This is a genomic window from Streptomyces sp. NPDC050564 (assembly GCF_044457265.1).
In the GTDB taxonomy this organism is placed as follows: domain Bacteria; phylum Actinomycetota; class Actinomycetes; order Streptomycetales; family Streptomycetaceae; genus Streptomyces.
On record NZ_JBITGS010000001.1, the window covers coordinates 685,553 to 799,146 of the forward strand.

94 protein-coding genes, 1 tRNA gene and 5 pseudogenes (1 of these 100 cut by a window edge) are annotated in these 113,594 nt (G+C 70.5%); 53 read left to right on the plus strand and 47 right to left on the minus strand.

What is annotated here, in order from left to right:
• Nucleotides 1-353: 353 nt before the first annotated feature.
• Nucleotides 354-593 carry a chaplin gene (locus ACIBK0_RS03010; protein WP_399074891.1) on the minus strand — a complete coding sequence of 80 codons (240 nt, stop codon included), beginning with the start codon at nucleotides 591-593 and terminating at the stop codon, nucleotides 354-356.
• A 447-nt stretch (nucleotides 594-1,040) separates the two neighbouring features.
• Here ACIBK0_RS03010 and ACIBK0_RS03015 point away from each other — a divergent pair, with 447 nt between their 5' ends.
• Nucleotides 1,041-1,472 carry a hypothetical protein gene (locus tag ACIBK0_RS03015; protein ID WP_399074893.1) on the plus strand — a complete coding sequence of 144 codons (432 nt, stop codon included), beginning with the start codon at nucleotides 1,041-1,043 and terminating at the stop codon, nucleotides 1,470-1,472.
• Nucleotides 1,473-1,586: 114 nt separating this feature from the next.
• Entirely contained in the window at nucleotides 1,587-1,892 is a 306-nt protein-coding gene (locus tag ACIBK0_RS03020) for a hypothetical protein (RefSeq protein ID WP_399074895.1), read from the plus strand.
• Nucleotides 1,893-2,154: 262 nt separating this feature from the next.
• On the opposite strand, the gene ACIBK0_RS03025 is transcribed toward ACIBK0_RS03020, so the two are convergent.
• The 5 genes and pseudogenes from ACIBK0_RS03025 to ACIBK0_RS03045 form a co-directional block, all read right to left on the minus strand.
• Entirely contained in the window at nucleotides 2,155-2,328 is a 174-nt protein-coding gene (locus ACIBK0_RS03025) for an LPXTG cell wall anchor domain-containing protein (protein WP_399075135.1), read from the minus strand.
• A complete protein-coding gene (locus tag ACIBK0_RS03030; RefSeq protein ID WP_399075147.1) occupies nucleotides 2,246-2,686 on the minus strand; it encodes a hypothetical protein in 441 nt (146 codons plus the stop codon). The genes ACIBK0_RS03025 and ACIBK0_RS03030 overlap by 83 nt, the downstream gene beginning before the upstream one ends.
• Before the next feature lie 50 nt (nucleotides 2,687-2,736).
• Nucleotides 2,737-3,114, minus strand: a pseudogene (locus ACIBK0_RS03035) (chaplin); the annotation flags it as partial.
• 132 nt (nucleotides 3,115-3,246) lie between these two features.
• Nucleotides 3,247-3,504 carry a chaplin gene (locus ACIBK0_RS03040; RefSeq protein WP_399074897.1) on the minus strand — a complete coding sequence of 86 codons (258 nt, stop codon included), beginning with the start codon at nucleotides 3,502-3,504 and terminating at the stop codon, nucleotides 3,247-3,249.
• Nucleotides 3,505-3,716: 212 nt separating this feature from the next.
• Nucleotides 3,717-3,797: pseudogene (locus ACIBK0_RS03045) on the minus strand (RdlA protein); the annotation flags it as partial.
• Between the two features lie 233 nt (nucleotides 3,798-4,030).
• Between ACIBK0_RS03045 and ACIBK0_RS03050 the strand changes: the two are divergent.
• The gene (locus ACIBK0_RS03050; RefSeq protein ID WP_399074899.1) at nucleotides 4,031-4,444 is read left to right on the plus strand and encodes a rodlin; all 414 of its coding nucleotides are present in this window, start codon (nucleotides 4,031-4,033) and stop codon (nucleotides 4,442-4,444) included.
• 201 nt (nucleotides 4,445-4,645) lie between these two features.
• Nucleotides 4,646-5,056 carry a rodlin gene (locus ACIBK0_RS03055; protein WP_399074901.1) on the plus strand — a complete coding sequence of 137 codons (411 nt, stop codon included), beginning with the start codon at nucleotides 4,646-4,648 and terminating at the stop codon, nucleotides 5,054-5,056.
• Nucleotides 5,057-5,148: 92 nt separating this feature from the next.
• Here the strand turns inward: ACIBK0_RS03055 and ACIBK0_RS03060 are convergent, their stop codons facing one another.
• On the minus strand, nucleotides 5,149-7,092 hold the full coding sequence (locus tag ACIBK0_RS03060) for an AMP-dependent synthetase/ligase (RefSeq protein ID WP_399074903.1): 1,944 nt from the start codon (nucleotides 7,090-7,092) through the stop codon (nucleotides 5,149-5,151).
• Nucleotides 7,093-7,250: 158 nt separating this feature from the next.
• Here ACIBK0_RS03060 and ACIBK0_RS03065 point away from each other — a divergent pair, with 158 nt between their 5' ends.
• Nucleotides 7,251-8,993, plus strand: coding sequence for a hypothetical protein (locus tag ACIBK0_RS03065; RefSeq protein WP_399074905.1), 1,743 nt, complete (start codon nucleotides 7,251-7,253; stop codon nucleotides 8,991-8,993).
• 241 nt (nucleotides 8,994-9,234) lie between these two features.
• On the opposite strand, the gene ACIBK0_RS03070 is transcribed toward ACIBK0_RS03065, so the two are convergent.
• The 3 genes from ACIBK0_RS03070 to ACIBK0_RS03080 all read right to left on the minus strand — a co-directional run bounded on the left by ACIBK0_RS03070 (nucleotide 9,235) and on the right by ACIBK0_RS03080 (nucleotide 14,471).
• Nucleotides 9,235-10,812, minus strand: coding sequence for a von Willebrand factor type A domain-containing protein (locus tag ACIBK0_RS03070; protein ID WP_399074907.1), 1,578 nt, complete (start codon nucleotides 10,810-10,812; stop codon nucleotides 9,235-9,237).
• A 153-nt stretch (nucleotides 10,813-10,965) separates the two neighbouring features.
• Nucleotides 10,966-11,829 (minus strand): ABC transporter permease, encoded by an 864-nt coding sequence (locus tag ACIBK0_RS03075; RefSeq protein ID WP_399074909.1) that lies wholly within the window; start codon nucleotides 11,827-11,829, stop codon nucleotides 10,966-10,968.
• Nucleotides 11,826-14,471 (minus strand): alpha/beta fold hydrolase, encoded by a 2,646-nt coding sequence (locus tag ACIBK0_RS03080; protein ID WP_399074911.1) that lies wholly within the window; start codon nucleotides 14,469-14,471, stop codon nucleotides 11,826-11,828. Before ACIBK0_RS03080 ends, ACIBK0_RS03075 begins: the two co-directional genes overlap by 4 nt.
• Nucleotides 14,472-14,588: 117 nt before the next feature.
• On the opposite strand from ACIBK0_RS03080, the gene ACIBK0_RS03085 reads away from it, so the two are divergent.
• On the plus strand, nucleotides 14,589-14,999 hold the full coding sequence (locus ACIBK0_RS03085) for a GNAT family N-acetyltransferase (RefSeq protein WP_399074913.1): 411 nt from the start codon (nucleotides 14,589-14,591) through the stop codon (nucleotides 14,997-14,999).
• 4 nt (nucleotides 15,000-15,003) lie between these two features.
• Here ACIBK0_RS03085 and ACIBK0_RS03090 read toward each other — a convergent pair whose 3' ends face one another.
• The 6 genes from ACIBK0_RS03090 to iolC form a co-directional block, all read right to left on the minus strand.
• Nucleotides 15,004-16,413: an APC family permease gene (locus ACIBK0_RS03090; protein ID WP_399074915.1), complete on the minus strand. Its 1,410-nt coding sequence runs from the start codon at nucleotides 16,411-16,413 to the stop codon at nucleotides 15,004-15,006.
• A 483-nt stretch (nucleotides 16,414-16,896) separates the two neighbouring features.
• The gene (gene mmsA, locus ACIBK0_RS03095) at nucleotides 16,897-18,399 is read right to left on the minus strand and encodes a CoA-acylating methylmalonate-semialdehyde dehydrogenase (protein WP_399074917.1); all 1,503 of its coding nucleotides are present in this window, start codon (nucleotides 18,397-18,399) and stop codon (nucleotides 16,897-16,899) included.
• Between the two features lie 14 nt (nucleotides 18,400-18,413).
• Entirely contained in the window at nucleotides 18,414-20,297 is a 1,884-nt protein-coding gene (gene iolD, locus ACIBK0_RS03100) for a 3D-(3,5/4)-trihydroxycyclohexane-1,2-dione acylhydrolase (decyclizing) (RefSeq protein ID WP_399074919.1), read from the minus strand.
• Nucleotides 20,294-21,127: a 5-deoxy-glucuronate isomerase gene (iolB, locus tag ACIBK0_RS03105; RefSeq protein WP_399074920.1), complete on the minus strand. Its 834-nt coding sequence runs from the start codon at nucleotides 21,125-21,127 to the stop codon at nucleotides 20,294-20,296. Before iolB ends, iolD begins: the two co-directional genes overlap by 4 nt.
• Before the next feature lie 7 nt (nucleotides 21,128-21,134).
• Nucleotides 21,135-22,112 carry a deoxyribose-phosphate aldolase gene (locus ACIBK0_RS03110; RefSeq protein WP_399074922.1) on the minus strand — a complete coding sequence of 326 codons (978 nt, stop codon included), beginning with the start codon at nucleotides 22,110-22,112 and terminating at the stop codon, nucleotides 21,135-21,137.
• Nucleotides 22,109-23,059: a 5-dehydro-2-deoxygluconokinase gene (gene iolC / locus ACIBK0_RS03115; protein WP_399074924.1), complete on the minus strand. Its 951-nt coding sequence runs from the start codon at nucleotides 23,057-23,059 to the stop codon at nucleotides 22,109-22,111. The genes ACIBK0_RS03110 and iolC overlap by 4 nt, the downstream gene beginning before the upstream one ends.
• Before the next feature lie 122 nt (nucleotides 23,060-23,181).
• On the opposite strand from iolC, the gene ACIBK0_RS03120 reads away from it, so the two are divergent.
• The 4 genes from ACIBK0_RS03120 (at nucleotide 23,182) to ACIBK0_RS03135 (ending at nucleotide 26,671) form a co-directional block, all read left to right on the plus strand.
• The gene (locus ACIBK0_RS03120) at nucleotides 23,182-24,141 is read left to right on the plus strand and encodes a sugar phosphate isomerase/epimerase family protein (RefSeq protein WP_399074926.1); all 960 of its coding nucleotides are present in this window, start codon (nucleotides 23,182-23,184) and stop codon (nucleotides 24,139-24,141) included.
• Between the two features lie 183 nt (nucleotides 24,142-24,324).
• Nucleotides 24,325-25,341 carry a helix-turn-helix domain-containing protein gene (locus tag ACIBK0_RS03125; protein WP_399074928.1) on the plus strand — a complete coding sequence of 339 codons (1,017 nt, stop codon included), beginning with the start codon at nucleotides 24,325-24,327 and terminating at the stop codon, nucleotides 25,339-25,341.
• A 437-nt stretch (nucleotides 25,342-25,778) separates the two neighbouring features.
• Nucleotides 25,779-25,979 carry a helix-turn-helix transcriptional regulator gene (locus tag ACIBK0_RS03130; protein ID WP_399074930.1) on the plus strand — a complete coding sequence of 67 codons (201 nt, stop codon included), beginning with the start codon at nucleotides 25,779-25,781 and terminating at the stop codon, nucleotides 25,977-25,979.
• 95 nt (nucleotides 25,980-26,074) lie between these two features.
• On the plus strand, nucleotides 26,075-26,671 hold the full coding sequence (locus tag ACIBK0_RS03135) for a GNAT family N-acetyltransferase (protein WP_399074932.1): 597 nt from the start codon (nucleotides 26,075-26,077) through the stop codon (nucleotides 26,669-26,671).
• A gap of 118 nt (nucleotides 26,672-26,789) precedes the next feature.
• On the opposite strand, the gene ACIBK0_RS03140 is transcribed toward ACIBK0_RS03135, so the two are convergent.
• Both ACIBK0_RS03140 and ACIBK0_RS03145 read right to left on the minus strand, forming a co-directional pair.
• Nucleotides 26,790-27,833, minus strand: coding sequence for a zinc-dependent alcohol dehydrogenase family protein (locus tag ACIBK0_RS03140; RefSeq protein WP_399074934.1), 1,044 nt, complete (start codon nucleotides 27,831-27,833; stop codon nucleotides 26,790-26,792).
• A 41-nt stretch (nucleotides 27,834-27,874) separates the two neighbouring features.
• Nucleotides 27,875-30,313 (minus strand): MMPL family transporter, encoded by a 2,439-nt coding sequence (locus ACIBK0_RS03145; protein ID WP_399074936.1) that lies wholly within the window; start codon nucleotides 30,311-30,313, stop codon nucleotides 27,875-27,877.
• 175 nt (nucleotides 30,314-30,488) lie between these two features.
• Between ACIBK0_RS03145 and ACIBK0_RS03150 the strand changes: the two genes are divergently transcribed.
• On the plus strand, nucleotides 30,489-31,169 hold the full coding sequence (locus tag ACIBK0_RS03150; RefSeq protein WP_399075137.1) for a TetR family transcriptional regulator: 681 nt from the start codon (nucleotides 30,489-30,491) through the stop codon (nucleotides 31,167-31,169).
• Here ACIBK0_RS03150 and ACIBK0_RS03155 read toward each other — a convergent pair.
• Nucleotides 31,138-31,548, minus strand: a complete 411-nt coding sequence (locus ACIBK0_RS03155; RefSeq protein ID WP_399074938.1) for a hypothetical protein — start codon at nucleotides 31,546-31,548, stop codon at nucleotides 31,138-31,140. The genes ACIBK0_RS03150 and ACIBK0_RS03155 overlap by 32 nt on opposite strands.
• Nucleotides 31,549-31,665: 117 nt before the next feature.
• Here ACIBK0_RS03155 and ACIBK0_RS03160 point away from each other — a divergent pair, with 117 nt between their 5' ends.
• From ACIBK0_RS03160 to ACIBK0_RS03170, 3 genes are all read left to right on the plus strand, one after another.
• Nucleotides 31,666-32,616 (plus strand): PrsW family intramembrane metalloprotease, encoded by a 951-nt coding sequence (locus ACIBK0_RS03160; protein ID WP_399074940.1) that lies wholly within the window; start codon nucleotides 31,666-31,668, stop codon nucleotides 32,614-32,616.
• A gap of 99 nt (nucleotides 32,617-32,715) precedes the next feature.
• Nucleotides 32,716-32,955, plus strand: a complete 240-nt coding sequence (locus ACIBK0_RS03165; RefSeq protein WP_399074942.1) for a heavy-metal-associated domain-containing protein — start codon at nucleotides 32,716-32,718, stop codon at nucleotides 32,953-32,955.
• A gap of 92 nt (nucleotides 32,956-33,047) precedes the next feature.
• Nucleotides 33,048-35,315: a heavy metal translocating P-type ATPase gene (locus ACIBK0_RS03170; protein WP_399074944.1), complete on the plus strand. Its 2,268-nt coding sequence runs from the start codon at nucleotides 33,048-33,050 to the stop codon at nucleotides 35,313-35,315.
• A gap of 595 nt (nucleotides 35,316-35,910) precedes the next feature.
• Here ACIBK0_RS03170 and ACIBK0_RS03175 read toward each other — a convergent pair.
• Both ACIBK0_RS03175 and ACIBK0_RS03180 read right to left on the minus strand, forming a co-directional pair.
• Complete coding sequence (locus tag ACIBK0_RS03175; RefSeq protein WP_362078833.1) at nucleotides 35,911-37,200, minus strand: citrate synthase; 1,290 nt, start codon at nucleotides 37,198-37,200, stop codon at nucleotides 35,911-35,913.
• 276 nt (nucleotides 37,201-37,476) lie between these two features.
• A complete protein-coding gene (locus tag ACIBK0_RS03180) occupies nucleotides 37,477-39,735 on the minus strand; it encodes an ATP-dependent RecD-like DNA helicase (protein WP_399074947.1) in 2,259 nt (752 codons plus the stop codon).
• 174 nt (nucleotides 39,736-39,909) lie between these two features.
• Here ACIBK0_RS03180 and ACIBK0_RS03185 point away from each other — a divergent pair, with 174 nt between their 5' ends.
• The 5 genes from ACIBK0_RS03185 (at nucleotide 39,910) to rbsD (ending at nucleotide 45,759) form a co-directional block, all read left to right on the plus strand.
• Nucleotides 39,910-40,926, plus strand: a complete 1,017-nt coding sequence (locus tag ACIBK0_RS03185) for a LacI family DNA-binding transcriptional regulator (RefSeq protein ID WP_399074949.1) — start codon at nucleotides 39,910-39,912, stop codon at nucleotides 40,924-40,926.
• On the plus strand, nucleotides 40,923-42,440 hold the full coding sequence (locus ACIBK0_RS03190; RefSeq protein ID WP_399074951.1) for a sugar ABC transporter ATP-binding protein: 1,518 nt from the start codon (nucleotides 40,923-40,925) through the stop codon (nucleotides 42,438-42,440). The genes ACIBK0_RS03185 and ACIBK0_RS03190 overlap by 4 nt, the downstream gene beginning before the upstream one ends.
• Nucleotides 42,430-44,379, plus strand: a complete 1,950-nt coding sequence (locus ACIBK0_RS03195; protein WP_399074953.1) for a substrate-binding domain-containing protein — start codon at nucleotides 42,430-42,432, stop codon at nucleotides 44,377-44,379. The genes ACIBK0_RS03190 and ACIBK0_RS03195 overlap by 11 nt, the downstream gene beginning before the upstream one ends.
• Nucleotides 44,380-44,473: 94 nt before the next feature.
• Entirely contained in the window at nucleotides 44,474-45,373 is a 900-nt protein-coding gene (locus ACIBK0_RS03200; protein WP_399074955.1) for a ribokinase, read from the plus strand.
• Complete coding sequence (rbsD, locus tag ACIBK0_RS03205; protein WP_399074957.1) at nucleotides 45,370-45,759, plus strand: D-ribose pyranase; 390 nt, start codon at nucleotides 45,370-45,372, stop codon at nucleotides 45,757-45,759. Before ACIBK0_RS03200 ends, rbsD begins: the two co-directional genes overlap by 4 nt.
• A gap of 302 nt (nucleotides 45,760-46,061) precedes the next feature.
• Here rbsD and ACIBK0_RS03210 read toward each other — a convergent pair whose 3' ends face one another.
• The 3 genes from ACIBK0_RS03210 to ACIBK0_RS03220 are packed head-to-tail and all read right to left on the minus strand — an operon-like array spanning nucleotide 46,062 to nucleotide 49,188.
• Entirely contained in the window at nucleotides 46,062-46,889 is an 828-nt protein-coding gene (locus tag ACIBK0_RS03210) for a sugar phosphate isomerase/epimerase family protein (protein WP_399074960.1), read from the minus strand.
• The gene (locus ACIBK0_RS03215; protein ID WP_399074962.1) at nucleotides 46,886-48,040 is read right to left on the minus strand and encodes a dihydrodipicolinate synthase family protein; all 1,155 of its coding nucleotides are present in this window, start codon (nucleotides 48,038-48,040) and stop codon (nucleotides 46,886-46,888) included. Before ACIBK0_RS03215 ends, ACIBK0_RS03210 begins: the two co-directional genes overlap by 4 nt.
• Nucleotides 48,037-49,188 carry a Gfo/Idh/MocA family protein gene (locus ACIBK0_RS03220; protein WP_399075139.1) on the minus strand — a complete coding sequence of 384 codons (1,152 nt, stop codon included), beginning with the start codon at nucleotides 49,186-49,188 and terminating at the stop codon, nucleotides 48,037-48,039. Before ACIBK0_RS03220 ends, ACIBK0_RS03215 begins: the two co-directional genes overlap by 4 nt.
• A gap of 354 nt (nucleotides 49,189-49,542) precedes the next feature.
• On the opposite strand from ACIBK0_RS03220, the gene ACIBK0_RS03225 reads away from it, so the two are divergent.
• The 5 genes and pseudogenes from ACIBK0_RS03225 to ACIBK0_RS03245 all read left to right on the plus strand — a co-directional run.
• Entirely contained in the window at nucleotides 49,543-50,592 is a 1,050-nt protein-coding gene (locus tag ACIBK0_RS03225; RefSeq protein ID WP_399074964.1) for a LacI family DNA-binding transcriptional regulator, read from the plus strand.
• 86 nt (nucleotides 50,593-50,678) lie between these two features.
• A complete protein-coding gene (locus ACIBK0_RS03230) occupies nucleotides 50,679-51,278 on the plus strand; it encodes a dihydrofolate reductase family protein (protein ID WP_399074966.1) in 600 nt (199 codons plus the stop codon).
• A 202-nt stretch (nucleotides 51,279-51,480) separates the two neighbouring features.
• Nucleotides 51,481-52,416, plus strand: coding sequence for a GNAT family N-acetyltransferase (locus tag ACIBK0_RS03235; RefSeq protein WP_399074968.1), 936 nt, complete (start codon nucleotides 51,481-51,483; stop codon nucleotides 52,414-52,416).
• Nucleotides 52,417-52,434: 18 nt separating this feature from the next.
• Nucleotides 52,435-53,235 carry a sugar phosphate isomerase/epimerase family protein gene (locus tag ACIBK0_RS03240; RefSeq protein WP_399074970.1) on the plus strand — a complete coding sequence of 267 codons (801 nt, stop codon included), beginning with the start codon at nucleotides 52,435-52,437 and terminating at the stop codon, nucleotides 53,233-53,235.
• Between the two features lie 168 nt (nucleotides 53,236-53,403).
• Nucleotides 53,404-54,081, plus strand: a pseudogene (locus tag ACIBK0_RS03245) (MFS transporter); the annotation flags it as partial.
• On the opposite strand, the gene ACIBK0_RS03250 reads toward ACIBK0_RS03245, so the two are convergent.
• Entirely contained in the window at nucleotides 54,059-54,646 is a 588-nt protein-coding gene (locus ACIBK0_RS03250; RefSeq protein ID WP_399074972.1) for an RBBP9/YdeN family alpha/beta hydrolase, read from the minus strand. The pseudogene ACIBK0_RS03245 and the gene ACIBK0_RS03250 sit on opposite strands and share 23 nt — an antisense overlap.
• Nucleotides 54,647-54,696: 50 nt before the next feature.
• On the opposite strand from ACIBK0_RS03250, the gene ACIBK0_RS03255 reads away from it, so the two are divergent.
• On the plus strand, nucleotides 54,697-55,641 hold the full coding sequence (locus tag ACIBK0_RS03255; RefSeq protein WP_399074974.1) for a LysR family transcriptional regulator: 945 nt from the start codon (nucleotides 54,697-54,699) through the stop codon (nucleotides 55,639-55,641).
• Between the two features lie 96 nt (nucleotides 55,642-55,737).
• Here the strand turns inward: ACIBK0_RS03255 and ACIBK0_RS03260 are convergent, their stop codons facing one another.
• Together ACIBK0_RS03260 and aroA are read right to left on the minus strand one after the other, a co-directional pair.
• Entirely contained in the window at nucleotides 55,738-56,382 is a 645-nt protein-coding gene (locus tag ACIBK0_RS03260; protein WP_399074976.1) for a GNAT family N-acetyltransferase, read from the minus strand.
• Nucleotides 56,383-56,626: 244 nt separating this feature from the next.
• The gene (gene aroA / locus ACIBK0_RS03265; RefSeq protein WP_399074978.1) at nucleotides 56,627-57,859 is read right to left on the minus strand and encodes a 3-phosphoshikimate 1-carboxyvinyltransferase; all 1,233 of its coding nucleotides are present in this window, start codon (nucleotides 57,857-57,859) and stop codon (nucleotides 56,627-56,629) included.
• 479 nt (nucleotides 57,860-58,338) lie between these two features.
• Here aroA and ACIBK0_RS03270 point away from each other — a divergent pair, with 479 nt between their 5' ends.
• Both ACIBK0_RS03270 and ACIBK0_RS03275 read left to right on the plus strand, forming a co-directional pair.
• Nucleotides 58,339-60,207 carry a glycoside hydrolase family 3 protein gene (locus ACIBK0_RS03270; protein WP_399074980.1) on the plus strand — a complete coding sequence of 623 codons (1,869 nt, stop codon included), beginning with the start codon at nucleotides 58,339-58,341 and terminating at the stop codon, nucleotides 60,205-60,207.
• Nucleotides 60,208-60,367: 160 nt separating this feature from the next.
• A complete protein-coding gene (locus tag ACIBK0_RS03275; protein ID WP_399074982.1) occupies nucleotides 60,368-61,009 on the plus strand; it encodes a hypothetical protein in 642 nt (213 codons plus the stop codon).
• Between the two features lie 25 nt (nucleotides 61,010-61,034).
• On the opposite strand, the gene ACIBK0_RS03280 is transcribed toward ACIBK0_RS03275, so the two are convergent.
• Nucleotides 61,035-62,483 (minus strand): S28 family serine protease, encoded by a 1,449-nt coding sequence (locus ACIBK0_RS03280; protein WP_399074984.1) that lies wholly within the window; start codon nucleotides 62,481-62,483, stop codon nucleotides 61,035-61,037.
• Between the two features lie 112 nt (nucleotides 62,484-62,595).
• On the minus strand, nucleotides 62,596-62,985 hold the full coding sequence (locus ACIBK0_RS03285) for a hypothetical protein (protein WP_399074986.1): 390 nt from the start codon (nucleotides 62,983-62,985) through the stop codon (nucleotides 62,596-62,598).
• A 164-nt stretch (nucleotides 62,986-63,149) separates the two neighbouring features.
• On the opposite strand from ACIBK0_RS03285, the gene ACIBK0_RS03290 reads away from it, so the two are divergent.
• The gene (locus tag ACIBK0_RS03290) at nucleotides 63,150-63,653 is read left to right on the plus strand and encodes a hypothetical protein (RefSeq protein WP_399074988.1); all 504 of its coding nucleotides are present in this window, start codon (nucleotides 63,150-63,152) and stop codon (nucleotides 63,651-63,653) included.
• Nucleotides 63,654-63,681: 28 nt separating this feature from the next.
• Here ACIBK0_RS03290 and ACIBK0_RS03295 read toward each other — a convergent pair whose 3' ends face one another.
• The 3 genes and pseudogenes from ACIBK0_RS03295 to ACIBK0_RS03305 form a co-directional block, all read right to left on the minus strand.
• A complete protein-coding gene (locus ACIBK0_RS03295; protein WP_399075141.1) occupies nucleotides 63,682-67,470 on the minus strand; it encodes an ABC transporter ATP-binding protein in 3,789 nt (1,262 codons plus the stop codon).
• A 104-nt stretch (nucleotides 67,471-67,574) separates the two neighbouring features.
• Nucleotides 67,575-67,730 (minus strand): annotated as a pseudogene (locus tag ACIBK0_RS03300) (esterase-like activity of phytase family protein); the annotation flags it as partial.
• Nucleotides 67,731-67,819: 89 nt separating this feature from the next.
• Complete coding sequence (locus tag ACIBK0_RS03305; protein ID WP_399075143.1) at nucleotides 67,820-68,746, minus strand: serine hydrolase; 927 nt, start codon at nucleotides 68,744-68,746, stop codon at nucleotides 67,820-67,822.
• Between the two features lie 265 nt (nucleotides 68,747-69,011).
• On the opposite strand from ACIBK0_RS03305, the gene ACIBK0_RS03310 reads away from it, so the two are divergent.
• Both ACIBK0_RS03310 and ACIBK0_RS03315 read left to right on the plus strand, forming a co-directional pair.
• A complete protein-coding gene (locus tag ACIBK0_RS03310; protein ID WP_399074990.1) occupies nucleotides 69,012-71,339 on the plus strand; it encodes a glycosyltransferase family 39 protein in 2,328 nt (775 codons plus the stop codon).
• A 249-nt stretch (nucleotides 71,340-71,588) separates the two neighbouring features.
• Complete coding sequence (locus tag ACIBK0_RS03315) at nucleotides 71,589-72,392, plus strand: endonuclease I family protein (protein WP_399074992.1); 804 nt, start codon at nucleotides 71,589-71,591, stop codon at nucleotides 72,390-72,392.
• 27 nt (nucleotides 72,393-72,419) lie between these two features.
• Here the strand turns inward: ACIBK0_RS03315 and ACIBK0_RS03320 are convergent, their stop codons facing one another.
• The 3 genes from ACIBK0_RS03320 to ACIBK0_RS03330 form a co-directional block, all read right to left on the minus strand.
• A complete protein-coding gene (locus ACIBK0_RS03320; RefSeq protein WP_399074994.1) occupies nucleotides 72,420-74,105 on the minus strand; it encodes a thiamine pyrophosphate-binding protein in 1,686 nt (561 codons plus the stop codon).
• Nucleotides 74,102-75,070: an agmatinase gene (speB, locus tag ACIBK0_RS03325; protein ID WP_189184904.1), complete on the minus strand. Its 969-nt coding sequence runs from the start codon at nucleotides 75,068-75,070 to the stop codon at nucleotides 74,102-74,104. Before speB ends, ACIBK0_RS03320 begins: the two co-directional genes overlap by 4 nt.
• A gap of 73 nt (nucleotides 75,071-75,143) precedes the next feature.
• A complete protein-coding gene (locus tag ACIBK0_RS03330) occupies nucleotides 75,144-76,604 on the minus strand; it encodes a sodium:solute symporter (protein ID WP_399074996.1) in 1,461 nt (486 codons plus the stop codon).
• A 199-nt stretch (nucleotides 76,605-76,803) separates the two neighbouring features.
• On the opposite strand from ACIBK0_RS03330, the gene ACIBK0_RS03335 reads away from it, so the two are divergent.
• Both ACIBK0_RS03335 and ACIBK0_RS03340 read left to right on the plus strand, forming a co-directional pair.
• Nucleotides 76,804-78,330 (plus strand): PucR family transcriptional regulator ligand-binding domain-containing protein, encoded by a 1,527-nt coding sequence (locus ACIBK0_RS03335; RefSeq protein WP_399074998.1) that lies wholly within the window; start codon nucleotides 76,804-76,806, stop codon nucleotides 78,328-78,330.
• Between the two features lie 382 nt (nucleotides 78,331-78,712).
• A complete protein-coding gene (locus ACIBK0_RS03340) occupies nucleotides 78,713-79,501 on the plus strand; it encodes a phosphatase (protein ID WP_399075000.1) in 789 nt (262 codons plus the stop codon).
• 282 nt (nucleotides 79,502-79,783) lie between these two features.
• On the opposite strand, the gene ACIBK0_RS03345 is transcribed toward ACIBK0_RS03340, so the two are convergent.
• Together ACIBK0_RS03345 and ACIBK0_RS03350 are read right to left on the minus strand one after the other, a co-directional pair.
• On the minus strand, nucleotides 79,784-80,512 hold the full coding sequence (locus tag ACIBK0_RS03345) for a maleylpyruvate isomerase N-terminal domain-containing protein (RefSeq protein ID WP_399075002.1): 729 nt from the start codon (nucleotides 80,510-80,512) through the stop codon (nucleotides 79,784-79,786).
• Between the two features lie 96 nt (nucleotides 80,513-80,608).
• Nucleotides 80,609-80,755, minus strand: a pseudogene (locus ACIBK0_RS03350) (cation transporter); the annotation flags it as partial.
• 57 nt (nucleotides 80,756-80,812) lie between these two features.
• Between ACIBK0_RS03350 and ACIBK0_RS03355 the strand changes: the two are divergent.
• Both ACIBK0_RS03355 and ACIBK0_RS03360 read left to right on the plus strand, forming a co-directional pair.
• On the plus strand, nucleotides 80,813-81,013 hold the full coding sequence (locus tag ACIBK0_RS03355; protein ID WP_399075004.1) for a hypothetical protein: 201 nt from the start codon (nucleotides 80,813-80,815) through the stop codon (nucleotides 81,011-81,013).
• A gap of 15 nt (nucleotides 81,014-81,028) precedes the next feature.
• On the plus strand, nucleotides 81,029-81,595 hold the full coding sequence (locus ACIBK0_RS03360; protein ID WP_399075006.1) for a transposase: 567 nt from the start codon (nucleotides 81,029-81,031) through the stop codon (nucleotides 81,593-81,595).
• 55 nt (nucleotides 81,596-81,650) lie between these two features.
• On the opposite strand, the gene tesB is transcribed toward ACIBK0_RS03360, so the two are convergent.
• The 3 genes from tesB to ACIBK0_RS03375 all read right to left on the minus strand — a co-directional run bounded on the left by tesB (nucleotide 81,651) and on the right by ACIBK0_RS03375 (nucleotide 84,576).
• A complete protein-coding gene (gene tesB / locus ACIBK0_RS03365; protein ID WP_399075008.1) occupies nucleotides 81,651-82,523 on the minus strand; it encodes an acyl-CoA thioesterase II in 873 nt (290 codons plus the stop codon).
• Between the two features lie 35 nt (nucleotides 82,524-82,558).
• Nucleotides 82,559-83,716, minus strand: coding sequence for an acyl-CoA dehydrogenase family protein (locus ACIBK0_RS03370; protein ID WP_399075010.1), 1,158 nt, complete (start codon nucleotides 83,714-83,716; stop codon nucleotides 82,559-82,561).
• A gap of 266 nt (nucleotides 83,717-83,982) precedes the next feature.
• The gene (locus ACIBK0_RS03375) at nucleotides 83,983-84,576 is read right to left on the minus strand and encodes a TetR/AcrR family transcriptional regulator (RefSeq protein ID WP_399075012.1); all 594 of its coding nucleotides are present in this window, start codon (nucleotides 84,574-84,576) and stop codon (nucleotides 83,983-83,985) included.
• 96 nt (nucleotides 84,577-84,672) lie between these two features.
• On the opposite strand from ACIBK0_RS03375, the gene ACIBK0_RS03380 reads away from it, so the two are divergent.
• The 5 genes from ACIBK0_RS03380 (at nucleotide 84,673) to ACIBK0_RS03400 (ending at nucleotide 90,695) form a co-directional block, all read left to right on the plus strand.
• Nucleotides 84,673-86,289, plus strand: coding sequence for a carboxyl transferase domain-containing protein (locus ACIBK0_RS03380; protein WP_399075014.1), 1,617 nt, complete (start codon nucleotides 84,673-84,675; stop codon nucleotides 86,287-86,289).
• Nucleotides 86,290-86,302: 13 nt separating this feature from the next.
• On the plus strand, nucleotides 86,303-88,231 hold the full coding sequence (locus ACIBK0_RS03385; RefSeq protein ID WP_399075016.1) for an acetyl/propionyl/methylcrotonyl-CoA carboxylase subunit alpha: 1,929 nt from the start codon (nucleotides 86,303-86,305) through the stop codon (nucleotides 88,229-88,231).
• A complete protein-coding gene (locus ACIBK0_RS03390; RefSeq protein WP_399075018.1) occupies nucleotides 88,228-89,169 on the plus strand; it encodes a hydroxymethylglutaryl-CoA lyase in 942 nt (313 codons plus the stop codon). The genes ACIBK0_RS03385 and ACIBK0_RS03390 overlap by 4 nt, the downstream gene beginning before the upstream one ends.
• Before the next feature lie 5 nt (nucleotides 89,170-89,174).
• Nucleotides 89,175-90,341: an acyl-CoA dehydrogenase family protein gene (locus ACIBK0_RS03395; protein ID WP_399075020.1), complete on the plus strand. Its 1,167-nt coding sequence runs from the start codon at nucleotides 89,175-89,177 to the stop codon at nucleotides 90,339-90,341.
• 153 nt (nucleotides 90,342-90,494) lie between these two features.
• Nucleotides 90,495-90,695 (plus strand): hypothetical protein, encoded by a 201-nt coding sequence (locus tag ACIBK0_RS03400; protein ID WP_399075022.1) that lies wholly within the window; start codon nucleotides 90,495-90,497, stop codon nucleotides 90,693-90,695.
• A 94-nt stretch (nucleotides 90,696-90,789) separates the two neighbouring features.
• Here the strand turns inward: ACIBK0_RS03400 and ACIBK0_RS03405 are convergent, their stop codons facing one another.
• Nucleotides 90,790-91,218, minus strand: a complete 429-nt coding sequence (locus tag ACIBK0_RS03405) for a hypothetical protein (RefSeq protein WP_399075024.1) — start codon at nucleotides 91,216-91,218, stop codon at nucleotides 90,790-90,792.
• Nucleotides 91,219-91,468: 250 nt separating this feature from the next.
• On the opposite strand from ACIBK0_RS03405, the gene ACIBK0_RS03410 reads away from it, so the two are divergent.
• The 6 genes from ACIBK0_RS03410 (at nucleotide 91,469) to ACIBK0_RS03435 (ending at nucleotide 98,648) form a co-directional block, all read left to right on the plus strand.
• Nucleotides 91,469-92,518 (plus strand): ABC transporter substrate-binding protein, encoded by a 1,050-nt coding sequence (locus tag ACIBK0_RS03410; protein WP_399075026.1) that lies wholly within the window; start codon nucleotides 91,469-91,471, stop codon nucleotides 92,516-92,518.
• Between the two features lie 42 nt (nucleotides 92,519-92,560).
• A complete protein-coding gene (locus tag ACIBK0_RS03415) occupies nucleotides 92,561-93,472 on the plus strand; it encodes a siderophore-interacting protein (protein WP_399075027.1) in 912 nt (303 codons plus the stop codon).
• Nucleotides 93,473-93,594: 122 nt separating this feature from the next.
• Complete coding sequence (gene desA, locus ACIBK0_RS03420; protein WP_399075029.1) at nucleotides 93,595-95,061, plus strand: lysine decarboxylase DesA; 1,467 nt, start codon at nucleotides 93,595-93,597, stop codon at nucleotides 95,059-95,061.
• Complete coding sequence (locus tag ACIBK0_RS03425) at nucleotides 95,045-96,322, plus strand: lysine N(6)-hydroxylase/L-ornithine N(5)-oxygenase family protein (RefSeq protein WP_399075031.1); 1,278 nt, start codon at nucleotides 95,045-95,047, stop codon at nucleotides 96,320-96,322. The genes desA and ACIBK0_RS03425 overlap by 17 nt, the downstream gene beginning before the upstream one ends.
• The gene (locus ACIBK0_RS03430; RefSeq protein ID WP_399075033.1) at nucleotides 96,319-96,879 is read left to right on the plus strand and encodes a GNAT family N-acetyltransferase; all 561 of its coding nucleotides are present in this window, start codon (nucleotides 96,319-96,321) and stop codon (nucleotides 96,877-96,879) included. Before ACIBK0_RS03425 ends, ACIBK0_RS03430 begins: the two co-directional genes overlap by 4 nt.
• Nucleotides 96,876-98,648 (plus strand): IucA/IucC family protein, encoded by a 1,773-nt coding sequence (locus tag ACIBK0_RS03435; RefSeq protein WP_399075035.1) that lies wholly within the window; start codon nucleotides 96,876-96,878, stop codon nucleotides 98,646-98,648. Before ACIBK0_RS03430 ends, ACIBK0_RS03435 begins: the two co-directional genes overlap by 4 nt.
• Before the next feature lie 45 nt (nucleotides 98,649-98,693).
• On the opposite strand, the gene ACIBK0_RS03440 is transcribed toward ACIBK0_RS03435, so the two are convergent.
• A complete protein-coding gene (locus tag ACIBK0_RS03440; RefSeq protein WP_399075037.1) occupies nucleotides 98,694-100,286 on the minus strand; it encodes a beta-N-acetylhexosaminidase in 1,593 nt (530 codons plus the stop codon).
• A gap of 110 nt (nucleotides 100,287-100,396) precedes the next feature.
• Between ACIBK0_RS03440 and ACIBK0_RS03445 the strand changes: the two genes are divergently transcribed.
• Nucleotides 100,397-101,275: a DUF4429 domain-containing protein gene (locus ACIBK0_RS03445; RefSeq protein WP_399075039.1), complete on the plus strand. Its 879-nt coding sequence runs from the start codon at nucleotides 100,397-100,399 to the stop codon at nucleotides 101,273-101,275.
• A gap of 65 nt (nucleotides 101,276-101,340) precedes the next feature.
• On the opposite strand, the gene ACIBK0_RS03450 is transcribed toward ACIBK0_RS03445, so the two are convergent.
• Nucleotides 101,341-102,912: a purple acid phosphatase family protein gene (locus ACIBK0_RS03450; RefSeq protein WP_399075145.1), complete on the minus strand. Its 1,572-nt coding sequence runs from the start codon at nucleotides 102,910-102,912 to the stop codon at nucleotides 101,341-101,343.
• 163 nt (nucleotides 102,913-103,075) lie between these two features.
• Between ACIBK0_RS03450 and ACIBK0_RS03455 the strand changes: the two genes are divergently transcribed.
• Nucleotides 103,076-103,333 (plus strand): hypothetical protein, encoded by a 258-nt coding sequence (locus tag ACIBK0_RS03455; RefSeq protein WP_399075041.1) that lies wholly within the window; start codon nucleotides 103,076-103,078, stop codon nucleotides 103,331-103,333.
• A gap of 62 nt (nucleotides 103,334-103,395) precedes the next feature.
• Nucleotides 103,396-105,213 (plus strand): glutamine--fructose-6-phosphate transaminase (isomerizing), encoded by a 1,818-nt coding sequence (glmS, locus tag ACIBK0_RS03460; RefSeq protein WP_399075043.1) that lies wholly within the window; start codon nucleotides 103,396-103,398, stop codon nucleotides 105,211-105,213.
• 124 nt (nucleotides 105,214-105,337) lie between these two features.
• Here the strand turns inward: glmS and ACIBK0_RS03465 are convergent, their stop codons facing one another.
• A complete protein-coding gene (locus ACIBK0_RS03465; RefSeq protein ID WP_399075045.1) occupies nucleotides 105,338-105,910 on the minus strand; it encodes an acetate uptake transporter in 573 nt (190 codons plus the stop codon).
• A gap of 379 nt (nucleotides 105,911-106,289) precedes the next feature.
• Entirely contained in the window at nucleotides 106,290-106,817 is a 528-nt protein-coding gene (locus tag ACIBK0_RS03470) for a universal stress protein (RefSeq protein WP_028803506.1), read from the minus strand.
• 366 nt (nucleotides 106,818-107,183) lie between these two features.
• On the opposite strand from ACIBK0_RS03470, the gene ACIBK0_RS03475 reads away from it, so the two are divergent.
• From ACIBK0_RS03475 to ACIBK0_RS03490, 4 genes are all read left to right on the plus strand, one after another.
• Nucleotides 107,184-107,564, plus strand: a complete 381-nt coding sequence (locus tag ACIBK0_RS03475; protein WP_399075047.1) for a hypothetical protein — start codon at nucleotides 107,184-107,186, stop codon at nucleotides 107,562-107,564.
• Between the two features lie 374 nt (nucleotides 107,565-107,938).
• Nucleotides 107,939-109,183, plus strand: a complete 1,245-nt coding sequence (locus tag ACIBK0_RS03480) for a helix-turn-helix domain-containing protein (protein WP_399075049.1) — start codon at nucleotides 107,939-107,941, stop codon at nucleotides 109,181-109,183.
• 126 nt (nucleotides 109,184-109,309) lie between these two features.
• Entirely contained in the window at nucleotides 109,310-109,912 is a 603-nt protein-coding gene (gene orn, locus ACIBK0_RS03485; RefSeq protein ID WP_399075051.1) for an oligoribonuclease, read from the plus strand.
• Nucleotides 109,913-110,018: 106 nt separating this feature from the next.
• Nucleotides 110,019-110,091: transfer RNA gene (locus tag ACIBK0_RS03490), tRNA-His, on the plus strand.
• A gap of 51 nt (nucleotides 110,092-110,142) precedes the next feature.
• Here ACIBK0_RS03490 and ACIBK0_RS03495 read toward each other — a convergent pair.
• The gene (locus ACIBK0_RS03495) at nucleotides 110,143-110,970 is read right to left on the minus strand and encodes a serine/threonine protein kinase (RefSeq protein ID WP_399075053.1); all 828 of its coding nucleotides are present in this window, start codon (nucleotides 110,968-110,970) and stop codon (nucleotides 110,143-110,145) included.
• Nucleotides 110,971-111,220: 250 nt separating this feature from the next.
• The gene (locus ACIBK0_RS03500; RefSeq protein WP_399075055.1) at nucleotides 111,221-112,276 is read right to left on the minus strand and encodes a LacI family DNA-binding transcriptional regulator; all 1,056 of its coding nucleotides are present in this window, start codon (nucleotides 112,274-112,276) and stop codon (nucleotides 111,221-111,223) included.
• Between the two features lie 399 nt (nucleotides 112,277-112,675).
• On the opposite strand from ACIBK0_RS03500, the gene ACIBK0_RS03505 reads away from it, so the two are divergent.
• Nucleotides 112,676-113,594, plus strand: partial view of an ABC transporter substrate-binding protein gene (locus ACIBK0_RS03505; RefSeq protein ID WP_399075059.1) — the 5' portion only. It continues 407 nt past the right edge of the window; only the first 919 of its 1,326 coding nucleotides appear in the window; the start codon lies at nucleotides 112,676-112,678; the stop codon falls past the right edge of the window.

Consider the following 113,594-nt stretch of genomic DNA (forward strand, 5'->3'; position numbering starts at 1 on the left):
ACCCCACCCCCCCCCCGCCCCCGCGCCGCCGCACCCCCCCCCCCCCCCCCCCCCCCCCCCCCCCCCCCCCCCCCCCCCCCCCCCCCCCCACGGCAGGGTGGCGACTGCTTCGCCTCGGACCGCTCCCCTGGCTCAGGAGCTGGGCAGCAGACCGGACACCGGGACCGCGGTCTGCATGACAGCCGGCGCGTCGCCCCTACCGGAGCCGCCGCGGTGACCTTCGCGATCGCGTCCTTCACGGCCTGACTGAGCTTCGCCGCGTCGTCGGCGAAGAGCCGTCCCCCATTCGGGGCAACGCGAGCCGGCCGCCATCCCGTCGGGGAGGGCGGCCGGCCAAAGGTCTCGCGCTGCCGTCAGCCGTTGCTGCAGGTGTTGCCGAACGCGGGGTTCAGCAGGGCGATGACGTTGACGGTGTTCCCGCAGGCGTTCACCGGAACGTGGACCGGGACCTGCACGACGTTGCCCGACAGGACGCCCGGGGAGTTGGCAGCCGAGCCGCTCGCGCCGCTGTCGGCGGCGGCGACGCCGGCGGTGCCCGCCAAAGCTGCGGCGGCAACGGAGGTCAGGGCCAGGCCCTTCGCGATACGCGACATGGAGAAGTGCTCCTTGGAGTCGACACAACATCCGGGCGGGGTGCCCGGCTCTGGATTCAACGCGCGGCGCACACGCGGGATGCGCCTCCAAAGGAGTGATCTCATGAAACGCCAACACTTCACGGTTCTGACTCACTCGCCTGGTTTGACCGATAAATACGGATAGCCGCTGGATTCGGGCACCTCCGAGGCTGCTTGGAAGCGGAGGGAGAGTCATATCGCGCATGTGTGATCTCCAGAAGTCGGCCAACTCGTCCATCAGCTGCCGTACGGCGTCCGCGCCCACCTGTCTGCCGGCTCCTCCGTACTCCGCCACGCGAGGGCAAGCCCGCCAGGAACGGCGACTTCGACATGTCCTACACGTCGGCAAGGACCCGGACACCTGCAACTCCAGGCGCGCGGAGCTCCGTCTGCCGGAGGGCGGGAGGTCACGTACGCGCGGCTGCAGTGCGGAGGCAACCTCCGTATCGGCAAGCAGAAGCCGCCGAAGGACAACCGGCGGGGCTGATCACCGAGCCCAGTGGCGCGTACAAGGCGGTGCTCGCGGACAGCGTCATCGGGCACCGGGGGGCGCGCGGGCCGCCGGCGTGCGTGAGCGGGGGCGGCTTGCTGACCGTGTCGACCGGGCGTGACACGCCGACGGCGCTGAGGGATCCTGCCAACCCCCTTGACGACGTGCCGAATTCGACGATCAGCGGGCCGGAGTCCGCCGCGGCGAAGCGAGTGCTCGCGTATCCGAACACGCTCGGCTACGACTCCGGCGTCCTCGAACGCGGTAAGGGGATCCGGCGCGGGGGTGACCAGTTGGCCTTCCTCGTTGCGCAGCGGGACGCGGCCTGGGTCGGGGCGCTGCTCGCCGCCGTCGACGCGGAGCAGTGAGGCACGCCGTCGCGCGCCGCCCGTGCGCGAGGAACCACGCACGCACCTGTCGACCGCCACTCGTGCGCTGCCGTGGACCCGGCGCCCTTGCCGGGCGTCGCGACGGGGCGAACGTTGCCTGCTGGGGTACTAGCGGCGCTCAGCGCGCTGCGGCCGCGCGCCGAAGAGCACAAGACGGCCTGGCGCGCCCCGGACGACCGCGCTCCCGGCCTCGCGATGTGGGACCTGTGGTCCCGGCATGTGGCACTGCGGCTGGTGGAGCGAGTACGGCCGCGACGGCGTGCGCTGGACGTCCGGGTCGTACGTCCGCTCGGCGGGCAGGTCTCGCCGACCGGCCCCGTATCCGATCCCCTGGCCGATTCCCTCATCGGCTCCGTGGCCGACGACGAGATCATGGCCCACGTCGGCCGGCTGATCTGAAACGACCTGCCCCGGCCCGGGAGCGCCCCTGGTGGCAGTCGGCCCGCTCCCCGCACAGTGGCCTGGGTTGCACCCGGCGCAACTGGTTCTACGCCGAGCGTCCCGGCCTGTTCCGCCCGCTCCCGGAGACCGCCCACGCCCGGATCGCGGCCACGGCACTGGAGCCGACGGGCGCGTGGTGGGTGCGCAACGGCATCGAGCCGGTCGTAGACGCGGCTCGGGTGCCGGGCGCGGTGAGGCGTCCGGCACCCAGAGCGGAGTACTACCGGCGGGGCACGGCTCGGCCCCTGCGGTACAGGACGGTTCCGCCCGCGAGCAGGGCGACGCTGGCGGCCGAGGCCGCGAGCACGCCCTCACTGCCGGTGCGCGGCAGCGTGGGGGAAGCGCCGGGCGGCTGTTCCGTGAGAGACGGGGTGTTCGGAGGGGTCCTCTTCACCGAATGAGGGACCGTCCGAGGGGTCGTCGGCGGCGTAACCACAGGAGGAACCGTCGGCGGGGTCGTCGGCGGCGTAACCACAGGCGGAACCGTCGGCGGGGTCACCACAGGCGGAACCGTCGGCGGCGTCACCACAGGCGGAACCGTCGGCGGCGTAACCACAGGAGGAACCGTCGGCGGGGTCACCGGCGGCGTCACCACAGGAGGAACCCCCGGCGGGAACGTCGGCGGCGTAACCGGCGGAGGAACCGTCGGCGGAGTCACCGGCGGAGGTGCCGTGGGCGGGGTCACTGGCGGCGTAACCGGCGGAGGCGGCGTAACCGGCGGAGGCGGCGTGGGCGAGTCCTCGTTGGCGCACCCGTTGCCGAAGGCGGGGTTGAGCGCGCCGATCACGTCCACCGAGTTGCCGCAGGCGTTGACCGGAACGTCCACCGGTGTCTGGACGGTGTTGCCCGACAGGACGCCGGGCGAATCGTGGGCCTCGCCGTGCGCCGAGGAGCCGGAGACGGACGAAGCATCATCGCCGGGTGATTGGCGCGGCGGCGCACCCTGCAACGGCTGCGAACTCGAGCCGTTGGAACAAGAGTTCCCGAACGCCGGGTTGAGCGCGGCGATGACGTTGACCGTATTGCCGCAGGCGTTCACCGGTACGTGCACCGGAACCTGGACGTTGTTGCCCGACGCGACGCCGGGTGAGTCCGTGGCGGCCCCGTTCGCGTTCGAGTCCGCGAAGCCGGGGGTGGCGTACAGGGACAGGATGCCCGTCGCGGCCGCGGCCACGACCACTCCCCTACTCAGGGTCTGTCGCAATCTCGTTGTCTTCCTGCTGGTAGAAGTGAGGAAAGTCGGCCCTGGAACCGATGAGGCAATCCAAGGCCGACCCTGACACAGTCGGGGCAGTTGATGCGCCGTGGTGCGTCAGCTGTTGCTGCAGCCGTTGCCGGACGTCGGGTTCAACAGGGCGATGACGTCGACCGTGTTGCCGCACACGTTGACAGGAATGTGCACGGGAACCTGGATCACGTTGCCCGAGAGGACACCCGGGCTGTTGCTGGCGGCACCCTCGGCGCCGGCGTCGGCGAAGGCGGGGGCGGCCATTCCCAGAGCCATGATCGTGCCGGTGACGAGAGCAGCGCTCTTCTTGTACTTCACATGCTTTCCCTTCTCTGCGGCCATGCCTCATTGACGGCCGAAACCGAGCGAGCACAGCATGAACGGCTCGCACCATGACCTGCACGCTGTAAACGAGGGACAGGCCTACGAAGAAACTCAGGAACGCGCGCTGTCCGGTAATTCACTCGAACGCATCGCACCGAAATGACACCGTGCCCCTATAGCATGCAGAAACGATAGAAGCAGAAACGCTTCCCACCTCGGCCGCGTGCGGATCAGCTGCCGCCGGCTCCGTTGCCGGAGCCCACCGGGATGTTGTCCAGGATGCGCGACAGCGGCTCGTCACCCTTGGTCGACAGACCGATACAGAGCTTATTTCCACCCCCGCCAACCGGAGGCGGCGCGAATAGTTTCGCGGCTTCACCCGGATGGACTGTTCGTGACCCCGGAATTCGTGGAACGACAGGCACGCGGCCGTGTGCACATGCCGTTCGAATAGGCCAATGGAGTGAATGGGAGCAACCATGCAGGCCGGGCCCAGTTGTCCAGGACGCTCCGGTGGACGGGGTACCTCAGAAGGGACATGCAAGTGATCAAGAAGGTTATGGCTGCCGCGGCAGTCGCCGTTTCCGTCGTCGGAGCCTCGGCCGCCGCCGCGCCGCAGGCGCTGGCCATCGGCAACGACGGGGGCGTCACCACCAGCAACGGCAACAACGCCCAGCAGATCTACGGCAACCAGGCGACGTACGGCACCATGAGCCCGCAGATGGCGCTCGTCCAGGGTTCACTGAACAAGCCCTGCATCGGTCTGCCGGTCAAGGGCAACATCGGCTCGGTCGCGGGCGTCGTGCCGGTCACCGCCCTCCAGGACGTCCCGGTCCTGTCGTCCCCGCAGAACCAGCAGTGCACCGAGAACTCCACCCAGGCCAAGGGCGACGAGCCGCTCTCGCACATCCTCGACAACATCCCGGTGCTCTCCGGCAACGGCGCCACCGGCAGCTGATCCGCCGCGTACAGCGGGCCGTCGGTCTCTCCCGGCGGCCCGCTGTCGCTGTCAACGATGCCAGCAGCAGCGACGCGTCAACTCCGGTCCCGAGGAACCCTCCGGGTCATTCGGGGCATACCCCCGCAACCCCATCGTTCACCGCACTGTTGATCATCACGCGGCTCCGTAACGGAGCCCGCTCTCCGAAAGGGAACGAACATGAAGAAGCTGTGGGCGACTGCGGCTATTGCCGCCTCCGTCGCCGGTGTCTCGGTCGTCGCCGCCCCCCAGGCGCTGGCCATCGGCAACGACGACGGCGTCACCACCAGCAACGGCAACAACTCCGTCCAGTCGTACGGCAACCAGGAAACGCACGGCAACCTGAGCCCGCAGCTCGCGCTCGTGCAGGGCACGCTGAACAAGCCGTGCGTCGGTCTGCCGGCCAAGGCGAACGTAGGCTCGGTCGTAGGCGTCGTGCCGGTCACCGCCCTCCAGGACGTCCCGGTCCTCTCGGCCCCGCAGAACCAGCAGTGCACCGAGAACTCCACCCAGGCCAAGGGCGACGAGCCGCTCTCGCACATCCTGGACAACATCCCGGTCCTGTCGGGCAACGGCGCCACCAACAGCTGATCAATTCGGCAGCGCACACAGCGGGTCGCCCCTCGGAGCGGCCCGCTGTTCCCATGTCCGCCGGTCCCATGGCGGCCATCCGGTGGTCTCTCTCAGGTCCGGTAAAGGGCCTCGATCTCGGCCGCGTACGTCGCCGTCACCGCACGCCGCTTCACCTTCAGGGAGGGGGTGAGCAGGCCGTTGTCCTCGGTGAACTCGCCCGCCACCAAAGCGAACGCCCGAATGGACTCGGCCCGTGAGACCGCTTCGTTGGCGTAGTCCACGGCCTTCTGGACGTCGGCGCGCATCCGGGGGTCGCGGACGACCTCGGACAGCGGGGTATCCGCGGGCAGTTTGCGGACGGCGAGCCAGTGGGCGACGGAGTCGGGGTCGAGGGTGATCAGGCCCGCGACGAACGGGCGGTTGTCGCCGACGACCAGGCACTGGCCGACCGGCGGCCGGCTGCGCAGCCGGTCCTCCAGGACGGCCGGCGAGACGTTCTTGCCCCCGGAGGTGACGAGGATGTCCTTCTTGCGCCCGGTGATGGTGAGGTAGCCGTCCTCGTCCAGCGCGCCGAGGTCGCCGGTGGCGAACCAGTCGTCCCGCAGGACCGCGTCCGTCGCCACCGGGTTGTTCCAGTAGGCGCCGAAGACGACGCCGCCCTTGATGAGGACCTCGCCGTCGTCGGCGATCCGGACGGCCGTGCCCGGGACCGGGAGGCCGACCGTGCCGGGCCGGGGCTTCAGGGGCGGGACGATGGTGGCGGCGGCGGTGGTCTCGGTGAGTCCGTAGCCCTCGTAGACGATGATCCCGGCCGCGTAGAAGAAGAGGTTGAGGTTGCGGTCGAGCGGGGAGCCCCCGCTGATGGCGTAGCGGGCGCGGCCGCCGAGTTCCTTGCGGATACGGCGGTAGACCAGCAGGTCGTACAGCGCCCAGGCGGCGTACAGGCCGGGCCCGGGCCCCTTTCCCACGCCGAGGAACTTGTTCAGGTACGCCTCTGCGAAACGGACGCCGACGCGATCGGCGCGGTCGAAGGAGGCGCCGCGGCCGATCTTCTCGGCGGTGGCACGGCCGGTGTCGTGGATCTTCTCGAAGAGGTACGGGACGCCCACCAGGAAGGTGGGGCGGAACTCCTTGAGCGCCGGGCGGAGTTCGTCGGGCTTGATGCTCGGGCAGTGGCCGATCTCGATGCGGGCCATCAGGCAGGCGATCTGCAGGCAGCGGCCCAGGATGTGGGCGAGCGGGAGGAAGAGGAGGGTCGAGGCGATCTGGCCGGTGACCTCCTTGAAGAGGGGGTGGAGCAGCTCGACCGTGTTGGCGGCCTCGGCGTACAGGTTGGCGTGGGTGAGGACGCAGCCCTTGGGTTTGCCCGTGGTGCCGGAGGTGTAGCAGACCGTCGCCACCGTGTCGGGGGTGAGGGCGGCGCGGCGCTTGGCGACCTCCTCGTCCGCGATGTCCCGTCCCAGAGCGGCGAGTTGAGCGATCGCGGCCCCCGCCGCGGCAGCGGCTGATGTCGGCGTCAGCTGCCAGACGCGCGGGGGTTCGGGGTGCCGGGCCGTGCCGGTCGCCACGGTGTCCGCGTTCTCGGCGGTCTCGACGATCACCAAGCGCACGCCCGAGTCCCTTACGATCCACTCCACTTGCTCCGCGGACGAGGTCGCGTAAATGGGGACGGTCTGGCCGCCGGCGGCCCAGATCGCGAAGTCGAGGACCGTCCATTCGTAGCGCGTACGGGACATCACCGCGACCCGGCCGCCCGGTTCGAGCCCCGCCGCGATCAACCCCTTCGCGGTGGCGGTGACTTCGCGGGCGAAGGCGGCCGCGGTCACCGGGTGCCAGACGCCGTGTTCCCTGCGGCGCAGGACGACCGCGCCGGGTGCCTCGGCCGCGTTGGTGAAGGGCAGGTCGGCGGTGCTGCCGGTGGTGGGGCTCGGTGCCAGCCGGGCGGTGCGCGCCTCACGCACCACTCCGGCAGCGTCTCTGACCAGCTCCACCTTGCTGCGACCGGCCAGGTCGGTGCGCTGCTTGGCCCGTTTCAGATCCTTGCGTACGCCCATGCCGACTCCCGGTCGCAGGATTCTTACTCGTGGGTCAACTTACTCGGACGTAAGGCAAATTCAATGGGTTGCAAGGAGCGGATACGACCGCACGGCATCCACCCGTTCGGCCCACCACCGGCGTCAAGCCGGGGTCGCGGTGAGCCGATGAATTGATCATGACGTCCACGTACTCTCCTGCCCGGCGGCGCCGCGAGGTCCCGCCGCCTTCCTCACTCCCCGAGCTGCCGGCCGGCAGGAACATCTCCCCGCAGGCATGGCTGCGCACCGCGGTGTGGATGATCCCCGCCCTTGTGATGGCGTTCGCCGGGTTCCAGCGGCGCTGGATGGCCGACGACGCGTATATCTACCTACGGACCGTGCGGCAGATCCTGGCGGGGAACGGGCCCGTGTTCAATGCGGGCGAGCGGGTCGAGTCGTCCACCGGGACGCTCTGGCAATGGCTGCTCGTGGCCGCCGGGCTGCCGGGGGCGGACCTCGCGACGGCCGCGGTGTATGGGGGGCTGCTGCTGACCGCTGTCGGATTCGCGCTCGCCGGAATCGGGGCGCTGCGGCTGTACGGCGATCGGGCAGGCCTTCCGCTCGGCTCCCTTGTGCTGCTCGGGCTGCCGCCCGTGTGGGACTTCGCCACCTCGGGGCTCGAGACGGGGCTCGCCACGTGCTGGATCGCGGGGGCATGGCTCGCCCTCAGCACCCGCTCCGCGTCACTCGTGACTTCGCTGCTGCTCGGGCTCGGACCCCTCGTGAGACCCGACCTGGGGCTGGTGTCCGCCGTCTTCCTGGCCGCGCAGTGGCTCCTGGTACGGCCCACCCGGCAGGGCACGCTCGCGGGTGTCGCGAGTGCGGTGGCGCTCCCGGGCGCGTACGAGATCTTCCGCGCGGGCTACTACGGGCATCTCGTGCCGCTACCCGCTGTCACCAAGGAGGCGGCGCAGAGTCTGTGGGGACGCGGCTTCGGATATCTCGGGGACTTCTCGGTGCCCTATCTGCTCTGGGTGCCCGCGCTGCTCGTGACCGCCGCGCTGCTGGCCTCGCCCGGGCGGTGGGCCTGGCGGGTCACGCCACCGCACGGCCGGGTCCCGCTCGTCCCCGCGCTCGCGCCCGTCGTCGCCGGGTTGTTGTGCTGGTTGTACGTCATCAAGATCGGCGGGGACTTCATGCACGGCCGGATGCTGCTGCCCGGACTGCTGCTGATGCTGTTGCCCGTCTTCGTCGTGCCCGTGACGCGGGCGGGAGCACTCGCGGCAGTCGGGGTCGGCGTGTGGGCCGTGGTGTGCGCGGGGTGGCTGCGGATTCCGTACGGCGGACAGGTGGGCCCGGCGGGGATCGCGGACGAACGGGGCGTGTACGTCCGTCATAACGCTGACGCCCACCCCATTCACCACACCTTCGCGGGCGCGCCCTGGCATGTCGCCCACGCGCGTGAGGTGCGGGAGGCGGAGCGCTCCGGCGCGGCCACCCTGCTGTGGGGCGACCGCCTCCGTATGGCTGCCGACTCGCCGTCGGTGACCGCCAGTTACGCGGTCCTCGGCTGGAACGGGGCCGTCGTGCCGCTGAACGGTGCCGCGCTCGATTCGATCGGGCTCGCCTATCCCCTCGCCGCCCACTCCGAGCGGGTCGGCGGCGGCCGTGTCGGCCACGACAAGCAGCTGCCCGCCACCTGGCTCGCCGCCGATCGGGGCGACCCGGCCGATGTGCCCCCGGGTCTCGACCCGGCGCGTGTCACCGCGGCCCGCCACGCCCTGCGCTGCGGTGCCCTCGCCGAACTCCGGTCCGCGACACGGGATCCGCTTACTCCCGGTCGCTTCCTGCGCAATGTCGCCGGGTCCTGGGAGCGCACCACGTTCCGCTTCCCGGACGATCCGGTGAAGGCGGAACGGGAGTTGTGCGGCGAGAGGTGACACGCGGCGCCCTGTGTGAGGGGTGAGGTGATTCGCCCCGGACGTATGCGGGGCGCCTGGGTCCTGTCGTCGAACTCCCGTCGTCCGCCCGGAGGGCGGGCTCCGCGGCAGCCGCGCCGCCGCCCTCGTACTGGATCTCCGGTCTGTGCCCGGTGCGACGAGTGGGGGGACCTCCCACGCCCTTGAGGCAGTGGGGGAGCGTGCCAGGCGTGGCGGAGCAGGCGGGAGTTCGACGACAGGGCTAGTCCCTGAGCCGGGTCGCCTGTCGGATCGCGTCGGCGAGTCGACGGAGCTCAGTGTCCTCCGTGGCGGTCGCCAACTTGTCCGCGTGGACGGCGAGTTCGGACAGGGGCGGGCGGGCCGGGAGATCGGTCCAGCGGTGGTCGCCCTGGCGGAGGGCGTCGGCGAAGTACGCGGCGGTCGCGGCGACTTGGAGGCCGTGGGACGAGGTCCACAGGTCGTCGTCGAGTGAGCCGGTCTCCAGCTGGCCGGACTCCTCGTGCGGGGCGCGGGTGTCGGGGTCGAGCCAGCGGACACTCGCGGTGGCGAGGTGGCCCGAGGCGCCGGGCCTGGTGCGGACCGCGTACAGGGCGGTCACCGTGTGGCCGGGACCCACCTCGCCGCCGTCCACCCGGTCGTTGCGGAAGTCCTCGTCGGCGACCTTGCGGTCGTCGTAGCCGATCAGCCGGAACTTCTCGACCGTCTGCGGGTCGAAGGCGACCTGCGCCTTGGCGTCGCGGGCCGTGAGGTCGATGTTCTGCGGGAGCTGGTCGCAGAAGACCTTGCGCGCCTCGTCCTTGTTCGAAACGTAGGTGGTGTGGCCGTCGCCCTTGTCGGCTAGGCGCTCCATCAGGGCGTCGCCGTAGTCGCTGCCCACGCCGACGCCGAAGAGGGTGATGCCGTCCTCGCGGCGGGCGTCGGAGATCCGCTCCAGGATGCTGTCCGCGTCCGTGTCGCCGGTGTTGGCGAGTGCGTCGGAGATCAGCACGACCCGGTTGGTGGCGCCCTCGCGCAGGCCCTCGACCGCCGTGTCGTACCCGGTGTCCACGCCCGCGCCGAGGTTGGTCGACTCCTGCGGCTCCAGACTGTCGATCGCGTCGTGCACACGGCCGCGGTGGTCGCCGAGGCGGGTCATCGGCAGGACGGTCTCGGCGTCGTCGCTGAAGGTGACCAGAGCGAGCGAGTCGTCGTCGCGCAGCCGGTCGGTCATCACGTCGAGGGAGTCTTTGGCCAGGTCGAGGCGGCCCGGTTCCTCCATCGAGCCGGAGACGTCGATGACGAACGTGAGGGCGGCGGGCGGGCGTTCACGGTCGTCCTCGGCCGCGCGGGTGGCGAGGCCCACCCTGACCAGCGACCAGCCGTCGTCGTCCGTGCGGGCGCCGTCGACGGTGACCGAGAAGCCATTGCCGTCGGGGCGCTCGTAGTCCTGGCGGAAGCTGTTGACGAACTCCTCGGGGCGAATGGTGGAGGGGTCGGGAATCCGGCCGTTCGCGAGGGTGCGGCGGGCATAGCCGTACGAGGCGGTGTCGACGTCGAGAGCGAAGGTGGAGAGGTAGTCGGGGGACGGCGCGATCTCACGGTCGGGTGCGCCGGTCTGCTCGCCCTCCTGCTGTCCCTGCGCCGTGCCCGATGACGGCTGGGCGGGGGCGGGCAGGGGGAGGTCGCGCCCGCCGGATTTGTCGGCGCCGTCCGACGAGTTGCCGCTGCCGCTCGCACTGCAGCCCGTCAGCAGCACGGCGCCCGCCGCTGTCAGCGCGAGCAGGGTTCCGCGCAGTCGGCGGCTTCCTGTGGCCCGCGCCCGTATGTGGTCCCTACCCATCTGTGCCCCCTCGGTGAGCGGCCTGTCTATGGGCCGACGTCTGTGACTGTGACGTCCGAGGGGGCCTGAATGTGCGCTCCGGGGCATTGCGGATGAATCTCGAAGCGGCCACGACGGGCAGCCGTCGAGACCGGTAGGTGATCCTCCGGAGACCTACGACACGATGTCCTTGCGCCGGAAACCGCGGAAGGCCAGGGCGAACAGCACGATCGCGTACGTTATGGAAATCGCCGTGCCCTGGATCATGCCGCTCCACTCCGGGTTCGGCTGAACGGCGTCGGCCCAGGCGAACTGCCAGTGCGCGGGCAGGAAGTCGCGCCAGTCACCGAGGGCGGTGACCGCGTCCAGGACGTTCCCCACGATCGTCAGGCCGACCGCGCCGCCGACCGCGCCCAGCGGGGCGTCCGTCTTGGTCGACAGCCAGAACGCGAGCCCCGCGGTGACCAGTTGGGACACGAAGATGTACGCGATCACCACGAGGAGCCGCTGGGTCGCGGTGCCCGCGGAGAGCGCGCCGCCGGTGGGGATCTCCAGCGGGCCCCAGCCATAGGCCGCGGTGCCCACCGCGATCGCGACGACCGGCAGCAGCACCATCGCGGCGAGGCTGAGGCCGAGGGCGACGGTGAGCTTCGACCACAGCAGGCGGGCCCTGGGCACCGGTGCCGCCAGCAGATAGCGCAGCGAGGACCAGCTCGCCTCGGAGGCGATGGTGTCCCCGCAGAACAGCGCGACGGGGATCACCAGCAGGAAGCCGGCCGACACGAACAGGTTCACCGCGGCGAAGTTCGCGCCCGACGCGGTGGCCGTGTCCATCAGCGTGACCTGGCCGTTGCGCGAGCCGGGGTCGCCGCCGATGGCGAAGGCGACGACCAGGACGAAGGGCAGCGCCGCCAGGATCGCGCCCATGACGAGGGTGCGGCGCCGCTTCAACTGCCGGATCAGCTCCACGCGCAACGGCAGCGTGCGCCGCGCCCGGTACCCGTCGGCCGTCTCGGTGCGCTCCACGAGCGTGCTCATGCTGAGCCTCCGATCAGGGTGAGGAACGCGTCTTCCAGACGGCGGTGGGGGCCCACCGACGCGACGGGCACTTCGAGCCGTACGAGCTCCACGACGAGGCGCTCCGCGCTGCCGCCGGGATCGAGACGGACCAGCAGCCCGCCCTCGGCGACGGCGGCCGAGGCCACGCCCGGCAGCGCGCCGACCTTCTCGACGACCGGCTCGTCCACGGGGGAGCCGGTGCCGACCAGGAGGGTGTCTCCGGAGCCGACGATCTCGCTCACCGGGCCCGCCTGGACCAGCCGGCCACGGTCCATGACCACCAGATGGGTGCAGGACTGCTCGACCTCCGCCAGAAGATGGCTGGAGACGATGACCGTGCGGCCCGCGGCGGCGTACCGGATCATGACCTCGCGCATCTCGCGGATCTGAGGCGGGTCGAGGCCGTTGGTCGGTTCGTCGAGGATGAGGAGGTCCGGGAGGCCGAGCATCGCCTGGGCGATGGCGAGGCGTTGACGCATGCCCTGGGAGTAGGTGCGGACCGCGCGGGCCAGCGCATCGCCGAGGCCCGCGATCTCCAGCGCCTCCTCCAGGTGCGCGTCCTCGCGCGGACGGCCCGTCGCCTGCCAGTACAGCTCCAGGTTCTCGCGGCCCGAGAGATGCGGCAGGAAGCCCGCGCCCTCGACGAACGCCCCGACCCGGGACAGCACCGGGGCGCCGGGCCGGATCGCGTGCCCGAAGACGCGGATCTCGCCGCCGTCGGGCTTGATCAGGCCCATGAGCATGCGCAGGGTGGTCGTCTTGCCCGCGCCGTTCGGCCCGAGCAGGCCGAGGACCTGGCCCTTCTCCACACGGAACGAGAGGTCCCGTACCGCGTACCGGTCCGCCGACTTCGCGTACCGCTTGCTCAAGTCGCTGATCTGGAGCGGGACTTCGGCCAGCTCCGGATCGGGCGCCCCCGGCGCCGTGCGGCGGCGGCCCGTCAGCAGCAGTGCCAGCGCGACCAGTGCTGCGGCCGGCGGCAGCCACCACACCCAGGCGGGCAGCGGCGCGGCGGCGGTCGTCACGCCGGGTGCCGTCGGGACCTGGAGGTCGCTCTTCAGGGACACGGTGTACGTCGCCGGGGCGGCCGGTGAGGCATATCCGAGGTCGGTCGAGGCGAGGACCAGCTTCAGCCGGTGGCCCTTCTGCACCTCGTGGTCGATGGCGGGCAGGGTGACCGTGACGTCTTTGCCGGACTTCGCTGCCGCCACCCGCAGCGGCGTGACCAATTGCGAGGGCAGCACCTGCTGGGCACCGCCCGGTCCGACGTCGTACACCTTCGCGAACAGGACCGCGTCGTCGCTGCTCGAGGTGACGTGCACCGTCACCGTCGGCGACCCGGTGATCCTCAGATCGCTGCCGAACGCCGCGGAGTCGAACTGCGCGTACTGGCCCGGGAAGTCGAGGGAGACCCCGACGCCCAGGGACGAGAGCTGCGCGAGGCCGCCCGAGCCGCCGAGGCCGGGGAGCGCCGAGATGGCGGGCGGATTCGCTCCCGCCGGGTTCTCGAAGCGCTGCTCGCGACCGCTCAGCGCGATGGCGTGCTGCCCGCTCTCCAGTCCGGGATAGGTGTCCCCGCTCGCGCCCCTCAGCAGGGCGGCGCCGTCGGTGGAGTCGATGCCTCCGGTGCGGGTGACGCGGAAGGGGGGGCCCGTGTCGGCGTTCTTGTCGTCCTTCAGATAGCGGTCGAACCAGGAGCCGACGCGGGACTCGACGCGGCCCGTCTCCATGTCGCCGCCGTCGTGGCCGCCGGAGATCCAGTCGACGTCGACGGGCGCGCCGCCCGCCCTGATCGCCTTGGCCATCGCGTCGGCGTGGCCGAGCGGGAAGAGGGAGTCGGACTGGCCCTGCACGATGAGCGTGGGCACCTTGATGCGGTCGCCGACGGCGGAGGGACTGCGCTCCTCGAGGAGCCGAGTGGCCGCCGCGTCCGGCTTTCCGGCCTCCGCCACGCGGTTGTACATCGCGCACAACTGGGGCTGGAACTGGTCGCAGCCGCCGCCGGAGTTGATGAAGATGCCGGCCCAGAGCTTCTTGAAGACCCCGTTCGGAAAGAGGGCGTCCGACAGGTTCCAGTACGTGATCGCCGGGGCGATCGCGTCGACCCTCCGGTCGTAGGCGGCGGCCAGCAGGGAGATCGCCCCGCCGTACGAGGCGCCGGTGACGCCCACGCGCGGGTCGCCGCTCTTGTCGAGCCGGACCTCCGGGCGCTTCGCCAGCCAGTCGATGAGCTTCGAGACGTCGGTGACCTCGGCCTTGGGGTCGTTCAGGCCGATCTTGCCGGTGGACTTCCCGAAGCCGCGCGCCGACCAGGTGAGCACCGCGTACCCGTCACGGGCGAGCTTCTCCGCCTCGTCCCGTACGTCCTCCTTGCTGCCGCCGAAGCCGTGCGCCAGGAGGACGGCGGGGCGGCGCTGCGAGGACGAGCCCGCGGTGAAGTACGAGGTGTCGATGCGCAGCCCGCCGCCCATGGCCATGACGCGGTCGGCGCGGTGCACGGGCGCGGTGTCGTCCGAGGCGACAGCCGTCCATGTGCCCGCGCCGGCGAGCACGACGACGGCGGCGGCCGCGGCCGCGATCCACCGCCGGGGCCCGCGCAGTCGGGGCAGTCGAAGATCCATGCCCTCAACGGTACGGGCGAGCGCCGACAACCGATGCAGCCGCCGGGCTGAACCCCCGCCCCTCCCAGGGGAGTACGGACCCGGTCCCACATACCGCGTCCGTGGTACGAACGGCCCATGGAGATGCGCCGCGCCGGCACCGTCGGCGAACTGACCGCTGCCGAGTACCTCTTCGACGACCCCGTGCGCCCCGAGTGGGCCCAGCGCTTCCTGGACGCCCAGGGCCACCACCTCTTCCTCGCGTACGAGGACGGCAGTCCCGTCGGCTTCATCAGCGGGGTCGAGACGGTCCACCCCGACAAGGGCACCGAGATGTTCCTGTACGAGCTGGCGGTCGCCGAGCCGTTCCGGCGGCGCGGCATCGGGCGTGCGCTGATCCGGGAGCTCGCCGCCCTGGCCCGCGAACGCGGCTGCTACGGGATGTGGGTCGGCGTCGACACCGGAAACGACGTCGCCCTTGCCACCTACCGCAGCGCGGGTGGCAAGGACGACGGGTCGTGCACGGTGGTGACGTGGGACTTCGAGTAGACCGTCAGGCCTGCGCGTCCTCGGGGATCGACACCAGCCAGCGGGTCTCGCGGCGCGGCCGCAGGTAGAAGGCCCAGTACAGGGTGGCGACGGCCGTGATACCGCCGGTCCAGAGCAGGTAGCTCATCTCCTGCTGGCTCAGGATGTACGCGAGGACCGCGATCAGCAGGACCGGCATCGCGGGCCACAGCGGCATGCGCCAGGCGGGCGTGTCGGCGTGCTTGCCGCGGCGGGCCAGCAGGGCGGCGACCGCGACCAGCAGGTACATGCCCGTCACCGACACGCCGGTCACGCCGTACAGGGTGTCCAGGTTGACGAAGCACAGGGCCGCGCCGGGGACGCCCACGAGGAGGGTGGCGACCCAGGGGGAGCCGAAGCGGCCGAGCCGCGAGAGGCCCTTGTTGACCGGCTCGGGCCACGCCTTGTCGCGGGCCGAGGCGAACAGCACCCGGGAGTTCTGGATGACCATGACGATGCCGGCGTTGATGATCGCGAGGGCCACGCAGAGGCTGACGAAGGTGCCGACGGCGGAGTTCGACCAGGCCGTGACCATGCTGCTGATGTCACCGCCGGTCAGGGTCGACAGGTCGGAGGCGCCCATGGTGATCGCGACGACCGGGACCAGGATGATGACCGTGGAGATGGCCAGGGTGGCGAGGACGGTGCGGGCGACGTTGCGGCGCGGGTTCTCCAGTTCCTCGGAGAGGTAGACCGCGGTGGAGAAGCCCTGGGTGACGAAGAGGGCGATCGCGAGCCCGGAGACGACCAGCATGGCCGTCACGGTGTCCGTGTGCCCACCGGAGCCCGCCACCTGCATCGAGACCAGGCTGCCGGCGCCGCGCTGGCTGTGCGCGAAGCCCAGGACCGCCACGACGGCCGCCGCGATGACTTCGAGGACCAGGAAGATACCGGTGATCCAGGCGTTGGCCCGCAGGTCGAGCAGGCCCGCGAGGGTGGCCAGGATCATCACTCCGGCGCCCGCCATCGACGGGTTCAGGTGCACGATCGGCGCCAGGTAGTCCGCCGTGCCCATCGCGATCACCGGTGGCACGATCATGACGACCAGGAGGGAGAGCACGAAGACCAGCCAGCCCGCGAGGCGTCCGGCCATCGTGGAGACCATGGCGTACTCGCCGCCCGCGCTGGGGATGAGGGTGCCCAGCTCCGAGTAGCAGAACGCCACGGCGATACAGAGCAGCGAACCGATCGCGATGGTGAGCGCGGTCGCCGTGCCGAGGGACGAGAACAGGTCCGGCACGACCACGAACAGGGTGGAGGCGGGCGTCACGCAGGAGAGCGTCAGCAGGGTGCCGCCGACGATGCCGATGGAGCGCTTGAGCTTTTGGGGGTTCCCGGAGGCCGTGGGGACGGTGTCCGGGACGGCGGTCTCGACAGGGCGAAGCGTGTCGGTCATGAAGCGGTTCCGATCGACTCGTGCGTCAGGTGATTCGGGCGGGAGCGATATCGCCTCCGGCGGCTCGCGTCGTACGTCTCTTCGTCCGCTCCCGGCGTTGATGGAACCTTGACGGAAACCGTTGCGTCAATGGCCGTTTACCTACGGAATCCGCAGTAGCGGAGCGACGCAGGTCACATCACTTTCCCAGGCCCTGACACCCTCATATGGCAATCACCAAGACTCAGCAGACTGTGACCTTGCTTTTAAAGGCAATATCGACCGATCACCTGCGTCACCCGTTTCATCACCTCATGACGAGAACCGCAGTCGGGGCGCCAAAATTCGCCAGGATTGGTCCGCACTCCGGACGCCTACCGGACAGTAGAGTCCCGCCGCACAGTAGAAGCACAGCCGGGGAGTGGGGAACGGGGAACCGCTCGGCCCGCCGCGCACAGCAGTGCCCCGCGCCTCGGACGAGGGGCGGGGCACCGGTGGAAGAGGTCAGTGGTTGCGCGGGAAGCCCAGGTCGACGCCGATCGGGGCCTCGGACGGGTCCGGCCAGCGGGTGGTGACGACCTTGCCGCGGGTGTAGAAGTGCGTGCCGTCGTTGCCGTAGATGTGGTGGTCGCCGAAGAGGGAGTCCTTCCAGCCGCCGAAGGAGTGGTAGCCCACGGGGACCGGAATCGGGACGTTCACGCCGACCATGCCGGCCTCGATCTCCAGCTGGAAGCGGCGGGCCGCGCCGCCGTCCCGGGTGAAGATCGCGGTGCCGTTGCCGAAGGGGGACGCGTTGATCAGCGCCACGCCCTCCTCGTACGTGTCGACGCGCAGCACGCACAGCACCGGGCCGAAGATCTCGTCCTTGTACGCGTCCGCCGTCACCGGCACACGGTCAAGGAGCGACAGGCCGATCCAGTGGCCGTCCTCGAAGCCCTCGACCGTGTAGCCGGTGCCGTCGAGGACGACCTCGGAGCCCTGGTCCGCGGCGCCCTTCACGTACGACGCCACCTTGTCGCGGTGCGCGGCCGTGATCAGCGGGCCCATCTCGGAGGTCGGGTCGTTGCCGGGGCCGATCTTGATCTTCTCGGCCCGCTCACGGATCTTCTCCACCAGCTCGTCGCCGATCGAGCCGACGGCCACGACGGCCGAGATGGCCATGCAGCGCTCGCCCGCCGAGCCGTACGCCGCCGACACCGCGGCGTCCGCCGCCGCGTCCAGGTCCGCGTCCGGGAGGACCAGCATGTGGTTCTTCGCGCCGCCTAGGGCCTGTACGCGCTTGCCGTTCGCGGCGGCCGTGGTGTGGATGTACCGGGCGATCGGCGTCGAGCCCACGAAGGACACCGCCTTCACGTCCGGGTGCTCCAGGAGGCGGTCGACGGCGACCTTGTCACCGTGCACGACGTTGAAGACGCCGTCCGGCAGACCGGCCTCGGCCAGCAGCTCGGCGATCTTCAGGGACGCCGACGGGTCCTTCTCCGACGGCTTCAGGACGAAGGTGTTGCCGCAGGCGATGGCGAGCGGGAACATCCACATCGGCACCATGGCCGGAAAGTTGAACGGCGTGATGCCGGCGACGACCCCGAGCGGCTGCCGGATCGAGGACACGTCCACCCGGGAGGCCACCTCGGTCGACAGCTCGCCCTTGAGCTGCACGGTGATCCCGCACGCCAGGTCGACGATCTCCAGACCGCGCGCGACCTCACCGAGCGCGTCCGAGTGCACCTTGCCGTGCTCGGCGGTGATCAGTTCGGCGATCTCGTCGCGGTGGGCGTCGAGCAGAGCCCGGAACTTGAAGAGGATCGTGGTCCGCTTGGCCAGCGAGGACTGGCCCCAGGTCGTGTACGCGTCCTTCGCCGCGGCGACCGCGGCGTCGACCTCGTCGACGGTCGCGAAGGCGACCTGCGTGGTCACGGCGCCGGTCGCCGGGTCGGTGACCGGCCCGTACGTACCCGACGCACCCTCGACGGTCTTCCCACCGATCCAGTGGTTGACGGTCTTCGTCATGGCCAAAAACTCCTTCACAGATGGCGGCGTCGGGCGGCGACGTGCCGGTCGTACTCCTCGCGCGCCTTGACCGCCGACGATCGGGTCGCGGTCTCGGCCACGGGTACATCCCACCAGGCTTGGGCCGGAGGCGCGCCCGACACTGTGTCTGCCGTTTCGGTCTCCACGTAGACACATGTGGGAGTGTCGGCGGACCGTGCCTCGGTCAGCGCAGTGCGCAGGTCACGCACCGTCTTCGCGCGTAGGACCCGCATGCCCAGGCTGGCCGCGTTGGCGGCGAGATCGACGGGCAGCGGCGCCCCCGTGTGCGTACCGTCCGCGGACCGGTAGCGGTACGCGGTGCCGAACCGCTCGCCGCCCACGGACTCCGAGAGGCCGCCGATCGAGGCGTAGCCGTGGTTCTGCAGGATGAGCACCTTGATCGCGACGCCCTCCTGCACGGCGGTGACGATCTCCGTCGGCATCATCAGATAGGTGCCGTCGCCGACCAGCGCCCAGACGGGACGGCCGGGGGCCGCCATCCGTACGCCGATCGCGGCCGGGATCTCGTAGCCCATGCACGAGTAGCCGTACTCGACGTGGTACTGGTCCCGCGACCGCGCCCGCCACAGTTTGTGCAGGTCGCCGGGGAGCGAACCGGCCGCGTTGATCAGGATGTCGTCCTCGGTGACCAGCTCGTCGAGTATGCCGAGGACCTGCGGCTGGGTCGGCCGGATGTCGACGTCCTCGGCCTCGTACGCCGCGTCGACCCGGTACTCCCAGCGCTCCTTGTCGTCCGTGTACTCGGTGACGTACGCGGGCTCGGCGCGGTGCTTGTGCAGCAGCAGCGCCTCGGTGAGCTCTTCGAGTCCCACGCGCGCGTCCGCGATCAGCGTCTGCCCGGAGAGCTTGTGGCCGTCGTGGGGCGCGATGTTGAGGTTCAGGAAGCGGACGCCCGAGGCGGTGAAGAGGGTGCCGGAGGCCGTGGTGAAGTCGGTGTAACGGGAGCCGACGCCGATCACCAGGTCGGCGGTGCGGGCGAGCTCGTCGGCGGTCGCCGTGCCGGTGTGCCCGATGCCGCCGACGTCCTGCGGGTGGTCCCAGCGCAGGGAACCCTTGCCGGCCTGGGTGGAGGCGACGGGGATGCGGGTGGCGGCGGCGAGTTCGGCGAGTGCCTCCTCGGCGCGGCTGTGGTGGACACCGCCGCCCGCCACGATCAGGGGGCGGCGGGCGTCGCGGATCGCCCGTACGGCGGCGGCCAGCTCACTCTGGTCCGGCGCCGGACGGCGTACGGTCCAGGTTCGCTCGGTGAAGAACTCCTCCGGCCAGTCGTACGCCTCCGCCTGTACGTCCTGGGGCAGCGCGAGGGTGACCGCGCCCGTCTCGACGGGGTCGGTGAGCACGCGCATGGCCTGCAGCGCAGCCGGGATCAGGGCTTCCGGCCGGGTGATCCGGTCGAAGTACTTCGACACCGGCCGCAGACAGTCGTTGACCGACACATCGCCCGCGTACGGGACTTCGAGCTGCTGGAGCACCGGGTCGGCGGGGCGGGTCGCGAAGACGTCGCCGGGCAGCAGCAGCACCGGGAGGTGGTTTATCGTCGCGAGGGCGGCACCGGTGACGAGGTTGGTCGCGCCCGGGCCGATGGAGGTGGTCACGGCGTGCGTCGACAGCCGGTTGCTCTGTCGTGCGTACCCGACCGCCGCATGAACCATGGACTGCTCGTTACGGCCCTGGTGGTACGGCATCTCGTCCGCGTACTCGACGAGCGCCTGCCCCAGTCCGGCGACGTTGCCGTGGCCGAAGATGCCCCAGGTGGCGCCGATCAGCCGCTGCCGCGAGTCGTCCCGTTCCGTGTACTGGGCGGCCAGGAACCGCACCAGCGCCTGTGCGACCGTCAGCCTCGTCGTTGAGGTCATCGGTATCCCTCTGTGCTTGCCGTGTTGTTTACGTGTTCCGGGTGGAAGCAGATCCGCCACTCCCGGTCCTCTCCCGGTCCGGCCATCACGTTCAGGTAGTACATCGTGTGGCCGGGCTGGGCTATGGACGGGCCGTGCCATCCGTCGGGGACGAGGACGGCATCGCCGGTGCGGACCTCGGCGAGGACGTCGGATCCGCCCTCGTGTGAAGGGAATACGCGCTGATAGCCGAATCCGTTCGGGCCGTCGATCTCGAAGTAGTAGATCTCTTCGAGCTGCGATTCGATACCCGGCCGGTGCTCGTCGTGCTTGTGCGGCGGGTACGAGGACCAGTTGCCGCCGGGCGTGATGACCTCGACGGCGATGAGCTTGTCGCAGTCGAAGGCGTCGGCGGAAGCGAAATTGCGCACCTTGCGGGCGCAGTTGCCGCTGCCGCGGTCTTCGACGGGAACCTCCGGCGCGGGGCCGTAGCGGGCGGGGAGTCGGCGCTCGCACTTCGCTCCTGCCAGGGCGAAGCGGCCTCCCGCGCCGGAGGCGATCTGGGCCCGGGCGTCACGGGGCACGTACGCGAAGTCGGAGACTCCGGCGAACACGCTCTGTCTGCCCAGGAGTTGGAACTCTTCGTCGTCCTCCACCTGCACGGTGCAACCGCCGTTGAGGGGAAGGACGATCCACTCGCTGTCACCGGTGGTGAAGGTGTGCGTACCCCCGGATCCCAGCTCCACGATCCGCAGGCTGCTGTGGGTCCAGCCGGCCCGCTTGGGGTCGATGTCGAGCGCGTAGTTCGCGTCGGCGGTGGTGCCCTTGGGGACGTACAGCTCGTTGCTCATGCGGCCCTCACAGGAGTCCTACGGCGGTGTCCACGGCCGCGGCCACATCGCCGTCCGCCGGGTAGAGCAGCGAACGGCCGACCACCAGGCCCTGGACGGTGGGCAGTTGCAGCGCGCCGCGCCATTTCTCGTACGCGCCCTCCTGGTCCTCCGCGACGTCGCCGCCGAGGAGGACGGCGGGCAGGGTGGAGGTCTCCATGACCCGGGCCATGTCGTCGGGGTTCTTGGTGACGGGGACCTTCAGCCAGGTGTACGCCGAACTGCCGCCCAGGCCGCTGGCGATGGCGATGGACTTGGTGACGGCCTCGGCGCTCAGGTCGTTGCGCAGCGTCCCGTCGTCACGGCGGTGGCACAGGAACGGCTCGACGAAGACCGGGAGTCGGCGCTCCGCCATCGCGTCGATGATCCGGGCGGTGGCTTCCAGGGTGCGCAGCGAGCCCGGGTCGTCGTAGTCGATGCGCAGCAGCAGCTTGCCCGCGTCGAAGCCGAGCCGCTCGATGTCCCGCGGGCGGTACCCGGTGAAACGGTCGTCCAGCTCGAAGGAGGCGCCCGCGAGTCCGCCCCGGTTCATCGACCCGATGACCACCTTGCCGTCGAGGGCGCCGAGCAGCAGCAGGTCGTCGAGGATGTCGGCGGTGGCGAGCACTCCGTCGACCCCGGGACGGGACAGCGCGAGGCAGAGCCGTTCGAGGAGGTCGGCGCGGCCGGCCATGGCGAACATGCGGTCGCCGACGGCCAGGGCGCCGCGGGCCGGGTGGTCCGCGGCGATGATCATCAGCCGGCCCGAGTCGTTGACGAGGGGGCGGCGGGGACGGCGGGCGGCGGCCTCGGCGATCGCCTCGGGATGATGGGTGCGAGTGCGGACGAGGTCGGCGACATCGACGCGCCGGTGCGAGGAGCGGAGCCGTTCGTACGCGACGGGGGCACCCGCGGGCGCGTCTCCCCCTTGTTCGTGCCGCGCTCCCCCGACATGCCCCGCCCTCACCGCACCGCTCCCGCCGTGAGCGCGTCCTCGACCTCTTCGGGTGTCGGCATCGCGGAGGAGCACTCCAGACGGGACGCGACGATGGCGCCGGCGGCGTTCGCGTGCCGCATGACGCGCTCCAGGTCCCAGTCCGCGAGCAGGCCGTGGCACAAGGAGCCGCCGAAGGCGTCACCGGCGCCGAGGCCGTTGAGGACCGTCACCGGGAGGGGCGGGACCTCGGCGGAGGTGCCGTCGCGGTGGACGGCGAGGACGCCCTTGGGGCCCTGCTTGACGACCGCGAGTTCCACGCCGGCCGCCAGCAGGGCGCGGGCGGCGGCGTGCGGTTCCCGCTCGCCCGTGGCGATCTCGACCTCGTCCACGTTGCCGACGGCCACGGTGGTGTGCCGCAGGGCCTCGGCATAGAAGGGCCGGGCGGAGGCCGTGTCCTTCCAGAACATGGGCCGCCAGTCGAGGTCGAAGACCGTCGTACCGGACTTGGCACGGTGGGCCAGCGCCGCGAGGGTCGCCGTGCGGCTGGGCTCCTCGCTCAGACCCGTGCCCGTCATCCAGAAGACGCGGGCGTCGCGGACGGCGTCCAGGTCGAGGTCGTGCGCGTCGATCTCCAGGTCGGGGGCCTTGGGCCGGCGGTAGAAGTACAGCGGGAAGTCGTCCGGCGGGAAGATCTCGCAGAAGGTGACGGGGGTCGGCAGGCCGGGGACCGGAGTGACCCAGCGGTCGTCGACGCCGAAGTCGCGCAGCGCCTCGTGGAGGTAGGTGCCGAAGGGGTCCTCACCCGTCCGAGTGATCACCGCCGTGCGCCGTCCGAGCCGGGCAGCGGCCACCGCGACGTTCGTCGCCGAGCCGCCGAGGAACTTCCCGAAGGACGTCACCTGGGCCAGCGGAACCCCCGTCTGCAACGGGTAGAGGTCCACGCCGATCCGCCCCATGGTGATCAGGTCGTACGCCATCGAGTTCCCTTCACGTCGGCTGCCCCCAGGTGTATTCCCGCGCGGGGAGCCCTGTCAATGTTTTGTCCGGACATCCGGACCAGGCCTTGACACCTCTCCGGGGTCGCCGGAAGCTGACGCCCATGACGTCGTTGCCACCGCAGTCATCGCCTCAGTCGTCACCGTCGCCGAAGCCGTCGTCTCCGTCCTCACTGTCCCGCATCCGGATCGGTTCGGCTCCCGACTCCTGGGGCGTCTGGTTCCCCGACGACCCCCAGCAGGTTCCCTGGCAGCGCTTCCTCGACGAGGTCTCCGCGTCCGGGTACGAGTGGATCGAGCTGGGCCCGTACGGCTATCTGCCCACCGATCCGGCCGTCCTCAAGGAGGAGACCGCGCGGCGCGGGCTCACCGTCTCGGCCGGCACGGTGTTCACCGGGCTGCACCGGGGTCCCGCGGTGTGGGAGTCCACCTGGGCGCACGTCTCGGACATCGCGGCGCTCACCCAGGCGATGGGTGCCGAGCACCTCGTCGTCATCCCGGCCTTCTGGCGGGACGACAAGACCGGTGAGGTGCTGGAGAACAGCACACTGACGCCGACGCAGTGGCGCAATCTGACCGCCCAGACCGAGCGGCTCGCCCACGAGGTGCGCGAGCGCTACGGGCTGCGGATCGTCGTCCACCCGCACGCGGACACGCATATCGACAGCGAGGAGAACGTCACGCGTTTCCTCGACGCGACCGATTCCTCGCTCGTGTCGCTGTGCCTCGACACGGGCCACTACGCGTACTGCGGCGGCGACAGCGTCAAGCTCATCGAGACGTACGGCGAGCGCATCGGCTACCTCCACCTCAAGCAGGTGGACCCGCTGATCCTGGCCGAGGTCCGCGCGGGCGAGGTGCCGTTCGGGCCCGCCGTGGCCCGTGGCGTGATGTGCGAACCGCCGTCCGGCGTACCGGCACTGGAGCCCGTCCTCGCCGCCGCGCAGCGGCTCGGCGTCGACCTCTTCGCGATCGTCGAACAGGACATGTACCCCTGCCCGCCGGACAAGCCGCTGCCGATCGCGCGGCGGACCCGGGCGTTCCTGAGGTCCTGCGGAGCCTGAACGGCTTCGAGGTCCTGCGGGACGCAAGCCGTTTCGGGGTCCCGCGGGCCGGTGCGCCGTGGTCGTGGGGCCCGCCGGGAGCCCGGGGCCCGGCGGGCCTTCCGGTCCTCCTGTGCCCGTTGCACCATGGGTTTCCCCACGACAGGGTCCCGGGTGCGGGCGGCGGCCGGAGGGACGTACCGGATGGCGACAGGGCAACGGGCGCGGGACGGGATCGTCTCGCGTGCGGGGAACGGGCCGGGCGGCGCCTGGGAGAACGTGGTCGCGCTGCCCCATCCGCGGCTGCGGCCCGGGGTGATCAGCTACCGCGGGATCCGGCTCGCCCTCGACGGGCCGCGGCGCAGGCTGGAGGCACCGATCGGCGCGGCGACGCTTCTGCTGGGCTTCGAACAGCCGCTGCGCATCTCCCGCGCGGGGCGGCCGCCCGCCACCCTCGTGTCGGTGTTCTCCGGGCCGACGACCACGGCGGCCGTCGGCGAACACGGCGGACGGCTCGCCGGCATCGAGGTGCTGCTCGCGCCATGGGCCGCGTTCACCCTCTTCGGCACGCCGCAGTACGAACTCGCCGACCGGACGGTCGATCCCGACGAACTGCCCCATCCGCTGGGCGCGCGTTCGAGCCGGGGCCGCCGGCGCAGCATCGGTGAACTCTCCGCGGCACTGGCCGCGTTGCCCGGCTGGGCCGAGCGGTTCGGGCTGCTCGACGACGTGTTCGCGCGCTGGACCGAAGCGGGGACGCCGAGTTCGGCGCGGGTGGTGCGGGCCTGGGGGCACCTCCAGCGCACCTGGGGCGCGATACCGGTGCCCCGGCTCGCCGACGAGGTCGGCTGGAGCGTACGGCAGTTGGAGAACCGTTTCCGGGAGCAGATCGGGCTCGGGCCGAAGGCGGCGGCGCGGGTGCTGCGGCTGCAGCGGGCACGGCGGCTGCTCGCGGCGGGGCGGTCGCAGGCCGAGACGGCGGCGGCGTGCGGGTTCTACGACCAGGCGCACCTCAGTGGGGAGTTCAAGGCGATGACCGGGTGCACGCCGCGCGAGTTCACGGCGGCGCGGGGGGCTCCGCCGGTTCGCCCCGGTCCGCCGGGGGACGATCGGATGGCGGGGGAGGCGACGAGCCTTGTGCTCGCTCCTGACCGGAATGCGATCGATCGGAATGCGATCGATCGGAATGCGATTTTTTCCAAGACCGGTGGGATGCCTTGACTGCACGCTGGGGTCTTCCGGCCACGGACCCGGGGGGATGCGGGGAGCCGGTGGGCCGGGCCCGGCGATAGGGGTATCCCCTGCTCGAACGTAGTTGAGAGCTTGGGGAAGGGTCCGGCCCATCTCGGCCTGCCCGCACGACGATGCGGTCGGCGTGCCCGTACGGCCGGGGCACGCCACAGCGACGGCGACGACGGCAGCGGCAGCGGCAGCGGCAGCACTCGACCCGCAATGCATCACTCGTGTCACAAAGAACCCTCTTCTGTCACACATGTCGCGTGTACGCGGGTCTTGGGTCACACCCGGTCTACAAGGGCTGCCCTGTGCTCAGGCTGTGTCGTTCACGGGGCACAGGCTTTGTGATCGCCAGCGCAGCGCCCGGCTCCCCCGACGGCCGCCCCCGGCCGCCGCCGCGGTGCGCGCAGGGAGGTGCCGCCATGACCGACCGTAAGCTCTGGTCGTACAAGGAGATCGCCGCGCACATCAAGGTGCAGCCGGACACCGTGCGGTCCTATCGCAAGCACGGGCTGCTCCCACCGCCCGACCATGTGGAGGGCGGCAAGCCCTACTGGTACGCGGATACCGTCCGGGCCTGGGTCGCCTCCCGCCCGGGAACCCGTGGCCGCAGAGACGACTGACCCGCGCCCGCCGGGCTCTGTGCCCCGCTCGAGGCGTGCGGGGCACAGCCCTAATTCATTTGCCCCTACGCCCGCCGGTTGCGGAGGATCCGGAGATGAGCCCCGCCGACTTCTCCCTCAAGCCCGTCCTCACCGGAGACAGGACCGTCCTGCGGCCCTTCACCGAGGACGACGCCAGCGGCATCGCGGAGATCATCGAGGACCCCGAGGTCATCCGCTTCACCGGCGAGCCGTCGAACGAACTCACCCTGGAACGGCTGCGTTCCTGGTACGGCTCCCGCAGCGCGCAGACCGACCGGCTGGACCTCGCCGTGACCGACCGCGCGACCGGTGAACTCGTCGGTGAGGTCGTCCTCTACGAGTGGAACCCGGCCGGCCGCAGCTGCACCTTCCGTACGCTGATCGGCCCCCGTGGGCGCGGGAGGGGGCTCGGCACGGAGGCCGCCCGACTCATCGTCGGTCACGGATTCGAGCAACTTGGCCTTCACCGGATCGAGTTGGAGCTGTACAGCTACAACCACCGGGCCCGCCACGTCTACGACAAGGTCGGCTTCGTCGAGGAGGGCGTGCGGCGCCAGACCGAGATGCGGGACGGCGTCTGGGTCGATGAGACGATCATGTCGATCCTCGCCCACGAGTGGGCCGCACACGGAGGGCACCCGGAGACGGGAGTCAGCGCCACGGTTCGATGACCGTCACCCCCGACCCCATCACCGCCGGTGCGGCAGGCACCGCGTCCGGTCAACTCCACGGTTCGATGACCGTCACCCCCGACCCCATCACCGCCGGCGCGGCAGGCACCGCGTCCGGTCAACTCCACGGTTCGATGACCGTCACCCCCGACCCCACCGCCGTCCCCAACGCCGCCAGCGCGGCGGGCACCGCGTCCAGCGGGATGGTGGACGTCACGAGGAGGTCGGGCCGCAGCACTCCCGCCCGGACCAGCTCCAGCATCCCCGGGTAGGAGTGCGCCGCCATTCCGTGGCTGCCCAGCAGTTCAAGTTCGAGACCGATCACGCGGGCCATAGGGACCGGGGTGGAACCGGTGGGCGAGGGCAGCAGGCCCACCTGGACATGGCGGCCCCGGCGGCGCAGGCCGTTCACCGAGGCCGCGCAGGTGACCGGGGAGCCGAGGGCGTCCAGCGACATGTGGGCGCCGCCGCCCGTCAGTTCGCGCACCGCCGCCGCCGTGTCCCCGACACGGGAGGCGTCCACGCACTCCGCCGCCCCGAACTTCCGGGCCAGGTCGAGCGCCACCGGCGACACATCGACGGCCACGACCCTCGCCCCCGACGCCGCCGCGATCATCACCGCCGACAGGCCCACGCCTCCGCAGCCGTGCACCGCGACCCACTCCCCCGCGGCCACCCGGCCCTGCGCGACCACCGCGCGGAACGCCGTGGCGAACCGGCAGCCCAGTGAGGCCGCCGTCGCGAAGGACAGCTCGTCCGGCACCGCGACCACGTTCACATCGGCGTGGTCGAGTGCCACGTACTGCGCGAAGGAGCCCCAGTGCGTGAACCCCGGCTGGGTCTGCCGTTCGCACACCTGCTGGTCGCCCGCCGCGCACGAGGGACAGCTTCCGCAGGCGCAGACGAAGGGGACGGTGACCCGGTCGCCGGGGCGCCAGCCGGTCACCCGGGCGCCCACCGCCTCGACGACCCCGGCGAGTTCGTGCCCCGGCACATGCGGCAGCGTGATGTCCGGGTCGTGCCCCATCCAGCCGTGCCAGTCGCTGCGGCACAGCCCGGTGGCCTCGACCCGCACCACGACCCCGTGCTCCGCGGGAGTCGGGTCCGCCACCTCACGTACTTCGGCCGGCTCCCCGTACCGCTCGAACACCACTGCCCGCATCCGTCTCGCCCTCCGCCCGGAGATCACCTTCGGGGTGAACGCTAGCCGCGAGCCTCGGCCTTGTCCCGGTCCCGGCCCCGGTCTCGGTCCTTGTCCTGGTCCCGGCCCTTGTCCTGATCCCGGTCCTGATCCCGGTCCCGGTCCTGGTCACCTCCCTCAGACGCCTCCCGGGCGTCGGCCGCCGGGGCCTCCTCCCCCTCGCTGAGTCCGAACCGGTCGTGGAATCGCCGCAGCGGCCCCGGCGCCCACCAGGTCGCACGGCCCGTGAGGCGCATGACCGCCGGAACCAGCAGGCTGCGCACGACCATCGCGTCCATCAGGACGGCGAGCGCGATGCCCAGGCCGAGCATCTTGGTGTTGGTCACCCGCGAGGTGCCGATCGCGACCATCACCACCGCGAGGATGACCGCCGCCGCGGTGATCAGCCCGCCGGTGCGCTGCAGGCCGAAGCGGACCGCCTCCCGGTGGTCGCCGGTGTGGTCGTACTCCTCCTTTATTCGGGAGAGGAGGAAGACGCCGTAGTCCATGGAGAGGCCGAACGCGACGCAGAACATGAGGACCGGGAGGGTCGTCTCGATCGAACCCGGGCTGGTGAAGTCCAGCAGGCCGGACAGATGGCCGTCCTGGAAGACCCAGACCACCGCCCCGAACATCGCCGTCAGGCTCAGCGCGTTGAGCAGCACCGCCTGGATCGGGATCAGCACGCTGCCGGTCAGGAGGAACACCAGGAGCAGGGTGACGATCGCGATGAACGCCGCCGCCCAGGGGAGCCGGTCTGCTATCGCGTGCTTGGAGTCGACCAGGACGGCGGCCGTGCCGGTCACCGAGGTGTCGAACGGGGCGTGTGTCGCGCGGAGTTCGCCCACCAGGCGCTGAGCCCCGTCGCCGACGGCCTCGCCCTTCGGCAGCACCGTGAAGTACGCGGAGTCGCCCTTCACCAGAGGTCCGTCCACCCGCAGTACCTCGGGCAGCGCGGCGATCCGGTCCTTGTACCGCGCGTACTGCGTCTCGGTGGCCTGCCCCTCGGCGAGTACTTCCAGGCTGCCGCCCGGGTTGCCCGGGAAGCCGTCCCGGATGTGCTGCTGGACCACATGCGACTCGGCGCCGGAGGGCAGCTGGCGGTCGTCCGCGGTACCGAACTTCACGCCCAGGAAGGGCAGTCCGAGAACGACCAGGCCGACCGTGGTGGCCACCGCGAAGATCGGCGCTCGGCGCATGACGAGGGAGGCCATGCGTCCCCAGGCGGCTCCTCCGCCGGTCGCAGCCGGCTTGCCGCGCCGGAACAGGCGCCGCAGGTCGAGTGAGTTCACCCGGTCCCCGAGCAGCACCAGCGCCGCCGGGAGCAGGATCAGCGCGGCGGCCGCGGCCAGCAGCACCACGGCGATGCCCGCATACGCGAAGGAGCGGAGGAAGTACTGCGGGAAGAGCAGCATGGCGGCCAGCGACACGGCGACGGTGAGGGACGAGAAGAGGACCGTACGCCCGGCGGTGCGCAGTGTGGTGCCCACGGCGGTCAACGGCTCGGCGCCCGCGGCGAGTTCTTCACGGAACCTGCGGACGATGAACAGCGCGTAGTCGATGGCGAGGCCGAGTCCCAGGGCCGTGGTGAGGTTCATCGCGAAGACGGAGACGTCGGTGAACTCGGTGAGGCCGCGCAGCACCGCGTTCGTGCCCAGGATCGCGATGATGCCCACCACGAGGGGCAGCAGAGCCGCGATCGCGCTGCCGAAGACCATCACCAGCAGCACCAGGGTCACCGGCAGGGCGATCAGCTCGGCCCGGGTCAGGTCCTCGCGGATGGTGGTCTGCATCTCGTGCTGCACGGCGACCGGTCCGCCGAGCTTGACTTCGACCGGGCCGTGCACCCCCCGGTAGGAGGACGCGAGGCGGTCCAGGGTCTCGCCGGCGGTCTTCTCGTCACCCGTCAGCCGCGCGGTGACGAGCGCCTCGTGCCCGTCCTTCGCCTTCAGTGCCGGTGAGCCGGACTGCCAGTACGAACCGACGCCCGTGACGCCCCGCTCGCCGGCGAGCCGCGCCGCGAGCCGATTCGCCTCGGCGGCGATCGAGGGATCGTCGACCGAGGCGCTTCCCGAGTCGACGAGGAGCAGCAGATTGGGCTGCGAGGCGGGGAACTCCCGCTCCAGCGCCTTGGTCGCATAGGTGGACTGGGCAGTCGGGTCCTGCCAGCCGCCGCTGCCGAGCCGGTCGGCGACGCCACTGCCGGCGACCACGGCGAGCGCGGTGAGCAGCAGCGCGACGAGCAGGGAGAGCCGGGGCCGCGCCGTCACGAAACGGGTCCAGCCGCCCACCCGCGCGCCCTCCGCCCGCGATCCGCCGCCCGCACCGCTCCCGCGGCCCTCGCCGGAACTACTCCGGGAGCCGTCGCCCGTCCCGCTCCCGTGACCACCGACCGAGCCCTTCCCGCGGTCGTCGCCCCCGCCCCGCTCAGGGCCGTGGCCTGCACTGCTGACGTCGGTCATCGTGCGGTGTCCCCTTCACCGTGACCCTGCGCCCCGCCCATCCGTTCAGGCAGCATGGGTCGCCTCTTGCCATAGACTGGCAAACGCGAGAGATCGCTCGCGTTTCACCAGAATGCGAGCGCCCGCTCGCGTTTGTCAAACTCGTTCGGAGAGCTGGGGATAACTCGTGCCCGAGATGCCCGAGAAGGAGCAGGCCGCCGACGAACGGCCCCGACGTCGGCAGGCCCGCGGCGAGCGCCGTATCGCCCAGTTGCTGGAGGCCGCCGCCTCCGTCTTCTGCACGACCGGCTACACCGCCGCCAGCACGAACGCCATCGCCCGGGAGGCAGGCGTCTCCCCGGGCACGCTGTACCAGTTCTTCCCGAACAAAGAGGCCATCGCGATCGAGCTGGGCGACCGGCTCATCCACGAGATGCGCGCGACGTACGGCGAGGCACTCGCCCCGGTCGACCCCGCCACCCCGCTGGAGGAGGCCGTCGGCGCCGCCGTCGACCGCTTCATCGCCTTCAACTGCGACCACCCCGTGTTCTTCGCGCTGATGCACGGTCCGGACATCCCCGGCCGGATCGCCGAGGAACACGACGCCCTGCACGCGACCCTGGTCTCCCGGATCGAGGCACTGCTCTCCTCACTCCTGCCCACCACCCCCGCCGTCGAGGTCACCCGCACCGCGCATGTCTGCCTGGGCATGTACAAGGCCGGCCTGGAGCTGGTCCTCGCCCACGAAGGAGCCGAGCGCGAGGCGTACGTCCGGGAGTTGAAGAACATCCTGTTCCGCTACCTCGCGCCGATGATCGGCGACCAGCCGGCCACCCGGGCGAACCTCACCGCACCGGCGGCCGCAGCGGACCGGTGAGCGTGCACCGGTCGCGCCGCAGGAGATCACGCGGGTCGAGGGCGCACACCGGAAGGCCGTGCACCAGGAGGACGACGAGTCGCACCGCGAACTGACCCGTCGCCGCGCAGGGTCGTGCGATGACGCGCGACAACCAGGGCCGCCGCGGCCTCTCGCTCACCACACCGAGTCTCGCGGGGCCGAGGCCGGAACCCCGTCGATGAGCGGCCCCCTCACCGGCCCGGCCCAATGCGTCGCGGCCGACCAGGATCCCGGACAGGATCCCGAAGACGACCAGGGGCAGCAGCAGTCGGCGGCCGGTCCCGTAAGCCGGCAGTGGGGCGAGCACCGCGACGGACATGACGAGGATGAGCGTCCCGGCCTGCGACATAAGGTGCATTTCCCATAAGGTTCGGACAAATCGATGCGCGTGTATCGATGCGCGTGTATCGATTCGCCGTTGCCGATTCACCTTCAGCTGCGTCGAATCAACCCGTCCGAGCCCGAGGGATGAGCCGTGACCCAGAATCAGCAGCCCGGTGCACCCCGGGCCCGTATTCCCGGACCTCAGCAGCCCCCGATGTCGCACCCCCAGATCCGCGCCGGACTCTGGAGGCGCTGCCTGGGGATCGGGCTCGCGCTCTGGGCGTTGACCGCGGTGGTCACGTACGCAATGAAGAGCACCACGCTGCTGCCGACCCTGATCCTGCTCGGCAGCTTCCTGGCCCCTGTCACCTTCGCGCTCTGGGCGTACGAGCGGCACGGCCGCGACCTGGGCGCGCACCTCATCCTCGGCTGCTTCCTGACCGGCGGTACCCTCGGCGTGCTCGGCGCGTCGGCGATGGAGCCCCACCTCCTCCACCCCTCCCTGGGGATGTACCTCGGCGTCGGGCTGATCGAGGAGGCGGTGAAGCTCGCCGCGCTCATGTTCGTGCTGGGCCGGCAGACCCGTATCCGCGGGTTGCGGGCCGGACTGGTGCTCGGCGCGACCGTCGGGTTCGGCTTCGCGGCCATGGAGAGCGCGGGCTACGCGTTCAATGCCGCCGTCTCGCTGCGGGGCGTGGATCTGCGGGAGCTCCTGGAGACCGAGATCCTGCGCGGGGTGCTCGCCCCGTTCGGGCACGGCCTGTGGACCGCGATCGCGGGTGCGGTGCTGCTGGCGTACCGCCGCCCGAACGGGCGCTTCGAGTTCACCTCCGCGGTGCTCGGCACCTACCTCGGCATCTCCCTTTTGCACGCCCTGTGGGACTCGACGCACGGCATCGCGCTGTGGCTGGTGGCGCGGCTGACCGGCACGGGACTCGACAGGGCGCTCTTCGGGCAGGGCTATCTGCCGCAGCCCACCGACGAGCAGAAACATCTCTTCTCGCTGTTCTCGGTCGGCGGCCTGGTCCTCGTCTCGCTCGCGGGAATCGCCTGGCTCCACTCGCTGGCACGCCGCGAGTCCTCTTGGAGAAATACCCCCTAGGGGTATAATGTGGTGAGCATCGGGGGGAAACCTGGGACCCCAGGTGCCCCTTCCCCATACCTTCGGCACACGCCACACGCCTCATTGAGGAGCAATGACATGACCGCCCAGACCGAAACCCCGGGTTCCGTCACCGCCGTCTACAAGGTGAGCGGGATGAGCTGCGGGCACTGTGAAGGCTCGGTCAGCAGCGAGATCGGCGAGATCGCCGGCGTCAGCTCGGTGACGGCCGTGGCCTCGACGGGCGAGGTCACCGTCGTCTCCGACGCCCGGCTCGACGAGGCCACGGTCCGCGCCGCGGTGGACGAGGCGGGCTTCGAGCTCGTCGGCCAGGCCTGAACAGCCCTCAGGAACCCTCTCCGCCACACCGGGCCGTACCGACCAGCTGATACTGGCTCCGTACGGCCCGGTTCCTTCAATGGAGCCGGACCATGACCACCGCAGCACCCGCGACCCCGATAACCGACACAGCCGCGACGCCCGCAACCTCCACGACCTCGGAAGTGGAGCTCTCCATCGGCGGAATGACCTGCGCCTCCTGCGCGGCCCGCGTCGAGAAGAAGCTCAACCGCATGGACGGCGTCACCGCCACGGTCAACTTCGCGACGGAGAAGGCGAAGGTCTCCTACCCGGAGGGCGTACAGGTCGCCGATCTGATCGCCACCGTGGTGAAGACGGGATACACGGCCGAGGAACCCCCACTGCCCGCAGCGCCCGAGGAAGCGGCCGCGCCCGCGGGGGATCCCGAGCTCGCCTCCCTCCGCGCGCGCCTCGTCGTCTCCGCCCTGCTCGCCCTCCCCGTGGTCCTGCTGTCCATGATCCCGGCCCTCCAGTTCGACAGCTGGCAGTGGCTCTCACTGACACTCGCCGCGCCCGTCGTCGTCTGGGGCGGGCTGCCCTTCCACAAGGCCGCGTTGACGAACGCACGGCATGGCGCGGCCACCATGGACACGCTGGTCTCGGTCGGCACACTCGCCGCGTTCGGCTGGTCGCTGTGGGCGCTGTTCTTCGGGGACGCGGGCATGCCGGGCATGCACGACGAGTTCAGGCTCACCATCTCCCGTATGGACGGCGCGTCGACGATCTACCTCGAAGTCGCCGCCGGGGTGGTCGCGTTCATCCTGCTCGGCCGCTATCTGGAGGCCCGCTCCAAGCGGCGCGCGGGTGCGGCGCTGCGCGCCCTGATGGAGCTGGGCGCGAAGGACGTCGCCGTGCTGCGGGATGGACGTGAGGTCCGCGTCCACGTCGCACAGCTCACGGTCGGCGACCGTTTCGTCGTACGGCCCGGCGAGAAGATCGCCACCGACGGGATGGTGGTGGAGGGCTCCTCCGCCGTCGACGGCGCCATGCTGACGGGTGAGTCCGTGCCGGTGGACGTGACCGTCGGCGACGCCGTGACCGGCGCGACCGTGAACGCCGGGGGCCGGCTCGTCGTCGAGGCCACCCGGGTCGGCGCGGACACCCAGCTCGCGCGGATGGCGAGGCTCGTCGAGGACGCGCAGAACGGCAAGGCCGAGGTGCAGCGCCTCGCCGACCGGATCTCCGGGATCTTCGTACCGGTGGTGCTGCTGATCGCGCTGGCCACGTTCGGGGTCTGGCTCGCGGTCGCGGGTGACATCGTCGCGGCCTTCACCGCGGCCGTCGCGGTGCTGATCATCGCGTGCCCGTGCGCGCTGGGCCTGGCCACACCCACCGCCCTGATGGTCGGCACGGGCCGCGGCGCCCAGCTCGGCATCCTCATCAAGGGCCCCGAGGTCCTGGAGTCCACGCGCCGCGTCGACACCGTCGTCCTGGACAAGACCGGGACGGTGACGACCGGACGGATGAGACTTCAAGAGGTGTACGTCGTCGACGGCACCGCCGAGAAGGATGTTCTGCGGCTCGCCGGCGCCCTGGAACACGCCTCCGAGCATCCGATTGCCCAGGCGATCGCGGCGGGCGCTCAGGAGCGTGCCGGCGCCTTTCCGGCGGTGGAGCACTTCGCGAACGTGCCGGGGCGTGGGGTACGCGGGCGTGTGGACGGTCACGAGGTCACGGTGGGCCGGTTCATGGAGGTGCTCCCGGACGAGCTGGCGGGCGCGAAGAGCGCCGCCGAGGCGGAGGGTCGTACGGCCGTCGTGGTCGCCCGGGACGGTGTGGCACTCGGTGTCGTGACCGTCGCCGACGCGATCAAGGAGACCAGCGCCGAGGCCGTCCGTGCGCTGCGCGCCCTGGGGCTCACGCCGGTTCTGCTCACCGGCGACAACCGGGCGGTCGCCCAGGCCGTGGCGCGTGCGGTCGGCATCGACTCCGCGGACGTGATCGCGGAGGTGCTGCCCGAGGACAAGGTCGACGTCGTCAGGCGGCTGCAGAGCGAGGGTCGGAGCGTCGCGATGGTCGGCGACGGGGTCAACGACGCGGCGGCGCTGGCCACCGCCGACCTGGGCCTGGCGATGGGCACGGGCACGGACGCGGCGATCGAGGCGAGCGATCTGACGCTGGTGCGCGGGGACCTGCGGGTGGCCGCGGACGCGATCCGGCTGTCGCGGCGGACGCTCGCGACCATCAAGGGAAATCTCGTCTGGGCCTTCGGCTACAACGTGGCGGCGCTGCCGCTGGCTGCCGCCGGTCTGCTGAACCCCATGATCGCGGGGGGCGCGATGGCCTTCTCGTCGGTGTTCGTGGTGACGAACAGTCTTCGGCTCAGGACATTCTCATGACGATGGGGTAAGAGTCCCTCTAGAGTCCAACGACAGGCTCACATAAGCTCTTCACAAGGCTCGCGCATCTTCCTTACGCTTGAGTCCCGATTACCGTATCGGGGCTCTTGCGTATCTTCAGGACATATGCAAGAGACGCAGATCACAGTGATGCGAACGTAACCATCGAAGGGGTTCGTGAGTCTAAGTTGGCGATGTCAGAAGCGTCTTGGGGGGCGTGACTGACATCTGGGGACGTCTTGGGGGACGTTCCTGGAAATTGCGTTGCCGGGGCACGTACACCGGAGAGCTTTGAGCGGCCCTCCCGACTCGTGCGCGTCCCGGCAGATCGCATCGCAGTGCCGCAGTACCGCGAGTTCTGCTCGTTTGGCTCGCAGCCAGTTCGCAGCGATTCAGGCGCTGTCCACAGACGCCCGGCCGGATCCCGTGGGGGGAATCCGTACCGGGACAAGGAAAGCGCCCCGACTGCCGGCCCGTGGGGGGACCGGTAGCGGGGCGCTTTCCGTTTTTGTGCAGCTATGCAGCTTGTGTGCCGCTCGCGGCGACGTCTCCGTACGACTGCACGCGTACGGAGACGTCGGTGAAACTCAGGGGCTCAGCGCGCCTCGACCGGGACGAAGTCGCGCTCGACCACGCCCGTGTAGATCTGGCGCGGGCGGCCGATGCGGGAGCCGGGCTCCTTGATCATCTCGTGCCACTGCGCGATCCAGCCCGGGAGGCGGCCGAGGGCGAACAGGACCGTGAACATCTCGGTCGGGAAGCCCATGGCGCGGTAGATCAGGCCGGTGTAGAAGTCCACGTTCGGGTAGAGGCTGCGCGAGACGAAGTAGTCGTCGGAGAGCGCGTGCTCCTCCAGCTTGAGCGCGATGTCCAGCAGCTCGTCGGACTTGCCGAGCGCCGAGAGGACGTCGTGCGCGGCCGCCTTGATGATCTTCGCCCGCGGGTCGAAGTTCTTGTAGACGCGGTGGCCGAAGCCCATCAGGCGGACGCCGTCCTCCTTGTTCTTCACCTTGCGGATGAAGGAGTCGACGTCGCCGCCGGAGGCCTGGATGCCCTCCAGCATCTCCAGCACGGACTGGTTGGCGCCACCGTGCAGCGGGCCCCAGAGGGCGGAGATGCCGGCGGAGATCGAGGCGAACATGTTCGCCTGCGAGGAGCCCACCAGACGCACGGTGGAGGTCGAACAGTTCTGCTCGTGGTCCGCGTGCAGGATCAGCAGCTTGTCGAGCGCGGAGACCACGACCGGGTCGAGCTCGTACTCCTGGGCGGGGACCGAGAAGGTCATGCGCAGGAAGTTCTCGACGTACCCGAGGTCGTTGCGCGGGTAGACGAAGGGGTGACCGATCGACTTCTTGTAGGCGTACGCCGCAATCGTCGGAAGCTTGGCAAGAAGGCGGATCGTCGAGAGGTGACGCTGCTTCTCGTCGAACGGGTTGTGGCTGTCCTGGTAGAACGTCGACAGGGCGCTGACCACCGACGACAGCATCGCCATCGGGTGGGCGTCACGCGGGAAGCCCTGGAAGAAGCGCTTGACGTCCTCGTGCAGCAGGGTGTGCTGCGTGATCTCGTTCTTGAAGGTGGAGAGCTCGTCCACGTTCGGCAGCTCGCCGTTGATCAGCAGAGAGGCCACCTCAAGGAAGGTGGAGCGCTCGGCCAGCTGCTCGATCGGGTAGCCGCGGTACCGGAGGATGCCCTGCTCACCGTCGAGGTAGGTGATCGCGGATTTATAAGCGGCGGTGTTGCCGTACCCGCTGTCCAGCGTCACCAGCCCGGTCTGGGCGCGGAGCTTCCCGATGTCGAAGCCCTTGTCGCCGACGGTGCTGTCGATCACCGGGTAGGTGTACTCGCCATCGCCGTACCGCAGTACTACAGAGTTGTCGCTCACGTCATCCCTCACCGACGTTGTGCCTCTTCTTCGAGGTGCCCTGACTGTCTCTACCATCCCCCATTTGGCCCTGGAGAGTGCACTCGGGGTCGACCATTGGGCCTATTGGCGGCACTCAGTGCCGCCAACCTGCTCATCCTGCCCCCCTTCGCCCTGGTTCCGGAAGTGCTGTGTGACCTTTGCGACTCATTTGATCGATCATTTTTTGCGATGCCTGCCCGCGCAGGCCTCCGAGCCGCCGAATCAAGGCCGTTGCCGACGCTCCGGGCGACCAGGTCAGCCCTCCGCAGAGCGCGGTGAGAGCCGGAAGTCCAGGGCCGTGCAGCGCCGTCCGGCCGACACCGTGCGCACCGCCTGGCCTATCGCCTTGCGGGAGCCCACGAGGACGACCAGCTTCTTGGCGCGGGTGACGGCTGTATAGAGCAGATTGCGCTGGAGCATCATCCACGCGCTCGTGGTGACGGGGATCACCACCGCCGGGTACTCGCTGCCCTGGGAGCGGTGGATGGTCACCGCGTACGCGTGGGCCAGCTCGTCGAGTTCGTCGAAGTCGTACGGCACCTCCTCGTCCTCGTCCGTCAGCACCGTCAGACGCTGTTCGACCGGATCGAGCGAGGTGACGACGCCCACGGTGCCGTTGAAGACACCGTTCTTGCCCTTCTCGTAATTGTTGCGAATCTGGGTGACCTTGTCGCCGACCCGGAAGACGCGGCCGCCGAAGCGCTTCTCGGCGAGGTCCGGGCGGCCGGGCGTGATGGCCTGCTGGAGCAGGCCGTTGAGGTTGCCCGCGCCGGCCGGTCCCCGGTGCATGGGGGCCAGGACCTGTACGTCCCGGCGCGGGTCGAGGCCGAACTTGGCCGGAATCCGCCGCGCCGCCACGTCCACCGTGAGCCGGCCCACCTCCTCGGTGTCGTCCTCGACGAAAAGGAAGAAGTCCTTCATGCCGTCGGTGACCGGGTGCTGCCCGGAGTTGATCCGGTGCGCGTTCGTCACCACCCCGGACTGCTGGGCCTGGCGGAAGACCTGGGTGAGGCGGACGGAGGGGATGGGGCTCCCGTCGGCGAGCAGGTCCCTCAGGACCTCGCCCGCGCCGACACTGGGGAGCTGGTCGACGTCTCCCACGAACAGCAGATGGGCGCCCGGAGCCACCGCCTTGACCAGCTTGTTGGCGAGCAGGAGGTCGAGCATGGAGGCCTCGTCCACGACCACCAGGTCGGCGTCCAGCGGGCGGTCCTTGTCATAGGCCGCGTCACCGCCCGGCTTGAGCTCCAGGAGACGGTGCACGGTGGAGGCGTCGGCGCCGGTCAGCTCGGCGAGGCGCTTGGCGGCCCGGCCCGTGGGGGCGGCCAGGACCACCTTCGCCCGCTTGGCGCGCGCCAGTTCCACGATCGAGCGGACCGTGAACGACTTGCCGCAGCCGGGGCCCCCGGTGAGCACGGCGACCTTCTTGGTGAGCGCGAGGCGGACGGCCTCCTCCTGCCCGGGGGCCAACTCCGCGCCCGTACGCCCCTTCAGCCACGCCAACGCCTTGTCCCAGGCCACGTCGTGGAAGCCGGGCATGCGGTCCTGGTCGCTGCGCAGCAGGCGCAACAACTGGGCGGAGAGGGAGAGTTCGGCCCGGTGGAAGGGGACCAGGTAGATGGCCGTCACCGGGGCGCCGCCGTCGGGACCCGGGACCTTCTCCCGGACGACACCGGGGTCCTCGCCGTCCTCGGCCGGCGCCGCCAGCTCGGCCAGGCACTCGATGACCAGGCCCGTGTCCACCTGGAGCAGCTTCACCGCGTCGGCGATCAGCTGCTCCTCGGGGAGATAGCAGTGGCCCTGGTCGGTGGACTGCGAAAGCGCGTACTGGAGCCCGGCTTTGACCCGCTCGGGGCTGTCGTGCGGGATGCCGACGGACTGGGCGATCTTGTCGGCGGTGAGGAACCCGATGCCCCAGACGTCGGCCGCGAGGCGGTAGGGCTGGTTCTTGACGACCGAGATCGACGCGTCGCCGTATTTCTTGTAGATGCGGACCGCGATGGACGTGGACACCTCGACGGTCTGGAGGAAGAGCATGACCTCCTTGATCGCCTTCTGCTCCTCCCAGGCGTCGGCGATCTTCTTGGTGCGCTTGGGGCCGAGGCCCGGCACCTCGATCAGCCGCTTCGGCTCCTCCTCGATGATCTGGAGGGTGTCCACGCCGAAGTGCTGCGTGATGCGGTCGGCGAAGACCGGGCCGATGCCCTTGACCAGTCCGGAGCCGAGATAGCGGCGGATGCCCTGGACGGTGGCCGGGAGGACCGTCGTGTAGTTCTCCACGGTGAACTGCTTGCCGTACTGCGGGTGGGAGCCCCAGCGGCCCTCCATACGGAGCGACTCCCCCACCTGGGCGCCGAGCAGTGCGCCCACGACCGTGAGCAGGTCGCCGGCGCCTCGGCCGGTGTCGACCCGGGCGACCGTGTACCCGTTCTCCTCGTTGGCGTAGGTGATGCGCTCCAGTACGCCTTCCACGACCGCCAGGTGCACCTGCCGGTTCCCCGCCTGATTGGACATGATCCGACGCTACCGCTCGCCTCCGACATCGCGCGGACGCCGGGGACGGCCCCGCCTCGAGTGCGTCGACGCTGTGGACGACTTCATCACGATCCGGTCTCGGGGTCTTGTGAACTTTCATGTAATCGATTCCAATCCTTCGTGTAATCGATTCCACGAGGAGGTGGAGCGGTGATGGCGAGCATCAAGGACGTTGCCGCCGAGGCCGGCGTATCCGTCGCCACGGTCTCGCGGGTCCTGAACGACCATCCATCGGTCAGCGCGGACGCACGCACCCGGGTGCTGGCCGCCGTACAGGCGCTGGGCTACCGCCCGAACGCCGTCGCCCGCTCCCTGCGCACCGACCAGACCCGCACCCTGGGCCTCGTCATCAGCGACGTGCTCAACCCCTACTTCACCGAGCTGGCCCGCTCCGTCGAGGAGGAGGCCCGCGCGCTCGGCTACAGCGTCATCATCGGCAACGCCGACGAGCGGCCCGATCTGCAGGACCACCATGTCCGTACGCTCTTGGACCGCCGTATCGACGGCCTCCTTGTCTCCCCCACCGACGGCGGCTCGCCCGGGATGCTGGACGCCGCGCGCGCCGGGACACCGATGGTCTTCGTGGACCGCTGGATCGCGGGCGTGGACGTGCCCGTCGTCCGGGCGGACGGGCGCGCGGCCGTGCGTGACCTGGTCGCCCATCTGCACGCTCTCGGGCACCGGCGACTCGCCATCATCGCGGGGCCGGCGGCCACCACGACCGGCAGCGAGCGTGTCGAGGCCTTCCGGGAGGCCATGTCCGAGTACGGGATTCCCCTCCCGGAGGCCTACATAGGCCAGGGCGACTTCCAGGCCGAGAGCGGCCGTCGGGTCACCGAGGGGTTCCTCGACCTGGCCGAACCGCCCGAGGTCGTCTTCGCCGCGGACAACCTGATGGCGCTCGGCGCGCTGGACGCCATCCGCGCGCGCGGGTTGCGGGTTCCCGACGACATCGCGCTCGCCGCCTTCGACGACATCCCGTGGTTCGTGCACACCGATCCGCCGATCACCGCGATCGCCCAGCCGACGGGCGAGCTGGGCCGGGCCGCCGTACGCGCCCTGGTCGACCGCATCGAAGGGCGGCCCCCACAGTCCGTCGACCTCCCCGCCCGTCTCGTCGTACGCCGCTCGTGCGGCGAGTCCCCCGTAACGAACAGGAGCCAGCCGTGAGCAACCTGGACGAGTTGCTGCGCATCGAGGGCATACGCAAAACCTTCCCCGGCGTGGTCGCGCTCGACAGCGTCGACTTCGATCTGCGCCGCGGTGAGGTGCACGTACTGCTCGGCGAGAACGGCGCGGGCAAGAGCACGCTGATCAAGATGCTCTCCGGCGCCTACCACCCCGACGCCGGGCGTGTCCTCGTCGACGGCGCGGAGGTCCGCATCCAGGGTGCGCAGGACTCCGAGCGCCTCGGGATCGCGACCATCTACCAGGAGTTCAACCTCGTCCCCGATCTCACGGTCGCCGAGAACATCTTCCTGGGCCGGCAGCCGCGCCGTTTCGGGCTGATCGACCGCAAGACGATGGAGGCCGAGGCCGCCGAGCTGCTCAAGCGCGTCGGGGTCGATGTGTCCCCCCGCGCGCGGGTGCGCGAACTCGGCATCGCACGCCTGCAGATGGTCGAAATCGCGAAGGCGCTGAGCCTGAACGCGCGCGTCCTGATCATGGACGAGCCGACCGCGGTGCTCACCTCCGAAGAGGTCGAAAAACTCTTCACCATCGTGCGCCAGCTGCGCGAGGACGGTGTCGGCATCGTCTTCATCACGCACCATCTGGAAGAAATCGCCGCCCTGGGTGACCGGGTCACGGTCATCCGGGACGGCAAGAGCGTCGGCCAGGTGCCCGCGTCCACACCCGAGGACGAACTCGTACGCCTCATGGTGGGCCGGTCCATCGAGCAGCAGTATCCGCGCGAACGGGCGGACGCCGGGGCCGCGTTGCTCACCGTCGAGGGGCTCACCAAGGACGGTGTCTTCCACGACGTGAGCTTCGAGGTGCGGGCCGGTGAGGTGGTCGGCATCGCGGGACTCGTGGGAGCCGGACGCACCGAGGTCGTACGCGCGCTCTTCGGCGCCGATCCCTACGACAAGGGCGCCGTGAAGGTCGCCGGTTCCGCGCTGCGCCGCCACGACGTGAACGCCGCCATGGAGGCCGGCATCGGCCTCGTCCCCGAGGACCGCAAGGGCCAGGGCCTCGTGCTGGACGCCTCCGTCGAGGAGAACCTCGGCCTGGTCACGATGCGTGCCGCCACCCGCGGCGGACTCGTCGACCTCAAGGGGCAGCGGGAGGCCGCCGCGCGGATCGCCAAGCAGCTCGGCGTCCGGATGGCGGGCCTCGGCCAGCACGTACGCACCCTGTCCGGCGGCAACCAGCAGAAGGTCGTCATCGGCAAGTGGCTGCTCGCCGACACCAAGGTGCTGATCCTCGACGAGCCGACCCGCGGCATCGACGTCGGCGCCAAGGTCGAGATCTACCAGCTGATCAACGAACTGACGGCAGCCGGTGCCGCCGTCCTGATGATCTCCAGCGATCTTCCCGAGGTGCTGGGCATGAGCGACCGGGTCCTGGTGATGGCCCAGGGCCGGATCGCGGGCGAACTCTCCGCCGACGAAGCGACGCAGGACTCCGTGATGGCCCTCGCCGTCAGCACGAACACTGAAAGGGAGGCCCCTCGTGGCCACTGACACGCATCTGAGCGCATCGGGCGCGGGTGGCGCCTCGGCGGTCCGCCGCCTCCTGCTCGACAACGGAGCGCTCACCGCGCTCATCGCCCTCGTCATCGCGATGTCGGCGCTGTCCGGCGACTTCCTGACGACCGACAACCTGCTCAACATCGGCGTCCAGGCGGCCGTCACCGCCATCCTCGCCTTCGGCGTCACCTTCGTGATCGTCTCGGCGGGCATCGACCTGTCGGTCGGCTCGGTCGCCGCGCTGTCGGCCACCGTCCTTGCCTGGATGGCGACCTCGGAGGGCGTCCCGGTCTGGATCGCGGTGCTCCTCGCGGTCGCCACCGGCATAGCGTGCGGCCTGGTCAACGGCGTACTGATCGCGTACGGGAAGCTGCCGCCGTTCATCGCGACGCTCGCCATGCTCTCGGTGGGCCGCGGCCTCTCCCTGGTGATCTCGCAGGGCAGCCCGATCGCCTTCCCCGACTCGGTCTCGCACCTCGGTGACACCCTCGGCGGCTGGCTGCCGGTGCCGGTCCTCGTGATGGTCGTCATGGGCCTGATCACGGCCGTGATCCTGGGCCGTACGTACATCGGCCGCTCCATGTACGCGATCGGCGGCAACGAGGAGGCCGCGCGTCTGTCCGGCCTCCGGGTGAAGAAGCAGAAGCTCGCGATCTACGCGCTCTCCGGCCTCTTCGCGGCCGCCGCGGGCATCGTGCTCGCCTCCCGGCTCTCCTCCGCGCAGCCGCAGGCCGCGCAGGGCTACGAGCTCGACGCGATCGCCGCGGTCGTCATCGGCGGCGCCTCGCTCGCGGGCGGCACGGGCAAGGCGTCCGGCACGCTGATCGGCGCGCTGATCCTGGCGGTGCTGCGCAACGGGCTCAACCTCCTGTCCGTGTCCGCCTTCTGGCAGCAGGTCGTCATCGGTGTCGTGATCGCGCTGGCGGTGCTGCTCGACACGGTGCGGCGCAAGGCCGGGGCGACTCCGGTGGCCGCCGGTGCCGGCACGCCGGGCGGCAAGGGCAAGCAGGCGGCGACGTACATCATCGCGGCCGTGGTCGCGGCGGCGGTCGTCGGCGCGATGTCCTTCCTGCACACCGGCTCGTCCTCGACGACCCAGAAGGTGGGCCTGTCCCTGTCGACCCTGAACAACCCCTTCTTCGTCCAGATCAAGGCGGGCGCCCAGCAGGAGGCGAAGAAGCTCGGCGTGGACCTGACCGTCACGGACGCGCAGAACGACGCCTCGCAGCAGGCCAACCAGCTGCAGAACTTCACCAGTTCGGGCCTCGGTTCGATCATCGTCAACCCGGTGGACTCGGACGCGGCGGGTCCGGCGGTCCGCGCGGCGAACAAGGCCGACATCCCCGTGGTCGGCGTGGACCGAGGCGTGAACAAGGCGAACACGGCCGCGCTCGTCGCCTCCGACAACATCGCGGGCGGCAGGCTGGGCGCCAAGGCGCTCGCCGAGAAGCTGGGCGGCAAGGGCAAGATCGTTATCCTGCAGGGCCTGGCCGGTACATCCGCCAGCCGCGAGCGCGGCGCGGGCTTCGCCGAGGGCCTGAAGGCCTACCCCGGCATCCAGGTCGTCGCCCAGCAGCCCGCAGACTTCGACCGCACCAAGGGTCTCGACGTGATGACGAACCTGCTCCAGGCGCACCCCGACATCCAGGGCGTCTTCGCCGAGAACGACGAGATGGCGCTCGGCGCGATCAAGGCGCTCGGCTCCAAGGCGGGCAAGTCGGTCTCCGTCATCGGCTTCGACGGCACCCCCGACGGCCTCAAGGCGGTCCAGGCGGGCACGCTGTACGCGTCCGTCGCCCAGCAGCCGAAGGAGCTCGGCCGGATCGCGGTGGACAACGCGCTGAAGGCCGCCGAGGGCAAGAAGGTCCAGGAGACGGTGAAGGTGCCGGTGAAGGTGGTCACCAAGGAGAACGTGGCCGGGTTCGGCGGCTGACCGTCGTCGGCCGGCAGGCGGCAGACGGTGCGGGCGGATCCGACGGGATCCGCCCGCACCCGCGCACCAACTCACCTATACAGGGAGACAGTTCATGTACGACTACGACCTTCTGGTCGTGGGATCGGCCAACGCCGACCTGGTGATCGGGGTCGAGCGCAGGCCCGCGGCCGGAGAGACGGTGCTCGGCTCCGACCTCGCCGTCCACCCCGGCGGCAAGGGCGCCAACCAGGCGGTCGCCGCCGCCCGCCTCGGGGCCCGTACGGCCCTGCTGGCCCGGGTCGGCGACGACGCGCACGGCAGGCTGCTGCTCGACTCGCAGCGAGAGGCCGGCGTCGACACCGTGGGCGTGCTGGTCGGCGGGGCGCCCACCGGGGTCGCGCTGATCACGGTGGACCCGTCCGGGGACAACAGCATCGTGGTCTCGCCGGGGGCCAACGGCCGGCTCACGCCCGAGGACGTGCGGGCCGCCGGGAGCCTCTTCCAGGCCTCCCGGGTGGTCTCGGCACAGCTGGAGATCCCGTTGGAGACGGTCGTGGAGGTCGTACGGCGGCTCGCTCCCGGCAGCCGCTTCGTACTGAACCCCTCACCACCGCGCCCCCTGCCCACCGAGGTCCTCGCGGCCTGCGACCCGCTGATCGTGAACGAGCACGAGGCACGAGTGATCGCCGGTACGGCTCTCGGGGACTCTCCCGAGGACTGGGCGAGGGCCCTGCTGGCCCTCGGCCCGCGCTCGGTGGTCGTCACGCTGGGCGAGGAGGGCGCGCTCGTCGCCTCCGCGGAGGGCGTCGCCCGAGTGCCGTCGGTGAAGGTCGAGGCCGTGGACACGACGGGGGCGGGCGACGCGTTCACGGCGGCGCTGGCCTGGCGGCTCGGGCAGTCGGAGTCCCTGTCCGGCGCCGCCGCGTACGCCGCACGGGTCGGGGCGGCCGCCGTCACCCGCCCCGGCGCCCAGGAGTCCTTCCCCACCGCCGAGGAGGTCGCGTTCCCGTGAAGAAGGCCGGAATCCTGAACCGTCATCTCGCGGGCGCGCTCGCCGAGCTGGGGCACGGGCACGAGGTGCTGGTGTGCGACGCGGGAATGCCGATACCAGCGGGCCCGCGGGTGGTGGATCTGGCCTTCCGGGCCGGGGTGCCGTCCTTCGCTCAGGTGCTCGACGGGCTGCTGGACGAACTGGTGGTGGAGGGCGCGACGGCCGCCACCGAGGTCCGCGAGGCGAATCCGCGGGCGACCGCGCTGCTGGAGGGACATTTCCCCGCCCTGGAGCTGGTCCCGCACGAGAAACTGAAGTCACTGTCGGCCCGCGCGCACCTGATCGTCCGCACCGGCGAGGCACGGCCGTACGCGAACGTACTGCTGCGCTGCGGAGTGTTCTTCTGAGCCACCGCCGATGCGGCGTGCCACCGCCGATACGGCGCCCAGAAAACTTCGAGGGGCCCGGTCCGTCGACCGGGCCCCTCGGCTTTCCCCTCCACATCAGAACCCCCGCGATCCCCCCAGATCCCCCTCCAGAAGTCCTGATGCCAAGTACGACCCGCGAGGTGGCGGAAGGGTTGCACCGTCTTCCAAGATTTTTTCCAACCCTCGGACTCCGACCCTCGGACTCCGACCCTCGGACTCCGACCCTCGGACTCCGACCCTCGGACTCCGACCCTCGGACTCCGACCCTCGGACTCCGACCCTCAGACCGCGTGTCCGAGGAACCTCTCCACCGTCTGCGCCAACACCTCCCGGCCGTCCCGAGCCCACAGCGCGTCGTTGAAGAGCTCGACCTCGATCGGGCCGTCGTAGCCGGCCGCCTCGACGTACGAGCGCCACTCCCGCATGTCGATCGAGCCGTCGCCGATCTGACCGCGGCCGTTGAGGACACCCTCCGGCAGGGGGGTGGTCCAGTCGGCGAGCTGGAAGGTGTGGATGCGGCCGGAGGCGCCCGCGCGGGCGATCTGGGCGGGGGCCGTGTCGTCCCACCAGATGTGGTACGTGTCGACGGTGACGCCCACCTGATCCGCGGGGAAGCGTTCCGCGAGGTCCAGGGCCTGGGACAGCGTCGATACGACGCAGCGGTCGGCGGCGTACATGGGGTGAAGGGGTTCGATGGCCAGCCGTACGCCGCGCTCGGCCGCGTAGGGGCCCAGCGCGGCCAGCGCGTCGGCGATGCGCTCACGGGCGCCGTGCAGGTCCTTGGAGCCGGCCGGCAGTCCGCCCGAGACCAGGACCAGGGTGTCCGTGCCGAGGGTCGCCGCCTCGTCGATCGCCGACCGGTTGTCGTCCAGGGCACGGGCGCGCTCGTCCGGGTCGATCGCCGTGAAGAAGCCTCCCCGGCACAGGGTGGTCACCGCGAGGCCCGCGTCGCGGACCAGCTTGGCGGTCGCCTCGACGCCGTACGACTGGACGGGTTCGCGCCACAGGCCGACGCCTGGTACGCCCAACTCCAGGCAGGCATCGACCAGTTCCGACATCGACAGCTGCTTGACCGTCATCTGGTTGATGGAGAAACGGGCGAGGCTCATGGGGTCACTCCGTACAGGGCGAGCAGGGACTTCATGCGCGCTTCGGCCAGCTCCGGGTTCGGGAACAGGCCCAGGCCGTCGGCCAGTTCGTAGGCGCGCGCGAAGTGCGGGAGCGAGCGCGCCGACTGCAGCCCGCCGACCATGGTGAAGTGCTCCTGGTGTCCGGCCAGCCAGGCCAGGAGGACGACGCCCGTCTTGTAGAAGCGGGTCGGGGTCTGGAAGAGGTGGCGGGACAACTCGACCGTGGGGTCGAGGAGTTCACGGAAGCCCTTGGCGTCACCCGTGTCCAGGACCCGTACCGCCTGCGCGGCCAGCGGGCCCAGCGGGTCGAAGATGCCGAGCAGGGCGTGGCTGAAGCCCTTCTCGTCGCCCGCGATCAGCTCGGGGTAGTGGAAGTCGTCGCCCGTGTAGCAGCGCACGCCGTGCGGGAGCCTGCGGCGCAGGTCGATCTCCCGCTGGGCGTCCAGGAGCGAGACCTTGATGCCGTCGACCTTGTCCGGGTGGGCGGCGATGACCTGCAAGAACACATCCGTGGCCGCGTCCAGGTCGCTCGACCCCCAGTAGCCCTCGAGCGCCGGGTCGAACATCGGGCCGAGCCAGTGCAGGATCACCGGGTCGGCGGCCTGGCGGAGCAGGTGACCGTAGACGTCGAGGTAGTCCTCGGGACCGGAAGCGGCCGCCGTCAGGGCCCGCGAGGCCATGAGGATCGCCTGCGCCCCCGACTCCTCGACGAGAGCGAGCTGCTCCTCGTACGCGGCCCGGACCTGAGCCAGGGACGCCGGGCCCACCAGCTGGTCCGTGCCGACTCCGCACGCGATGCGGCCGCCGACCGCCCGGGCCTCGGCGGAGGACCGGCGGATCAGCTCCGCCGCGCCCGCCCAGTCCAGGCCCATCCCGCGCTGCGCGGTGTCCATGGCCTCGGCCACGCCCAGCCCGTGGGACCACAGGTGGCGGCGGAAGGCGAGCGTCGCGTCCCAGTCGACGGCGGCGGGCGAGTCGGGCGAGACGTCCGCGTACGGGTCGGCGACGACGTGCGCGGCCGAGAAGACCGTACGGGAGGTGAAGGGCGCGCCGGTGGCGAGGGCGAGGGGCTCGGTGCGCGGCTCGTACGGCCGCAGCCGGCCTGTCGTGTCCGGGAGTTGGATGGTCACAGGGCGATCTCCGGTACGTCGAGACGGCGGCCCTCCGCCGAGGACTTCAGGCCCAGTTCGGCGAGCTGGACGCCGCGGGCGCCGGCGAGGAGGTCCCAGTGATAGGGGGCGTCGGCGTAGACGTGGCGCAGGAACAGCTCCCACTGGGCCTTGAAGCCGTTGTCGAACTCGGCGTTGTCGGGAACCTCCTGCCACTGGTCGCGGAAGGAGTAGGTGGCCGGGATGTCCGGGTTCCAGACCGGCTTGGGGGTCGCACTGCGGTGCTGGACACGGCAGTTGCGCAGCCCGGCGACCGCCGAGCCCTCCGTGCCGTCGACCTGGAACTCGACCAGTTCGTCACGGTTGACGCGCACGGCCCAGGAGGAGTTGATCTGGGCGACGGCGCCGCCCGCCAGTTCGAAGATGCCGTACGCGGCATCGTCGGCCGTGGCGTCGTACGGCTTGCCCTGCTCGTCCCAGCGCTGCGGGATGTGGGTGGCGGTGAGCGCTTGGACGGAGGTGACGCGGCCGAACAGCTCGTGGAGCACGTACTCCCAGTGCGGGAACATGTCGACGACGATGCCGCCGCCGTCCTCGGCGCGGTAGTTCCAGGAGGGGCGCTGGGCCTGCTGCCAGTCGCCCTCGAAGACCCAGTAGCCGAACTCCCCGCGGATGGAGAGGATCCGGCCGAAGAAGCCGCCGTCGATGAGGCGCTTGAGCTTGAGCAGTCCGGGGAGGAAGAGCTTGTCCTGGACCACGCCGTGCTTGATGCCGGCGGCGTGCGCGAGCCGGGCCAGCTCCAGGGCGCCGGCGAGGCCGGTGGCGGTGGGCTTCTCGGTGTAGATGTGCTTGCCGGCCGCGATCGCCTTCTTGATGGCCTCCTCGCGGGCGGAGGTGACCTGCGCGTCGAAGTAGATGTCGATGGTCGGGTCGGCGAGGACCGCGTCCACGTCCGTCGACCAGTGCTCCAGGCCGTGCTGCTCGGCGAGCGTCTTGAGGGCGTGCTCACGGCGGCCCACGAGGACGGGTTCGGGCCACAGCACGGTGCCGTCGCCCAGGTCGAGGCCGCCCTGGTCGCGCAGGGCGAGGATCGAGCGGACGAGGTGCTGGCGGTAGCCCATGCGTCCCGTCACGCCGTTCATGGCGATACGCACCGTCTTGCGTGTCACGTCATTCCCTTCGTACGCGGGTTCCGCGCCGCGTACGCCCATGGTGAGCGTGAGTCCCACGGTGAGTGTGAGGCTCCACTGGTGAGCGTGACAGCAAGCGCTTTCTATCCACGAAGAAGCTAGCCTCTGTCCAGCCGGATGGACAAGACCATGTGGGCGACGAGATGTTCGGTCCTCCGGACGGCTGGACGCGGGGGGCGTGCGCACGGTCGGATGTACCCGCATATGACGGCCGTCGTCGGGGACGTACGGCGGCCGTGTTCGAAGACGTAGGACGGACGTCCCTGAGGACGGACGCAGGACGGCCGTCCTCAAGGACGACGACAACGAGATGCGTGACCGGAGGACGACGAGATGACCGTGACCCTGGCGGACGTGGCGGCGCGTGCGCAGGTCTCGCCCGCGACCGTGTCCCGGGTGCTGAACGGGAACTATCCCGTCGCGGCGTCCACACGTGAGCGGGTACTGCGCGCGGTGGACGAGCTGGACTATGTACTGAACGGGCCCGCGAGTTCGCTGGCCGCGGCGACGTCCGACCTCGTCGGGATCCTCGTCAACGACATCGCCGACCCCTTCTTCGGGATCATGGCGGCCGCGATCCAGTCGGAGATCGGCGGGCCCGGGGGGCGCGCGGGCGGCGAACGGCTCGGGGTCGTGTGCAACACCGGCGGCTCCCCGGAGCGCGAACTCACCTACCTCACGCTCCTTCAGCGCCAGCGCGCCGCCGCGGTCGTCCTCACCGGCGGCGCCGTCGAGGACACCTCGCACGCCTCCGCCGTCGCCGCGAAGCTGCGCAAGCTGGCCGAGGCGGGCACCCGGGTCGTCCTGTGCGGACGGCCGCCAGCGCCCGAGGCCGCCGAGGCGATCGCGCTCACCTTCGACAACCGCGGGGGCGGTCAGCAGCTCACCGAGCACCTGATCGGGCTCGGGCACCGGCGGCTCGGCTACATCGCCGGACCCGAGGAGCGGACGACGACCCGGCACCGGCTGGAGGGGCACCGGGCCGCGCTGGCCGTGCACGGCATCGAGGACGATCCGCGGCACACCGTGTACGGCCGCTACGACCGCCGTTCCGGCTACGAGGCGACCCTCGAACTCCTCCGCCGCGACCCGTCGTTGACGGCCGTCGTCGCCGCGAACGACACGGTGGCGCTCGGCGCCTGCGCCGCGCTGCGCGACTCCGGCCTGCGCATCCCGGACGACGTCTCCGTCGCGGGTTTCGACGACCTGCCCTTCAGCATCGACGCGGTGCCCGCTCTCACCACCGTGCGGCTCCCGCTCTCCGAGGCGGGCGCGCGCGCCGGGCGGATCGCCATGGGGCGCGAGGAGCCGCCGCCGGGCGGGATCGCCACGGTACGGGGGGAGTTGATGGTGCGGGGGTCGACCGCGGTGCCGCGCGACTGAAGTACTCCTCCACCGTGCGATGAGTTTTGAGCGGAGCGCCGGTCTTCCTACCGTAATCAACCGAGCAACGAACAGGAGCACCTCCCATGCGCATCATGGTCAGCGCGTTCATCAGCATTGACGGCGTCGTGCAGGCGCCCGGCGGTCCCGACGAGGACACCGACGGCGGCTTCGCGCACGGCGGCTGGTCGCACCCGTACTTCGACCCGGAGGTCGTGGGCGGTGCCTTCGCCGAAGGTCTGGGCAAGGCGGAGGCGCTGCTGTTCGGGCGGCGCACCTGGCAGTCGATGGCCGCGGCCTGGCCCGAGCGGGCGGGCGATCCGTTCGCGGACCGGATGAACTCCCTGCCGAAGTACGTCGTCTCCACGACGCTCGGCGAGGACGACGTGACGAGCTGGGACAACACCACGCTGATCCCCGGCGACGACGCGGTCGCCCGCGTCCGGGAGCTGCGCGAGAGCGACGGCGGCGACCTGGCGATGATGGGCAGCCCCACGCTCGTACGCGCCCTCCTGCGCGAGGGTCTGGTCGACGAGCTGCAGCTCATCCGGATGCCCGTCATCCTCGGCGGCGGCAAGACGATCTTCCCCGAGGACGGCGTGAAGCGCCCGCTCGAACGGGTCTCCACGATCGCCGGCAAGACAGGGGTGGAGGTGAGTGTCTACCGGCCGGCCGACGTGGCGTAGAAGGGGTTCGGAACTGTTGGCCGCTCGACCCTGCGCGGGTGCGCTTTCACGAGTACAGGACCCACACCCACTCAGTCCCTGGGAACGGTGGGCGGCGCGCGGGTGTCCGTTCTATGCTCGGAGCAACGGTATCTCTGACTGAGTCAGCCATCCGGGCCGACCAGCCGGAGCCGACCACCCGAGCCGACCATCCGGGGCCACCATGACCGTCCAGGACATCCGCTCCTTCAACCGCTTCTACACGAACGTCATCGGCGCGCTCGACTACGGCCGTCACCTCTACGCCCCGTACACGCTCACGGAGTCCCGCGTCCTCTACGAGCTCGCGCACTCCCCGCGTACGGACGCGGTCGACCTGCGCACCGAACTCTCACTGGATTCGGGGTACTTGAGCCGCATCCTCAACAAGTTCGAGCAGGACGGGCTGGTCGATCGGGCCCCGTCCGAGAAGGACCCGCGCCGGCGTCGCATCACCCTCACCGCGCGCGGCCGGGACGCCGCCGACCTGCTCGACGAGCGGGCCCGGGAAACCGTCGGTTCGCTGCTCGCCTCCGTCGCCCCCGCCGACCGGGAGCGGCTGGCCGAGGCGATGCGCACGGTGCGGACGATCCTGGGCGACGGCGGGGGTGCCCGCCCGCAGGACGTCGTGCTGCGCGAGCCCGGCCCCGGCGACCTCGGCTGGATCGTGCAGCGCAACGCCGCGCTGTACGCGGCCGAGTACGGATGGAACACCGACTACGAGGGCCTGGTCGCGAGGATCGTCGCCGACTTCGCCGAGGATCACGATCCGCACCTGGAGCGGGTGTGGATCGCCGAGAGTGGGGGAGGGCGGCCCGTGGGGTGCGTGATGTGCGTACGGGACGACGCGCCCGGCACCGCCCGGCTCCGCCTGCTCCTCGTCGAGCCGGACGCGCGCGGGCTCGGCATCGGCGACCGGCTCGTCGAGGCCGTCGTCGGCTTCGCGCGCGGAGTCGGCTATCGCGACCTCGTCCTGTGGACCAACGACGTCCTCTCCGCCGCCCGTCGCATCTACCAGCGCCACGGCTTCGTCCTCGTCTCCGAGAAACCGCACCGTTCCTTCGGCGCGGATCTCGTGGGCCAGGACTGGCGGCTCGATCTGCACGGTACGCAGGAGTGACGAGTAGGGTCCCAGATCATGAAGCTGGCATTCTCCACCCTCGGTGTGCCCGGACTGCCCATCCCCGACGTCGTACGGCTCGCCGCCGCGCACGGCTATCACGGCGTGGAGCTGCGGGCACATCCGGAGGAACCGGTGCACCCGGGCATCGGTGCGGCCGAACGGGCCGCCGCTGCGGCGGCGTTCAAGGCGGGCGGGATCGAGGTGCTGGGGCTCGCGGGGTATGCGCGGGTCGCGGCACCGGGGGACGACGAACCGGTGATCGACGAGATCCGTCGGCTCCTGGACCTCGCACGCGACGTGGGCGCCCCGTTCGTACGGGTCTTCCCCGGTGCCGACACCGACCAGAGCCCGGAAGAGGCCGACGCGACGGCCGCTCGCCGCCTCGGCACGGCCGCCGAGTACGCCACCGACCTGGGCGTACGGATCCTGCTGGAGACCCACGACTCGCACCGCACCGGCGCGGACGCGATCAGGGTCCTGGGCCTGGTCGGCCACCATCAGGTGGGCTCGCTCTGGGATGTGATGCACACCTGGCTGGGCGGCGAACAGCCGTCGTCTACGTTTGCCGCGCTCTCGCCGTACCTCGGATACGTCCAGGTCAAGGACGTCGCGTCCGCCGAGGACACGACACCGCTGCCGCTGGGCGCCGGCGTCCTGCCGCTCGCCGAGTGCGTCGAGGTCCTCTCCCGCCACGGCTGGGACGGCTGGCTGTGCTGGGAGTACGAGAAGCGGTGGTACGAGTCGGCCGAGCCGCTTCCGGAGCTGCTGGGCGCAGGGCGCGAGCACCTCGCCCGGCTGCTCAACGAATCGGCGTAGGGCCCCGCACACCGCACGTCACGCGCCCGGCCCGGGGGTAAATCATTCGCCCGGACCGGCGGCGGCCGGTTACCCTCCGCGGCGTGAACCACCCCGCGCACCCCGTCACCCCCTCGTGAGCCTCACCCGGATGCTGATCGACGTCCGGCCGTTGCGGACCTCCTCCGCCTTCCGGCGGCTGCTCATCGGGCGGACGGTGTCCGTTCTGGTCGCTTTCATGGCCATGGTCGCCGTCATGTACCAGGTCTCGACGGGCTCCGCTTCCTGGCCGGGCACCGGGTGGTGCGCGGTGCGCTGATCACCGACCTGGCCACCACCGTGCTGCCGATGCCGGTCAGCCTGTTCCCGCTGGTCAACGCCGAACGGTTCGGCGGAAGTCCGCGCACGCTCGGCCTGTTCCTGTCGGCGCTCGCCGTCGGTGGTGTCACGGCGTCCGCGCTGTCCGGCTCGATCACGCGACTCGGCCGCCCGGGCGTGGTGATGCTCTGCGGCGCGGGAACGTGGGGCGCCGCGCTCGCCGCCTTCGGGCTGATGACCGATCCGTGGGCGGGACTTGGGCTGCTGGCCCTCGCCGGGGCCGCCGACGCCGTCTCGGTGATCTCGCGCAGCACGATCGTGCAGACCCGCACCCCGGACGCCCTGCTGGGCCGGGTCACGGCGGCCGAGCAGATCGTCGGCCAGGCAGGCCCCAACCTCGGCAACCTGCGCGACGGCCTGGTCGCCGGCTGGAACTCCGGCGCGACCGCCCTGGTCAGCGGCTGCCTGTTGTGCCTGCTCGCGGTCACGGCCGTGGGCGCGACGACACCCGAACTGCTCGACGGGGCTACGCCACCGGACGACCGGTGATCCTCGCCGAGTCGTCCAGGCACCAGTCCAGTACGGCGGGCCAGGAGCCGTAACCGGCGTCCAGGTCCAGGTGTGCGACCCCGGGGATGATCTCGGTCGGTACGCCCAGGGGGTCGGCGTAGACGGTGCGGGCGCCCTCGGGGCAGTACGGGTCGTCGTCGCCGGCGACGAGACGGGTGGGTCCCGGCAGCGTCAGGGCGTCGAGCGGCGGCGGGGCGAACTCCGCGATCTCCGGGTGCCGTACGAGGACGGATGGGGACGGCGGCGCCACCAGCAGCACCCGGTCGACGTCGAGGCCCGGCAGACCCCGCGTGGCCGCGTGCAGCCACAGCACGGCGGACGCGCTGTGGGCGAGTACGACGCGCTCGGCACCGGACAGCCGGCCGAGGTGGCGGGCCAGTTCGCCCAGCCACGCTTCCAGGTCGGGGTCATCGGGATCGGGCAGCTGCGGGTACGTGACCTGATGGCCCAGCCCCGTCAGCCGGTCGGCGAGCCAATGCTGCCAGTGGTCCTTCGGACGGTGGTTCTGCCAGCCGTGCAGGATCAGGAAGTGCTTGGTGGTCATGAGTCGATGGTTTCCGATCACCGGTACACCGGTCCAGTTAATCTTTCCGCGTGGAACAGATAAGTGAGACCTTCACTGTCGATCTGCGCCGCCTGACCGTCCTGCGCGAACTCCGGCGCCGCGGCAGCCTGGCGAGAACCGCCGAGGCCCTGCATCTGACCCCCTCTGCGGTCTCCCAGCAGATCGCCGCGCTGGCCCGCGAGGCGGGCGTCCCGCTGACGGAGCGCGACGGCAGAGGCGTACGACTGACCGGGCAGGCGCGCGTCCTGCTGGCCCACGCCGATCTGATCGCCGCCCAACTGGAGCGGGCACGGGCCGACTTGGCGGCGTACGGGGAGGGCGGGCGCGGGTCGGTCACCATCGGCTGCTTCTCCAGCGGGATCCTCGGTCTGCTCCCCGGAGCGCTGAGCGCGCTGGCGGTACGCCTGCCCCATGTCCGCGTCGACGTCGTGGAGGCGGAGCCGCCGGACCTGTTCACCGCGCTCGACGCGGGCCAGGTCGACGTCGCCGTGGCCGTCGACTTCGCCGCCGCACCGCCGCACACCGATCGGCGGTACCGTCGCGTCGATCTGTTCACCGACGTCCTGGACCTCGCCGTCCCGGCCGGGCACCGTCTGGCGGGCCGCGAGCGGGTCGCGCTGCGGGACCTCGCCACCGACGCCTGGATCGTCGGCGACGCGCGCAGCTGCTGCGGCGCGGTGGCCCGTTCAGTCTGCGCGGCCGCCGGGTTCACGCCGGACATCCGGCACGCCGTCAACGACTGGGGTGCGCTCGCCGCGCTCGTCGAGGCGGGCCAGGGGGTCGCGCTGATCCCCCGCCTGGTCCAGCCGCTGTACGCCCACCGCCGCCTCGCCCTGCTGCCCACGGCGGGTGCGACACCGTCCCGGAACGTCTTCGTGGCCGTACGGGCGGGGTCGGAGACAGACCCGGTGCTCGCCGCGGTGTGCGACCAACTGCGTACCACGGCCGGTGATGTGGTCGGTTCGGGCAACTGAGCACCCGCGTCCAAAAGGCTCCTGCCGCACTCGCGGTCCCCGACCTCCCAGGCGTCACGGAGTGCCTCCACGAGCAGAAGGCCCCGGCGCCCGCCCCTACCTCACCGTCTCCCCCACCGCCTGGACCGCCTTCCTCACCCTCGCGGACAACCGTTCCTGACACTCCGGCCACTCCGCCGCCGTGATCGAATAGATCGCGGAGTCACGGAGGCGGCCGTCCTCACCCGGGGCCCAAGAGCGGGACCAGTTGCGCAGCACGCCCTCAAAGCGGGCGCCCGCGCTCTGGATCGCGGCGCGGGAGCGGCTGTTGCGGGCGTCGGTCTTGAGGTCTACACGGCAGACGCCCCACTCCTCGAAGGCATGCCGGAAGAGCAGCAGCTTGGCCTCGGCGTTGATGCCCGTGCCCTGGGCGGAAGACGCGAGCCAGGTGAAGCCGACCTCGATGGCGTCGAGTTGATCGTCCGTCAGCCAGGAACGCGGCTCCCAGTACGACGTGGCGCCGACCGCCCGCCCCGAGGCGACGGACACCTGCGCGTAGGGCGCGAGCTTGCCGGTCGCGGCCCGGGCGAGCTGCGCGTCGATGTACTGCCCCACCTCGTCCGCCCGTGGCACCCAGGTGAACTCGTACGAGCCCCGGTTCACCTCCGCCGCGACGGCCAGGTCGGCGGCATGACGATGGTCCAGCGGCTCCAGACGTACGAGCGCGCCTTCCAGGACCGGTCCCTCCAGCTTGAAAGTCACCGGCCGAAGTGTTCCGTACGGGACCGGGCCCGTCGAACGAAATTCGCGGGGCCAGGAGCCCCCGCTCGGCGACACCATCCGAGCACCAGCTCCTCGAATCCCGGGAGCTCAGGCCCTGCCACCGCCCCACGGCTCGTAGTCGATGCCGTTGCCGTCGTCGTAGTCGGACCCGACCTCGCTCAGCGGGACACGAGCGCAGGCGGGAAGCGGTGGTCGTCGGTGCGGCTCATGTGTTCTGCGGCCTTCACGCGGGTCCCCCCACCCACGCCCCGAACGCCTCGTGGAAGTCCGGGAACGTCTTCCGTACGCACCCCGGGTCGTCGAACCCGATCCCCGGCGCGCGCAGCGACGTCACCGCGAAGGACATGACGATGCGGTGGTCGCCGTACGTCCTGATCTCGGCCGGGGACGGTGTGCCCGGGTGGATCTCGATCCAGTCGGGGCCGGTCTCCACGCGGACGCCCAGCCGTCGGAGGTTCTCCGCGCAGGCCTCCAGGCGGTCGCACTCCTTCACCCGGGTGTTGCCGACGTCCTCGATGCGGACCGGGCCGGTGGCGAAGGGGGCCAGCGCGGCGAGGGTCGGCATGGTGTCGGAGATGTCGCGCATGTTGACCGTGAGGCCGCGCAGTTCGCCGGTCCCCCGGACCGTCGTACGGTCGGACGCGATCTCCACGTGGGCGCCCATGCGCCGCAGTACGTCCACGAAGCGCAGGTCGCCCTGGAGCGCGCCCTCGCCGAGGCCCGGGACCGTGACCTCGCGGCCGGTGAGCGCGGCCGCGGCGAAGAAGTAGCTCGCGGTGGAGGCGTCGGGCTCGACGGCGTACGTGGTGGCGCGGTAGCCGCCCGGCGCCACCACGAAGACGTCGCCCTCCACCCGTACGTCCGCCCCGAACGCCCGCATCATCACCAGCGTGATCTCGACGTACGGCGCCGAGACCAGGTCCGTGACCGTGATGCGCAGGCCCTTGCGGGTCAGCGGGCCGAGCAGGAGCAGAGCCGTCAGGTACTGCGAGGACTGGCCCGCGTCCAGGGTCACCTCGCCGCCCTCCACCCCGGCCGCCGCGATCCGCAGTGGATGGTGGCCCTCCGCCTCCTCGTGACGCAGGTCCACGCCCAGGTCGCGCAGGGCGCGGGTCAGCGGAAACAGCGGGCGGCGACGCATCTGCGCGGAGGCGTCGAAGCGGTACGCGCCGTGGCCGGCGGCCGCCAGGGTGGGCAGGAAGCGGGCCGTCGTGGCGCCGTCCCGGCAGTACACGTCCGCCTCCGTGACCGCGGGGCCCTGCGGGCGGCCGTCGACGTGCCAGGTGTCCGGGGTCCGTCCGACGCGGTAGCCGAGCCGGGTCAGGCCCTCCGCGAAGCCCTCGGTGTCGTCCGAGCGGAGCGGGCGCAGCAGGGTGGTGACCCCGTCGGCCGCCGCCGCCAGGAACAGGGCGCGGGCGGTGATGGACTTGGAACCGGGGATGTCGACTACGGCCATGCCTTCATGCTGGCTCCCTGACCTGCTCGCTCGCTGGACCGTCCGCCAGGTGGACCCTCTTGGGTGTCGCCGGACGGGCGCGGCGCCGGCAGCACGACGGCCGGCAGTCGGAGCGGGTGGGCCACCCCCTTCCCGGCACGATTGCCCGCGGTGGGAGCGCCTCACCACTCCCGCCCGACACCCCCATCCCAACTTCCGGAGTTACCCGGAAACCGGGGAACCCGGAGACAGCGCCCTTCGTCCAATCCGCACGCTGTCGGATGAGTCTCCGCTGTGCGGTGTCGGCCTCGCTGCTGGCTGCGATCGCTGACCACCCTCTCCGCCGCCTGCGGCCGACAGCACGCCGCCACCGGCGCGCCCCCCTCCAACTGCGCCGGTGGCGGCCCCAACGCGGGTTACTGTGCACACCCTTGACTGGAAGAAACTTCCCGGATATTCGTGACTCCTCGGAAGTTTCCTTCATGAGGGAAGGAGCGCTCGTGCGCGACTCCAGCACGGGAAGCACCGCAAGACCGTCGAGACCGGCCACACTGACCGGACCATCCCGGCGTACCGTCCTCGCCGCCACCGCCGGCGTCACCGCCGCCACGGCCGCCCTCGCCTCCGGCGCAAGCGCGTACGCCGCCGACAGCAGCCGGCACGACGACAAGGTACTGCGCGCCCTGATCTCCCGTATGACGCTGGAGGAGAAGGTCGGCCAGCTCTTCGTCATGCGGGTGTACGGCCATTCGGCCACGGTGCCCGACCAGGCCGACATCGACGCCAACCTCAAGGAGATCGGCGTCAGGACGGCCGCCGAGCTGATCGCCAAGTACCGCGTCGGCGGCATCATCTACTTCGCCTGGGCGCACAACACCCGCGATCCCCATCAGATCGCCGATCTGTCGAACGGGATTCAGAAGGTCAGCCTGGACCAGCCCCGCGGGCTGCCCGTCCTCATCTCCACCGACCAGGAGCACGGGATAGTGGCACGCGTGGGCAAGCCCGCGACGCTGTTCCCGGGCGCGATGGCGCTGGGTGCGGGAGGTTCGCGGACGGACGCCCGCACGGTGGGCCGCATCGGCGGCGCCGAACTGCACGCCCTCGGCATCCGCCAGGACTACTCCCCGGTCGCCGACGTGAACGTCAACCCGGCCAACCCGGTCATCGGCGTACGCTCCTTCGGCGCCGCCCCGGACGCGGTGGCCGACCTGGTGGCGGCCGAGGTGAAGGGGTATCAGGCCTCGGGCGTCGCGGCGACCGCCAAGCACTTCCCGGGGCACGGCGACACAGCCGTCGACAGCCACTTCGGCTTCCCCGTCATCACGCACAGCCGGGAGCTGTGGTCGACCCTCGACGCGGTGCCCTTCCGGGCGGCCATCCGGGCGGGCATCGACTCGATCATGACCGCGCACATCATGGTCCCGGCCCTCGACCCGTCCGGCGACCCGGCCACGCTCTCCCACCCGATCCTCACCGGCATCCTGCGCGAGGAACTCGGCTACGACGGGGTCGTGGTGACGGACTCGCTCGGCATGGAGGGCGTACGGCAGAAGTACGGCGACGACCGCGTCCCCGTGCTCGCCCTCAAGGCCGGTGTCGACCAGCTCCTCAACCCACCCTCCCTGGACGTCGCATGGAACGCGGTGCTGAACGCCGTGCGCGGCGGTGAGCTGACCGAGGCCCGCCTCGAGGAGTCGATCCTGCGCGTGCTCCGACTCAAGGCGAAGCTGGGGCTGCTGACGAGCCCTTATGTCACCGACGGCGGCGTCGACCGCACGGTCGGCACCCCGGCGCACCTCGGGGCGGCCGACCGGATCGCCGAGCGCACGACGACCGTGCTGGTCAACAAGGAGGGCCTGCTGCCGCTGTCCCGTCGGCGCACCCCGAGGGTGCTCGTCGTGGGCGCGGACCCCGCCTCGCCGTCGCTCTCCGACGGACCGCCCACCACCGTCCTCGCCGGCGCCCTCACCGAGCTGGGCTTCACGGCGACGGCCCTGTCCACCGGCACCGCACCCTCGACGGCGACGATCGCCCGGGCGGTCGCGGCGGCGAAGGACGCGGACGCGGTGGTCGTCGGGACGTACAACGTGACGGCGACCGGTTCCCAGAAGACCCTCGTGGAGCAGCTCGTCGCCACCGGTGTCCCGGTCGTCGCGATCGCCATCCGCAACCCGTACGACGTGGCTCAACTCCCCTCCGTGGGCGCCTGCGTGGCGACGTACTCCTGGACGGACGTGGAACTGCGCGCGGCCGTCCGGGTGATCGCGGGCCGGATCGACCCGCGAGGCACGCTGCCGGTACCGGTGCAGCGGGCGGACGACCCGGCAAAGGTGCTGTACCCGATCGGATACGGGCTGCGCTACTAGTCGGATCGGGACACGAGGTGTCGTACGGCCGGGTCATCCGCCGTACGACACGTACGTCGCACACCCGACGCACCGCCCCCAACTGGCGCAAAGCACCCCGCACGTCTGGCGTGTGCCCGCAGTGGCAGGTCACGCTGGACCGGGGTATCGGGGGGAAGCCATGCGAGCCAGTGCGTCGGGTCGGCGTTCCATCGGGGCGGTGTGCGCGCTGCTGCTCGCGCTGGCCGTGCTCTGCGCATGCCAGCGCTGGTCGTCCGCCTCCGATTCCGGGGACAGCGCCCCCAGCGCGGGAGCGACACCGACACGGCCCTCCGGGTACGGGGCGGTGTTCCTCGGCGTCGACGAGTGCAGCTCCTTCGGGACGACCAGCTTCACGGAGGTGCCCTGCACGAGTGAACGGGCCGCCGCGCGGGTGATCGCGCGCTACGACGGCAAGGTCGCGGACGGCCCGTCCTGCCCCGCGACGACGGACTTCGTCCTGCACATCAGCCAGACCGCGCCCGCCTCGGACGAGGACGGCGACGGTGCGGTCCCGCAGGGCTACGCCTGCATGCGCAAGCTCGAACCCCCGCACCCCGGTGATCCGGGCGGCGGCGGAGGCCCCCGCACCATCGTCGGCGACTGCGTCTACAGCGCGGGCAGCAGCCAGGTCCGTGAGACGGCGTGCGACGGCACGGGCAGGAAACCCCCGGAGTACAGGGTGACATCGGCGGTCACCGCCCGGTCCAAGTGCCCGGCGTCGACAGCCCTCTACGTCCAGCTGGGCGGCAGCAAGCCGGTGGGCTGCGCCCGCCCGGTGTGATCGACGGGCGGGCACAGCGGGCGCGTTACGGACGCAGCGCCGGCTCGCGTTCCACGTCGCGCACATCCAGCTTGGCGTCGAACTTCGCCAGCGGCTCGGCCGCGGACGGATTCGACCGGACGGTCGCCGACGCGACGCCCGCCCACTGCAGGATGCGGGCCGTGGCGAGGGCCTTCTCGTCGGCGACGAGACCGGCGACGTTGGCGCCGTGGTTCAGGCCCGGCGCCGTGAAGACGTAAGAGTCATGCGCGCCCGAGCCGAGGCGGAAGCGCTCCGCGCCCCACGGGTCGTTCTGACCGTAGACGAAGAGCATGTGGTTCGCGTGGTGGCGGACCCAGGTGTCCACGTCGCGCATCGCCCACGGCTGGAACTTCATCGGGATGGCACGCGGCACGAAGTTCCGCGGCGGCTGGTAGCCGTACTTGATGTACTTCTTCTCGATCGAGGGGAAGTGGATCGTGGGGGCGCCGAGCTGGGTGCCCGCCTGGTAGTAGTACGGCGTGTACGTCTCCAGGCCCTGGTCGGTGTAGGCCGAGAAGCCGGAGATGGTGTCCACCGAGTCCCAGATCGCGTCGTCCGTCGCGTGGGCGGCGTCCGCCGGGATCGAGTCGCAGTCCGCCAGCAGGCTGTACTGCCAAAAACCCCACACGTAGTCGAGCACGACCGCCTCGTAGGCCCGGTCGAGGCTGCCGATGGTCGTGAACGTGTAGCCGTTGTCGGCCGCGTACTGCTCGTACTTCTTCTCCAGCGGCTCCCGGCGCACCAGCGCCTCACGCTGCACGGCATTCAGCTTGTCGCGGCACTCCTTGGTGCCGACGTGTCCGAAGAAACGGTCGTACGCCGAGTCCTCGTCGTTCACCACGTCGTTGGGGGCGACGTACGCGACGACGCCGTCCATGTCCCGCGGGTAGAAGCGCTCGTAGTACGTGGCGGTCATGCCGCCCTTGGAGCCGCCCGTGGAGACCCACTTCTGGGAGTAGATCGGCTTGAGGGCCTCGAAGATACGGTGCTGGTCGCTGGCAGCCTGCCAGATGTCGAGCTTGGACCAGTCGGCCGGGGCGGGCCGGGACGGAGTGAAGAAGCGGTACTCCATGGAGACCTGGTTGCCGTCCACGATCTGGGTCGGCTCGCGGCGGCTGGGGGTCGTGGAGACGTTGTAGCCGCCGGTGTAGAAGACCGTCGGGCGCGCGGTGTCCTTGTGCAGCACGGTGATCCGCTGCTGGAACGTGCCCTTGGACGGGTGCCTGTGGTCGATCGGCTGGGTGTAGTTGAGGACGAAGAACCGGTAGCCGGTGTACGGCTTCTCCTGGATCAGGCTCATGCCCGGTATGGCGAGAAGCCGGTCCTTGATGTCGACGTCACTGCTTGCGGTGCCGGTGGTGGCCTCCGGCTGGGCGGCGGTGGCCGCCCCGGCCGTGCTCAGCGTGCCTATGAGCACCGTGAGCGCCAGCAGCCATCTGAGCGCCTTGCGCATGCACCCTCCCCTGGGAATACGCAGCTGTCCGCCGGAACCTAGCGGAGCAACTGCCGTGACACCAGGGGATGTTGGGCAATCCTGTGAATGTGCCCGGATCCGGGCCGGGGGCTCAGCAGAGAATCCAGCCCGTGCTCACCGAGCCCGAGCCGACCGACCCCTTGATCCGGACGCAGCGGTGGCCGGCGTGCACGGTCACCGGGCCCGCGTGATGCACGAAGCGCCCCGAGTCGACCACCGGCCGGTTGCCGCGCGCCTGCACGCTGACCGACATCGGCTTGCGGGACCCCTGACTCCTGGGGAAGGTCACGGCGCAGACGTAACCGCTGCGCTTGTAGACCTGCACGTACCCGGTGGAGAAGGGCAGCGTGCGGACCTTGTGTCCCGAGCAGTAGGAGGTGGCCGCCTGCGCGCTGCCGGGGCTCGCGAGCGCGAACAGCCCGGAGGCGGCCAACACGGCCACACCGAGCGCCAACCGTCGGCGTATCGCACCACTGTCCACTGTCGTCCCTCCCGCAGCAATCAGCGTACTGGTGTACGGACGCACGACGTACGTCGGATGGTTGCGTTCGCCCGAGGCTCACCCTGGAGAATTTTTTCCGTGTTTGGGGCAACCGTGCACGTTTACCCGGGGTCCAACTGGTCACAAGCGAAAGGCGGTAGTCCATGTCCGGCACCAAGCCCGCACGCACGAAGCACTCCCGCAAGCCCTCGCGTACGACCGTCCGCGTCCTCGTCGCGGCAGCCCTCCTCACCGCGGCCGGCGCCTCCGTACCGGCGGTCGCCAGCTCCGCCGGCCCGCCCCCGGCCCGCAGCGGCGCCAACGGTCCCGTCTACGACCGGGTGGCCGACTTCTACGGCGCCTACATCGACGCGGTGACCGACTCGGGATCCGGCCGCCTCGACTCCCAGTTGCGCACGTTCTATCTGACCTCGGACCTCCGGTCGCGCCTTGCCACGTGGGAGAACCGCGAGCACGCCGACGGTGTGCTGCGCGCCCAGGACGTGCCGCGCGCCTGGAAGGTGACGGCCGGCGACAGCGGGATGGGTCACACGTGGTCGACGGTCCGTCTGACCTGGGGCTCCGCCCAGCATCCGACGTACACGTATCTGACCGTGCAGTCCGATCTGGCGACGAAGAAGATCTCCGGCATCAAGACGAAGTCCTGACGGCGGTCGGGCGACGGAACGACGGACCTCAGGCGGTGGAACCCACCGGCTCCTCCGGCTCCGGCGCCCCGACGAACGTCCGCCACAACTCGGCGTAGTGACCGTCGAGTCGGAGCAGCTCGTCGTGGGTGCCGTCCTCCGCGACCCGGCCGTGGTCCATGACCACGACCCGGTCCGCGCGGGCCGCCGTCGTCAGGCGGTGGGCGACAATCAAGGTGGTGCGCGCGTAAGCGCTCGTTGAGGGGTGGTGGTCGGGCGACGGGAGGGCGGTCCGGCGGCCCGCAAGGCGGTCGGTGGCCTGGTTGACCAGGGCCTCCGTCGCCAGATCCAGCGCGGCGGTGGCCTCGTCGAGGAGCAGGACGTCCGGGTCGACGAGCTCGGCACGGGCCAGCGCGATCAGCTGACGCTGGCCGGCGGAGAGGTTGCGGCCGCGCTCGGCGACCTCGTGGAGGTAGCCGCCGTCGAGCGTGGCGATCATGTCGTGCGCACCGACCGCGCGAGCCGCGGCCTCCACCTCGGCGTCGGTGGCGTCGGGGCGGCCGTAGGCGATGGCGTCGCGGAGCGTGCCCTGGAAGAGGTACGCCTCCTGGGGCACGACGCCGAGCCGATGACGGTATGCGGTGATGTCCAGGGCACGCAGATCCGTACCGTCGACCGTCACCCGCCCGCCCGTCGGGTCGTAGAACCGGGCGACCAGCTTCACGAGCGTCGACTTGCCCGCGCCGGTCTCCCCGACGAAGGCGACGGTCTGCCCGGCGGGGATGTGCAAGGACACGCCACTGAGGGCCTCTTCGTCGTCGCCATACGCGAAGTCGACGTCCTCGAAGGCTATTTCGCCCCTCAGGGACAGGACTTCGAGCGGCTCGTCGGCGGCCTTCGTCGAGGTCGGCTCCTGGAGCAGCTCCTGGATGCGGCCGAGCGAGACGGTGGCCTGCTGGTAGCCGTCGAAGACCTGCGAGAGCTGCTGCACCGGCGCGAAGAACAGGTCTATGTAGAGGAGGTACGCCACGAGCGCGCCGGTCGTCAGCGTGCCGGCGTCCACCCGGTGGGCGCCGACCACCAGCACGGCCGCCGCGGCCACGGACGAGAGCAGCTGGACGAACGGGAAGTAGACGGATATCAGCCACTGCCCACGGATCCGCGCCTGGCGGTAGCTGTCGCTGCCCTCCGCGAACCGCCGCCCGCCCGAGCGCTCACGCCGGAACGCCTGGAGGATCAGCAGCCCGGACACCGACTCCTGGAGGTCGGCGTTGACCACCGACACGCGCTCACGGGCGAGTTCGTACGCCTTCACGCTCGCCCGGCGGAAGAAGAACGTGCCGATGATCAGCGGCGGCAGCGTCACGAAGACGACGAGCGCCAGCTGTACGTCGATCACCAGCAGCGCGAACATGATGCCGAAGAAGGTGACGACGGAGACGAAGGCGGTGACCAGGCCCGTCTGCAGGAAGGTCGACAGCGCGTCGACGTCGGTCGTCATCCGGGTCATGATCCGACCCGTCAACTCCCGCTCGTAGTAGTCGAGTCCGAGGCGTTGCAGCTGCGCGAAGATCTTCAGGCGGAGCGAGTACAGGACCCGCTCCCCCGTCCGTCCCGTCATCCGCGTCTCACCGATCTGCGCCGCCCACTGGACGAGCACGGTGACCAACCCGAGCGCGGCCGCGGCCCCCACCGCGCCGAGCGCCATCTTGGTGACGCCCTGGTCGATGCCGTGCCGGATCAGCACGGGCAGCAGCAGGCTCATGCCGGCGTCCACGGCGACGAGGCAGAGGCTCACCAAGAGGGGAGGCCCGAAGCCGCGCAGCAGCCGCCGCAGTCCGTACGACTCCTCCGGCGTGACCGCGCGCGCCTCGTCGATGCCGGGGGTGTCGGTGGCCGGTGGCAGCGCCTCGACCTGGGCGAGGAGTTCGGGGGTGGCGGGCATCCCGGCGAGCGCGTTGTCCTTGGGCTCGCGGTCGCCGGTCCACAGGTGCGGTGTGACTCCCCGCTCCGCGTCGAACTCGGCGTCCAGTTCGTCCCGTACGGAGGTGTCCTCCTGCGGTGCCACCGGCTGAGCGTGTCCCGGGGAGACTCCGCCCAGCTCGTCCGGGTCGGTGAGCAGCCGCCGGTACAGCGGGGACCGCTGCTGGAGCTCTTCGTGGGTGCCGAGGGCGGCGAGGCGCCCGTCGTCGAGCACGGCGATGCGGTCGGCGAGGTTGAGCGTGGAGCGCCGGTGCGCGATCAGGAGGGTGGTGCGGCCCTCCATGACCCCCTTGAGGGCCTCGTGGATCTCGTGCTCGACACGGGCGTCCACGGCGGAGGTGGCGTCGTCGAGGACGAGCAGCCGCGGGTCGGTGAGGATCGCGCGGGCGAGCGCGACGCGCTGCCGCTGGCCGCCGGAGAGCGTGAGGCCGTGCTCGCCGACCTTGGTGTCGTAGCCGTTCGGCAGCTCGGCGATGAACCGGTCGGCCTGGGCGGCGCGGGCGGCGGCCTCGATCTCCTCCTGGGTCGCCTCCGGGCGGCCGTACGCGATGTTGGCGCGCACGGTGTCGGAGAAGAGGAAGGAGTCCTCGGGGACGAGCCCGATCGCGGCGCGCAGCGACTCCTGCGTCAACTCGCGCACATCGTGGCCGCCGACGAGGACGGCACCGTGTGTGACGTCGTAGAAGCGCGGGAGGAGGAGGGAGACCGTGGACTTCCCGGAGCCGGAGGAGCCGACGACGGCGAGGGTCTCGCCCGGCCGGATCTCGAACGACAGCCCGTCCAGTACCGGCCGCCCCTCCTCGTATCCGAACGACACGTCGTCGAACTCGACCGTCGCGGGCGCGTCGGCGGGCAGGGTCTTCGTCCCGTCCTGGATCGACGGCTCGGTGTCGATGAGTTCGAGCACGCGCTCGGCACCGGCGCGGGCCTGCTGCCCGACGGTGAGGACGACGGCGAGCATGCGCACGGGCCCGACGAGCTGGGCGAGGTAGGAGGAGAACGCGACGAACGTACCGAGCGTGATCTGCCCGCGCACGGCGAGCCAGCCGCCCAGTGCGAGCATCGCGACCTGGCCGAGGGCGGGGACGGCCTGGAGCGCCGGGGTGTACTTGGCGTTGAGCCGGATGGTCCGCAGCCGCCCGGCGAAGAGCCGCCGCCCGACCTCCCTGAGCTTGCCGGTCTCCTGCTCCTCCTGCCCGAAGCCCTTCACCACGCGAACGCCGCTGACGGCGCCGTCGACGACTCCCGCGACGGCGGCGGCCTGGGCCTGCGCGTACCAGGTGGCGGGGTGCAGTTTGGAGCGGCTGCGCTTGGCGACGAACCAGAGGGCGGGGGCGACGGCGAGCGCGACCAGGGTGAGCGGCAGGGACAGCCAGGCCATGATCGCGAGGGAGATCAGGAAGAGCAGGATGTTGCCGATGGTCATCGGCAGCATGAAGAGCAGGCCCTGGATCAGCTGGAGGTCACTCGTCGCCCGCCCGACGACCTGCCCGGTGGACAGCTCGTCCTGGCGCCTGCCGTCGAGCCGGGTGATCGTCTCGTACATCTCCGTACGGAGATCGTGCTGGACGTCGAGGGCGAGGCGGCCGCCGTAGTAGCGGCGGATGTAGGTGAGGACGTAGACGAGGACGGCGGCGCCGATCAGCGCGCCGGCCCAGGGGGCCATGCCCCTGGTGTGATTCCCCACCACGTCGTCGATGATCACTTTGGTGATCAGCGGGACCAGCGCCATGACGGCCATGCCGGCCAGCGAGGAGCCGAGCGCGAGGACGACGTCCTTCGGGTACCGCCACGCGTACCCGGCCAGTCGCCGTGCCCAGCCGGCTCCCTGTTCCCGCCGCGCCCGGCCCCGCATTTCCCCCTGCTGCGCTGCCACGCCGTGCCTTCCGTAGATCTCACTCCGCCGGAAAGCACAAACGCCGAATGAAGCGGATTTCATCCCTCCGCAATATTCGTCTCCTACGGCAGCCGGACCCGCAGGGAGTGGAAGCGGGTGATCTGAACCGGGTTCTGGTTGTCGTCGCTGACCAGGAGCAGGGTCGGACGGCCGTGCGCCCGGCCGGTGACCGCGAGGCCCTCGATGTTGTCGAGGAGCGGGTTGGGCTGCGGCTGTCGACGGCATCAACCCGCAGCGAGGACCGGTCGGAGAGCGCGGCCACGCCGCCGTCGCGGTCCACGGCGAGCGCGGAGAGATCCGTGAAGCGTCAGCCGCCCGACGGCACCGCCGGGAACGCCTCCTGCGGGGTGGCCGTCGGCGTGTACCGCTGGACGGTGGCGCTGCTCGTGGTGGTCGTCGGCACCAAGTCCTTGTGGATGACCTTGGCCACGTTCTGGATGGTGGTGACGCCGTAGCTCATGGTGCTGTTGCCGTGCGTGAGCACCGTGATCATGTAGTCGTGACCGGCCCCGTTGAAGGTGCCGACGCTGTGCACGCGCCAGCCGTGCGTGGAGCGCTGCAGCCAGCCGTTCTTGACGTGCACGGACACGGACGAAGGCGCCCCGGCCGGGGTACCCCAGCGCTGCGAGGAGATGACCTGGCCCATCAGCTTGAGGATGTACGCGCGGGAGTTGTCGCTCAGCACCGTGTTCTTGGCGGTGATGAGCTTGAGCAGCTTCTGCTCGTCGGTCACGGTGATCTGAGTCAGGCCCCAGTAGCCGTTCGCGCCCGGCACGGTCTGGGTCATGCCGGCCGCGGCCAGAAAGCCCTTGATCTTCGTCATGCCCAGCTGCTTCCACAGGGCGGTGGTCGCGTTGTTGTCCGACTGGGTGATCATGGCCTTGGTGAGGGAGACCTCACGGTCGGTCAGATAGCGGTTGTGCTTCTTCGCGTCCCACAGCAGCGTGGCGAGAACGGTCACCTTCACCACACTGGCGGAGTCGAAGGCGGTGCTGCTTCGCAGGGTGCACGTCGTCTTGGTGGTGCGATCGTAGAGGCCGACCGCGACCGTGCCGGTGCGGTTCGCGAGCGCCGCGGTGATGTCGTTCTGCAGCTTGGCGGCCAGGCCCGCCTGGGCCGACGTACAACTGACTGTCGGTGTCGTCGCAGCGGCGGCGGGTGCCGCGGCCGCCACGAACGGCACGATCACTCCGGCTCCGAGGCTCGCTGCGAGCACACGGGTACCCCGGGACATCCGGTGAGTCATGGAGGCTTCCCATCCCCTTGAACCGATACGAATGCGCCACGGGCGCACTCGCCTCCCTTGACTCATAGGGGCGGCCGAAAGTTGTACGTACGTTCCCAGGGCGCAAGTTCGGACCGCTGCGACCTGCCGGGGTGGGGGCCACCGGGTCGGGGGTCACCGGTGCGGGCGCTCTCTTACCCGCATCTCATCCACGCACAGCTCACCCCCAGGCAGAGCACAGCCCGTGCCCATCGGGCGTATGCAAGGTGCACTGGTGACATCTGCCACCGACCCACTGTCCCCGGCCTCCGGCCGCCCCGTGGCCCCCGGCGTACCGGCCTCCGCGCCGCCCCAGGGGCCGTCCCCCGCACCCACCGCACCCCGCTGGTCGCTCCCCGCGCTGATCGCGATCATGGTGCTGGCCGGAGTCCTGTACTCCTGGAACCTCTCCTCCTCCAGCCTGAACAGCTTCTACAGCGCGGCCGTGCTCAGCGGTACGCACAGCTGGAAGGCGTGGTTCTTCGGCTCGCTCGACGCGGGCAACTTCATGACCGTCGACAAGCCACCGCTGGTCCTCATGGTCATGGGCCTGTCCTGCCGGGTGTTCGGCTACGGCACCTGGCAGATGACGCTGCCGCTGATCGGGGCCTCGCTCGGCACGATCTGGATCCTGCACTCCTCGGTGAAGCGGGTGTTCGGACACGCCGCCGCGGCGACCGCCGCGCTCGTGCTCGCGCTCACCCCGATCACCGTCGCCATCAACCGCGACAACAACCCCGACTCGCTGCTGGTCCTGCTGATGGTCGGCGGTGCGGCGCTCGCGCTGCGCGCCGTGCGCAACGACAGGCTGCTGCCGCTGATCGGTTCGGCGGTCTGCTTCGGACTCGCCTTCAACACCAAGATGCTCCAGGGCTACATCGCCCTGCCCGCCGTCTTCGCCGTGTACCTGTACGCGTCCCGGCTCGGCCTGGTGAAGCGGATCGTGCACCTGCTGCTCGCGGGCGTCGCCCTGGCCGTCTCCAGCTTCTGGTGGGCGGCGGCCGTGTCGCTGGTGCCCGCGTCCGAGCGGCCGTACATCGGCGGCTCGACGGACGGCACCGCCTGGAACCTGATCATGGGCTACAACGGCCTGGGCCGGGTCTTCGGCGGCGAGGGCAACGGCGGAGGCGGTGGCGGCGGGGGCTTCTCCGGGACCGCCGGCCTCGGCCGGATGTTCAACGACATCCTGGGCGGCCAGATTTCGTGGCTGCTGCCCTTCGCGGGCATCGCGCTCGTGGGCGGTCTGGTGCTGTGCGGGCGCGCGCCTCGCACCGACCCGACGCGCGCCGCGCTGGTGCTCTGGGGCGGCTGGACCGTACTGCACTACCTGACCTTCGCCATGGCCGAGGGCACCATGCACCCGTACTACACGACCGCCCTCGCGCCCGGTGTCGCGGCGCTGTGCGGAGGCGGCGGCGTCCTGCTGCTGCGCGCCTTCCGCGCCGACCGGCGGTGGGTGTGGGTGCTGCCCGTCGCCCTGGGCGCCACCGGCATCTGGTCGGTCGTGCTGCTGCGCCGGGCCTCCGGCTGGAACACCTGGCTGTGGCCGGCCGTCGCGGTGGTCATGGCGCTCGCGATCACCGGCCTGCTGGTCTTCCGCTCCGGCCGACGCGTCCAGTTGTTCGCGGCCTCCGTGGCCGCCACGGTCGTCGCGTCCGTCGCCGGTCCGGCCGCGTACGCCGCTTCGGTGCCCTCCGGCACGGGCGGCGGCATGGGCGGCACCAACCCGACGGCCGGCCCGACGACGGGCAGCGGCATGGGTGGTCCCGGCGGCGGCCGGGGCGGCTTCGGCGGAGGGAACGGCGGTCCGGGCGGCGGTGAGATGCCGGGCGGTACCCAACAGGGCGGCGAGAACGGCCAGATGGGCACGCCGCCGAGCGGTGCCCCCGGCGGCGGTATGCCCGGGGGCACTCAGCAGGGCGGCGGTGAGCTGCCCGGCGGCGGCGAGAACGGTGCCTTCCCCGGCGGCGGGCAGAGTGGCGGCGAGACGGGGACGCCCCCGAACGGCACCGGCGGAACCAACGGCACCACCGGCACCACCGGCCGCCCCGGCGGCATGGGCGGCGCAGGCATGGGCGGCGGCGCGAACAGCGAGCTGATCACGTACCTGAAGAAGCACCGGGACGGCGCCAAGTGGCTGCTCGCGGTGTCCGGTTCGCAGAGTGCCGCGCAGCTGATCGTGAGCAGCGGGCAGCCCGTGATCTCCATGTGGGGCTGGACCGGCACGGACAAGGCGATGACGCTCGCCAAGCTCAAGGAGCTGGTGAAGAAGGGCGAGTTGCACTACCTCCAGCTCGGCGGCGGCATGGGCGGCGGTGGCATGGGCCAGGGCGGCTCGGACAGCGTCAGCTCCGAGGTCACGGTCTGGGTGCAGAAGCACGGCACGGCGGTGAAGGAGAGCGCGTACAGCAACAGCGCGACCTCCTCGACCGGCTCGGGCTCAACCTCCGGCTCGGGCTCAACCTCCGGCTCCGGCTCAACCTCCGGCTCCGGCTCCAACGCGCAGACGCAGAACGGCCAGTCGTCGCCGCTCTACCGCCTGGACCCGTCGGACCTCGGCTGAGGCGGCTCGACTGAGGCGGTTCGACTCAGACAGTTCGATCCAGGTGGGCCGAACGCCCGTGCACCCTGCGGCCCCCCACCGAGCTCCCCTCGGCCGGGGGCCGCAGTCGTATGCCAAATCGCCTGCACAACACGCGACTTGCCGGATTCCGACACACAACCGACCCCTGCCGTTCACTCACCGAAACACATGTTCATGTCACGCTCCGGTTGGCCGCTCATTCAACCCGCGTAGAACGGACGCCCCCACATGCCCGCCACGCACATACGCCGCTGGAAGACGCTGGCGCTGACCACCTCCGCCGTGCTCATCGGCCTCACCGTGCCGACGGTGACCGCCACTCCGGCGAGCGCCACGACGACCGCGTACGACAGCACGTACTACAAGAACGCGGTCGGCAAGACCGGCACGAGCCTCAAGTCCTCGCTGCACACCATCATCAGCAGTCAGTCGAAGCTCTCGTACTCGGGACTCTGGGACGCCCTGAAGGTCACGGACCAGGACCCCAACAACAGCGGCAACGTGATCCTGCTGTACTCCGGCCTCTCCCGCAGCAAGACCCTCAACGGCGGCGACGTCGGCGACTGGAACCGCGAGCACGTGTGGGCGATCTCGCACGGCGACCTCACCACCTCGACCGGCCCCGGCACCGACCTCCACCACATCCGCCCCGAGGACGTGCAGGTCAACGGCGTCCGAGGCAACAAGGACTTCGACGAGGGCGGCAGCACCTTCACCAACGCCGGCGGCAGCCTCACCGACTCCGACTCCTTCGAGCCGCGCGACGCGGTCAAGGGCGACGTGGCCCGCATGATCCTCTACATGGCGGTCCGCTACGAGGGCGGCGACGGCTTCGCCGACCTGGAGCCCGACGACAAGGTCGCCAACGGCAGCACGCCCTACATCGGCAAGCTGTCCGTGCTGAAGAAGTGGAACGACGAGGACCCGCCGGACAGCTTCGAGGAGCACCGCAACCAGGTCATCTACGACACCTACCAGCACAACCGCAACCCGTTCATCGACCACCCGGAGTGGGTGGAGGCGATCTGGTAGACCGCCACCACCACCGGCGGCCGGGCGTCAGCCCAGGTGGGTCGGGGCGAACATCCGCAGTACGGCCGGGAGCAGTACCACCGAGGGGCCGGGGCTTGCCAGGGCCTTGCCCAGGTCCTCCTCCAGGGTCTCGGGGGTCGTGCGGACCCCCGGGACGCCGAACGACTCCGCGAGGGCGACGTAATCCGGGCGGGCCAGCTCCGTCGCCGTCGCCTGGCCGAAGGTGTCGGTCATGTACTCGCGCAGGATGCCGTAGCCGCCGTCGTCGACGATCAGCCAGGTGACGTTCAGGTCGTACTGCCTCGCCGTCGCCAGCTCGGCGATCGAGTACAGCGCGCCGCCGTCGCCGGAGACCGCGAGGACCGGGCGGGTGGGGTCGGCGGCGGCCGCCCCGAGCGCGGCCGGGAAGCCGTACCCGAGGCCGCCCGCGCCCTGGGCGGAGTGCATGGTGTTCGCGTCGCGCGCGTCGAAGGCCGACCATGCCCAGTAGGCCAGGATCGTCATGTCCCAGAAGGACGGCGAGTCGTCCGGGAGGGCCCGGCGGACCGACGCCAACACGTCCTGTTCCAGGGTGAGTTCCTGGGAGGCGATGCGCTCGGTGACATTCTCCAGCACCGTGCGTACGCGGTCCGCCGCCGTCGGGTCGGTGCGCTCCTCGACCGTCTCCAGCAGTGCCGACAGCGCGAGGCGGGCGTCCGCGTGGATGCCCAGCGCCGGGTGGTTGGACTCCAGCTTGCCGAGGTCGGCCTCGATCTGGACGACCCGGCCGCGGGGCTTGAACGTGTGGTAGTTCGAGGAGAGTTCGCCGAGGCCCGAGCCCACCACGAGGAGGACGTCCGCGTCCTCCAGGAAGTCCGTGGTGTGGCGGTCCTCCAGCCAGGACTGGAGGGAGAGCGGGTGGTTCCAGGGGAAGGCGCCCTTGCCGCCGAAGGTGGTGACGACGGGGGCGTTCAGCTTTTCGGCGAGCTGAAGGAGCTTTCCGGACGCGTCCGCGCGGACGACACCGCCGCCCGCGATGATCGCGGGACGGACGGCGTGTGAGAGCAAGTCGGCGGCGACCGCGGTCAGTTCGGGGCGCGGGAGCACGTCCTCCGGGGTGGCGTCCATCGCCGTCACCACCGGCAGGTGGGTCTCGGCAAGGAGGACGTCCTGCGGGATCTCCACCCACACCGGGCCGTGCGGGGCGGTCAGCGCCGACTCCCAGGCGGCCGCGATCGCCGACGGGATCTGCGACTGCGTACGCACCGTGTGGACCGACTTCACCACGCCCCGGAACGACGCCTGCTGGTCGGGGAGTTCGTGCAGATAGCCGTGGCGGCCGCCGCCGAGCCCCGCGGTGGGGATCTGGCTGCTGATCGCGAGGACGGGCGCGGACGCCGCCGCCGCTTCCTGCAGCGCGGCCAGCGAGGTCAGTGCCCCGGGGCCGGTGGAGAGCAGCAGCGGGGCCGCCTCACCGGTGATCCGGCCGTACGCGTCCGCCGCGAACCCGGCGTTGTTCTCGACGCGCAGGCCGATGTACTGCAGCGAGGACCGGCGCAGCGCGTCGAACATGCCCAGCGCGTGCTGGCCGGGCAGGCCGAAGACGGTCGTCGCGCCGAGACCGGTGAGGGTCTCCACGACCAGGTCTCCGCCGTTGCGGCCGGTGGGAGGGTTCAGCGCGGCCTCCGTCTGCGCCGCCGTGGGACGGAGTACCAGGTCGTGGTCGTGAGTCACTTCGAGCGAGCCTCAGCAATCTGACGGGACATGATCGTGGTCAGTTCGTACGCCGTGTGGGAGGCGGCGACGGCGGTGATCTCGGCGTGGTCGTACGCGGGGGCGACCTCGACGACATCGGCCGAGACCAGGTTGCAGGACGCCAGCCCGCGCAGGATCTCCAGCAGTTCGCGGGAGGTCATGCCGCCCGCCTCGGGCGTGCCGGTGCCGGGCGCGTGCGCCGGGTCGAGGCAGTCGATGTCGATGGAGATGTAGAGCGGACGGTCGCCGATGCGCTGGCGCAGCTGGTCGGCGACCTCGTCGGCGCCGCGGCGGTAGATGTCCGCGGAGGTGACGATGCCGAAGCCCATCTTCTCGTCGTCGGTGAGGTCCTGCTTGCCGTAGAGCGGGCCGCGGGTGCCGACGTGCGAGAGGGCCGAGGTGTCGAGGATGCCCTCCTCGACGGCGCGGCGGAACGGGGTGCCGTGCGTGTACTCGGCGCCGAAGTACGTGTCCCAGGTGTCGAGGTGCGCGTCGAAGTGGAGCAGCGCGACCGGGCCGTGCTTCTTGGCGACGGAGCGGAGCAGCGGCAGGGCGATGGTGTGGTCGCCGCCGAGGGTCATCAGACGGGCGCCGGTGCCGAGCAGCTCGTCGGCCGCCGCCTCCACCGTCTCCACGGCCTCGTTGATGTTGAACGGGTTCGCCGCGATGTCACCGGCGTCCGCGACCTGCGCGAGGGCGAAGGGGGAGGCGTCCTGCGCCGGGTTGTAGGGGCGCAGCAGCCGGGACGCCTCGCGGATCGCGTTGCCGCCGAAGCGGGCGCCCGGCCGGTACGAGACGCCGGAGTCGAACGGCACTCCGACCACGGCGACGTCGGCGGTGCCGACCTCGTCGAGGCGCGGCAGCCGGGCGAAGGTCGCGGGGCCCGCGTACCGCGGGATGCGGGACGAGTCGACGGGCCCGCGGGGCGTCTCGTTGCTGCTCATGATGAATTGCCTTCCTTCTTACGCGTCATCGCGTATGTACAGCTATGCACACCAATGTGCTACTAGGACGACTCTACTGGTGGGCCGGGACCGGTTCGGGCAAGGGTTCGGGGGTGCGACCCGCGAGGCGCTCGCGCCAGGCGGCCAGTACGGCTGCCTCGGTCGGCTTGGTGGACAGCGACACCACCACGTAGGCGGCGAGCGAGGACAACAGCCCGTAGTAGACCGGCTCGTTCGCCAGGATGCCGTACGTCGCCATCAGGCCGATGACCGCGAGGCCGCCGACGACGACGGAGGCGAGCGCGCCGGCCGCCGTGCCGCGCTTCCACAGCAGTCCACCGAGGATCGGCACGAGCAGTCCGCCGACGAGCAGGTTGTACGCGACGGTCAGCGCCTCGACGACGTTGTTGAGCGCGATCGCCGTACAGATCACCGCGACACCCATGATCAGGATGAAGACGCGGTTGCCCTTGACCTCGTCGTGCTCCTCACCGTCGCGCTTCACCACCCCGCGCAGCTTCGCCCAGATGTCGTTGTTGGCGACGGTGGCGCAGGCGATGAGGGCACCGGAGGAGGTGGACATGACGGCCGCGAGCGCCGCGGCGAGCACCAGCCCTCGTACACCGACCGGAAGTTCGTCCTTGACGATGGTGGCGAAGGCGGTGTCGGTGTTGGGCAGCGTCGGGTACATCACCTTGGCCGCCGTACCGATGACGGCGCCGGCGAGCGCGTACACCAGGCAGTAGGTACCCGCCACGGTGCCGCCCCACTTGGCCGTCTTGTCGCTGCGGGCGGTGAAGACGCGCTGCCAGATGTCCTGGCCGATCAGCATGCCGAACGTGTAGATCAGCACGTACGTGAAGATCGTCTCGCCGCCGATGCCCAGCGGGTCGAAGTACTCGGTGGGCAGCTTGGCCTTCATCTCGCTGAACCCGCCGGCCTTGATGACGGCGATGGGGAGCAGGAGCAGCAGCACACCCACGGTCTTGACGACGAACTGCACCATGTCGGTGAGGGTGATCGACCACATGCCGCCGAGCGTCGAGTACGCGACGACGATCGAGCCGCCGAGGATGATCGCGAGCGTCCGGTTCATGTCGAAGAGGACGTCGAAGATCGTGGCGTACGCGATGGTCGAGGTGACCGCGAGCATGAGGGTGTATGCCCACATGACGACGCCGGAGATGACACCGGCCCGGCCGCCGTAGCGCAGGTCCAGCATCTCGGAGACGGTGTAGACCTTCAGACGGGCGATACGGGCGGAGAAGAACACGGAGAGGGCGAGGAGCCCGAGGCCGATGGTGAACACCATCCAGGCGCCCGAGAGCCCGTACTGGTACCCCAGCCCGACGCCGCCGATGGTGGACGCGCCACCGAGGACGATGGCGGCCATGGTCCCGGAGTACATGGCGGGGCCGAGCCGCCGGCCCGCCACGAGGAACTCACTCTTGGACTTGGCGCGGCGCATGCCCCACCAGCCCATGGCCAGCATGCCGGCCAGATAGACGACGATCACTGTGTAGTCGACGGCCATGTGGGGCCCTCCTTCGCGCACTCTCGGTGGCGTGTCGTGCAGATGAAACCGGGGACGCGGCCGGGAGCGATGTCCGGCCGGGAGACCGGCAGCGGATCGCGGGGACATACGCCCGTACCCGCGGCTGCCGACGTCACTGACCCTAGGTGGCCGGAAAGCGACTCTGAAGTGTACGTTTCATCCACTGTCGCTGAACCGGATGGAGGGAACGTCCACCATGCCGGACACATCCAACCCGTCCGCCCCACCTGTCCCACCGACCCCACCGGTCCCGCTTTCCGCTCTCCTGGCACGGGAGGACCTGGGCCTGCGCCAGATCGCGGGCCCGTCGGACCCGCATACCGTCATCCACTGGGCGCACACGTCGGAGATGGCCGACCCGTACCCGTATCTGCTGGGCGGCGAGCTGCTCCTGACCGCCGGGGTCCACATCCCCGACGCGGCGGGCTCGGGCACGTACTTCGACGACTACGTGTCCCGCATCGTCGCGGCGGGCGGCGCGGCACTCGGCTTCGGCCTGGCCCCGGTCCACGACACGGTTCCGAGGGCACTGGTCGCGGCCTGCGACGCGCACGGCCTCCCTCTCCTGGAGGTCCCGCCCCAGACCACCTTCTCCGGCGTGGCCCGTGCCGTCTGGCAGCTCATGGCCCAGGCCCGCCTGGCGGAACTGCGCCGCGTCACGGAGGCCCAGCAGAGCCTGGCGGCGGCCGCGGCCCGCCCGGACCCGGTACCGGCGGTGCTGCGGCAGCTGGCCCAGCGGGTGGGGGGCCGGACGGTGCTGTACGGGCCGGACGGGGTCGAGCTGGCCCGGGCCGGGAGGGTGGCCGAGGCGGCCCCGCCCGGGGGTACCCCCGTGGCACGGGCCCTCGCCGAGCTGGCCGCCGTCGTGCGACCCGGGGAGGGGAGAACCGCTCCCTCCTCGGCCACCGACACCGTCGGCGGTGTCCATCTCTCCGCCTACGCCCTTGGGGCCGGGCAGGGCTTCGTGCTCGGGGTCGGGGCTCCGCACCGGGAACCCGGCGACCACACCATCGCCTCCGTGGCATCGGTCCTGCTCTCGCTGCTCACCGGAGAGCACCAGAGCGGGAGCGGGGCGGCACGACTCGCGGCCCTCGTGCGCGTACTGCTGGGCGCCTCCCCCGAGGACGTGGCGCCGCTCCTCGGCGGCGAACGATGGGTCGTCGTGCACGCGCGCCCCGCCGGGGACGGCCCCGCACCGGACGCCGTCGCCGCGTCCGCGCTGGGGGCGGCGCTGGGTTCCGCGCTGGTCGACGCGGGCGGCGACGTCGTACGGGTCCTCGTGCCCGGCGACCGTGAGCCCACCGCGCAGGCGGGCTGGACGTGCGGGGTCAGCGCGCCGGTCGGCCCGCACGAGTGGGCGGCCGCCGACACCCAGGCGGCCCGCGCCCTGGCCCGGGCCCGCGCGACCCGGGCACCGCTGGTCCGCCACGGCGAGCGCCCCGCCCTCGCGGACCTCGTCCCCCCGGCCGACGCCGAGACCCACGCCCGCACCCTCCTCGCCCCCATCGCCGCCACCCCCGCCCTCACCGAAACCCTCCGCACCTGGCTCTCCCTGCACGGCAGTTGGGACCGCACAGCCGTGGCCCTCTCCGTCCACCGCAACACCGTCCGCCAACGCATCGCACGGTGCGGCGCGTTGCTGGGGGCGGACCTCGACGACCCCGATGTACGGATGGAGTTGTGGTTTGCGTTGCGGGAGGGGTGATGGGGGCGCGGGGCGCCGGGGGCGCGGGGCGCCGGGGGCGCGGGGGGCCAGCGGGCGAGAGCGCCGGCTCGGGAGCGACGAGGCCATGAAGCCACGAGGCCACGAGGCCACGAGGCCACGAGGCCAGCTTTCCAAGTGACCGAGTCGGGCGGGTGGGTGGGAAGCACCGCCGCGGAGCGGCGGGGAGCATCCGCGGCAGGCGGCAGTGACAAGGCACCCGTGCCCAGAGGGAGGCACCGCCGCGGAGCGGCGGGGAGCATCCGCGGCAGGCGGCGGCGACAAGACACCCCGCGTCCACCCAGCGCCGTACCACCGAGTGACCCGTGTCCCACGGTTCAGGACACCCGCCCGAGGAAGGGAGCGCACCGGCACAATGGGGGGCATGCCGATACCCGGGACTCCCAGCCGCGCCGAGCTCGTCGAACACCTCGTAACGACCCGTATCGCGGGCGACGTAGCCACGCCCCGCGAGAACAACCTCTCCCACTACCGCAAGCTCGCGAACGGCGACCGTAATTTCTGGCTCGGCCTGGAGCTCGGCGACCGCTGGACCGACGAGCAGGACGTCCTCGCGGTGATGGCGGAGCGATGCGGCGTGAGCGACGACCCGGAGTACCGGTACGGGCAGGACACCATCGACCCGGAGCTGACGGTGGACGCCCTGGAGCGTGCCGCGGCCCGGCTGCGCAAGGCGGCGGACGGCGAGCAGCGGGTGCTGTTCGCCACCGGCCACCCCGGCGGCCTCCTCGACGTGCACCGCGCCACCGCCGCCGCCCTGCGCACCGCCGGCTGCGAGATCGTCGTCATCCCGGACGGGCTGCAGACGGACGAGGGGTACGTCTTCCAGTTCGCGGACGTCGCGGTCCTGGAACACGGCGCCACACTGTGGCACACCCACTCGGGTGAGCCGATGCGCGCGATCCTCACCGGCCTGGAGCGGGAGGGCCGCCCGCTGCCCGACCTGGTCGTTGCCGACCACGGCTGGGCGGGCTGCGCCGGCCAACTCGGCCTCGACTCCATCGGCTACGCCGACTGCAACGACCCCGCCCTGTTCCTCGCCGAGGCGGAAGGCACCGTCCAGGTGACGATCCCCCTGGACGACCACGTCAAGAGCCCCCGGTTCTACGACCCGATGACGGCGTACCTGCTCGCGGCAGCGGGACTCGCGTAAGTCCCGCAAGCTCCGCCCAAGTCCCGACAGGCCACGTCCAGTTCCCGTCCAAGTCCTTACTGGTGCCCCGGCAGGCAACGTTTGCCCGTCAAGGAGCGTCGTCGGGTGCGTGCTCCGGGGGTCCCCCCGGCCGAAGGCTGGGGGAGTGCCGGCCGGAAGTCCTCGTACTGGATGTACTTGGGCTTTCGGCCGGTGCGGCGAGTGGGGGCACCTCCCCCGCCCTTAAGGCAGTGGGGGAGCGTGCCGGGCGTCGCGACGGGGCGAACGTTGCCTGCCGGGGCACTAGAGCCCGGCGATCGACACCGGGGCACGTTCCACGCGGGCGAGCCCCCGGATCACGTCCACCGCCCCGTGCCGGCGCACCGCCAGCCGGGCGAGCAGCTCGACCACGGGCGCGGTCACGCGCTCGGGGAACTCCGGGGTCGGCAGACCCACGCTGCACGCCAAGTCATCGGCGTGGACGACCAGTTCCATCAGCCGGGTGAGAAGGAAGTCGTCGAGGTCGAGGGACCAGTCGCCCCAAGACCGCATCCGGATGGGGCGTCCCACGGGCACCCCAGGCAGTTCGGTCCCCAGTCGCGCGACCGCTTCCCGCACGCGCGCCACGAGCGCCTCGGGCCCGTCCTCCGCCGTGGCCTCCCCGCCGCGCCGGATACGGATGTTGACCGCGCCGTCGACTCCGGCGTCCAGCCAGGTCACCCTCTCCAGGTAGTACTCCCGCAGGGACACCACCGGCTCCGTCGGCACCGGCTCCGCCAGCAGCTCCGGCAGGGCGAGCTCCTGCCAGGCGACATGCCCCGCCAGTCCCCCGACGCTGAAGTCCCGCAGCGCGCTGGGCTTCTCCCAGGCGGCGGCGACGGCGGACTCCGCCAGCAGCACGGCGACAGTCTCGGCGGCCTCCAGGAAGGCCTCCCGGATCCGCCCGCCACGCCAGTTCCACGCACCACCGTCCACGCCCGCGCCCGCACCACCGTCCACGTCCACGCCCGCGCCCGCGCCCACATCAGTCATGCCGCCCCCTCGCCCCGGTTCCGTACACGTCAGTACCCGTCATCCTGCCGCCCACCAAGCCCCGTTCACAGATCCAGTCCCCCACAACTGGACCACTCACGGCCAGGGATTGAGCCCCTTCTCGCGGCGCTGGGAGTAACCCGGCGTCGGATCCAGATACACCGGCTACCCCGGGAAACGCCTCCCGCAGCCGCTGGCTTGTTCTCAGGCCCACTCGATCTGGGCTGCGGTCGAGCCGTCCCGGAGCGGTGCGGAGCACCGCGGTGGCGTCCGGCGCGGAGCGTCGGGAGAGCATGGCATGTGATCAAGAAGACGTGCGACGCGTACGCGGTGCTGAAGGCGAACCTGAAGGCGGGGAACCTGGGCAAGCCGGGTTCCAAGCGCCATCAAAAGGCCATCGAGAAGCCGCTCGCCTTCCGGCCGGAGGGCGCGCAGCCGTACGACGACCGGATGCTGTCCTGGCAGATCGGCGAGCGACGGGTGTCGATCTGGACGGTGTAGGGCCAGTTCAAGGACGTGGCGTTCACCGCGTCCCCCGAGCAGCTGGAAGCCCTGGCGCTGTACCGCAGAGGCGAGTCCGACCTTGTCTGCCGAGACGGCATGTGGTTCCTGAATGCCACCTGCGAGGTGCCCGAAGCACCGCTGAATACCGACCCGGTGGACTTCCTCGGCATCGACCTGGGCATCGTGAACATCGCCACCACCAGTGACGGCGAGATCATGGCCGGGCGCGAGCTCAACCGTGTCCGGCTACGGGAGCGGAAGCTCCGTACCAAGCTGCAGCAGAAGAACACCCCATCCGCCAAGCGGCGGCTGAAGAAGCGCCGCCGCAAGGAGGCACGGCGTGCAAGAGATATCAACCACAAGATCGCGAAACATGTGGTGGCCGAGGCAGAACGCACCGGTCGCGGGATTGCCCTGTCGCGAGGTCGGCGAGCGGAACCACGCGGACCGGAACGGCTCCCGCAACATCCGCGACCGCGCGTGGCAGTTGTGGCGACGCGGGGTCCCGTCAACGGCCCCTGCCCCACCCCGACGACCGTCGGGTGGGGCTGGACGCAAACGCAGCATCACCGCCAGTGATGCCCGTTGTGCAAGCCCGGCGCTTTAGGCCAGGTAGTTGACCCATGCCTCAGTTTTACCTGGGGATCCGGACCACGCCCTCCTGGATCACCGAAATGGCCAGCCTGCCGTCCTGCGTGTAGATGCGGGCCTGGCCGAGTCCGCGTCCGCCCGACGCGGACGGCGACTCCTGGTCGTACAGCAGCCATTCGTCGGCGCGGAACGGACGGTGGAACCACATGGCGTGGTCCAGCGAGGCCCCGACGACATCGCCGGTCACCCAGCCGCCGCGCCCGTGCGCGAGCAGGATGGAGTCCAGCAGCGTCATGTCGGAGACGTACGTGGCGAGCACGACATGCAGGAGCGGGTCGTCGGCCAGCTTGCCGTTGGTGCGGAACCACACCTGGGAGCGCGGCTCGCGCACCTCGCCGACGGTGCCGTACGGCGGCGCGTCGACGTAGCGCAGGTCGACGGACTCGCGGGCCTCCAGCAGACGCTCCGCGACGACCGGGTCCGAGAAGACGTCGGCGTACCGCGGCAGCAGTTCGGCAGCCGTGGGCAGCGTCTCCGGGTCGGGTGCGGGCGGCATCTCGGCCTGGTGCTCCATTCCCTCCTCATACGTCTGGAACGACGCGGAGAGATGGAAGATCGGCTGTCCGTGCTGGACCGCGACCACCCGGCGTGTGGTGAAGGAACGGCCGTCGCGGATGCGGTCCACCGAGTACACGATGGGCGCGCCGGGGTCCCCCGCACGCAGGAAGTACGCGTGCAGGGAGTGTGCCAACCGGTCCTCGGGGACTGTGCGCCCCGCGGCGACCAGTGCCTGCGCCGCCACCTGTCCCCCGAAGACGCGGGGGACGACGGCGGAGCGGGACTGGCCGCGGAAAATGTCCTGCTCGATCCGCTCCAGGTCGAGCAGATCGAGCAGTGACTGAAGTGCCTGACTCATGACGTCAGTTGTATCGTGAACTTTTTTCGCGGACCTTACAGGCCCATGTCCTTGGCGATGATCGTCTTCATGATCTCGCTGGTGCCGCCGTAGATGCGGTTGACGCGGTTGTCCGCGTACAGGCGGGCGATCGGGTACTCGTTCATGAAGCCGTAGCCGCCGTGCAGCTGGAGGCAGCGGTCGATGACGCGGTGCGCGACCTCGGTGCAGAACAGCTTGGCGCTGGCGGCCTCGGCCGGGGTGAGCTCGCCCGCGTCGAGGGCCTCCAGGGCGCGGTCGGCGACCGCCTCGGCGGCGTCCACCTCGGCCTGGCAGGCGGCCAGCTCGAACTTGGTGTTCTGGAAGGAGGCGACGGTCTTGCCGAAGACGGTGCGCTCCTGGACGTACTCCTTGGCGAACCGGACGGCGGCCTTGGCCTGCGCGTAGGCACCGAAGGCGATGCCCCAGCGCTCGGAGGCCAGGTTGTGGCCGAGGTAGTAGAAGCCCTTGTTCTCCTCGCCGAGGAGGTCCTCGACCGGAACCTTGACGTCGACGAACGCCAGCTCGGCGGTGTCGGAGGTCTTCAGTCCGAGCTTGTCGAGCTTGCGGCCGATGGAGTAGCCCTCGGCCTTGGTGTCCACGGCGAACAGCGAGATGCCGAAGCGGCGGTCCTCGGCCGTGGGCGCGGAGGTGCGGGCGCAGACGATGACGCGGTCGGCGTGGACGCCGCCGGTGATGAAGGTCTTGGCGCCGTTGAGGACGTAGTGCGTGCCGTCCTCGGAGAGCTTCGCGGTGGTCTTCATGCCCGCGAGGTCGGAGCCGGTGCCCGGCTCGGTCATCGCGAGGGCCCACATCTCCTCGCCGGAGACGAACTTCGGCAGGAAGCGCTTCTTCTGCTCGTCGCTGGCGAGCATCTTTATGTACGGCAGGCCGAGCAGCACGTGCACGCCGGAGCCGCCGAACTGGACACCGGCGCGGGCAGTCTCCTCGTACATCACGGCTTCGAACTTGTACGAGTCGATGCCGGCGCCGCCGAACTCCTCGTCGACGCGGATGCCGAAGACGCCGAGCTCGGCGAGCTTGTAGTAGAAGTCGCGCGGCGCCTGGCCGGCCGCGAACCACTCGTCGTAGACCGGAACGACCTCGGCCTCGATGAAGGCGCGCAGGGTCTCCCGGAACGCCTCGTGGTCCTCGTTGAACACAGTACGGCGCACCGCCGCCACCTCCACCTGGGGTTTCTGTCTAAGCGCTTGCTCAGATTGCACGTTACCCGCCAGTCACGACGGTCGTCCAGAGCAACCAGTACGAGACGCTCGTCACCTCCGCCACCCCCTCAAGCACCGCCGCAGCGGCGAGCACCCGCGACGGCGCAGACCGGCGGCGCCCAGGCGGCCGGCGGTGCCGAGGTGGTCGATGGTGCCGAGGTGGTGGATGGTGCCGAGGTGGTCGACGGTGCAGAGGCGGCCGGCGGCCGCCGGCCTCAGTCGGTTCCGACAGCCGCGAACGCCCCCCGGGCCATCCGGTGCAGCAGCGCCGCGGTCGCCCCACGGCCCGGTAGGGGCCCGGGGCGGCCCAGGTGCGGCGTCGAGTTCAGCAGCCCGAAGACCGAGTGCACCGCCGAGCGGGCGGCGGGCTCGGTCAGCTCGGGGTAGACCTCGCGCACGACCTCCACCCACAGCTCGACGTACTGCCGCTGGAGCTGGCGTACGAGCTTGCGGTCGCTGTCCCGGAGGCGGTCCAGCTCGCGGTCGTGCAGGGTGATCAGGGGGCGGTCGTCGAGCGCGAAGTCGATGTGCCCCTCGATAAGCGAGTCGAGGAGCGACTCGGGGTTGCCGTCGGCCTCCGCCACCCGGCGCTTGCCCCCCGTCAACAGCTGCCCGCTGATCCCCACCAGCAGCTCGGCGAGCATCGCGTCCTTGCCGGCGAAGTGCCGGTACAGACCGGGGCCGCTGATGCCGACGGCCGCTCCTATCTCGTCCACGCCGACACCGTGGAAGCCACGCTCGGCGAAGAGCCGCGCGGCCTCCTTGAGGATCTGCTCGCGGCGGGTGGGGGCGTCGGTTCTGGTGGCCATGAAAGCAATTCTAGACAGGGAGGTTAGCGGTCGTTAACCTGAAGGAAATGCGTTAACGCTCATTAACTGGTGGACCACTGGTGAGGGGACCGCAGGATGCACGAGGCACCGGAGCTGACGAGCGCGGCAGACCCCGCGTCGGAGGCCTGGCGGGCCAATGAGGCGGCGCACCGCGCGCTGGGCGAGGAGCTGCGGCAGAAGCTGGCCGCGGCCCGGCTCGGCGGCGGTGAGCGGGCCCGGGAGAGGCACACCGCGCGCGGGAAGCTGCTCCCGCGCGACCGCGTGGACACCCTCCTCGATCCAGGATCGCCCTTCCTGGAGCTGGCGCCCCTCGCCGCTGACGGAATGTACGACGGGCAGGCCCCGGCCGCCGGCGTGATCGCCGGGATCGGCAGGGTCAGCGGGCGCGAGTGCGTGATCGTCGCCAACGACGCCACCGTCAAGGGCGGCACGTACTACCCGATGACGGTGAAGAAGCACCTGCGCGCCCAGGAGGTGGCCCTCGAAAACCGCCTCCCCTGTGTGTACCTCGTCGACTCCGGGGGCGCCTTCCTGCCGATGCAGGACGAGGTCTTCCCCGACCGCGAGCACTTCGGGCGGATCTTCTACAACCAGGCGCGGATGTCGGGCGCCGGCATTCCGCAGATCGCGGCCGTCCTCGGGTCCTGCACGGCGGGCGGCGCCTACGTCCCGGCCATGAGTGACGAGGCCGTGATCGTGCGCAACCAGGGCACGATCTTCCTCGGCGGCCCGCCCCTGGTGAAGGCCGCAACCGGCGAGGTCGTCACGGCCGAGGAGCTGGGCGGCGGCGAGGTCCACGCGCGCGTGTCGGGTGTCACCGACCATCTGGCGGAGGACGACGCCCACGCGCTGCGGATCGTACGGAACATCGCGGCCACCCTTCCCGCCCGCGGACCGCTGCCCTGGTCGGTCGAGCCGACCGTCGAGCCGAAGGTGGACCCGTACGGGCTGTACGGGGCGGTGCCGGTCGACTCCCGCACGCCCTATGACGTGCGCGAGGTCATCGCGCGCGTCGTCGACGGTTCGCGTTTCGCCGAGTTCAAGGCGGAGTTCGGGCAGACCCTGGTCACCGGCTTCGCCCGGATCCACGGGCACCCGGTCGGCATCGTCGCCAACAACGGCATCCTGTTCTCCGAGTCCGCCCAGAAGGGCGCCCACTTCATCGAGCTGTGCGACCAGCGCGGCATCCCGCTGGTGTTCCTGCAGAACATCTCCGGGTTCATGGTCGGGCGCCAGTACGAGGCCGGTGGCATCGCCAAGCACGGCGCCAAGATGGTGACGGCCGTGGCGTGTACGAGGGTCCCCAAACTCACGGTCGTGATCGGCGGCTCGTACGGCGCGGGCAACTACTCGATGTGCGGCCGGGCGTACTCGCCGCGTTTCCTGTGGATGTGGCCCAACGCCAAGATCTCCGTGATGGGCGGCGAGCAGGCCGCGTCGGTCCTCGCGACCGTCAAGCGTGACCAGTTGGAGGCGCGCGGCGAGTCCTGGCCCGTCGAGGAGGAAGAGGCCTTCAAGGACCCGATCCGCGCACAGTACGAGCACCAGGGGAACGCCTACTACGCGACGGCCCGGCTCTGGGACGACGGCGTGATCGACCCGATGGAGACCCGGCAGGTGCTGGGTCTCGCCCTGACCGCCTGCGCCAACGCGCCCCTGGGTGACCCCCAGTTCGGCGTCTTCCGGATGTGAGGGACCTCTGACCATGTTCGACACCGTTCTTGTGGCCAACCGGGGCGAGATCGCGGTCCGGGTCATCCGTACGCTGCGGTCGCTGGGCGTGCGCTCCGTGGCCGTCTTCTCCGACGCCGACGCGGACGCCCGCCATGTGCGCGAGGCGGACACGGCGGTACGGATCGGCCCCGCGCCGGCGGCCGAGAGCTATCTGTCCGTGCAGCGGCTCCTGGAGGCGGCGGCGCGGACGGGAGCGCAGGCCGTGCACCCGGGCTACGGCTTCCTCGCGGAGAACGCGTCCTTCGCGCGCGCCTGCGCCGACGCCGGGCTCGTCTTCATCGGACCACCTGCCGAAGCGATCTCCCTGATGGGCGACAAGATCCGCGCCAAGGAGACGGTGCAGGCGGCCGGGGTCCCCGTGGTGCCGGGTTCGAGCGGCAGCGGTCTCACCGACGCGGAGTTGGCCGAGGCGGCCCGGGAGATCGGTGTGCCGGTGCTGCTGAAGCCCTCGGCGGGCGGCGGCGGCAAGGGCATGCGGCTCGTGCGGGTCGAGGCGCTGCTCGCCGACGAGATCGCGGCCGCCCGCCGCGAGGCCCGCGCGTCCTTCGGCGACGACACCCTGCTCGTCGAGCGCTGGATCGACCGGCCCCGGCACATCGAGATCCAGGTCCTGGCGGACGGCCACGGCAATGTCGTGCACCTGGGCGAGCGCGAGTGCTCCCTCCAGCGCCGCCACCAGAAGATCATCGAGGAGGCGCCGAGCGTGCTCCTCGACGAGGCCACGCGCGCCGCGATGGGCGAGGCGGCGGTCCAGGCGGCCCGCTCCTGCGGCTACCGGGGCGCGGGCACGGTGGAGTTCATCGTGCCGGGCGGCGACCCGTCGTCGTACTACTTCATGGAGATGAACACCCGCCTCCAGGTGGAGCACCCGGTCACCGAGCTGATCACGGGTATCGACCTCGTGGAGTGGCAGCTCCGGGTGGCGGCGGGCGAGCGACTGCCGTACGGACAGCAGGACATCACGCTGACGGGGCATGCCGTGGAGGCACGCGTCTGCGCCGAGGACCCCGCGCGCGGGTTCCTCCCCTCCGGCGGCACGGTGCTCGCGCTGCGCGAACCGCAGGGCGACGGCCTGCGCACCGACTCGGGGCTGAGCGAGGGCACGGAAGTCGGTTCGCTCTACGACCCGATGCTCTCCAAGGTCATCGCCTACGGCCCCGATCGCGCGACCGCGCTGCGCAAGCTCCGGGCGGCCCTCGCGGAGACGGTCACACTGGGGGTGCAGACCAACGCGGGGTTCCTGCGGCGTCTGCTGGCCCATCCGGCGGTGGTCGCGGGCGAGTTGGACACGGGGCTGGTGGAGCGCGAGGCGGACTCCCTGATCTCCGGCGACGTACCGGACGAGGTGTACGAGGCCGCGGCCGCCGTACGGCTCGAAGCGCTGCGGCCCCGGGGCGAGGGCTGGACCGACCCCTTCTCCGCGCCGAGCGGGTGGCGGCTCGGGGGCGCGCCCAAGCCGGTGGGCTTCCACCTGCGGGTGCTCGACCCCGTGGAGTACACCCCTCGCGGCACCCACACCGTCACCTCCGACCAGGTCTCCGTGACCCTGGACGGCGTACGCCACACCTTCCACCGCGCCGCCGACTGGCTCGGCCGCGACGGCGACGCCTGGCATGTGCGCGACCACGACCCCGTGGCCGCCTCCCTCACCGGCGCCGCGCATGCCGGAGCCGACTCGCTCACCGCCCCCATGCCCGGCACGGTGACCGTCGTGAAGGTCGCCGTGGGCGATGAAGTGGCCGCCGGGCAGAGCCTGCTGGTGGTCGAGGCGATGAAGATGGAGCACGTCATCTCCGCGCCGCACGCCGGGACCGTCAGCGAGCTGGACGTCACCCCGGGCACGACCGTCGCCATGGACCAGGTGCTGGCCGTGATCGCACCGCACGAGGAGGCGGAATGACCGTGCAGGGACTGCCCATGGCCGTACCGGCCCAGGACCTGCCCGCCCAGGTGCGGATCCACGAGGTCGGTGCGCGCGACGGACTGCAGAACGAGAAGGCGACCGTACCGACCGAGGTCAAGGCGGAGTTCGTCCGGCGTCTCGCCGACGCGGGCCTGACCACGATTGAGGCCACCAGCTTCGTGCACCCCAAGTGGGTGCCCCAACTGGCGGACGCGGAACAGCTGTTCCCGCTGATCAGCGACCTGCCAGGGGTACGTCTGCCCGTCCTCGTGCCGAACGAGCGAGGGCTCGACCGCGCCCTCGCCCTCGGCGCCCGCCACGTCGCCGTCTTCGCCAGCGCCACGGAGCCCTTCGCGAAGGCCAACCTCAACCGGACCGTCGACGAGGCGCTGGCCATGTTCGAGCCGGTGGTGGCCCGGGCCAAGGCGGACAAGGTGCACGTCCGCGGCTACCTCTCCATGTGCTTCGGCGATCCCTGGGAGGGCGCCGTCCCCATCCATCAGGTCGTCCGCGTCTGCAAGTCCCTGATGGACATGGGCTGCGACGAGCTGAGCCTCGGCGACACGATCGGCGTGGCGACGCCGGGCCACGTCCAGAGCCTGCTCGCCGAGCTCAATGAGGAGGGCGTGCCGACCAGTGCGCTCGGCGTGCACTTCCACGACACGTACGGCCAGGCGCTCGCCAACACCCTGGCCGCGCTGCAGCACGGCGTCACGACCGTCGACGCCTCCGCCGGCGGCCTCGGCGGCTGCCCGTACGCGAAGTCCGCGACCGGCAACCTCGCCACCGAAGACCTCGTATGGATGCTCCAGGGCCTCGGTATCGACACCGGGGTCGACCTCGGCCGCCTCACCGCCACCAGCGTGTGGATGGCCGGACAACTGGGCCGACCCAGCCCGTCCCGCACCGTCAAAGCCCTCTCCCACCAGGAGTGATCCCCATGTCCCTCGACCACCGCCTCTCCCCAGAACTCGAAGAACTCCGCCGTACGGTCGAGGAGTTCGCCCACGACGTCGTGGCGCCGAAGATCGGCGACTTCTACGAGCGGCACGAGTTCCCGTACGAGATCGTGCGGGAGATGGGCCGCATGGGCCTGTTCGGGCTGCCGTTCCCGGAGGAGTACGGCGGCATGGGCGGCGACTATCTCGCCCTCGGCATCGCCCTGGAGGAGCTCGCCCGGGTGGACTCCTCCGTGGCCATCACCCTGGAGGCGGGCGTCTCGCTCGGCGCCATGCCGATCCACCTCTTCGGTACCGAGGAGCAGAAGCGCGAGTGGCTCCCCCGGCTCTGCTCCGGCGAGATCCTCGGCGCCTTCGGGCTGACCGAGCCGGACGGCGGCTCGGACGCGGGCGCGACGCGTACGACGGCCCGGCTCGACGCCGAGACGAACGAGTGGGTGATCAACGGCAGCAAGTGCTTCATCACCAACTCGGGCACGGACATCACGGGACTGGTGACGGTCACGGCGGTCACCGGCCGCAAGCCCGACGGCAAGCCGCAGATCTCCTCGATCATCGTGCCGTCCGGCACCCCGGGCTTCACGGTCGCGGCCCCGTACTCGAAGGTGGGCTGGAACGCGTCCGACACCCGCGAGCTGTCCTTCTCCGACGTGCGCGTCCCGGCCGCCAACCTGCTCGGCGAGGAGGGCCGCGGCTACGCCCAGTTCCTGCGGATCCTCGACGAGGGCCGGATCGCCATCGCGGCCCTGGCGACGGGGCTGGCGCAGGGCTGTGTCGACGAGTCGGTGAAGTACGCCAAGGAGCGGCACGCGTTCGGACGGCCGATCGGCGCGAACCAGGCGATCCAGTTCAAGATCGCCGACATGGAGATGAAGGCCCACACGGCCCGCCTGGCGTGGCGCGACGCCGCGTCCCGTCTGGTGAGCGGGGAGCCCTTCAAGAAGGAGGCCGCCCTCGCCAAGCTGTACTCGTCCACGATCGCCGTCGACAACGCCCGCGACGCCACCCAGGTCCACGGCGGCTACGGCTTCATGAACGAGTACCCGGTGGCCCGTATGTGGCGCGACTCCAAGATCCTGGAGATCGGCGAGGGCACCAGCGAGGTGCAGCGGATGCTGATCGCACGGGAGTTGGGGCTGGTCGGCTGACCTCCGCCGCCCGCCACTGGCACCACTCATCACCACCCCCCACCCCCACCCCCACCACGACCGGCCTGTGCCCACCTGGGCGCAGGCCGGTCGTGTTTCGTCGCGCCGTGCCGCACGGAGGGCGCCGTCCCCCGCAGAGGACGGCGCCATGCCGTGCGCGCCGTGCGCGCCGTGCCCTACTACGCCAAGAACACCACGGGCGGCCCGGCGGACGACGCGAGCAGCTACACCCCCGTCAAGTACACCGCCGAGGCGAACCTGACGCTCAACCGGCTCGGCTCCTTCCGCTCCGGCTACGAGACGATCGGCAACTGGGTCGGCGGCAAGTGGGTGGTGACCAAGGGCAAGGCCTGATCTGCCAAGGACACGTCGAACGGTCCGCACCCCGGCGGGTGCGGACCGGCACCCCGGCGGTCCCGCGGGCAGCCACAGAGCGGCCGCCGGACCGTCAGGTCTGGTCGGAGCGCAGCCAGTCCCTGCAGTAGTTCAGCTCGGTGTCGCCCTCGAAGGTGGCGACCTCGATACCGACGTCGTACATGCCCGCGGAGTAGCCGGCCGTGGTGGACAAGGTCAGACTCTCGTCGTATCCCTTGTAGTTGTGGTGCCACGGCCAGGGTGTGAGCACCCCGCCGCCGTCGTTCTTGGCGATCAGGCGGATGGCCACGTGGTGGCCGTCCGCCTTGGCGTCGTACACGGACAGGATGACACCGAGGCTCGTCGCACCGCTGACCCAGCCGTTGATCGTGCCGGCGCCCGACGCCGACGAGGTGTCGCAGTACAGCGTGTACGAAGTCGCCGACGCCGGCCCGGCCGACATCCCCACCGTCAGCGCCGCCCCCGCGACCGCGACCGCGAGCCCCTTCTTGTATCTGCCCATGATTCCCTCCCGATGTTCAATGGTCCGTGAACTCACCTTGGGACCAAGTGTGTTGATCGGAACACTAAGGAGAGGGGCGGGTGATCCACAACGGATATCGATCACCACCAGAAGGTGACACATGTCATGCCTGCGACACATTGATCACCCCGGCACAGCCCCGCCCTCTGGACAGGAAGTGAGGTTAGGCTAACCTTCCTTTGAACTTGTCCGGCGGGCTTCCTGCCCCGTGCCGAAAGCAGTCACACTCATGCCCAACGCCCGTGCCACCCACCTCACCCGTCGCGGCATCCTCGCCGCGGGCGGCGCCCTCGGCCTCGGTGCCGTCCTCGCCGCCTGTGGCGACGACAAGGACTCGAAAAACGGTGGCGCGGACTCCACGAAGGCCGCCGAGAAGTCCGGTCCCTGGACCTTCAAGGACGACCGTGGCACCACCGTGAAGACGGACAAGGCCCCGGCGAACATCGTCGCGTTCACCGGCGTCGCCGCCGCGCTCTACGACTACGGCATCGAGGTCAAGGGCGTCTTCGGCCCGACGAAGACCAAGGGCGGCAAGGCCGATGTCCAGGCCGGCGACATGGACATCAGCAAGGTGACGATCCTCGGCAACGAGTGGGGCCAGTTCAACATCGAGAAGTACGCCGGCCTCGCCCCCGACGTCCTCGTCTCGACGATGTTCGACGACGCGGGCACCCTCTGGTACGTCCCCGAGGAGTCCGAGGCCAAGATCCTCAAGCTGGCCCCGAGCGTCGGCATCTCCGTCTACGACGTGCAGATGCCCAAGCCGCTGGAGCGCATGCTCGCGCTCGCCGAGTCGCTCGGCGCCGATGTGAAGTCCGCGAGGATCACCGACGCGAAGAAGAAGTTCGAGACGGCCGCCGAGCGGCTGCGCAAGGCCGCCAAGGCCCGCCCGGAGATCAAGGTGCTGGCCGGCTCCGCGAGCCAGGACATCTTCTACGTCTCCGGCTCCAACCTCTCCATCGACCTGGAGTACTTCAAGGCGCTCGGCGTGAACCTGGTCGAGCCGTCGGCCAAGGCCCTGAAGGCCAGCGGCGGCTGGTTCGAGAACCTGAGCTGGGAGAACGTCGACAAGTACCCGGCTGACATCATCATCATGGACGACCGCACCTCGACCATCCAGCCGGCCGACATCACCGAGGCCACCTGGAAGAAGCTGCCCGCCGTCAAGGCCGGCCAGGTCATCGCGCGCACGCCCGAGCCGATCCTGTCCTACGACAAGTGCACGCCGATCCTCGACAACCTCGCCGAGGCCATCGAGAAGGCCAAGAAGGTCGCCTGACTTCCCCTGCCGTGAACCCCTGACGATGACTCAGGAGCACTGATGACGACGGCTGTAGCCGCCCCCTTCCGTTTCTTCACCCTCCAGGTCGTACGGACGAGGCGGCTCGGCCCGTCTCTGGTCCGGGTGACCTTCGCGGGCCCCGATCTGCACGCGTTCCACTCCAACGGACGCGACCAGAGCCTGTCGCTCTTCCTGCCGCACCCGGGCCAGCCCGAGCCCGTCGTCCCCATCGAACCGGGATGGGGGTCCCCCGGCTCGAGCGAAGCCGAGAGTGGGGGAAGCTGGCGGCAGGGCTGGCGTGAACTCCCGGACGACGTACGGGCGGTGATGCGCTCGTACACCCTGCGCGCCCTGCGGCGCAGCCCGGACGAGATCGACATCGACTTCGCACTGCACGGCGTGCAGCCGGGTGCGGCGACGCCCGCGGGGCCCGCGTCGCTCTGGGCATCCCGGGCGGCCGCCGGCGACCGCGTCGTCCTGCTCGGCCCGGCGGTCGAGGACAACAGGGCGATCCGCTTCCGCCCGCCCGAGGACACCGACCTGGTCGTCATCTGGGGCGACGAGACCGCCGTGCCCGCCGCCTCGGCCATCCTCGAATCGCTGCCTGCGGACACCCGCGTCCGCGCCTGGCTGGAGGTCCATCACGCCGGCGACGTCCAGGACTTGGTGACCGCGGCCGACGCCGAGATCACCTGGCTCGTACGCGGCGACGTCCCACAGTGCCTCAACGGCGTGGGAGGTGCCCCCACCCCCATGGCCGTCGAAGCCGTACGAGCCGCCCGACTTCCGCCCGCCGAAGCGCCGTACGCCTGGATCGCGGGCGAGTCCGGTCAGGTGAAGGAGTTGCGCCGCCATCTCGTGCGCGAGCGCGGGATCGACCGCAGGCGGGTCACCTTCGTCGGCTACTGGCGGCAGGGGCTCAGCGAGGAGCAACTGCGCGAACAGGAGTGACGCCGGTCACCGGAGGGGCGGGTTTCGTGGAGACCAACTTAGGTTAGGCTAACCTAAGTTGAAGTCCTCGACTTCCGCCCCTCTCCTGTCCCGCACGGACTGTCCCACCGGAGGACCCCCACATGCGCTCGCACCTGCTCAATGACACGACCGCGGATCGGTACCGCCGATCCGTGACCGAAGGAATCGAGCGGGTGGCGGCCAAACTCGCCACCACCGACCGTCCGTTCACCGGCGTCACGGTCGACGCCCTCGCTCCCCGCATCGAGCGGATCGACCTGGACCGCCCACTGCACGACACCACGGCGGTCCTCGACGAGCTGGAGGAGGTCTACCTCCGGGACGCGATCTACTTCCACCACCCGCGCTACCTCGCGCACCTCAACTGCCCGGTCGTCATCCCGGCCGTGCTCGGCGAAGCCGTCCTCTCCGCCGTCAACTCCTCACTGGACACCTGGGACCAGTCGGCCGGCGGCACTCTCATCGAGCGCAAGCTCATCGACTGGACCAACGAGCGTCTCGGCCTCGGCCCGGCGGCCGACGGCGTGTTCACCTCCGGCGGCTCGCAGTCCAACCTCCAGGCGCTGCTGCTGGCCCGCGAGGAGGCCAAGCCTGGGCGGGCAGGGGGTCAACTCGGGGACAGGCTCGCCACACTGCGTATCTTCGCCTCCGAGGTCAGTCACTTCAGCGTCAGGAAGTCGGCCAAACTCCTCGGCCTGAGCGCGGACTCCGTCGTCTCGATCCCCGTCGACCACGACAAGCGCCTGCAGACGGTCGCCCTCGCCCACGAGCTGGAGCGCTGCGAGCGTGACGGCATCGTCCCCATGGCCGTCGTCGCCACCGCGGGCACCACCGACTTCGGCTCCATCGACCCACTCCCCGAAATCGCGGAACTGTGCGCCCAGTTCGGCGCTTGGATGCACGTCGACGCCGCCTACGGCTGCGGACTGCTCACTTCCCTGAAGAACCGGGACCGCCTCGCCGGCATCGACCGCGCCGACTCCGTCACCGTCGACTACCACAAGTCCTTCTTCCAGCCGGTGTGTTCGTCCGCCGTGCTCGTCCGGGACGCCTCCACCCTGCGCCACGCGACCTACCACGCGGAGTACTTGAACCCCCGCCGTATGGTCCAGGAGCGCATCCCCAACCAGGTGGACAAGTCCCTGCAGACCACCCGCCGCTTCGACGCCCTCAAGCTGTGGATGACGCTGCGTGTGATGGGCGCCGACGGCATCGGTGAACTCTTCGACGAGGTCTGCGACCTGGCGGTGGAGGGCTGGAAGCTGCTGGTCGCCGACCCGCGCTACGACGTCGTGGTCGAGCCGTCCCTCTCCACCCTGGTCTTCCGTTACATCCCGGCCGCCGTCACCGACCCGGCCGAGATCGACCGCGCCAACCTGTACGCCCGCAAGGCCCTGTTCGCCTCCGGTGACGCCGTCGTGGCGGGCACCAAGGTCGGCGGGCGCCACTATCTGAAGTTCACGTTGCTCAACCCCGAGACCACGGCCGAAGACATCGCCGCCGTACTCGATCTGATCGCCGGCCATGCCGAGCAGTACCTGGGAGAGTCCCTTGACCGCGCTTCCTGAAGCCACGAACAAGACCTACGACTTCGTGGGGATCGGGCTCGGGCCCTTCAATCTCGGCCTCGCCTGCCTCACCGAGCCCATCGCCGAACTCGACGGCGTCTTCCTGGACTCGAAGCCCGACTTCGAGTGGCACGCGGGCATGTTTCTCGAGGGCGCCCACCTCCAGACCCCGTTCATGTCGGACCTGGTCACCCTGGCCGACCCGACGTCGCCGTACTCCTTCCTCAACTACCTGAAGGAGAAGGGCCGGCTGTACTCGTTCTACATCCGCGAGAACTTCTACCCACTGCGGGTCGAGTACGACGACTACTGCCGCTGGGCGGCCTCGAAACTGAACAGCGTCCGCTTCGGCACGACCGTCGCCGAAGTGACGTACGAGGACGATCTCTACCTCGTACGGACCCAGGCCGGTGACGTGTACCGCGCCCGCCACCTGGTCCTCGGCACCGGCACCCCGCCGTACCTCCCGGAGACCTGCGCGGGCCTGGGCGGCGACTTCATCCACAACTCCCGCTACATGCAGCACAAGGCGGAGTTGCAGCGCAAGGCGTCGATCACACTGGTCGGCAGCGGTCAGTCCGCCGCCGAGATCTACTACGACCTGCTCAGCGAGATCGACGTCCACGGCTATCAGCTGAACTGGGTCACCCGCTCGCCGCGCTTCTTCCCGCTCGAGTACACCAAACTCACGCTGGAGATGACCTCCCCGGAGTACATCGACTACTACCACGCGCTGCCGGAGCGGACCCGCTACCGCCTCGCGGCCCAGCAGAAGGGCCTGTTCAAGGGCATCGACGGCGACCTGATCAACGAGATCTTCGACCTGCTCTACCAGAAGAGACTCGGCGGCCCGGTCCCCACCCGACTGCTCACCAACTCCTCGCTGAACACCGTCACTTACCGGGACGGCGGCTACGAGCTGGGCCTGCGCCAGGAGGAGCAGGAGAAGGACTACGAGCTGCGCTCCGAGGGCCTGATCCTCGCCACTGGCTACTCCTACGCCGAGCCGGAGTTCCTCAAGCCTGTCCAGGACCGGCTGCGCCACGACTCACAGGGCAACTTCGACATCGCCCGCAACTACTCGATCGACACCACGGGCCGGGGCGTCTTCCTCCAGAACGCCGGCGTCCACACGCACAGCATCACGTCCCCGGACCTGGGCATGGGCGCGTACCGCAACGCGTACATCATCCGAGAGCTGCTCGGCACCGAGTACTACCCGGTCGAGAAGACGATCGCGTTCCAGGAGTTCGCCGTATGAGCACCACGAACCGCATGAACAGCACCGGCATCGGCACCTTCGCCATCCGCCCGCTCGACCCCACCGAGGACGCCGAGCTGTTGCACGGCTGGGTCACCCACCCCAAGGCCGCCTTCTGGATGATGCAGGAGGCGAAACTGCCCGATGTGGAGCGCGAGTACATGGCCATCGCGGCCGGCGAGTACCACGACGCGTTCCTCGGGCTGCTGGACGGCGAGCCCGTCTTCCTCATGGAGCGCTACGACCCGGCGCACGTCGAGCTCGTCGGCCTGTACGAGCCGCAGCCCGGCGACGTCGGCATGCACTTCCTCGTCGCGCCGAGCGACACACCCGTGCACGGCTTCACCCGGGCCGTGATCACCGCCGTGATGGAGCACCTGTTCGCCGACCCGGCGACCGCGCGCGTCGTGGTCGAGCCCGACGTACGCAACACGGCGGTGCACGCCCTCAACGAAGCCGTCGGCTTCGTACCCGAGCGCGAGATCCAGAAGCCGGAGAAGAAGGCGCTGCTGAGCTTCTGCACCCGGGAGCAGTTCGAGAAGGCGGTGGCCGCGTGAGCCTCGCCGATGCCGTCGCCCATCTGTCCCCCGAGCGCTGGGCCCGCGCCAACCGCCTGCTCGTCCGCAAGGCGCTCGCCGAGTTCGCCCACGAGCGGCTCATCACGCCGGAGAGCCTCCCTGACGGCCGCTACGAGGTCCGCAGCGACGACGGTCTCACCCGCTACCGCTTCACCGCCCGCCGCCGCTCGCTCGACCACTGGCAGGTCGACGCCGAGTCGATCACCCGGCACCGCGACGGCGGCGAACTGCCGCCTGCCGCACTCGACTTCTTCGTCGAGCTGAAGAAGTCCCTCGGCCTGAGCGACGAGGTCCTGCCGGTCTACCTGGAGGAGATCTCCTCCACTCTCTCGGGCACCTGCTTCAAGCTGACCAAGCCGCAGATCCCGGTCGGTGAGCTGGTTCGCTCGGGTTTCCAGGCCATCGAGACCGGTATGACCGAGGGCCACCCCTGCTTCGTCGCCAACAACGGGCGGCTCGGCTTCGGGGTGCACGAGTACCTCTCGTACGCCCCCGAGACCGTGAACCCGGTCCGCCTGGTGTGGCTGGCCGCACACCGCTCGCGGGCCGCCTTCACGGCGGGTGTGGGCATCGACTACGAGTCCTTCGTGCGCGAGGAGCTGGGCACGGAGACGGTGGAGCGGTTCGCCGCGATCCTCACCGGTCAGGGGCTCGACCCCGAGGACTACCTGCTCATCCCCGTCCACCCCTGGCAGTGGTGGAACAAGCTCTCCGTGACCTTCGCGGCCGAGGTCGCCCAGCGGCACCTCGTCTGCCTCGGCGAGGGCGACGACGAATATCTGGCCCAGCAGTCGATCCGGACGTTCTTCAACCGGTCCCACCCCGAGAAGCACTACGTCAAAACGGCGCTCTCCGTCCTCAACATGGGCTTCATGCGCGGTCTGTCCGCCGCCTACATGGAGGCGACCCCGGCGATCAACGACTGGCTGGCCCAACTCGTCGAGAGCGACCCGGTGCTGAAGTCGACCGGCATGTCGGTCATCCGCGAGCGGGCCGCGGTCGGCTACCGCCACCTGGAGTACGAAGCCGCCACGGACCGCTACTCCCCGTACCGCAAAATGCTCGCCGCCCTGTGGCGCGAGAGCCCGGTGCCCTCGCTCCAGGAGGGCGAGACCCTGGCGACCATGGCGTCCCTCGCGCACGTCGACCACGAGGGCGCGTCCTTCGCGGGCGCCCTGATCGAACAGTCGGGGCTGACGCCGGCGGAGTGGCTGCGCCGCTATCTGCGCGCCTACTTCACGCCGTTGCTGCACAGCTTCTACGCGTACGACCTCGTCTACATGCCGCACGGCGAGAACGTCATCCTGGTCCTGAAGGACGGCGCCGTACAGCGCGCGATCTACAAGGACATCGCCGAGGAGATCGCGGTCATGGACCCGCAGGCGGTGCTGCCGCCGGCGGTCGAACGGATCCGCGTCGAAGTCCCCGAGGACAAGAAACTCCTGTCCCTCTTCACGGACGTCTTCGACTGCTTCTTCCGCTTCCTCGCCGCGAACCTCGCCGACGAGGGCATCCTCGACGAGGACGACTTCTGGCGGACGGTCGCCGAGTCCGTACGCGACTACCAGGACGCGACGCCCCAACTCGCCGAAAAATTCCGGCAGTACGACATGTTCGCGCCCGAGTTCGCGCTGTCCTGCCTCAACCGCCTCCAGCTGCGCAACAACAAGCAGATGGTGGACCTGGCGGATCCGTCGGGTGCGCTGCAGCTGGTGGGCAGCCTGAAGAACCCGATCGCGGGTCTCTGAAGCCGGGCGGGGCTCAGGAGACGGTCCTCCTGAGCCCCGCCTCCGTCACCGGGCCGCGGGCCAGGGAACCTGGGGCGACCGGTAGTACCCGATCCCCAGCGCCTCCCACCGCGGCGCCTGCGCCGCGAGCCGCACCTTGTACGTGTCCCAGTCGTGCGTCGACGCGGGCGACCAGCCGAGCTCGGCGGCACCGGGCAGCCGCGGGAACGTCATGTAGTCGATGTCGTCGGAGTTCACGATCGTCTCCGTCCACAACGGCGCTTCCACTCCCCGGATCGCCGAACCCGGGGCTCCCGGGAGGTATGTGCCCGGGTCCCAGTCGTAGGACCGCTTCACCTCGACCAGACCCGCCCAGTCCTGCCCCAGCGGAGTGTCGGCGGTGTACTTCATGTCGAGGTAGAGCCGGTCGGCCGGAGACAGGACCAGGCCCGTCCCGTTCTGCGCGGCTTTCGCGACCTGCGCCTTCTCCTCGGCACTGGTGTCGTCGAGCCCCCAGTACTGCGCGAGGGCGCCCTTCGCCGGAGTGGCCCCGGTCAGCTGGTGCCAGCCGATCACCGTCTTGCCGTACTTGGCGACGATGGGCTGCACCTTGTCCATGAAGGCGACGTAGTCGGCGTGGCTGGTGGAGTGGGCCTCGTCCCCGCCGATGTGCAGGTACGTGCCGGGCGTGATCGCGGCCAGCTCCCGGATCACGTCGTCCACGAAGTCGTACGTCACCGGCTTCGCCACGCACAGTGAGCTGAAGCCGACGTCCGTGCCGGTGTAGAGCGGCGGCGCGACCCCGTCGCAGTTCAGCTGCGCGTACGAGGCGAGCGCGGCGTTGGTGTGCCCCGGCATGTCGATCTCCGGGACGACCTCCAGATAGCGCGAGGCGGCGTACTGGACGATCTCCTTGTACTGGGCCTTGGTGTAGTAGCCGCCCTGTCCGCCGCCGACCTGTGTGGAGCCGCCGTGGGTGGCAAGGCGCGGCCAGGAGTCGATCGCGATGCGCCAGCCCTGGTCGTCGCTCAGGTGCAGATGCAGCTTGTTGACCTTGTAGAGGGCCAACTCGTCGATGTAGCGCTTGACTTGGCCGACGGTGAAGAAGTGCCGGGAGACGTCGAGCATCGCGCCGCGGTAGCCGTAGCGCGGAGTGTCCTTGATGGTGCCGCCGGCGACCAGCCAGGGTCCGGGCTGTACGGAGTTCCTCTCGACGGAGGCCGGGAGGAGCTGACGCAGGGTCTGGACGCCGTGGAAGAGCCCGGCGGGCTTGCCGGCCGTGATGGTGACACCGTCCCGGCCACTGTCGAGGCGGTAGCCCTCGTCACCCAGTCCCGTGCCGCCGAGCCGGAGTCGAATGGATCCCCCGCCGTGCGAGCTGACCGGCAGCCGGTAGCCGGTGGAGGGGCGCAGGATGTCCGCGAGGTAGTCGCCGACCCGGCGGACCTCCCGCGAGTCGTCGATGCGGATGCGGGTGTCACTGGTGATGCGGTACGCGGATCCGCCCGCGTGGACCGAGGCGGGGGCCGGGACCACCTGCCCCAGAGGGGTCGCGGTTCGGTCGGCCGCGGAGGGTGCCGCGCCGACGACGGAGATACCGGCAGCTGCCACGAGCAGCAGCGTACCGAGAAGGCGGGGCGTTCTGTGGTGCTGTCTCACATGCGCTCCCTTCGAATGGCCCTTCGCGCGGGCCCTGCGCACGATCCGCGCACGGCCCCGCAAATTGGTAAAGACCACTCTCCCGCAGACCCGGTGAAACAATCCCCCTCATGGCGGAAATCATCCAGCGCGACGGCACGTGGACCTTCGACGGCGACGCACTGCGGCTGACACCGGGACGCGACAAGAACGTCAGCCTGCTCCGCAAGACCCTGGGTGAACTGACCGTCCCGCTCGGCGCGTTGGCGGGCGTCTCCTTCGAGCAGGGCAAGAAGACCGGGCGGCTGAGGCTCAGGCTGCGCGACGGCGCCGACCCGCTGCTCCAGGCGACCGGTGGCAAGCTCGCCGAGCCCAACGACCCCTACCAGCTCACCGTCGAGTCCGACCGCTACGGCGTCGCCGAGTACTTCGTGGACGAGGTGCGCAACGCACTGCTCCTCGACCAGGTGCCGTCCGACCCCGTCGACGGCTATCTCCTGCCCGGCCCCTCCGTGCCGTTGTCCGCCTCCGCCGGTGACGGCACCGCGAGCTTCGACGGCGAGCAGGTACGCCTGGAGTGGAACTGGAAGACGGAGGACGCCAAGGCCGCCGCGGGCGCCCGCTCGCTCGCCCTGAGCGACATCACGGCCGTCGAGTGGCATCCCGCGGTCGGCCTGGAGAACGGCTGCCTGCGCTTCCTCGTGCGCGGCGCGCAGACCAAGGCCCCGCCGAAGTACGACCCCAACTCCGTGGAGCTGTGGGGCTTCAAGAAGGACCCGCTGATGGCCCTGGTCGCGGCGGCCGTGCAGGCGCGGCTGCCGCATCCGACGGCTCCCGTCGATCAGGAACGGGTGAAAGAACTGCGGCCCGCCCCGGCGCCGGCCTCCGCCGAGGCCCACCACGACGCCCTCCTGCGCCGCCTGCGCGAACTCGGCGACCTGCACAAGGAGGGCGTCCTGACGGACGAGGAGTTCGCGATGGCCAAGCAGGCGGTCCTCAGGCGCATGTAGGAACAGCGCCTGCGGACCGCCTGCCCGGATGCCGTGCGCCCCGCCTTCCGGGCACGCGGTGAGGGTTACTTCGCCCTGCGCGCCACCGTGAAGTGGTCGATCCGGTCACCGGTCTCGGCGATGCCCTGGACCTTCAGGGTGGTGTAGTGGCCCTTCGGCGCGGGGGTGACGTCCACGCGCAGGAAGGAGTAGTTCAGGTAGCGAACGCGCGACCAGGCGACGGTCTCGTTCTGCCTGCCGTCCTTGAGGTTGACGAAGGAGGCCACGGAGTCGACCTCGTTCTCGTGTCCCTCGTACGAGTCCGGGGCGCTGAAGGCGTACAGGCTGCGGCCCGCCGCACCCGCCGTGACGTACACCACGCCCTCGGTCTCGGAGTACGCCGTCTCGCCGATCGGCAGCTTCTTGGTGACCGCGTTGCCCTTGATGACGTCCGTGCGCTCGTACTGGTGGTTGTGGCCGTTGATGACCAGGTCGACCGAGTACTTGTCGAACAGCGGCACCCACTCCTGTCGCACGCCCCCCTCCGAGGCGTGCGCCGTGGAGGTGCAGTACGCGCAGTGGTGGAAGAACACGATGATGAAGTCGATGTCCTTCGCGGCACGGAACTTCTTCAGCTGGCCCTCGAACCACTTCGTCTGAGTGCCGCCGGAGATGCCGAGGTTGGCCGGGATCTCGAAGGAGACGTCGTTGGGGTCCAGCGAGATGATCGCCGTGTTGCCGTAGACGAAGGAGTAGACGCCCGGGAGGTTCTTCTTGTCCGGACCGTTGTCGGGGAGGGTCCAGCGGGCCTCCTCACCGCCGTAGCCGTTGGGCGAGTACCAGGCCTCCATGTCGTGGTTGCCGTACGAGACCATCCACGGGACCTGCTTGGCGACCGACTCGGTCTGGTACAGGAACTGGTCCCAGGTGCGCGAGTCGAACCCGGTGTCGGTGGTCTTGCCCGCACCGGACGGGTCGCCGTAGGCGATGTCGCCGGCGTGCAGGTGGAAGGCCGGGTTCTGGCCGAGGATCAGGCTGTCGTTGGCCAGGGCGTGGTAGCTGACGCCCTGGTCACCGAAGGCCGTGAAGGTGAACGGCGCCTTGTGGGCGGGCGCGGTGGTGAAGGTGCCCAGGGTGCCCAGCAGGTGCGGCTCGGCCGGGTCGAAGCCCTGGTGGCCGACGCCGTAGTAGTACGTCTTGCCGGGGCGCAGGTGGGTGAGCTGGGCGTGCACGTAGTACTGCGTGTGATCGCCGCTCGCGCCGACGCCGGCCGGGGTGTAGAGGCTGCGGACCTCGGCCTCGATCTTGCGGGAGAGGTCCCAGGGGTGGGCGCCGATGCGGATGAACGGCTTGTTGACGGCGGTCGGAACCTGCCAGGAGACGGTCATCTCGGTGCGCGGGTCGGCGCCGTAGGCGAGATGGCGGCCGAAGGGGGCGACGAGCGCGCCGTCGACCTTCTGCGTCGACGTCGAGGCCGCGGTCCGCTGCGTCGGCACCGCGGCCTGGGCGGCGGCGCCCGGTATGAAGGCGCCGCCTGCGACGGCGCCCAGGGTGACGGCGCCGCCTCTGATCATGTTGCGCCGCGAGAACTTGGCGCGAAGATACTCGTGCTGCTCAGCCATGCTCATGCGCTCGGCGAGCTTGTCCGGTACGCCCATGCGTGGAATGTCCATGGCCACAGAAGTTGCTCCCGGCAATCGACGCGGCGCAAGACACAGGATGGACAGCTTCCAAACAGCCCCCCAAAGAGTTTCAACAGCCACGTGCCCGATATCGGGCAGGATTCTTGCGAATCGGCTTCTCGTACCTCAGGATCGACGGGTGCACGACGAACTTGTTGATCATCTGACGCGGTCCTCGCCCCTGAACCGGGGCGAGGCGCTGCGGGTGGTCCAGGACGTGCTCGCCTACTTCGACGAGACGATCGAGGAGTACGTCCGTCGCCGCCACCGCGAGCTCCAGGCCCAGGGCCTGGTGAACACGGCGATCTTCGAACGGATCGAGGCGGACCTGAAGTACCGGGCGGTCGCACCGCCGGAGCTCACGCTCAGGCAGTTGCGACGCATCGTCTACGGCTGACGGCCCGGCTACGACCGACGCCGGGCGAGCACTCATCGATAGAGGGGACAGAAGGACCGTATATGTGCGGAATCGTGGGATATATCGGAAAGCGCGATGTGGCGCCGCTCCTGCTGGAGGGCCTGCAGCGCCTGGAGTACCGCGGCTACGACTCGGCGGGCATCGTCGTCACGACCCCGAAGTCGGTCGGCCTGAAGATGGTCAAGGCCAAGGGCCGGGTCCGTGACCTGGAAGCCAAGGTCCCCGCGCGCTTCAAGGGCACCACCGGCATCGCCCACACCCGCTGGGCCACCCATGGCGCCCCCTCCGACGTGAACGCCCACCCGCACATGTCGGCCGACAACAAGGTCGCGGTCGTCCACAACGGCATCATCGACAACGCCTCCGACCTGCGGAAGAAGCTCGAGGCCGACGGCATCGAGTTCCTCTCCGAGACCGACACCGAGGTCCTCACCCACCTCATCGCCCGCTCGCAGCAGGAGAAGCTCGAGGACAAGGTCCGCGACGCGCTCCGCGTCATCGAGGGCACGTACGGCATCGCGGTCCTGCACGCCGACTTCCCCGACCGCATCGTGGTGGCGCGCAACGGCTCCCCGGTCGTCCTCGGGATCGGCGAGAAAGAGATGTTCGTCGCATCCGACGTCGCCGCCCTGGTCACCCACACCCGGCAGATAGTGACCCTCGACGACGGCGAGATGGCCACCCTCAAGGCCGACGACTTCCGTACGTACACCACCGAGGGCACCCGTACGACGGCCGAGCCGACCACCGTGGAGTGGGAGGCCGAGTCGTACGACATGGGCGGCCACGACACGTACATGCACAAGGAGATCCACGAGCAGGCCGACGCCGTGGACCGCGTGCTGCGCGGCCGCATCGACGACCGGTTCTCGACCGTGCACCTGGGCGGCCTGAACCTGGACGCCCGTGAGGCGCGCCAGATCCGCCGCGTGAAGATCCTCGGCTGCGGCACCTCGTACCACGCGGGCATGATCGGCGCCCAGATGATCGAGGAGCTCGCCCGCATCCCCGCGGACGCCGAGCCGGCCTCCGAGTTCCGCTACCGCAATGCCGTCGTCGACCCCGACACCCTGTACGTCGCCGTCTCCCAGTCCGGTGAGACCTACGACGTCCTGGCGGCGGTCCAGGAGCTCAAGCGCAAGGGCGCGCGGGTCCTGGGCGTGGTGAACGTGGTGGGCAGCGCCATCGCCCGCGAGGCCGACGGCGGCATGTACGTCCACGCGGGCCCCGAGGTCTGCGTCGTCTCCACCAAGTGCTTCACGAACACGACCGTCGCCTTCGCGCTGCTCGCCCTGCACCTCGGCCGCACCCGTGACCTGTCGGTCCGCGACGGCAAGCGGATCATCGAGGGCCTGCGCAAGCTGCCCGGCCAGATCGCCGAGGTCCTTCAGCAGGAGGACGAGATCAAGAAGCTGGCCGAGCAGTACGCCGAGGCCCGCTCGATGCTCTTCATCGGCCGCGTCCGGGGCTACCCGGTGGCCCGTGAGGCCTCCCTGAAGCTCAAGGAGGTCTCGTACATCCACGCCGAGGCCTACCCCGCCTCCGAGCTCAAGCACGGCCCGCTGGCGCTCATCGAGCCCGCGCTCCCCACGGTCGCGATCGTCCCCGACGACGACCTCCTGGAGAAGAACCGCGCCGCCCTGGAGGAGATCAAGGCCCGCAGCGGCAAGATCCTCGCGGTCGCCCACCAGGAGCAGGAGAAGGCCGACCAGACGATCGTCGTCCCGAAGAACGAGGACGAGCTGGACCCGATCCTCATGGGCATCCCGCTGCAACTCCTCGCTTACCACACGGCGTTGGCGCTGGGCCGGGACATCGACAAGCCGCGCAACCTGGCGAAGTCGGTCACGGTCGAGTAAGTCCGGCCGTACGAGGAGAAGTTGCCTCCTGCGGACATGAACGATCCCCTGTGTGTGCCACCTTCACACAGGGGATCGTTCTTCCAGGGGCCAGGGCCGCCCATTACCCCGGCCCGCGCCAGGCTCAGCCGGTGGCCGTCACCCCCCGGCCGGCGGCGCGTCCGGGCAGTGCGGTGGGCCAGTTGGCGAGCGCCGCCGTGGCCCCGTACCAGGCCAGCAGCCCACCGGCCGCGGCGAACCAGCCCGCGACCTTGGCGAGTCCGCTGGAGTCGCCGAACTGCCCGATGGCCAGCAGGAGAAGGGCCACGAAGAGCAGCCCGTACGTGCCTCGTACGAGTGTCGAGGCGCCGGAGGCCGCGACCGTCAGGCTGAGCGCGACGAGCGCGAACAGGAGCAGGAAGAGGCCGGCCGCGTTGGCGGAGACCTGCGCGTCGGACGTGACGCCCCAGGTGAACCAGAGCGCGCCGAGTGCGGAGAAGGCCGTACCGGTGAAGGCGTCATGCTCGCGGAAGGCGAACAGACCGGCGACGAAGAGCGCGATGCCACCGACATAGGTGGCGAGGGAGACGGAGTCCGCCGCTGTGACGCCGTCGATCACTTCGGTGTGACCGAGGCCGAAGGCCAGCAGGGTGAGTCCGAGCGCGAGTTGGCCGAGGGTCGATGTTGTGGTGCTTCCCGCAGAGACGTCGTTGTCCACGGCGGGCTCCCTTCATGCATGTGCAGTTGTGCTGCGTGGTACCGGCCGTGCGGTTGGTCCGGCGACCGGTATGTACCCTTCACAAGGGCACAAACCACCTCTACGCGCGAGTAGATTTGCGCTGCGGCGAAAGGGAGTTGACCCTGCCCACGGCTCATCTCACCTGGGACAACGTCGAGTTACGGAATGACAACGCCTCAAGAGCGTGCGGCACCGTGGATCACGGGAGGACCGGGAGCGCAACGGGACGACCCCGCGGTTCACGGGATGACCCCGCGGGTCGCGGAGTGACCCGCGGGGATCACGGGACAACCGCGTGGATCACGGATGACCCCGGGGATCACGGGAGACCCCGTGGATCACGGGATGACCGCGTGGATCACGGAATGACGATCACCGGGCGCTGCGCGCGCTTGGCGAGGCGTCCGGCCACCGAGCCGAAGATGCGCCCGACGATGCCGTGCGTGGAGCCGACGACGATCGCGTCCGCCTCGTACTCCCGTCCCACCTCTTCGAGTTCGTGGCAGATGTCTCCGCCGCGCTCGACGAGGATCCACGGCACCTCGGCCAGATACTCGGCGCAGGCGAGTTCGAGTCCGAGCACCTCGGTGCGGTGGTCCGGCACATCGACGAAGACCGGTGGCTCACAGCCGGCCCACACCGTGGTGGGCAGCCGGTTCGCGACATGCACGATGATCAGGCCCGAGCCGGAGCGGTGGGCCATGCCGATCGCGTAGGCGAGGGCGCGTTCGCTGGACGTCGAGCCGTCGAAACCGACGACGACTCCGTGCTTGAAGGCGGGATCGCAGGACTGGCGGGGTTCTTCCGCCGCCAGGGGCTCGGCCGCCGTGGGATCGGCGAGCGGGCGCTTGCGGTTCGCGGGATCGAAGAATTCGTGACCGGCCATGGGTATCTCGGCGTTTGGATCCTCGTGGTGGGGACGACAACGATCGGCAGAGCTGTGTCCGGGAATCATCTTCCCAACCCCATACCCCCAAGGGTACGGCGGCACGCCTCCTCTGCCCAGATCCCGCGCGCGCTGTGCGGCGTTCCCCGGAGCATGCATGAGAGGCGCCCGTAACGCAATGGTTGCTGCCCCGTACAGGCGGTTTGCACAGGGTTCACCCAGGGACGTGGCCTTTCCTCGCGGGGACGGGGCCCTTCCTCGTCGCGGACCGGTAGCCAGACAGTGACCGGCCGGTCGAACACGCGTTGAACCGGTGAGCCACCGCCATGGAGAGCATGGAGAGCACTGGAGTACTAGGGAGCACACGTGCCCGGACCCGACACCGCACCCCGCCACTCCCCCGGAGCCCACTCCGCGACACCCCCCGTGCCGGACACGGCGAGCGCCGTGGTGGGCTGGGCGGCCTTCAGCTGTGTCCTCGTCCCGGTGGTGCTCCTCTGGTACGGCACCTCGCTGGCCGGCGCGGCCGGTACGGCCCTGGGCCTGGCGGCCGTCACCGCGGCCTGCCGGGTGCTGCTGAGGCAGTCCGAGCGCGGCGCGGCGCTGCTGCGCGCCGAGGAGCGGGCCCCGCAACACGGCCGGCACGGCAGGGGTGGCGCGGGGGTCATGAGCGGCGCGCACGGCCGCAGTGGCGCGGGGGCTCACAGAGGTGGTCGGCGCGGTGCGGGGAACAAGCCGGTTGACTGACCGGTTTGTGCGCACGCCCCCGGTTCTTTTCAGCCAACTTCTGCATATCGCGCATCCCTTGGTCGAACGACCCCCCAACCCCCGTTCGACCTGCGCCGAAAGGGCCACAGAGGGCGCGCGCACCCTACGTGGATTGGCCACTGCGACGAGGCGCACTTCCCTGCACGGCCCACGAGTGCAACGCTTCGTGATCGAATGCTTCACGCCAAGTTGCCATGTCGACATTCTGCCGAGTGGAGAACTGGTCACCTTGGCGCCACGGGACACAGTAGATTCGATCTTGTCTTACGGCGGGGGACTCGTGCAGGACCGAGGGGAAACGTGCAGGAGCGACACAACCGAGGAGCCGCGACCACCGAGGGGGGCTTAGCAGTATGAGCCACGACTCCACTGCCGCGCCGGAAGCCGCGGCCCGGAAGCTTTCCGGGCGACGCCGCAAGGAGATCGTCGCGGTGCTGCTGTTCAGCGGCGGCCCCATTTTCGAGAGTTCCATACCGCTGTCGGTGTTCGGGATTGACCGCCAGGACGCCGGCGTGCCGCGCTATCGCCTGTTGGTGTGCGCCGGCGAGGAAGGCCCACTGCGGACCACAGGGGGCCTGGAACTCACCGCACCACATGGCCTGGAAGCGATCTCCAGAGCAGGCACGGTGGTCGTGCCCGCCTGGCGGTCGATCACCTCGCCACCACCGGAGGAAGCGCTCGACGCACTGCGCCGGGCGCACGAGGAGGGTGCCCGCATAGTCGGGCTGTGCACCGGCGCCTTCGTGCTGGCGGCGGCAGGCCTGCTGGACGGCCGCCCGGCGACGACCCACTGGATGTACGCACCGACGCTGGCCAAGCGCTACCCGTCGGTGCACGTCGACCCACGAGAGCTCTTCGTGGACGACGGAGACGTCCTGACATCGGCGGGTACGGCGGCCGGAATCGACCTCTGCCTCCACATCGTGCGGACGGACCACGGCAACGAGGCGGCCGGCGCGCTGGCCCGGCGTCTGGTGGTCCCGCCCCGCCGCAGCGGCGGTCAGGAGCGCTATCTCGATCGGTCTTTACCGGAGGAGATCGGCGCCGACCCCCTCGCGGAGGTCGTCGCCTGGGCGCTGGAGCACCTCCACGAGCAGTTCGACGTCGAGACGCTGGCGGCACGCGCGTACATGAGCCGCCGCACCTTCGACCGCCGGTTCCGCTCCCTCACGGGGAGCGCTCCCCTGCAGTGGCTGATCACTCAGCGCGTACTGCAGGCGCAGCGCCTGCTGGAGACCTCCGACTACTCGGTCGACGAGGTCGCGGGCCGCTGCGGCTTCCGCTCGCCGGTCGCGCTGCGGGGTCACTTCCGGCGCCAGCTCGGATCGTCCCCGGCCGCGTACCGGGCGGCGTACCGCGCCCGCAGGCCGCAGTCCGACCGTTCGTCGGAGACGGACGGCTCCCCGGGACCGGCCGGTCCACCACCGGCGCTGCCGCAGGAGAGTCCGGTCCCGATGCAGACCCGCCGCACGGCGGCGGCCGGCGCCCTGGGCCCGGCTGCATCGTCGGCGTCTCTCTCCACGGACACGGGCAAGCCCGGCCCGGAGCTGTACGCGGCGGGCAGGCCCAGCCTGCCCGGGCAGCGGAGCGCGCCGTAGGACGGCCGTAGTGCGAGGCGAAGGGGTCCGTGCCATGGGTGCGGGCCCCTTCTCCAGCGGTGCGAGCCATCGCCCGGGCAGCACGGGCGGGTCCAGTCGGCCGGAGCGAGCCGTAGGGTGAGACGTATGAACGATCGCATGGTGTGGATCGACTGCGAGATGACCGGGCTCTCGCTGTCGGATGACGCGCTCATCGAGGTGGCCGCGCTGGTCACCGACTCGGAGCTGAACGTGCTGGGCGAAGGCGTGGACATCGTGATCCGCCCGCCGGACGCCGCGCTGGAGACGATGCCGGACGTGGTGCGCCAGATGCACACCGCCTCCGGCCTCCTCGAGGAGCTGGCCGCGGGCACGACCCTGGCGGACGCCGAGGAGCGCGTCCTCTCCTACGTACGTGAGCACGTCAAGGAGCCGGGCAAGGCCCCGCTGTGCGGAAACTCGGTGGGCACGGACCGCGGCTTCCTGCTGCGCGACATGCCGACCCTCGAGGACTACCTCCACTACCGCATCGTGGACGTCTCCTCCATCAAGGAGCTGGCCCGCCGCTGGTACCCCCGGGCGTACTTCAACAGCCCGGAGAAGAACGGCAACCACCGCGCCCTGGCCGACATCCGCGAATCCATCGCCGAGCTCCGCTACTACCGCGAGGCGATCTTCGTCCCCCAGCCCGGCCCCGACTCCGACACCGCCCGCACCATCGCGGCGAAGCACGTCCTGCCTGTCGAATAGGCCTTTGCCGGGGCCCTGCCGGGCCCCCACAAAAGCCGTGCGCGAGCACCCCTTCGGACCCTGTACACTTTTTCTCGGCCGGTCAGGGAAACCAAGACCGGTCGTGGTGGGTGTAGCTCAGCTGGTAGAGCACCTGGTTGTGGTCCAGGATGTCGCGGGTTCAAGTCCCGTCACTCACCCTTGATGAACAGGGCCCGGGCCTGCGAAAGCAGGCCGGGCCCTGTTGCGTGTCACGGCCGACAACCCTCGGCGGCTCGCCAGGCCGTCGCGAAGTCGTGGATGTTCTCGAAGCGGTCGGCGGGGTCGGCGCGGGTGGCGCGGACGATCACCGTTTGCTGGGCCGGGGTGCCGCGCCAGGCGCGTTCCTGGTCGCCCGCGTCCAGGAGGAGGCGGGCGGTGCGGCCCAGGGTGAAGACGGTCGTGCGGGTGTCGATGACCGCGCCGCGCACGAACTCCTCGGGGGCCATGAAGCGCCGTGAACCCGGCAGGCGTTCCTCGTCGAGGACGAACGGGCCCGGCCGGTACTCGTCGAGGTCGATCAAGTGAGTGACGTCGCGGGCGAAGTCGTACAGGAGCGCGCCGTCGTAGAAGTCGACCGCGACATGGCCGGCCGCCTCCACCGCCAGGTGGGCGTCCAGAATCCGGTCGAAGGCGCGCAGCACGCGGTCCGTCGGCAGGGCTCGGAAGCGGACCATCGGGCTGTCCGGGCTCGTACGGTCGCGGGAGCCGCTCCGGGTCGGGTGGTACAGCACCTCGCCCTCCCGCCAGGGCATCACCACCGCCCAGCCGCCACCCTGTGCGGCGATCCGGTGGACCTGCGGGACGATCGCCGTGTGCCGTACGGCCCGGTGGAACGCCCAGCCGCGCGCGAGCGAGTGGTGCGCGCGGTCCGTGACCGCCTCCTTGACGAACCAACGCGCCCCGTCGAGCAGCCGCACCCCGTACGACACACATCCCGAGTCCTCATCCCGGAACGCCCTGAACACCTCGCCCACCCGGGCCAGGTACGGCTCCACGGCAGGCACTTCGTCGACTCCCAGCAGGGGATGCAGGACCATGTCGCCAGAGTGCCTCACGAGAGCGCTGCCGTGTGGACAGACGCGGCGGGTGAGGTGCCGACCGGTCGAGTTCAGGCATCCCGTCGGGCCGACGCGCCGGTCGACCCGGGGCAGCATCCGGGGTGTCGGCCGCCCGTCGAGTCGACCGGGCTGCTCCGGGAGCCCAACGGTCGTGGGCCCGCGCGGGTCTGCGGGCAACCTCGGGCGGGCGCTCACCGGTGACGGATCCGACCGCCACCGGTGGGCGGTCTCACGACGACGCCCGCACCACCAGTTCCGCCGGCAGCACCAACTGCCGCTTCTCCAGCCCACGCGACACGGCCGGGCGGCGGTCCGCGATCTCGCCGAGGAGGAGGTCGATCATCGCGCGGCCCATCTCCTCGATCGGCTGGCGGACGCTGGTCAGCGGCGGGTCCATGTGGCGGGCGATGGCGGAGTCGTCGTAGCCGATCAGCGCCACGTCGTCCGGTATGCGGCGGCCTTCTTCACGCAGCACCTGGCGGGCGCCGGCCGCCATGACGTCGGAGCCGGCGAAGACCGCGTCGAGGTCGGGGCAGCGCTCCAGGAGCAGGGCCATCGCGCGGCGGCCGCCGTCCTCCGTGAAGTCGCCGGGGACGATCAGCCGGTCGTCGACCTCGCGCCCCGCGTCCCGCAGCGCCGCGCGGTAGCCGTCGACGCGCCGCTGGGCGCCGAAGACGTCGAGGCGCCCCGCGAGGTGGACGATCCTCCGGCGGCCCCGGGCGATCAGGTGCTCGACGGCCGCGCGGCCTCCGCCGTAGTTGTCGGAGTCCACGGAGGGCAGCGTCTCGTCCGTGGAGCGGCGGCCGCTGATCACCGCCGGGATCTCCAGCTGGGAGAGGAGGTCGGGGAGGGGGTCGTCCGCGTGGACGGAGACGAGCAGGACGCCGTCCACCCGGTGCGCCGCCAGGTACTGGGCCAGCCGCTGTCTCTCCCGGTCACTGCCCGCGAAGATCAGCAGGAGCTGCATCTCGGTCTCCGAGAGCTCGGCCCCCACACCCCGGAGCATGTCCGAGAAGTACGGCTCGGCGAAGAAACGGGTCTCCGGCTCGGGGACGACCAGGGCGATGGCGTCCGTGCGGTTGGCGGCGAGGGCGCGGGCCGCCGTGTTCGGGACGTAGCCGAGTTCCGCGACGGCCGCCTCGACGGCGGCGCGGGTCGCGTCGCTGACCCGCGGAGAGCCGTTGATCACCCGGGACACAGTCCCGCGGCCCACTCCGGCCCGTGCGGCGACCTCCTCAAGCGTCGGCCGCCCCCCGCTCCGGCCCCGCGCTCCGTGGCCTGCCATTGGCTCCGCCTCCCGACGACCTCTACGTTGGCCTGGAATCTAACAGCCCCGTCCGAGGGGGTGACCGTACCCGGGAGCTGTCGCTCTCAGACCCCCGCTCCGGTCCGAACGGCTCGCCCTCGAACGCCGGGCGGGCTGAAACTCTCCGGCCCCGGCCACAGTTCGCACCTTCCCCGCCGTTAGCTAACAGGCCGATAACTGAAGCCAGATGTCCGCGCTTCCACCCTTGACACCCCCGCCCGGACCGACGACTCTTCAACACATCACCTGTGGGAGCGCTCCCACAGTACCTGACACATACACATCCCGCACGTTCCCCGCCCGAGCCGCAGCGAGAACCAACGGGCCCAACAGAGCAGTTGGCCGGGGGGTCGGCACGTCAGGCAACAGGAGGACGCAATGCGCACGAGTACCCGTCGGTCCCGCAGGCTGGGGGCCCTCGCGGCCGTCGCCGCGCTGACCACAGGGCTGCTGGCCGGCTGCGCCAACGACTCGGATGACGGCTCGTCGAACTCGGACGGCGGTGGCAAGGGCGGCGGTAAGACCACGCTGACCATCGGCACCTTCGGTGTCTTCGGCTACAAGCAGGCCGGCCTCTACGACGAGTACATGAAGCTTCACCCGGACATCACCATCAAGGAGAACGTCACCACCCGTACCGACGTGTACTGGCCCAAGACGCTCACGCGGCTGCAGGCCGGTTCCGGCACCGACGACATCCAGGCGATCGAGGTCGGCAACATCACCGAGGCCGTGCAGACGCAGGCCGACAAGTTCGTCGACCTCGGCAAGGAGGTCGACAAGTCGCAGTGGCTGGACTGGAAGAACGCCCAGGCCACCACCAAGGACGGCAAGCTGATCGGGCTCGGTACGGACGTCGGCCCGATGGCGATCTGTTACCGCAAGGACCTGTTCCAGAAGGCCGGCCTGGAGACGGACCGCACCAAGCTCGCCGAGCAGTGGAAGGGCGACTGGTCCAAGTACGTGGACCTCGGCAAGGAGTACATGAAGAAGGCGCCGAAGGGCACCAAGTACGTGGACTCCGCCTCCTCGGTCTACAACGCGGCGCTCGGCGGTGAGAGCCAGCGGTACTACGACAAGGACGGCAACGTCATCTGGGACAAGTCGACGGGCGTGAAGAACGCCTGGAACACCGCCATGGAGGTGGCGACCAGCGACATGTCGGCGAAGCTGAAGCAGTTCGACCCGACGTGGGACCAGGGCTACGCCAAGGGCAGCTTCGCGACGGTGGCCTGCCCGGCGTGGATGATCGGCTACATCGAGCAGAAGTCCGGTGACTCCGGCAAGGGCAAGTGGG

What these genes read in the sequence shown, in the direction of transcription:
- iolD (WP_399074919.1), bottom strand. Translation starts at nt 20,297, where the DNA reads ATGACCTCAACGACGAGGCTGACGGTCGCACAGGCGCTGGTGCGGTTC.
- ACIBK0_RS03305 (WP_399075143.1), bottom strand. Translation starts at nt 68,746, where the DNA reads ATGTCCCGGGGTACCCGTGTGCTCGCAGCGAGCCTCGGAGCCGGAGTG.
- ACIBK0_RS03230 (WP_399074966.1), top strand. Translation starts at nt 50,679, where the DNA reads ATGCGCATCATGGTCAGCGCGTTCATCAGCATTGACGGCGTCGTGCAG.
- ACIBK0_RS03405 (WP_399075024.1), bottom strand. Translation starts at nt 91,218, where the DNA reads ATGGGCAGATACAAGAAGGGGCTCGCGGTCGCGGTCGCGGGGGCGGCG.
- ACIBK0_RS03275 (WP_399074982.1), top strand. Translation starts at nt 60,368, where the DNA reads ATGCGAGCCAGTGCGTCGGGTCGGCGTTCCATCGGGGCGGTGTGCGCG.
- ACIBK0_RS03040 (WP_399074897.1), bottom strand. Translation starts at nt 3,504, where the DNA reads ATGGCCGCAGAGAAGGGAAAGCATGTGAAGTACAAGAAGAGCGCTGCT.
- ACIBK0_RS03345 (WP_399075002.1), bottom strand. Translation starts at nt 80,512, where the DNA reads ATGACTGATGTGGGCGCGGGCGCGGGCGTGGACGTGGACGGTGGTGCG.
- ACIBK0_RS03065 (WP_399074905.1), top strand. Translation starts at nt 7,251, where the DNA reads ATGACGTCCACGTACTCTCCTGCCCGGCGGCGCCGCGAGGTCCCGCCG.
- glmS (WP_399075043.1), top strand. Translation starts at nt 103,396, where the DNA reads ATGTGCGGAATCGTGGGATATATCGGAAAGCGCGATGTGGCGCCGCTC.
- ACIBK0_RS03125 (WP_399074928.1), top strand. Translation starts at nt 24,325, where the DNA reads ATGGCGACAGGGCAACGGGCGCGGGACGGGATCGTCTCGCGTGCGGGG.
- ACIBK0_RS03180 (WP_399074947.1), bottom strand. Translation starts at nt 39,735, where the DNA reads ATGTCCAATCAGGCGGGGAACCGGCAGGTGCACCTGGCGGTCGTGGAA.
- ACIBK0_RS03395 (WP_399075020.1), top strand. Translation starts at nt 89,175, where the DNA reads ATGTCCCTCGACCACCGCCTCTCCCCAGAACTCGAAGAACTCCGCCGT.
- ACIBK0_RS03010 (WP_399074891.1), bottom strand. Translation starts at nt 593, where the DNA reads ATGTCGCGTATCGCGAAGGGCCTGGCCCTGACCTCCGTTGCCGCCGCA.
- ACIBK0_RS03200 (WP_399074955.1), top strand. Translation starts at nt 44,474, where the DNA reads ATGTACGACTACGACCTTCTGGTCGTGGGATCGGCCAACGCCGACCTG.
- ACIBK0_RS03430 (WP_399075033.1), top strand. Translation starts at nt 96,319, where the DNA reads ATGAGCACCACGAACCGCATGAACAGCACCGGCATCGGCACCTTCGCC.
- mmsA (WP_399074917.1), bottom strand. Translation starts at nt 18,399, where the DNA reads ATGACGAAGACCGTCAACCACTGGATCGGTGGGAAGACCGTCGAGGGT.
- desA (WP_399075029.1), top strand. Translation starts at nt 93,595, where the DNA reads ATGCGCTCGCACCTGCTCAATGACACGACCGCGGATCGGTACCGCCGA.
- orn (WP_399075051.1), top strand. Translation starts at nt 109,310, where the DNA reads ATGAACGATCGCATGGTGTGGATCGACTGCGAGATGACCGGGCTCTCG.
- ACIBK0_RS03185 (WP_399074949.1), top strand. Translation starts at nt 39,910, where the DNA reads ATGGCGAGCATCAAGGACGTTGCCGCCGAGGCCGGCGTATCCGTCGCC.
- ACIBK0_RS03385 (WP_399075016.1), top strand. Translation starts at nt 86,303, where the DNA reads ATGTTCGACACCGTTCTTGTGGCCAACCGGGGCGAGATCGCGGTCCGG.
- ACIBK0_RS03060 (WP_399074903.1), bottom strand. Translation starts at nt 7,092, where the DNA reads ATGGGCGTACGCAAGGATCTGAAACGGGCCAAGCAGCGCACCGACCTG.
- ACIBK0_RS03210 (WP_399074960.1), bottom strand. Translation starts at nt 46,889, where the DNA reads ATGAGCCTCGCCCGTTTCTCCATCAACCAGATGACGGTCAAGCAGCTG.
- ACIBK0_RS03150 (WP_399075137.1), top strand. Translation starts at nt 30,489, where the DNA reads ATGCCCGAGAAGGAGCAGGCCGCCGACGAACGGCCCCGACGTCGGCAG.
- ACIBK0_RS03055 (WP_399074901.1), top strand. Translation starts at nt 4,646, where the DNA reads ATGAAGAAGCTGTGGGCGACTGCGGCTATTGCCGCCTCCGTCGCCGGT.
- ACIBK0_RS03380 (WP_399075014.1), top strand. Translation starts at nt 84,673, where the DNA reads ATGCACGAGGCACCGGAGCTGACGAGCGCGGCAGACCCCGCGTCGGAG.
- ACIBK0_RS03170 (WP_399074944.1), top strand. Translation starts at nt 33,048, where the DNA reads ATGACCACCGCAGCACCCGCGACCCCGATAACCGACACAGCCGCGACG.
- ACIBK0_RS03075 (WP_399074909.1), bottom strand. Translation starts at nt 11,829, where the DNA reads ATGAGCACGCTCGTGGAGCGCACCGAGACGGCCGACGGGTACCGGGCG.
- ACIBK0_RS03130 (WP_399074930.1), top strand. Translation starts at nt 25,779, where the DNA reads ATGACCGACCGTAAGCTCTGGTCGTACAAGGAGATCGCCGCGCACATC.
- ACIBK0_RS03240 (WP_399074970.1), top strand. Translation starts at nt 52,435, where the DNA reads ATGAAGCTGGCATTCTCCACCCTCGGTGTGCCCGGACTGCCCATCCCC.
- ACIBK0_RS03235 (WP_399074968.1), top strand. Translation starts at nt 51,481, where the DNA reads ATGACCGTCCAGGACATCCGCTCCTTCAACCGCTTCTACACGAACGTC.
- ACIBK0_RS03165 (WP_399074942.1), top strand. Translation starts at nt 32,716, where the DNA reads ATGACCGCCCAGACCGAAACCCCGGGTTCCGTCACCGCCGTCTACAAG.
- ACIBK0_RS03080 (WP_399074911.1), bottom strand. Translation starts at nt 14,471, where the DNA reads ATGGATCTTCGACTGCCCCGACTGCGCGGGCCCCGGCGGTGGATCGCG.
- ACIBK0_RS03335 (WP_399074998.1), top strand. Translation starts at nt 76,804, where the DNA reads ATGGAGGGAACGTCCACCATGCCGGACACATCCAACCCGTCCGCCCCA.
- ACIBK0_RS03445 (WP_399075039.1), top strand. Translation starts at nt 100,397, where the DNA reads ATGGCGGAAATCATCCAGCGCGACGGCACGTGGACCTTCGACGGCGAC.
- ACIBK0_RS03155 (WP_399074938.1), bottom strand. Translation starts at nt 31,548, where the DNA reads ATGCACCTTATGTCGCAGGCCGGGACGCTCATCCTCGTCATGTCCGTC.
- ACIBK0_RS03225 (WP_399074964.1), top strand. Translation starts at nt 49,543, where the DNA reads ATGACCGTGACCCTGGCGGACGTGGCGGCGCGTGCGCAGGTCTCGCCC.
- aroA (WP_399074978.1), bottom strand. Translation starts at nt 57,859, where the DNA reads ATGGCCGTAGTCGACATCCCCGGTTCCAAGTCCATCACCGCCCGCGCC.
- ACIBK0_RS03290 (WP_399074988.1), top strand. Translation starts at nt 63,150, where the DNA reads ATGTCCGGCACCAAGCCCGCACGCACGAAGCACTCCCGCAAGCCCTCG.
- tesB (WP_399075008.1), bottom strand. Translation starts at nt 82,523, where the DNA reads ATGAGTCAGGCACTTCAGTCACTGCTCGATCTGCTCGACCTGGAGCGG.
- ACIBK0_RS03450 (WP_399075145.1), bottom strand. Translation starts at nt 102,912, where the DNA reads ATGGGCGTACCGGACAAGCTCGCCGAGCGCATGAGCATGGCTGAGCAG.
- ACIBK0_RS03410 (WP_399075026.1), top strand. Translation starts at nt 91,469, where the DNA reads ATGCCCAACGCCCGTGCCACCCACCTCACCCGTCGCGGCATCCTCGCC.
- ACIBK0_RS03140 (WP_399074934.1), bottom strand. Translation starts at nt 27,833, where the DNA reads ATGCGGGCAGTGGTGTTCGAGCGGTACGGGGAGCCGGCCGAAGTACGT.
- ACIBK0_RS03120 (WP_399074926.1), top strand. Translation starts at nt 23,182, where the DNA reads ATGACGTCGTTGCCACCGCAGTCATCGCCTCAGTCGTCACCGTCGCCG.
- ACIBK0_RS03085 (WP_399074913.1), top strand. Translation starts at nt 14,589, where the DNA reads ATGGAGATGCGCCGCGCCGGCACCGTCGGCGAACTGACCGCTGCCGAG.
- ACIBK0_RS03280 (WP_399074984.1), bottom strand. Translation starts at nt 62,483, where the DNA reads ATGCGCAAGGCGCTCAGATGGCTGCTGGCGCTCACGGTGCTCATAGGC.
- ACIBK0_RS03470 (WP_028803506.1), bottom strand. Translation starts at nt 106,817, where the DNA reads ATGGCCGGTCACGAATTCTTCGATCCCGCGAACCGCAAGCGCCCGCTC.
- ACIBK0_RS03480 (WP_399075049.1), top strand. Translation starts at nt 107,939, where the DNA reads ATGAGCCACGACTCCACTGCCGCGCCGGAAGCCGCGGCCCGGAAGCTT.
- ACIBK0_RS03145 (WP_399074936.1), bottom strand. Translation starts at nt 30,313, where the DNA reads ATGACCGACGTCAGCAGTGCAGGCCACGGCCCTGAGCGGGGCGGGGGC.
- ACIBK0_RS03090 (WP_399074915.1), bottom strand. Translation starts at nt 16,413, where the DNA reads ATGACCGACACGCTTCGCCCTGTCGAGACCGCCGTCCCGGACACCGTC.
- ACIBK0_RS03250 (WP_399074972.1), bottom strand. Translation starts at nt 54,646, where the DNA reads ATGACCACCAAGCACTTCCTGATCCTGCACGGCTGGCAGAACCACCGT.
- ACIBK0_RS03415 (WP_399075027.1), top strand. Translation starts at nt 92,561, where the DNA reads ATGACGACGGCTGTAGCCGCCCCCTTCCGTTTCTTCACCCTCCAGGTC.
- ACIBK0_RS03135 (WP_399074932.1), top strand. Translation starts at nt 26,075, where the DNA reads ATGAGCCCCGCCGACTTCTCCCTCAAGCCCGTCCTCACCGGAGACAGG.
- ACIBK0_RS03315 (WP_399074992.1), top strand. Translation starts at nt 71,589, where the DNA reads ATGCCCGCCACGCACATACGCCGCTGGAAGACGCTGGCGCTGACCACC.
- iolB (WP_399074920.1), bottom strand. Translation starts at nt 21,127, where the DNA reads ATGAGCAACGAGCTGTACGTCCCCAAGGGCACCACCGCCGACGCGAAC.
- ACIBK0_RS03330 (WP_399074996.1), bottom strand. Translation starts at nt 76,604, where the DNA reads ATGGCCGTCGACTACACAGTGATCGTCGTCTATCTGGCCGGCATGCTG.
- speB (WP_189184904.1), bottom strand. Translation starts at nt 75,070, where the DNA reads ATGAGCAGCAACGAGACGCCCCGCGGGCCCGTCGACTCGTCCCGCATC.
- ACIBK0_RS03390 (WP_399075018.1), top strand. Translation starts at nt 88,228, where the DNA reads ATGACCGTGCAGGGACTGCCCATGGCCGTACCGGCCCAGGACCTGCCC.
- ACIBK0_RS03340 (WP_399075000.1), top strand. Translation starts at nt 78,713, where the DNA reads ATGCCGATACCCGGGACTCCCAGCCGCGCCGAGCTCGTCGAACACCTC.
- ACIBK0_RS03375 (WP_399075012.1), bottom strand. Translation starts at nt 84,576, where the DNA reads ATGGCCACCAGAACCGACGCCCCCACCCGCCGCGAGCAGATCCTCAAG.
- ACIBK0_RS03295 (WP_399075141.1), bottom strand. Translation starts at nt 67,470, where the DNA reads ATGCGGGGCCGGGCGCGGCGGGAACAGGGAGCCGGCTGGGCACGGCGA.
- ACIBK0_RS03495 (WP_399075053.1), bottom strand. Translation starts at nt 110,970, where the DNA reads ATGGTCCTGCATCCCCTGCTGGGAGTCGACGAAGTGCCTGCCGTGGAG.
- ACIBK0_RS03500 (WP_399075055.1), bottom strand. Translation starts at nt 112,276, where the DNA reads ATGGCAGGCCACGGAGCGCGGGGCCGGAGCGGGGGGCGGCCGACGCTT.
- ACIBK0_RS03070 (WP_399074907.1), bottom strand. Translation starts at nt 10,812, where the DNA reads ATGGGTAGGGACCACATACGGGCGCGGGCCACAGGAAGCCGCCGACTG.
- iolC (WP_399074924.1), bottom strand. Translation starts at nt 23,059, where the DNA reads ATGGCGTACGACCTGATCACCATGGGGCGGATCGGCGTGGACCTCTAC.